General features: G+C 45.1%; 105 protein-coding genes, 1 other RNA gene and 1 pseudogene (2 of these 107 running past the window's edge). 80 read left to right on the forward strand and 27 right to left on the reverse strand.

Features of this window, described 5'->3' with window-relative positions; genetic code table 11:
* From tgt to FIV04_RS02830, 6 genes are all read left to right on the forward strand, one after another.
* Nucleotides 1-574, forward strand: the 3' portion of a protein-coding gene (gene tgt, locus FIV04_RS02805) for a tRNA guanosine(34) transglycosylase Tgt (RefSeq protein ID WP_032551290.1). Its footprint begins 563 nt before the window's first position; only the last 574 of its 1,137 coding nucleotides appear in the window; the start codon falls outside the window, past its left edge; it ends in the stop codon at nucleotides 572-574.
* Nucleotides 575-682: 108 nt separating this feature from the next.
* On the forward strand, nucleotides 683-1,012 hold the full coding sequence (gene yajC / locus FIV04_RS02810; RefSeq protein WP_032551291.1) for a preprotein translocase subunit YajC: 330 nt from the start codon (nucleotides 683-685) through the stop codon (nucleotides 1,010-1,012).
* 20 nt (nucleotides 1,013-1,032) lie between these two features.
* Nucleotides 1,033-2,889, forward strand: coding sequence for a protein translocase subunit SecD (gene secD, locus FIV04_RS02815; RefSeq protein ID WP_152468201.1), 1,857 nt, complete (start codon nucleotides 1,033-1,035; stop codon nucleotides 2,887-2,889).
* Nucleotides 2,890-2,903: 14 nt separating this feature from the next.
* Nucleotides 2,904-3,851: a protein translocase subunit SecF gene (gene secF, locus FIV04_RS02820; protein WP_032551294.1), complete on the forward strand. Its 948-nt coding sequence runs from the start codon at nucleotides 2,904-2,906 to the stop codon at nucleotides 3,849-3,851.
* 96 nt (nucleotides 3,852-3,947) lie between these two features.
* A complete protein-coding gene (locus tag FIV04_RS02825; protein ID WP_152468202.1) occupies nucleotides 3,948-4,832 on the forward strand; it encodes a LysR family transcriptional regulator in 885 nt (294 codons plus the stop codon).
* Between the two features lie 116 nt (nucleotides 4,833-4,948).
* Nucleotides 4,949-5,476 carry a hypothetical protein gene (locus FIV04_RS02830; RefSeq protein WP_152468203.1) on the forward strand — a complete coding sequence of 176 codons (528 nt, stop codon included), beginning with the start codon at nucleotides 4,949-4,951 and terminating at the stop codon, nucleotides 5,474-5,476.
* Nucleotides 5,477-5,624: 148 nt separating this feature from the next.
* On the opposite strand, the gene suhB is transcribed toward FIV04_RS02830, so the two are convergent.
* Nucleotides 5,625-6,428 carry an inositol-1-monophosphatase gene (gene suhB / locus FIV04_RS02835; protein WP_032551298.1) on the reverse strand — a complete coding sequence of 268 codons (804 nt, stop codon included), beginning with the start codon at nucleotides 6,426-6,428 and terminating at the stop codon, nucleotides 5,625-5,627.
* 181 nt (nucleotides 6,429-6,609) lie between these two features.
* On the opposite strand from suhB, the gene trmJ reads away from it, so the two are divergent.
* The 34 genes from trmJ to ureG all read left to right on the forward strand — a co-directional run bounded on the left by trmJ (nucleotide 6,610) and on the right by ureG (nucleotide 38,986).
* Nucleotides 6,610-7,338, forward strand: coding sequence for a tRNA (cytosine(32)/uridine(32)-2'-O)-methyltransferase TrmJ (gene trmJ, locus FIV04_RS02840; RefSeq protein WP_032551299.1), 729 nt, complete (start codon nucleotides 6,610-6,612; stop codon nucleotides 7,336-7,338).
* A gap of 117 nt (nucleotides 7,339-7,455) precedes the next feature.
* Nucleotides 7,456-7,977, forward strand: a complete 522-nt coding sequence (gene iscR / locus FIV04_RS02845) for a Fe-S cluster assembly transcriptional regulator IscR (RefSeq protein ID WP_084181864.1) — start codon at nucleotides 7,456-7,458, stop codon at nucleotides 7,975-7,977.
* 27 nt (nucleotides 7,978-8,004) lie between these two features.
* Nucleotides 8,005-9,219, forward strand: coding sequence for an IscS subfamily cysteine desulfurase (locus FIV04_RS02850; protein WP_032551302.1), 1,215 nt, complete (start codon nucleotides 8,005-8,007; stop codon nucleotides 9,217-9,219).
* 33 nt (nucleotides 9,220-9,252) lie between these two features.
* Nucleotides 9,253-9,630, forward strand: coding sequence for a Fe-S cluster assembly scaffold IscU (gene iscU / locus FIV04_RS02855; protein ID WP_004740340.1), 378 nt, complete (start codon nucleotides 9,253-9,255; stop codon nucleotides 9,628-9,630).
* A gap of 98 nt (nucleotides 9,631-9,728) precedes the next feature.
* On the forward strand, nucleotides 9,729-10,052 hold the full coding sequence (gene iscA / locus FIV04_RS02860) for an iron-sulfur cluster assembly protein IscA (RefSeq protein WP_032551305.1): 324 nt from the start codon (nucleotides 9,729-9,731) through the stop codon (nucleotides 10,050-10,052).
* Between the two features lie 96 nt (nucleotides 10,053-10,148).
* On the forward strand, nucleotides 10,149-10,664 hold the full coding sequence (hscB, locus tag FIV04_RS02865; protein ID WP_032551306.1) for a co-chaperone HscB: 516 nt from the start codon (nucleotides 10,149-10,151) through the stop codon (nucleotides 10,662-10,664).
* A gap of 22 nt (nucleotides 10,665-10,686) precedes the next feature.
* Nucleotides 10,687-12,537 (forward strand): Fe-S protein assembly chaperone HscA, encoded by a 1,851-nt coding sequence (hscA, locus tag FIV04_RS02870; RefSeq protein ID WP_152468204.1) that lies wholly within the window; start codon nucleotides 10,687-10,689, stop codon nucleotides 12,535-12,537.
* 20 nt (nucleotides 12,538-12,557) lie between these two features.
* Nucleotides 12,558-12,896, forward strand: coding sequence for an ISC system 2Fe-2S type ferredoxin (gene fdx, locus FIV04_RS02875; protein WP_032551309.1), 339 nt, complete (start codon nucleotides 12,558-12,560; stop codon nucleotides 12,894-12,896).
* A gap of 94 nt (nucleotides 12,897-12,990) precedes the next feature.
* Nucleotides 12,991-13,191 (forward strand): Fe-S cluster assembly protein IscX, encoded by a 201-nt coding sequence (iscX, locus tag FIV04_RS02880; protein WP_032551310.1) that lies wholly within the window; start codon nucleotides 12,991-12,993, stop codon nucleotides 13,189-13,191.
* Between the two features lie 206 nt (nucleotides 13,192-13,397).
* On the forward strand, nucleotides 13,398-14,693 hold the full coding sequence (gene pepB / locus FIV04_RS02885) for an aminopeptidase PepB (protein WP_152468205.1): 1,296 nt from the start codon (nucleotides 13,398-13,400) through the stop codon (nucleotides 14,691-14,693).
* A 104-nt stretch (nucleotides 14,694-14,797) separates the two neighbouring features.
* The gene (gene ndk, locus FIV04_RS02890) at nucleotides 14,798-15,232 is read left to right on the forward strand and encodes a nucleoside-diphosphate kinase (protein WP_152468206.1); all 435 of its coding nucleotides are present in this window, start codon (nucleotides 14,798-14,800) and stop codon (nucleotides 15,230-15,232) included.
* Nucleotides 15,233-15,684: 452 nt separating this feature from the next.
* Nucleotides 15,685-16,803: a bifunctional tRNA (adenosine(37)-C2)-methyltransferase TrmG/ribosomal RNA large subunit methyltransferase RlmN gene (locus tag FIV04_RS02895; RefSeq protein WP_032551314.1), complete on the forward strand. Its 1,119-nt coding sequence runs from the start codon at nucleotides 15,685-15,687 to the stop codon at nucleotides 16,801-16,803.
* Between the two features lie 443 nt (nucleotides 16,804-17,246).
* Nucleotides 17,247-18,191: a cytoskeleton protein RodZ gene (gene rodZ / locus FIV04_RS02900; RefSeq protein WP_152468207.1), complete on the forward strand. Its 945-nt coding sequence runs from the start codon at nucleotides 17,247-17,249 to the stop codon at nucleotides 18,189-18,191.
* Nucleotides 18,192-18,198: 7 nt separating this feature from the next.
* Nucleotides 18,199-19,320, forward strand: coding sequence for a flavodoxin-dependent (E)-4-hydroxy-3-methylbut-2-enyl-diphosphate synthase (gene ispG / locus FIV04_RS02905; protein WP_032551317.1), 1,122 nt, complete (start codon nucleotides 18,199-18,201; stop codon nucleotides 19,318-19,320).
* Nucleotides 19,321-19,381: 61 nt separating this feature from the next.
* A complete protein-coding gene (gene hisS / locus FIV04_RS02910) occupies nucleotides 19,382-20,650 on the forward strand; it encodes a histidine--tRNA ligase (protein WP_032551461.1) in 1,269 nt (422 codons plus the stop codon).
* A gap of 86 nt (nucleotides 20,651-20,736) precedes the next feature.
* Nucleotides 20,737-21,351 (forward strand): YfgM family protein, encoded by a 615-nt coding sequence (locus tag FIV04_RS02915; protein ID WP_032551318.1) that lies wholly within the window; start codon nucleotides 20,737-20,739, stop codon nucleotides 21,349-21,351.
* 10 nt (nucleotides 21,352-21,361) lie between these two features.
* On the forward strand, nucleotides 21,362-22,522 hold the full coding sequence (gene bamB, locus FIV04_RS02920; protein WP_150871109.1) for an outer membrane protein assembly factor BamB: 1,161 nt from the start codon (nucleotides 21,362-21,364) through the stop codon (nucleotides 22,520-22,522).
* 159 nt (nucleotides 22,523-22,681) lie between these two features.
* Entirely contained in the window at nucleotides 22,682-24,163 is a 1,482-nt protein-coding gene (der, locus tag FIV04_RS02925; protein ID WP_032551321.1) for a ribosome biogenesis GTPase Der, read from the forward strand.
* 73 nt (nucleotides 24,164-24,236) lie between these two features.
* Nucleotides 24,237-25,124, forward strand: a complete 888-nt coding sequence (locus tag FIV04_RS02930) for an alanyl-tRNA editing protein (protein ID WP_152468208.1) — start codon at nucleotides 24,237-24,239, stop codon at nucleotides 25,122-25,124.
* A 287-nt stretch (nucleotides 25,125-25,411) separates the two neighbouring features.
* The gene (locus tag FIV04_RS02935; RefSeq protein WP_152468209.1) at nucleotides 25,412-26,410 is read left to right on the forward strand and encodes a sensor domain-containing diguanylate cyclase; all 999 of its coding nucleotides are present in this window, start codon (nucleotides 25,412-25,414) and stop codon (nucleotides 26,408-26,410) included.
* Between the two features lie 39 nt (nucleotides 26,411-26,449).
* Nucleotides 26,450-26,677 (forward strand): zinc ribbon domain-containing protein, encoded by a 228-nt coding sequence (locus FIV04_RS02940; protein WP_152468210.1) that lies wholly within the window; start codon nucleotides 26,450-26,452, stop codon nucleotides 26,675-26,677.
* 315 nt (nucleotides 26,678-26,992) lie between these two features.
* Nucleotides 26,993-28,279, forward strand: a complete 1,287-nt coding sequence (gene urtA / locus FIV04_RS02945; RefSeq protein ID WP_150895763.1) for an urea ABC transporter substrate-binding protein — start codon at nucleotides 26,993-26,995, stop codon at nucleotides 28,277-28,279.
* 177 nt (nucleotides 28,280-28,456) lie between these two features.
* A complete protein-coding gene (urtB, locus tag FIV04_RS02950) occupies nucleotides 28,457-30,085 on the forward strand; it encodes an urea ABC transporter permease subunit UrtB (protein WP_152468211.1) in 1,629 nt (542 codons plus the stop codon).
* Between the two features lie 10 nt (nucleotides 30,086-30,095).
* Nucleotides 30,096-31,319 carry an urea ABC transporter permease subunit UrtC gene (urtC, locus tag FIV04_RS02955; protein ID WP_152468212.1) on the forward strand — a complete coding sequence of 408 codons (1,224 nt, stop codon included), beginning with the start codon at nucleotides 30,096-30,098 and terminating at the stop codon, nucleotides 31,317-31,319.
* Nucleotides 31,316-32,158 (forward strand): urea ABC transporter ATP-binding protein UrtD, encoded by an 843-nt coding sequence (gene urtD / locus FIV04_RS02960; protein WP_032551327.1) that lies wholly within the window; start codon nucleotides 31,316-31,318, stop codon nucleotides 32,156-32,158. Before urtC ends, urtD begins: the two co-directional genes overlap by 4 nt.
* A 1-nt stretch (nucleotide 32,159) precedes the next feature.
* On the forward strand, nucleotides 32,160-32,855 hold the full coding sequence (gene urtE / locus FIV04_RS02965; protein ID WP_150871123.1) for an urea ABC transporter ATP-binding subunit UrtE: 696 nt from the start codon (nucleotides 32,160-32,162) through the stop codon (nucleotides 32,853-32,855).
* The gene (locus FIV04_RS02970; protein ID WP_150895761.1) at nucleotides 32,852-33,781 is read left to right on the forward strand and encodes an urease accessory protein UreD; all 930 of its coding nucleotides are present in this window, start codon (nucleotides 32,852-32,854) and stop codon (nucleotides 33,779-33,781) included. Before urtE ends, FIV04_RS02970 begins: the two co-directional genes overlap by 4 nt.
* Before the next feature lie 129 nt (nucleotides 33,782-33,910).
* A complete protein-coding gene (ureA, locus tag FIV04_RS02975) occupies nucleotides 33,911-34,213 on the forward strand; it encodes an urease subunit gamma (protein ID WP_032551330.1) in 303 nt (100 codons plus the stop codon).
* A gap of 10 nt (nucleotides 34,214-34,223) precedes the next feature.
* The gene (locus FIV04_RS02980) at nucleotides 34,224-34,559 is read left to right on the forward strand and encodes an urease subunit beta (protein WP_152468213.1); all 336 of its coding nucleotides are present in this window, start codon (nucleotides 34,224-34,226) and stop codon (nucleotides 34,557-34,559) included.
* Between the two features lie 59 nt (nucleotides 34,560-34,618).
* Complete coding sequence (ureC, locus tag FIV04_RS02985; protein WP_152468214.1) at nucleotides 34,619-36,322, forward strand: urease subunit alpha; 1,704 nt, start codon at nucleotides 34,619-34,621, stop codon at nucleotides 36,320-36,322.
* A gap of 175 nt (nucleotides 36,323-36,497) precedes the next feature.
* The gene (gene ureE, locus FIV04_RS02990; protein ID WP_152468215.1) at nucleotides 36,498-36,950 is read left to right on the forward strand and encodes an urease accessory protein UreE; all 453 of its coding nucleotides are present in this window, start codon (nucleotides 36,498-36,500) and stop codon (nucleotides 36,948-36,950) included.
* A gap of 72 nt (nucleotides 36,951-37,022) precedes the next feature.
* Nucleotides 37,023-37,607, forward strand: a complete 585-nt coding sequence (locus FIV04_RS02995; protein WP_152468216.1) for a HupE/UreJ family protein — start codon at nucleotides 37,023-37,025, stop codon at nucleotides 37,605-37,607.
* A 21-nt stretch (nucleotides 37,608-37,628) separates the two neighbouring features.
* A complete protein-coding gene (locus FIV04_RS03000; protein WP_152468217.1) occupies nucleotides 37,629-38,309 on the forward strand; it encodes an urease accessory protein UreF in 681 nt (226 codons plus the stop codon).
* Nucleotides 38,310-38,347: 38 nt separating this feature from the next.
* Nucleotides 38,348-38,986 (forward strand): urease accessory protein UreG, encoded by a 639-nt coding sequence (gene ureG, locus FIV04_RS03005; protein WP_152468218.1) that lies wholly within the window; start codon nucleotides 38,348-38,350, stop codon nucleotides 38,984-38,986.
* Between the two features lie 86 nt (nucleotides 38,987-39,072).
* Here the strand turns inward: ureG and xseA are convergent, their stop codons facing one another.
* On the reverse strand, nucleotides 39,073-40,413 hold the full coding sequence (gene xseA / locus FIV04_RS03010) for an exodeoxyribonuclease VII large subunit (RefSeq protein ID WP_152468219.1): 1,341 nt from the start codon (nucleotides 40,411-40,413) through the stop codon (nucleotides 39,073-39,075).
* Between the two features lie 238 nt (nucleotides 40,414-40,651).
* On the opposite strand from xseA, the gene guaB reads away from it, so the two are divergent.
* The 4 genes from guaB to FIV04_RS03030 all read left to right on the forward strand — a co-directional run bounded on the left by guaB (nucleotide 40,652) and on the right by FIV04_RS03030 (nucleotide 47,232).
* Nucleotides 40,652-42,115: an IMP dehydrogenase gene (gene guaB, locus FIV04_RS03015; RefSeq protein ID WP_150871141.1), complete on the forward strand. Its 1,464-nt coding sequence runs from the start codon at nucleotides 40,652-40,654 to the stop codon at nucleotides 42,113-42,115.
* A 199-nt stretch (nucleotides 42,116-42,314) separates the two neighbouring features.
* Nucleotides 42,315-43,868: a glutamine-hydrolyzing GMP synthase gene (gene guaA, locus FIV04_RS03020; protein WP_032551338.1), complete on the forward strand. Its 1,554-nt coding sequence runs from the start codon at nucleotides 42,315-42,317 to the stop codon at nucleotides 43,866-43,868.
* A 236-nt stretch (nucleotides 43,869-44,104) separates the two neighbouring features.
* On the forward strand, nucleotides 44,105-45,844 hold the full coding sequence (locus FIV04_RS03025) for a chitinase (RefSeq protein ID WP_152468220.1): 1,740 nt from the start codon (nucleotides 44,105-44,107) through the stop codon (nucleotides 45,842-45,844).
* 794 nt (nucleotides 45,845-46,638) lie between these two features.
* Nucleotides 46,639-47,232 carry a GPR1/FUN34/YaaH family transporter gene (locus FIV04_RS03030; protein WP_152468221.1) on the forward strand — a complete coding sequence of 198 codons (594 nt, stop codon included), beginning with the start codon at nucleotides 46,639-46,641 and terminating at the stop codon, nucleotides 47,230-47,232.
* Nucleotides 47,233-47,354: 122 nt separating this feature from the next.
* On the opposite strand, the gene FIV04_RS03035 is transcribed toward FIV04_RS03030, so the two are convergent.
* Complete coding sequence (locus FIV04_RS03035; RefSeq protein WP_150871148.1) at nucleotides 47,355-48,902, reverse strand: sodium:alanine symporter family protein; 1,548 nt, start codon at nucleotides 48,900-48,902, stop codon at nucleotides 47,355-47,357.
* A gap of 513 nt (nucleotides 48,903-49,415) precedes the next feature.
* Between FIV04_RS03035 and mtlA the strand changes: the two are divergent.
* Together mtlA and FIV04_RS03045 are read left to right on the forward strand one after the other, a co-directional pair.
* Nucleotides 49,416-50,426 (forward strand): annotated as a pseudogene (mtlA, locus tag FIV04_RS03040) (mannitol-specific PTS transporter subunit IIC); the annotation flags it as partial.
* A 142-nt stretch (nucleotides 50,427-50,568) separates the two neighbouring features.
* On the forward strand, nucleotides 50,569-51,156 hold the full coding sequence (locus tag FIV04_RS03045; protein WP_253895368.1) for an MltR family transcriptional regulator: 588 nt from the start codon (nucleotides 50,569-50,571) through the stop codon (nucleotides 51,154-51,156).
* A gap of 182 nt (nucleotides 51,157-51,338) precedes the next feature.
* On the opposite strand, the gene FIV04_RS03050 is transcribed toward FIV04_RS03045, so the two are convergent.
* The 4 genes from FIV04_RS03050 to FIV04_RS03065 form a co-directional block, all read right to left on the reverse strand.
* On the reverse strand, nucleotides 51,339-52,688 hold the full coding sequence (locus tag FIV04_RS03050) for an MBL fold metallo-hydrolase RNA specificity domain-containing protein (protein WP_152468223.1): 1,350 nt from the start codon (nucleotides 52,686-52,688) through the stop codon (nucleotides 51,339-51,341).
* A gap of 141 nt (nucleotides 52,689-52,829) precedes the next feature.
* Nucleotides 52,830-53,597 (reverse strand): 1-acylglycerol-3-phosphate O-acyltransferase, encoded by a 768-nt coding sequence (locus tag FIV04_RS03055; protein WP_152468224.1) that lies wholly within the window; start codon nucleotides 53,595-53,597, stop codon nucleotides 52,830-52,832.
* Between the two features lie 166 nt (nucleotides 53,598-53,763).
* On the reverse strand, nucleotides 53,764-54,741 hold the full coding sequence (locus FIV04_RS03060) for a hypothetical protein (RefSeq protein ID WP_152468225.1): 978 nt from the start codon (nucleotides 54,739-54,741) through the stop codon (nucleotides 53,764-53,766).
* Nucleotides 54,742-54,778: 37 nt separating this feature from the next.
* A complete protein-coding gene (locus FIV04_RS03065; protein WP_152468226.1) occupies nucleotides 54,779-55,636 on the reverse strand; it encodes a YafY family protein in 858 nt (285 codons plus the stop codon).
* A 315-nt stretch (nucleotides 55,637-55,951) separates the two neighbouring features.
* On the opposite strand from FIV04_RS03065, the gene dptF reads away from it, so the two are divergent.
* From dptF to FIV04_RS03105, 8 genes are read left to right on the forward strand one after another with little or no spacing between them, the layout of a single operon-like run.
* Entirely contained in the window at nucleotides 55,952-57,547 is a 1,596-nt protein-coding gene (dptF, locus tag FIV04_RS03070; protein WP_152468227.1) for a DNA phosphorothioation-dependent restriction protein DptF, read from the forward strand.
* A gap of 1 nt (nucleotide 57,548) precedes the next feature.
* Nucleotides 57,549-58,889 (forward strand): DNA phosphorothioation-dependent restriction protein DptG, encoded by a 1,341-nt coding sequence (dptG, locus tag FIV04_RS03075; RefSeq protein ID WP_152468228.1) that lies wholly within the window; start codon nucleotides 57,549-57,551, stop codon nucleotides 58,887-58,889.
* The gene (gene dptH / locus FIV04_RS03080; RefSeq protein ID WP_152468229.1) at nucleotides 58,870-63,960 is read left to right on the forward strand and encodes a DNA phosphorothioation-dependent restriction protein DptH; all 5,091 of its coding nucleotides are present in this window, start codon (nucleotides 58,870-58,872) and stop codon (nucleotides 63,958-63,960) included. Before dptG ends, dptH begins: the two co-directional genes overlap by 20 nt.
* On the forward strand, nucleotides 63,953-64,297 hold the full coding sequence (locus FIV04_RS03085) for a hypothetical protein (RefSeq protein WP_152468230.1): 345 nt from the start codon (nucleotides 63,953-63,955) through the stop codon (nucleotides 64,295-64,297). The genes dptH and FIV04_RS03085 overlap by 8 nt, the downstream gene beginning before the upstream one ends.
* Before the next feature lie 58 nt (nucleotides 64,298-64,355).
* Nucleotides 64,356-66,452 (forward strand): DEAD/DEAH box helicase family protein, encoded by a 2,097-nt coding sequence (locus FIV04_RS03090; RefSeq protein ID WP_152468231.1) that lies wholly within the window; start codon nucleotides 64,356-64,358, stop codon nucleotides 66,450-66,452.
* Nucleotides 66,449-66,676, forward strand: coding sequence for a hypothetical protein (locus FIV04_RS03095; RefSeq protein WP_152468232.1), 228 nt, complete (start codon nucleotides 66,449-66,451; stop codon nucleotides 66,674-66,676). Before FIV04_RS03090 ends, FIV04_RS03095 begins: the two co-directional genes overlap by 4 nt.
* Nucleotides 66,657-68,678: an AAA family ATPase gene (locus FIV04_RS03100; protein WP_152468233.1), complete on the forward strand. Its 2,022-nt coding sequence runs from the start codon at nucleotides 66,657-66,659 to the stop codon at nucleotides 68,676-68,678. The genes FIV04_RS03095 and FIV04_RS03100 overlap by 20 nt, the downstream gene beginning before the upstream one ends.
* On the forward strand, nucleotides 68,678-69,133 hold the full coding sequence (locus FIV04_RS03105; RefSeq protein WP_152468234.1) for a hypothetical protein: 456 nt from the start codon (nucleotides 68,678-68,680) through the stop codon (nucleotides 69,131-69,133). The genes FIV04_RS03100 and FIV04_RS03105 overlap by 1 nt, the downstream gene beginning before the upstream one ends.
* 146 nt (nucleotides 69,134-69,279) lie before the next feature.
* Here FIV04_RS03105 and dndE read toward each other — a convergent pair whose 3' ends face one another.
* The 6 genes from dndE to FIV04_RS03135 all read right to left on the reverse strand — a co-directional run bounded on the left by dndE (nucleotide 69,280) and on the right by FIV04_RS03135 (nucleotide 77,134).
* Nucleotides 69,280-69,627 carry a DNA sulfur modification protein DndE gene (gene dndE, locus FIV04_RS03110; protein ID WP_152468235.1) on the reverse strand — a complete coding sequence of 116 codons (348 nt, stop codon included), beginning with the start codon at nucleotides 69,625-69,627 and terminating at the stop codon, nucleotides 69,280-69,282.
* Nucleotides 69,627-71,636, reverse strand: coding sequence for a DNA sulfur modification protein DndD (dndD, locus tag FIV04_RS03115; RefSeq protein WP_152468236.1), 2,010 nt, complete (start codon nucleotides 71,634-71,636; stop codon nucleotides 69,627-69,629). The genes dndE and dndD overlap by 1 nt, the downstream gene beginning before the upstream one ends.
* 8 nt (nucleotides 71,637-71,644) lie before the next feature.
* Entirely contained in the window at nucleotides 71,645-73,279 is a 1,635-nt protein-coding gene (gene dndC, locus FIV04_RS03120) for a DNA phosphorothioation system sulfurtransferase DndC (protein ID WP_152468237.1), read from the reverse strand.
* Nucleotides 73,276-74,355, reverse strand: a complete 1,080-nt coding sequence (gene dndB, locus FIV04_RS03125; protein WP_152468238.1) for a DNA sulfur modification protein DndB — start codon at nucleotides 74,353-74,355, stop codon at nucleotides 73,276-73,278. The genes dndC and dndB overlap by 4 nt, the downstream gene beginning before the upstream one ends.
* Before the next feature lie 205 nt (nucleotides 74,356-74,560).
* Nucleotides 74,561-76,579, reverse strand: coding sequence for a DNA phosphorothioation-associated putative methyltransferase (locus tag FIV04_RS03130; RefSeq protein WP_152468239.1), 2,019 nt, complete (start codon nucleotides 76,577-76,579; stop codon nucleotides 74,561-74,563).
* 27 nt (nucleotides 76,580-76,606) lie between these two features.
* Entirely contained in the window at nucleotides 76,607-77,134 is a 528-nt protein-coding gene (locus FIV04_RS03135) for a hypothetical protein (RefSeq protein ID WP_152468240.1), read from the reverse strand.
* Between the two features lie 188 nt (nucleotides 77,135-77,322).
* On the opposite strand from FIV04_RS03135, the gene FIV04_RS03140 reads away from it, so the two are divergent.
* The 8 genes from FIV04_RS03140 to FIV04_RS03175 all read left to right on the forward strand — a co-directional run bounded on the left by FIV04_RS03140 (nucleotide 77,323) and on the right by FIV04_RS03175 (nucleotide 83,499).
* Nucleotides 77,323-78,123 (forward strand): YeeE/YedE thiosulfate transporter family protein, encoded by an 801-nt coding sequence (locus tag FIV04_RS03140; protein WP_172974219.1) that lies wholly within the window; start codon nucleotides 77,323-77,325, stop codon nucleotides 78,121-78,123.
* A 76-nt stretch (nucleotides 78,124-78,199) separates the two neighbouring features.
* Nucleotides 78,200-78,910 carry a DUF429 domain-containing protein gene (locus tag FIV04_RS03145; RefSeq protein ID WP_152468242.1) on the forward strand — a complete coding sequence of 237 codons (711 nt, stop codon included), beginning with the start codon at nucleotides 78,200-78,202 and terminating at the stop codon, nucleotides 78,908-78,910.
* A 113-nt stretch (nucleotides 78,911-79,023) separates the two neighbouring features.
* Nucleotides 79,024-79,992, forward strand: a complete 969-nt coding sequence (gene cysK / locus FIV04_RS03150) for a cysteine synthase A (protein ID WP_152468243.1) — start codon at nucleotides 79,024-79,026, stop codon at nucleotides 79,990-79,992.
* A complete protein-coding gene (locus FIV04_RS03155; protein WP_152468244.1) occupies nucleotides 79,973-80,167 on the forward strand; it encodes a hypothetical protein in 195 nt (64 codons plus the stop codon). The genes cysK and FIV04_RS03155 overlap by 20 nt, the downstream gene beginning before the upstream one ends.
* A gap of 76 nt (nucleotides 80,168-80,243) precedes the next feature.
* The gene (tpx, locus tag FIV04_RS03160) at nucleotides 80,244-80,744 is read left to right on the forward strand and encodes a thiol peroxidase (protein ID WP_152468245.1); all 501 of its coding nucleotides are present in this window, start codon (nucleotides 80,244-80,246) and stop codon (nucleotides 80,742-80,744) included.
* A 1-nt stretch (nucleotide 80,745) separates the two neighbouring features.
* On the forward strand, nucleotides 80,746-81,360 hold the full coding sequence (locus FIV04_RS03165; RefSeq protein ID WP_152468246.1) for a peroxiredoxin: 615 nt from the start codon (nucleotides 80,746-80,748) through the stop codon (nucleotides 81,358-81,360).
* A gap of 262 nt (nucleotides 81,361-81,622) precedes the next feature.
* A complete protein-coding gene (locus FIV04_RS03170) occupies nucleotides 81,623-82,312 on the forward strand; it encodes a response regulator transcription factor (RefSeq protein ID WP_150871179.1) in 690 nt (229 codons plus the stop codon).
* Nucleotides 82,309-83,499 (forward strand): sensor histidine kinase KdpD, encoded by a 1,191-nt coding sequence (locus FIV04_RS03175; RefSeq protein WP_152468247.1) that lies wholly within the window; start codon nucleotides 82,309-82,311, stop codon nucleotides 83,497-83,499. Before FIV04_RS03170 ends, FIV04_RS03175 begins: the two co-directional genes overlap by 4 nt.
* Nucleotides 83,500-83,595: 96 nt before the next feature.
* On the opposite strand, the gene FIV04_RS03180 is transcribed toward FIV04_RS03175, so the two are convergent.
* The 5 genes from FIV04_RS03180 to FIV04_RS03200 all read right to left on the reverse strand — a co-directional run bounded on the left by FIV04_RS03180 (nucleotide 83,596) and on the right by FIV04_RS03200 (nucleotide 87,860).
* Nucleotides 83,596-84,060, reverse strand: coding sequence for a copper chaperone PCu(A)C (locus FIV04_RS03180; RefSeq protein ID WP_152468248.1), 465 nt, complete (start codon nucleotides 84,058-84,060; stop codon nucleotides 83,596-83,598).
* Between the two features lie 28 nt (nucleotides 84,061-84,088).
* On the reverse strand, nucleotides 84,089-85,264 hold the full coding sequence (locus FIV04_RS03185) for a hypothetical protein (protein WP_253895370.1): 1,176 nt from the start codon (nucleotides 85,262-85,264) through the stop codon (nucleotides 84,089-84,091).
* Nucleotides 85,261-86,424 carry a methanobactin export MATE transporter MbnM gene (locus FIV04_RS03190; RefSeq protein ID WP_152468249.1) on the reverse strand — a complete coding sequence of 388 codons (1,164 nt, stop codon included), beginning with the start codon at nucleotides 86,422-86,424 and terminating at the stop codon, nucleotides 85,261-85,263. Before FIV04_RS03190 ends, FIV04_RS03185 begins: the two co-directional genes overlap by 4 nt.
* Nucleotides 86,425-86,429: 5 nt before the next feature.
* Nucleotides 86,430-87,317, reverse strand: a complete 888-nt coding sequence (locus FIV04_RS03195) for an MbnP family copper-binding protein (RefSeq protein WP_152468250.1) — start codon at nucleotides 87,315-87,317, stop codon at nucleotides 86,430-86,432.
* Nucleotides 87,318-87,446: 129 nt separating this feature from the next.
* A complete protein-coding gene (locus tag FIV04_RS03200) occupies nucleotides 87,447-87,860 on the reverse strand; it encodes a hypothetical protein (RefSeq protein ID WP_152468251.1) in 414 nt (137 codons plus the stop codon).
* 415 nt (nucleotides 87,861-88,275) lie between these two features.
* Between FIV04_RS03200 and FIV04_RS03205 the strand changes: the two genes are divergently transcribed.
* On the forward strand, nucleotides 88,276-90,159 hold the full coding sequence (locus tag FIV04_RS03205; RefSeq protein WP_152468252.1) for a RimK/LysX family protein: 1,884 nt from the start codon (nucleotides 88,276-88,278) through the stop codon (nucleotides 90,157-90,159).
* A gap of 64 nt (nucleotides 90,160-90,223) precedes the next feature.
* Here the strand turns inward: FIV04_RS03205 and ssrA are convergent.
* Together ssrA and smpB are read right to left on the reverse strand one after the other, a co-directional pair.
* Nucleotides 90,224-90,590, reverse strand: a transfer-messenger RNA (tmRNA) gene (ssrA, locus tag FIV04_RS03210).
* A gap of 67 nt (nucleotides 90,591-90,657) precedes the next feature.
* Entirely contained in the window at nucleotides 90,658-91,143 is a 486-nt protein-coding gene (smpB, locus tag FIV04_RS03215) for an SsrA-binding protein SmpB (RefSeq protein ID WP_032551363.1), read from the reverse strand.
* Between the two features lie 118 nt (nucleotides 91,144-91,261).
* Between smpB and FIV04_RS03220 the strand changes: the two genes are divergently transcribed.
* Both FIV04_RS03220 and FIV04_RS03225 read left to right on the forward strand, forming a co-directional pair.
* On the forward strand, nucleotides 91,262-91,690 hold the full coding sequence (locus FIV04_RS03220; protein ID WP_032551364.1) for an SRPBCC family protein: 429 nt from the start codon (nucleotides 91,262-91,264) through the stop codon (nucleotides 91,688-91,690).
* A 2-nt stretch (nucleotides 91,691-91,692) separates the two neighbouring features.
* A complete protein-coding gene (locus FIV04_RS03225; protein WP_032551365.1) occupies nucleotides 91,693-92,001 on the forward strand; it encodes an RnfH family protein in 309 nt (102 codons plus the stop codon).
* Nucleotides 92,002-92,073: 72 nt separating this feature from the next.
* Here FIV04_RS03225 and bamE read toward each other — a convergent pair whose 3' ends face one another.
* The gene (gene bamE / locus FIV04_RS03230) at nucleotides 92,074-92,433 is read right to left on the reverse strand and encodes an outer membrane protein assembly factor BamE (RefSeq protein WP_032551366.1); all 360 of its coding nucleotides are present in this window, start codon (nucleotides 92,431-92,433) and stop codon (nucleotides 92,074-92,076) included.
* A 167-nt stretch (nucleotides 92,434-92,600) separates the two neighbouring features.
* Nucleotides 92,601-94,265 (reverse strand): DNA repair protein RecN, encoded by a 1,665-nt coding sequence (gene recN, locus FIV04_RS03235; RefSeq protein WP_032551368.1) that lies wholly within the window; start codon nucleotides 94,263-94,265, stop codon nucleotides 92,601-92,603.
* Nucleotides 94,266-94,876: 611 nt separating this feature from the next.
* On the opposite strand from recN, the gene FIV04_RS03240 reads away from it, so the two are divergent.
* A complete protein-coding gene (locus FIV04_RS03240) occupies nucleotides 94,877-95,161 on the forward strand; it encodes a GIY-YIG nuclease family protein (RefSeq protein WP_152468253.1) in 285 nt (94 codons plus the stop codon).
* A gap of 443 nt (nucleotides 95,162-95,604) precedes the next feature.
* Here the strand turns inward: FIV04_RS03240 and nadK are convergent, their stop codons facing one another.
* Nucleotides 95,605-96,489: an NAD(+) kinase gene (gene nadK / locus FIV04_RS03245; RefSeq protein ID WP_032551369.1), complete on the reverse strand. Its 885-nt coding sequence runs from the start codon at nucleotides 96,487-96,489 to the stop codon at nucleotides 95,605-95,607.
* A 143-nt stretch (nucleotides 96,490-96,632) separates the two neighbouring features.
* Between nadK and grpE the strand changes: the two genes are divergently transcribed.
* From grpE to dnaJ, 5 genes are all read left to right on the forward strand, one after another.
* Nucleotides 96,633-97,214 (forward strand): nucleotide exchange factor GrpE, encoded by a 582-nt coding sequence (grpE, locus tag FIV04_RS03250; RefSeq protein ID WP_032551370.1) that lies wholly within the window; start codon nucleotides 96,633-96,635, stop codon nucleotides 97,212-97,214.
* Nucleotides 97,215-97,537: 323 nt separating this feature from the next.
* Entirely contained in the window at nucleotides 97,538-98,812 is a 1,275-nt protein-coding gene (locus tag FIV04_RS03255; protein ID WP_032551372.1) for a dicarboxylate/amino acid:cation symporter, read from the forward strand.
* A 265-nt stretch (nucleotides 98,813-99,077) separates the two neighbouring features.
* On the forward strand, nucleotides 99,078-100,115 hold the full coding sequence (locus FIV04_RS03260) for a polysaccharide lyase family 7 protein (protein ID WP_152468254.1): 1,038 nt from the start codon (nucleotides 99,078-99,080) through the stop codon (nucleotides 100,113-100,115).
* A 350-nt stretch (nucleotides 100,116-100,465) separates the two neighbouring features.
* Nucleotides 100,466-102,379 (forward strand): molecular chaperone DnaK, encoded by a 1,914-nt coding sequence (gene dnaK, locus FIV04_RS03265; protein ID WP_150871198.1) that lies wholly within the window; start codon nucleotides 100,466-100,468, stop codon nucleotides 102,377-102,379.
* A gap of 300 nt (nucleotides 102,380-102,679) precedes the next feature.
* The gene (gene dnaJ / locus FIV04_RS03270) at nucleotides 102,680-103,825 is read left to right on the forward strand and encodes a molecular chaperone DnaJ (RefSeq protein ID WP_152468255.1); all 1,146 of its coding nucleotides are present in this window, start codon (nucleotides 102,680-102,682) and stop codon (nucleotides 103,823-103,825) included.
* Nucleotides 103,826-103,952: 127 nt separating this feature from the next.
* Here dnaJ and FIV04_RS03275 read toward each other — a convergent pair whose 3' ends face one another.
* Complete coding sequence (locus tag FIV04_RS03275) at nucleotides 103,953-104,390, reverse strand: type IV pilin protein (RefSeq protein ID WP_152469519.1); 438 nt, start codon at nucleotides 104,388-104,390, stop codon at nucleotides 103,953-103,955.
* Between the two features lie 102 nt (nucleotides 104,391-104,492).
* Between FIV04_RS03275 and FIV04_RS03280 the strand changes: the two genes are divergently transcribed.
* From FIV04_RS03280 to tadA, 7 genes are all read left to right on the forward strand, one after another.
* The gene (locus FIV04_RS03280; protein WP_152468256.1) at nucleotides 104,493-105,041 is read left to right on the forward strand and encodes a GspH/FimT family pseudopilin; all 549 of its coding nucleotides are present in this window, start codon (nucleotides 104,493-104,495) and stop codon (nucleotides 105,039-105,041) included.
* Nucleotides 105,025-105,660: a PilW family protein gene (locus tag FIV04_RS03285; protein WP_253895371.1), complete on the forward strand. Its 636-nt coding sequence runs from the start codon at nucleotides 105,025-105,027 to the stop codon at nucleotides 105,658-105,660. The genes FIV04_RS03280 and FIV04_RS03285 overlap by 17 nt, the downstream gene beginning before the upstream one ends.
* Nucleotides 105,657-107,003 (forward strand): hypothetical protein, encoded by a 1,347-nt coding sequence (locus tag FIV04_RS03290; protein WP_152468257.1) that lies wholly within the window; start codon nucleotides 105,657-105,659, stop codon nucleotides 107,001-107,003. Before FIV04_RS03285 ends, FIV04_RS03290 begins: the two co-directional genes overlap by 4 nt.
* Complete coding sequence (locus FIV04_RS03295; protein WP_152468258.1) at nucleotides 106,993-107,442, forward strand: prepilin-type N-terminal cleavage/methylation domain-containing protein; 450 nt, start codon at nucleotides 106,993-106,995, stop codon at nucleotides 107,440-107,442. Before FIV04_RS03290 ends, FIV04_RS03295 begins: the two co-directional genes overlap by 11 nt.
* 297 nt (nucleotides 107,443-107,739) lie before the next feature.
* Nucleotides 107,740-109,302, forward strand: a complete 1,563-nt coding sequence (locus FIV04_RS03300) for an AbgT family transporter (RefSeq protein WP_150871211.1) — start codon at nucleotides 107,740-107,742, stop codon at nucleotides 109,300-109,302.
* Between the two features lie 186 nt (nucleotides 109,303-109,488).
* A complete protein-coding gene (locus FIV04_RS03305; RefSeq protein WP_152468259.1) occupies nucleotides 109,489-110,769 on the forward strand; it encodes a hemolysin family protein in 1,281 nt (426 codons plus the stop codon).
* Nucleotides 110,770-110,804: 35 nt separating this feature from the next.
* The gene (gene tadA / locus FIV04_RS03310; RefSeq protein WP_050487422.1) at nucleotides 110,805-111,377 is read left to right on the forward strand and encodes a tRNA adenosine(34) deaminase TadA; all 573 of its coding nucleotides are present in this window, start codon (nucleotides 110,805-110,807) and stop codon (nucleotides 111,375-111,377) included.
* Between the two features lie 136 nt (nucleotides 111,378-111,513).
* On the opposite strand, the gene FIV04_RS27310 is transcribed toward tadA, so the two are convergent.
* Nucleotides 111,514-111,639 (reverse strand): hypothetical protein, encoded by a 126-nt coding sequence (locus tag FIV04_RS27310; protein ID WP_261903694.1) that lies wholly within the window; start codon nucleotides 111,637-111,639, stop codon nucleotides 111,514-111,516.
* 346 nt (nucleotides 111,640-111,985) lie between these two features.
* Nucleotides 111,986-112,408, reverse strand: coding sequence for an organic hydroperoxide resistance protein (locus FIV04_RS03315; protein ID WP_032551389.1), 423 nt, complete (start codon nucleotides 112,406-112,408; stop codon nucleotides 111,986-111,988).
* A 138-nt stretch (nucleotides 112,409-112,546) separates the two neighbouring features.
* Here FIV04_RS03315 and FIV04_RS03320 point away from each other — a divergent pair, with 138 nt between their 5' ends.
* A complete protein-coding gene (locus FIV04_RS03320) occupies nucleotides 112,547-112,978 on the forward strand; it encodes a MarR family winged helix-turn-helix transcriptional regulator (RefSeq protein ID WP_152469521.1) in 432 nt (143 codons plus the stop codon).
* 70 nt (nucleotides 112,979-113,048) lie between these two features.
* Here the strand turns inward: FIV04_RS03320 and mltF are convergent, their stop codons facing one another.
* Entirely contained in the window at nucleotides 113,049-114,647 is a 1,599-nt protein-coding gene (mltF, locus tag FIV04_RS03325) for a membrane-bound lytic murein transglycosylase MltF (protein ID WP_152468260.1), read from the reverse strand.
* A gap of 308 nt (nucleotides 114,648-114,955) precedes the next feature.
* Here mltF and purL point away from each other — a divergent pair, with 308 nt between their 5' ends.
* Nucleotides 114,956-115,343, forward strand: partial view of a phosphoribosylformylglycinamidine synthase gene (gene purL / locus FIV04_RS03330; RefSeq protein ID WP_152468261.1) — the 5' end (the start) only. 3,524 nt of this gene lie beyond the right edge of the window; 388 of the gene's 3,912 nt are visible here — the first part of the coding sequence; it begins with the start codon at nucleotides 114,956-114,958; its stop codon lies beyond the right edge, outside the window.

Consider the following 115,343-nt stretch of genomic DNA (forward strand, 5'->3'; position numbering starts at 1 on the left):
TCAAGGTGGTGTGTACGAAGACCTACGTGATGTCTCTGTTAAAGGCCTAACCGAAATTGGCTTTGACGGTTACGCGGTTGGTGGTCTAGCAGTAGGCGAACCAAAAGAAGACATGCACCGCATTCTTGAGCACACATGTCCTCAACTGCCTGAAGATAAGCCTCGCTACCTAATGGGCGTAGGTAAACCTGAAGACCTAGTTGAAGGTGTTCGTCGCGGTATCGACATGTTTGACTGTGTAATGCCAACGCGAAATGCACGTAACGGCCACCTATTTGTGACTGAAGGTGTGATCAAGATCCGTAATGCGAAGCATAAAACGGATACAACGCCACTAGATTCAGAGTGTGACTGTTACACTTGTAAGAACTACAGCAAGTCTTACCTACATCATCTAGACCGTTGTAACGAAATCCTAGGTGCGCGTCTGAACACGATTCACAACCTGCGCTTCTACCAACGTGTTATGTCTGATATCCGTAAAGCGATTGATGAAGACCGTTTTGAAGAGTTTGTGGAAGAGTTCTACGCAAGAATGGGACGTGAAGTTCCACCACTGGGTAAAGAATCTTAGTATTTCTTTTGCGAGCCCCGTCTCTATTCATAGGGATGGGGCTTGAAAATAAAGGGATGCAACCCAATAAGACAAACAATTACGAAAATATAAATAGAGGATGTTTTAATGTTTATTTCTCAAGCACATGCAGCAGCAGAAGGTGCACCAGCTGGCGGCGGTTTTGAAATGCTAATCATGCTAGGTATGTTCGCGGTGATCTTCTACTTCATGATCTACCGTCCACAAGCTAAGCGTGTTAAAGAGCACAAAAACCTAATGGCTTCTATGGGTAAAGGCGACGAAGTTCTAACAAGCGGTGGTCTAATCGGTAAGATTACTAAGATCGCTGAAGACAACGACTACGTTGCAATCGAACTAAACCCAAACAACGAAGTAGTGATCAAGAAAGACTTCGTTACAGCAGTGCTACCAAAAGGTACTCTGAAATCTCTATAAACAGCTAGAGGATCCTCGCTGTGCTAAACCGTTATCCGTTATGGAAGTACCTGATGGTGATGTTTACCATTGCTATCGCTGCGTTGTACGCACTTCCAAATCTATACGGTGAAGATCCGGCAGTTCAAGTTACAGGGGCGCGTGGCGCCTCTGTAGATATGTCTACGCTGGATACTGTCACCAAAGCTCTTGAAGCCGAGAGCCTTCCTACTAAATCCGTTGCTCTAGAAAACGGTTCTATTCTTGTACGCTTTAACGATACCGATACTCAAATCAGTGCGCGTGATGTGATCACTGAAGCTTTGAATGAAGATGTTATCGTTGCCTTAAACTTAGCGGCTTCAACTCCAGACTGGCTTGAATCAATTGGTGCGGCACCAATGAAGCTTGGCCTTGATCTACGTGGTGGTGTTCACTTCTTGATGGAAGTGGATATGGACGCTGCAATGGAAAAGCTGGTGGGCCAACAAGAAGAAGCTTTCCGTAGCGAACTTCGTGAAGAGAAAATCCGTTACCGTGCAATCCGTCCATCTGGCAAAGATGCGGTTGAAGTATTGCTACGTAACGAGGAGCAACTTGCAGCTGCGAAAACGTTGCTAGAGTCTCTGCACCCAGATATGACTTTCGTTGATTCTGAGTCGAATGGTCGTTTCTCTCTGATTGCTAACTTTACCGAAACGCGTCTTCAAGAGATCCGTAACTACGCTGTAGAGCAGAACATCACCATCCTTCGTAACCGTGTTAACGAATTGGGTGTTGCTGAGCCGCTAGTTCAACGTCAAGGCGCAAGCCGTATCGTAGTTGAGCTACCAGGTGTTCAAGACACAGCTCGTGCAAAAGAGATTCTTGGCGCGACTGCAACGCTTGAATTCCGTGAAGTTGATAGCTCTGCGGATCTGGCTGCAGCAGCGGCAGGTCGTGCACCAGCAGGTAGCGAAATCAAGCAAGACCGTGATGGTCGCCCTGTTGTTCTTAAGAAGCGCGTTATCCTAGGCGGTTCGAGCATTACAGACGCAAGCTCAAGTGTTGATGAATATGGTCGTCCTCAAGTTAACATCTCGCTAGACAGCGAAGGTGGTAGCAAGATGTCTGCGTTCTCTCGTCAAAATATCGGTAAGCTAATGGCAACCGTATTTGCAGAGTACAAAGACAGCGGTCGTAAGACGCCTGAAGGCAAAGTGATTCTGACTAAGCATGAAGAAGTGATTAACCAAGCAACGATTCAATCTGCGCTAGGCCGTAACTTCCGTATTACGGGTATCGACTCTGCTGCTGAAGCACACAACCTTGCACTTCTTCTACGTGCCGGTGCTCTGATTGCACCTATCTCGATTGTTGAAGAACGTACCATTGGTCCATCTATGGGTCAGCAGAACATTGACATGGGTATCATGGCGATGATCTGGGGTATGGTTGCAGTAATGCTATTTACGCTTATTTACTACCGTCGCTTCGGCTTGATTGCTAACGTAGCGCTAATGGCGAACTTGGTGTTAATTATCGGTGTGATGTCGATGATCCCTGGTGCGACGATGACGCTACCGGGTATCGCCGGTATCGTACTGACGGTTGGTATGGCGGTCGATGCGAACGTACTTATTTTCGAACGTATTCGAGAAGAGCTACGTGAAGGTCGTAGCCCACAACAAGCGATTCACCAAGGTTATGCGAACGCATTCAGCACCATTGCCGATGCCAACATCACTACGCTTCTAACAGCAATTATTCTGTTTGCTGTTGGTACGGGTGCGATTAAAGGCTTCGCGGTAACGTTGTCTATCGGTATTCTGACCTCTATGTTTACAGCTATCGTAGGTACACGTTGTATCGTGAACCTGATGTATGGCGGTAAGCGTGTAAACAAACTGTCGATCTAAGGCTAGGAATTAATATGTTTCAGATTCTAAAAGCAGACAAATTGATCGACTTTATGCGTTGGTCAAAGGTAGCTTTTGTTCTTTCTATCTTAATGATTGGTACAGCAATCTTTACTCTATCAACCAAGTCGTTGAACTGGGGTCTAGACTTTACTGGCGGTACCCTGATTGAAGTCGGTTTTGAGCAACCAGCGAACCTTGAAAACATCCGTTCGGCACTAGAGGCAAAAGGCTTTGGTGATGCGACCGTTCAGAACTTCGGTTCTGCTCGTGATGTTATGGTTCGTCTACGTCCACGTGAAGGTGTGGCGGGCGAAACGCTAGGCAATCAGATCCTATCAGCTATCGAACAAGGTACAGGTGAGCAAGTTGAAATGCGCCGTATCGAGTTCGTTGGTCCAAACGTAGGTGATGAGCTAACAGAAGCGGGTGGCCTAGCTATCCTTGTTTCTCTTATCTGTATCTTGATCTATGTATCGGTACGATTTGAGTGGCGCCTGGCTGCAGGTGCGGTACTCGCATTGGCGCACGACGTTATCATCACGCTGGGTGTTTTCTCTTTGATGCAAATCGAAGTGGACTTAACTATCGTAGCGGCCTTGCTAACGGTTGTCGGTTACTCACTCAACGATACCATTGTTGTATTCGACCGTATCCGTGAAAACTTCCGTAAGATGCGTAAAGGCGAAGCGCCTGAAGTCTTGAACAGCTCAATCACTCAAACACTGAGCCGTACATTGATCACTTCTGGTACAACCTTGTTCGTAGTTATCGCTCTATTTGTACAGGGCGGCGCGATGATTCACGGTTTCGCTACAGCACTTCTACTGGGTATAACAGTAGGTACTTACTCTTCTATCTATGTTGCTTCGGCACTAGCAATGAAGTTGGGTATCACTCGTGAACACCTAATGCCACCTCAAGTGGAAAAAGAAGGCGAAGAGTTTGACGAAATGCCATAGGCGCTATGCTGAATGACATTTACAAACCCAAAAAAACCGCTAGGCAACTAGCGGTTTTTTTATATACAGTGGAAGAGAAGATACGGGAGGCGGTTTATGGATCTGAATTCATTGAAGTATTTTATTGCAGTTTATGAAGAGCGAGGCGTCTCCAATGCGGCTAAGCAGCTTGGAATTACGCCATCAGCGGTGAGCCAAAATATCTCTAAACTGAATGAGTTCTATAATGAGGTTCTATTCGTTCGTTCTGGCAATACCCTTGTTCCGACCAGTAAAGGTGAGAGCCTCTATCAAGCGGTGAAACCTCATGTCGATGCGATAGCTGCTGAGTCAACAGCGCTGCGCAACCCAAGAAAATCTAAGCGAGTGATTACCTACTTTGGCCACAAAGATGGCGATATTCTCTTTTACCCTCAGTTATTAAACGCGATATCTCATTCTAACTTTGATCTCTCATTGACCAACCGTGCCAACTTTGTCGCTCAAGATGAGTGGTTAGATGAACTGCGCCTACGCAAAGCCGATTTCATGATATCCACCCAACCTGTTGAGCTCAGTGGATTCGAAAATACCTTATTGTTTGAAGATGAACTCGTCGCCGTGTGTTCTGAAAATCATCCGAAAAGAGACGCAATGCTCGATGAGTCCCGTTTTCTGGAATTGGATTTTATTGCTTGGAACACTCAAAGAGAGCAGCCTTTCATTTTAGATTCGTTATATTCCGGCAATGTAGAGAACCGTAATATCGTCTATACCTCGGACTCATTGCTCACTTCGCTATATATGGTTTCTAAGAGTGAATTGGTGTGCGTCGTAACTAAGCGCCATGCAGAGATGTTGCGAAATGAGCTGAATCTCTCTATTCATTCACTACCATTTACTGAGCAACTCTCAATTCCTGTTTATCTCAGTTATCGAAAAGTGCCTAAATCCGATGTCGTTCTTCACTGGGTCTTGAATCAAATCAAAGCCATCATATAACAACTATTTACGCTTTAACTTCAGCTAAACTGCGTTTTTAGCAGGGGTAAACAGAGACGCTTTAACATTCAGGTTAATCATTAATCGATTTCAAATGAATGTTTAAGGTGATAAAGATGAGCTTTCGAGCGACGGCGATAGGTGTACTAGCAACAATGTTGTTAGTGGGTTGTGACGGTGAATCAACCAGTGAATATGGTTACCAACCTAAAGGTGATGAACAACATATTACGTATGCTCTGTCTTATTATGATGCAATAGACTCTAATTGTTCTAACAGTTGCGGTGTTGTGGCTGGATACGGCAGTGGAAGTGGACACATGTATAACCTGTCTGTAGCCGATACCGCTGCTAGAGGGGGGAATAACTACGCTTACCTAGAGCGCAAATATCATGATATCGAACTGGTACCTTATCTTGGATCGAGTTCGAACAGAGACTACGCCAACTACGTACGCCTCGATAGCGAGCAATTGAGTTACATATACCCAAGTCTTAATCAGAGCAAACCTGTGTTGTGTATCAGCTTTACAACTCGAGATGGTTTTATTCGAATAACAGGTCTGTACCCGGGTTCGTTTGAAATGAGCCATTGCAAATGGCAATTAGATGCTCCAAACCTGCTGAGCAGAGTGAGCTATTAGCTGAATCCAGATAAGGAGATCTGGGAGTATTTGAACGAATACTTTATTATTTTGGATAGAATCTACAAAAAAGCCTCGCATTAGCGAGGCTTTAAAATTCTGTCTCTTAACTGTCGTTATCGAAGTTAGAGCTTATCAAAGGTCTGAATTACTTCAGCATACCTTCGTTTGCGTTCTCACGAACGTGCTTAAGAATTGCTTTAACACCGCGTGCGCTTGAAGCAACAACGTTACCAGACTTCATGTAGTCAGTACCGCCAGCGAAATCAGTCAGGATTGCGCCTGCTTCACGTGCGATTAGATCACCTGCAGCCATATCCCATGGTTTTAGGTCTAGCTCTAGGTAGCCGTCAACACGGCCAGCTGCTAGGTAACATAGGTCTAGTGCTGGAGAACCAGTACGACGGAAGTCAGAACAATCAACGAATAGACCAGAGATGATCTTCATGAAAGATTCAGAGTGTTGCTTAGCTTTGAATGGGAAGCCTGCAGCTAGGATAGAACCTTGTAGGTCTTTCAGCTGAGTTACACGCATACGAGCGTTATTTAGCTGAGCACCAGCACCACGTTGAGCTGTGAATAGCTCGTTTAGCATTGGGTCGTAAACACACGCAACTTCAGTACGGCCGTTCATGCGAACAGCGATAGATACTGCGAAGTGTGGGAAGCCTTTAACGAAGTTGTTCGTGCCATCTAGTGGGTCAACGATCCATTGAACATCAGAGTCTTTACCTTCAGTAAGACCGTTCTCTTCAGAAACAATGCTGTGCTCTGGGTAAGAAGCTTTGATTGTTTCAATAATCATGTATTCAGCTTCTTTAGCAATATTTACAACGTAGTCGTTGTTGCCTTTCAAAGATGTTTCGATCTTATCAGTTGTTTCTAGAGATTTAGCAATGTGATTGCCTGCTTTACGCGCAGCGCGAATAGCAATGTTTAGCATTGGATGCATATGGAAATTCCCACAAGATGTTAAAGAACGATTTAAAGCGGCGGCGAGTATACCAAAGTTTTTGCAAAAGGGAAGTGGTTATTTTTTGAACTCTTGAAATCACATTCCTGTTAGGGTCTGACCATTTTACTTTGTGATGTGTTAATATCTCGCGATTATTTTTAAAGTGGTGTCATATAGCATGTTAGACAATGTAAAAGTCGTTCTCGTTGGTACTTCTCACTCGGGTAATATCGGCTCTGCCGCTCGTGCGATGAAAGTTATGGGTTTAAGCCAATTAGTATTGGTGGATCCTCAGTGTGAAGTAGATGAGCAAACAATGGCTTTGGCAGCAGGTGCTGGTGACATCGCAGAGAACGCGGTCATCGTATCGACGTTAGAAGAAGCAGTAAAAGATTGTGGCCTAGTTGTAGGTTCAAGTGCTCGTTCTCGCACGCTAGAGTGGCCGATGCTAGAACCACGTGAGTGTGGTGAGAAGTTCGCTATCGAAGGACAAAAACACCCAGTAGCGCTGATCTTTGGCCGTGAACGTACCGGTTTAACAAATGAAGAGCTACAAAAGTGTCACTACCACGTTTGTATTCCAGCGAACCCAGAGTACAGCTCATTAAACCTAGCGATGGCGGTACAGACATTGAGCTATGAAGTTCGTGTTGCGCACCTAAATCAAGAGGCGAGCCAGTACCCTCCACAAGCTGAAGATGAGTACCCACGTCACGAAGAGCTCGAAATGTTCTACGAGCACCTTGAAAAAGTGATAACTGATACCCAATTCATCTCTAAGGACAAACCAGGTCAGGTGATGAATAAACTTCGTCGTCTGTTTAGCCGTGCACGCCCTGAAATCCAAGAAATTAATACCCTTCGTGGTATTTTGACCTCGGTTGAGAAGTCTCAAAAGGGCGAATAAGTACCCACAAATTCCGTAAGGGTGAATACCCGACTAAAATAGTCAACTAAATACTTGACCAATTTAGTCGGGTATGGGAAGATTCCAACCACATAAACAATGTGGATACGGTGTGATATGAAACTTACATCTAAAGGAAGATATGCGGTCACAGCTATGCTAGATGTAGCACTGCATTCGCAAAAAAGCCCTGTACCTTTGGCTGACATCTCTGAACGTCAAGGTATTTCGTTATCTTACTTAGAACAACTTTTTTCTAAGTTGCGCAAAGCTGGCCTAGTGGCAAGTGTGCGCGGTCCTGGTGGTGGTTACCGCTTGGGCGCAGAAGCCGGTGACATTGCTGTCGGAACAGTGATTGCCGCCGTTGATGAATCGGTTGACGCTACTAAGTGTCATGGTCGTGGTGATTGCCAAGGTGGCACACGTTGCCTTACGCACACATTGTGGCGTGATCTAAGCTCCCGCATCAGCAGCTTCTTAAACGACATTACGCTCGGTGAGCTAATGAAAGACAACGAAGTTTTAGAAATTTCTGATCGTCAAGACATCGATCTTGCGGTTAATAATGGTTTTGCACATAAAAATACGAGCACTACAACGATTAGTGCAGCACCTCACGGTGTTAATGCCCGCTCTTAGCGGTCAGTTTTTACATTGGAGTAGAAAATGAAACTGCCTATTTACTTTGACTATTCAGCTACTTGCCCAGTTGATTCTCGTGTTGCTGAAAAAATGGTTCAGTGTATGACGATGGACGGTAACTTCGGTAACCCAGCATCTCGTTCACACCGTTACGGCTGGCAAGCAGAAGAGTCAGTAGATAATGCTCGTGAGCAAATTGCCGATCTCCTGAATGCAGATCCACGTGAAATCGTATTCACGTCTGGTGCAACAGAATCTGACAACCTTGCTATTAAAGGTGCTGCGCACTTTTACGAGAAGAAAGGTAAGCACGTAATCACGTGCAAAACAGAACACAAAGCGGTTCTTGATCCATGTCGCCAACTTGAGCGTGAAGGCTACGAGGTAACTTACCTAGAGCCAGAATCAAACGGCATCATCGATCTAGACAAGCTACAAGCTGCAATGCGTGAAGATACAGTGCTTGTTTCTATCATGCACGTAAACAACGAAATCGGCGTTATCCAAGATATCAATGCAATCGGCGAACTATGTCGTTCACGCAAGATCATCTTCCACGTTGATGCGGCTCAGTCTGCGGGTAAAATTCCACTAGACGTACAAGAGACTAAAGTTGACCTAATCTCACTTTCAGCTCACAAAATGTACGGCCCTAAAGGTATCGGTGCACTTTACGTTCGTCGTAAGCCTCGTATTCGTCTTGAAGCTCAAATGCACGGTGGTGGTCACGAGCGTGGTTTCCGCTCTGGTACACTAGCGACACACCAAATCGTTGGTATGGGTGAAGCGTGTGCTATCGCTAAACAAGATATGCAGAAAGATTACGACCACGCACTAGCGTTACGTGAGCGTCTACTGAAAGGTGTTCAAGACCTTGAAGCAGTAACGGTAAACGGTGACCTAGACCAGCGTGTTCCGCACAACCTAAACGTGAGCTTTGCTTTCGTTGAAGGTGAGTCTCTGCTTATGTCTCTAAAAGACCTAGCTGTATCATCTGGTTCTGCATGTACATCTGCAAGCCTAGAGCCATCTTACGTTCTACGTGCTCTTGGTCTGAACGATGAACTGGCACACAGCTCAGTACGTTTCTCATTCGGCCGTTTCACAACGGAAGAAGAAGTTGACTACGCAATCGCACAGATTCGTGTAGCAGTAAACAAATTACGCGACATGTCTCCTCTATGGGATATGTATAAAGAAGGGATTGATTTGGACACTGTTGAGTGGGCACATCACTAATCTCACGGATATAGAGGATACGAGGTAACTATCATGGCATATAGCGAAAAAGTAATTGATCACTACGAAAACCCACGTAACGTAGGTTCGTTTGATAAAGAAGATCCAAGTGTAGGTAGCGGCATGGTTGGCGCACCAGCATGTGGTGATGTAATGAAACTGCAAATCAAGGTAACACCAGAAGGTATTATCGAAGATGCAAAATTCAAGACATACGGTTGCGGTAGTGCAATCGCATCTAGCTCACTAGTTACTGAGTGGGTTAAAGGCAAGAGCATCGATGAAGCAGCAGCAATCAAAAACTCTGAAATTGCAGAAGAGCTAGAGCTTCCACCAGTGAAAGTTCACTGTTCGATTCTTGCTGAAGATGCAATTAAAGCAGCCGTTGCGGATTACAAAAAGAAACGTTAATCGTACCCCGTAGCGAATCGTTGCAAAAAAATAGTAATATTAGGGAGTGCGTTTTGCACTCCCACTGAGTTCTCAAATTATTAAAACAAGGTTGTAGTATGGCCATCACCATGACAGAGACGGCGGCAAGCCGAGTTCAAGCATTCCTAGATAACCGAGGTAAAGGTATCGGGTTACGTTTGGGCGTAAAAACCACTGGCTGTTCAGGTATGGCATATGTACTTGAGTTCGTTGACGAACTTAATGAAGAAGATCAAGTATTTGAGCACTCAGGTGTTAAGGTCATCATTGATCCTAAGAGCTTGGTTTACCTAGATGGCACTGAGCTTGATTATGTAAAAGAAGGCCTAAACGAAGGTTTTGAATTCAACAACCCAAATGCGAAAGGCGAGTGTGGTTGTGGTGAGAGCTTTAATGTATAAGTGCTTCAATGGCTAAGCATCTATTGTAAGCGCATCGATTGTAAGCAACGTACAATTAGGCTCTGCATCAGGGCCTAAAATTAGGACCACCTTTACATGAATCATTTCGAATTATTTGGGCTACCACTTCAGTTTCAACTGGATGGTAGCCTTCTTGCTTCTCAGTTTAGAGATCTGCAGCGTCAATTTCACCCAGACAACTTTGCTACTGCCTCCGAGCGTGATCGCTTGCTAGCGGTGCAAAAAGCTTCTCAAATCAATGACGCTTATCAGGTACTTAAGAACCCAATTAGTCGCGCAGAGCACCTATTAGTGCAGAATGGCGTTGATATTCGTGGTGAACAGCAAACCATGCAAGATCCCATGTTCCTTATGGAGCAGATGGAACTGCGTGAAGAATTAGAGCATATCGCAGCAAGCCCAGATGGTGCTGACGAGTTGTTCGACTTCGATACTAAAGTCGGCAAAATGTACAAACAACACCTTGCGCAGATCGAGCAACAGCTGGATCAAGCCGCATGGGAAGAAGCCGCCGACAGTGTTCGTAAACTGAAATTCATCGCAAAACTCAAGAAAGAAATAGAACAAGTCGAAGATCACCTGCTCGACTAGCGACTAGATAAAAGGAATCCTCATGGCATTACTTCAAATTGCAGAACCAGGACAAAGCTCAGCACCGCATGAGCATAAGCTGGCTGTGGGTATCGACCTAGGTACCACCAACTCTCTTGTTGCCTCGGTTCGCAGTGGTGAAGCGACGACTTTAGCGGATGCTCAAGGCCGCTCAATTTTGCCTTCTGTGGTTCACTATCAAGCTGATTCTCACACTACTGGCCAAGAGGCTCGTGATTGTGCACAGACTGATCCACAGAACACCATCATTTCAGTGAAACGTCTTATTGGTCGTTCATTGGCTGATATTCAGCAGCGTTACCCATCACTGCCTTATCAATTTGAAGAGAGCGATAATGGCTTACCAGTTATTCGTACTGAACAAGGCACTAAGAACCCAATTCAAGTATCGGCTGATATCTTGCGTACTTTGGGTCAACGTGCCGAGTCTACGCTAGGCGGTGAACTTGCAGGTGCGGTAATTACTGTTCCAGCATACTTCGATGATGCGCAGCGTGCTGGTACAAAAGATGCGGCGCAACTGGCAGGTCTTCATGTTCTTCGCCTTTTGAATGAGCCGACGGCTGCTGCGATTGCTTATGGCCTAGATTCAGGTCAAGAAGGCGTGATTGCGGTATACGATTTAGGTGGTGGTACGTTTGATATCTCTATCCTGCGTCTATCAAAAGGCGTATTTGAAGTATTAGCAACAGGTGGTGACTCTGCGCTGGGTGGCGACGATTTTGACCATTTAGTCGCTGAGCACTTCCAACAGCAAGCCGGTTTGATTGAGCTGACTGCTGAACAAAGTCGTGTTCTGCTAGATGCTGCGACGGATGCAAAAATCCGCCTTTCTGTAGAAGAGCAAGTTGACGTCGAAGTTCTTGGCTGGAATGGAACCCTGACTCGTGATGAGTTTAACGACATTATCAAGCCACTGGTTAAGAAAACTCTGATGTCTTGTCGTCGTGCATTGAAAGATGCTGATGTAGACGCGGATGAAGTGCTTGAAGTTGTTATGGTAGGTGGTTCAACTCGTACTTTGTTTGTTCGTGAAATGGTCGGTGACTTCTTTGGTCGCACACCGCTGACGAGCATTAACCCTGATGAAGTGGTTGCGATTGGTGCTTCAATTCAAGCGGATATCCTAGCGGGCAACAAGCCAGATGCTGAAATGCTGCTATTGGACGTAATCCCGCTTTCACTGGGCATCGAAACCATGGGTGGTCTAGTAGAAAAGATCATCCCTCGTAACACCACTATTCCTGTTGCTCGTGCGCAAGAGTTTACGACCTTTAAAGATGGTCAAACGGCAATGACGGTTCATACTGTTCAAGGTGAACGTGAGATGGTTGATGACTGTCGTTCATTAGCTCGTTTTGCTCTTAAAGGTATTCCGCCTATGGCTGCGGGTGCAGCGCATATTCGCGTAACTTACCAAGTGGATGCAGACGGTCTTTTGTCTGTGACAGCAATGGAAAAGAGCACGGGCGTTCAAGCGGAAATCCAAGTTAAGCCATCATACGGTCTAAGCGATGATGAAGTGGCTAACATGCTCAAAGACTCAATGACATACGCAAAAGAAGACATGCAAGCTCGTGCACTAGCTGAGCAGCGTGTAGAAGCGGATCGTGTGATTGAAGGTCTAATTGCAGCAATGCAGGCTGATGGCGACGACCTGCTTAACGAACAAGAGAAACAACAGCTACTACAAGCGATTGAGTCTTTGATCGAAAAGCGTAACGGTGATGACGTTGATGCCATTGAGCTAGAGATTAAGAATACAGACAAAGCGAGCCAAGACTTTGCTTCTCGTCGTATGGATAAATCAATTCGTGCTGCACTGTCAGGTCAGTCAGTCGATAATATTTAATAGTTAGAGAATAGATAAACATGCCAAAGATTATTGTTTTACCTCACGAAGATCTATGTCCAGAAGGCGCAGTGCTAGAAGCAGAAACTGGCGAGACGGTACTTGATGTTGCACTAAAGGCAGGCATTGGTATTGAGCATGCATGTGAAAAGTCGTGTGCATGTACAACGTGTCACGTTGTGATTCGTGAAGGTTTCGATTCACTAGAAGAGAGTGACGATCTTGAAGATGACATGCTAGATAAAGCATGGGGTCTAGAGATGGAATCTCGTCTAGGTTGTCAGGCAAAAGTTGCGGACGAAGATCTCGTTGTTGAGATTCCAAAATACACGCTAAACCTAGCTTCTGAAGATCACTAAAACTCAAGCCAAATGGCGAAGTTTTTAGTAAAACTGGCTTAGAATAATAGTGTATTAGAGGTGCATGAGTGCCTTTAACTAATAAGGAAATGATATGAGCTTAAAGTGGATTGATTCGCGAGATATCGCGATTGAACTATGCGACTTATACCCTGATACGGATCCAAAAACGGTACGTTTTACCGATCTGCACCAATGGATATTAGATCTTGAAGATTTCGATGATGAACCAAATCACTCGAATGAGAAGATCCTTGAGGCCATCATTCTATGCTGGATGGATGAGATGGACTAACGTCCCACGCTCATTTTTAACTTGGTGATAGAGATAAGCTCTCTGAAAACACAGCCAAGTTAACAATTCTTACTAAAAAAAGCGGACCTTATGGTCCGTTTTTTTATCAAAATGACATTTTACTCCTACATAATGCTAACATCAGTTCGCTAATAAAAAATAATCTGAATCACTAAGGTAACGTGGTTCAAAGACAAGGAGAAATCATGTCTACACAGATGTCAGTATTTTTAAGTCAAGAGCCTGCCCAGCCTCAGTGGGGAGACAAGGCTATCCTTTCGTTTTCAGAAGCAGGTGCGACAGTTCACCTAGCAGGAGGCCACGATCTAGGCGCAGTTCAACGTGCTGGTCGTAAACTTGACGGACAAGGTATTTCGTTCATTTCACTGCAAGGCGAAGGTTGGGATCTGGAGAGCGTTTGGGCTTTCCACCAAGGTTATCGCGGTCCTAAAAAGCAAACCACGCTAGAGTGGGGCGAGCTACCAGAAGCGGACCAAGCTGAGCTAGAAGCTCGTATTCGCGCGACAGACTGGACTCGTGACATCATCAACAAAACGGCAGAAGAAGTTGCACCGCGTCAGCTGGCAACGATGGCTGCTGAATACATCAAATCTATTGCGCCAGAAGGCACTGTAAAAGCGAAGATCGTTAAAGACAAAGACTTACTTACTGACGGTTGGGAAGGCATCTACGCTGTCGGTCGCGGTTCTGAGCGCACGTCAGCAATGCTACAACTAGACTTCAACCCAACGGGTGATGAAAACGCGCCAGTATTTGCGTGTCTAGTTGGTAAGGGTATTACTTTCGATTCGGGCGGTTACAGCATCAAACCAGGCCAATTCATGACGGCAATGAAAGCAGACATGGGTGGTGCAGCTACAATTACCGGTGGCCTAGGTCTAGCAATCGAGCGTGGCTTGAATAAGCGTATCAAGCTTATCCTATGTTGTGCAGAGAACATGATCTCGGGTCGTGCTCTTAAGCTTGGCGATATCATTACCTACAAAAATGGCACCACTGTAGAGATCATGAATACTGACGCGGAAGGTCGTTTGGTACTCGCTGATGGTCTGATGTACGCAAGTGAGCAAAATCCAGAGCTTATCATCGACTGTGCAACGCTGACTGGTGCGGCGAAGAATGCTCTAGGCAACGATTACCACGCTTTAATGAGCTTTGATGATGAGCTTGCTCACCAAGCGCTAACTGCAGCAAATCAAGAGAAAGAAGGTCTATGGCCACTTCCATTGGCTGACTTCCACCGCGGCATGCTGCCATCAAACTTTGCTGATCTATCTAACATCAGCACTGGTGATTACACTCCGGGTGCAAGTACTGCAGCGGCATTCTTGTCTTACTTTGTTGATGACTACAAGAAAGGCTGGCTACACATGGACTGCGCGGGTACATACCGTAAATCACCAAGTGATAAGTGGGCAGCAGGCGCGACAGGCATGGGTGTTCGCACTCTGGCTCGTCTACTTATCGAGCAAGCAAAATAATTATAAAATCAGGCAGCTATCGGCTGCCTGATTGTTACCTAAACTCAATCAATGAGGGCAGGTGTCGTTTTAAATAACAACAAAAATGAAGTGAAGGAACCCCTATGGCTCTAGAAAGAACGTTCTCAATTGTTAAGCCAGATGCTGTTAAACGTAACTTGATCGGCGAAATCTACCACCGCATTGAAAAAGCGGGCCTACAAATCATTGCAGCTAAAATGGTGCATTTAACAGAAGAGCAAGCGAGCGGTTTTTACGCGGAACACGAAGGCAAAGAATTCTTCCCAGCTCTTAAAGAGTTTATGACGTCTGGTCCTATCATGGTTCAGGTACTAGAAGGCGAAGATGCAATTTGTCGTTACCGCGAACTAATGGGTAAAACAAACCCAGAAGAAGCGGCGTGCGGTACTATCCGTGCAGACTACGCAATCAGCATGCGTTACAACTCAGTACACGGCAGCGACAGCCCAGAGTCGGCAGCGCGCGAGATTGAGTTCTTCTTCCCTGAATCTGAAATTTGCCCACGTCCTGCTGAATAAGCAATGGGTTAACGATTCTCAAGGCTTCACTACGGTGAGGCCTTTTTTGTAAGTGGGTTTTACGTAGTTGGAGATTCCAGATATCTCGTTCCTCGATTCTGGAATGACGAGAAGAGAATGGGTTAGTTGCAGCGTCATTCCCGATAGCGACGAAGGAGTGTAGTCGGGAATCTCTATTTGCTGCTGGAGATTCCAGATATCTCGTCCCTCGATTCTCGAATGACGAGAAAGGAATGGGTTAGTTGCCCGTCATTCCTGATAGCGACGAAGGAGCGTGGTCGGGAATCTCGCTCTTATTTCAAGAATTGCAAGTAATGAAAGGTGGCTGTGTAAATTTTAATCACTTAACTTTGAATGTCTTAGTAAACACAGGGTTTTACAACCCTTGTTGAAGATGCGTAAAGGCTGTACAATTCGCGCCCTTAATTATTGTTCCGTCATTGAGAGGCACCATGACCACAGCTAAAGTCAATCTACTCGATTTTGATCGTAAAGGTCTTCGTAAATTTTTCACAGAAGAATTGAATGAGAAAGCTTTTCGAGCAGATCAAGTAATGAAGTGGATGTACCACTTCGGTGTCGATGACTTCGAAAACATGAACAACATCAACAAAAAGCTGCGTGAGAAACTTCAACGTCGCTGTGAGATTGTTGCACCTGTTGTTTCTGAAGCTCAACACTCTTCTGACGGTACAATCAAATGGGCAATGCGTGTTGGCGATCAAGACGTTGAAACGGTATACATCCCGGATGGTGACCGTGCGACGCTGTGTGTATCATCACAAGTGGGTTGTGCCCTTGAATGTAAGTTCTGCTCTACTGCACAACAAGGCTTCAACCGTAACCTAAAAGTATCTGAGATTGTTGGCCAAATCTGGCGTGCATCTCGTGAGATCGGTCTTGAGAAAGAGACAGGTCGCCGCCCAATTACGAACGTAGTAATGATGGGCATGGGTGAACCTCTACTTAACATGAAGAACCTAATGCCATCATTAGAAATCATGTTAGATGATCTTGGTTTTGCTCTGTCTAAGCGCCGTGTAACGGTATCGACTTCTGGTGTTGTATCTGGCCTTGACCAAATGACGGGTAACATTGATGTTGCACTAGCAATCTCACTACATGCGCCAAATGACAAGCTACGTAGCGAAATCATGCCAATCAATGACCGTTGGGATATCGAGGACTTCCTAGCATCGGTTCGTCGTTACATTGCATCTTCAAACGCAAACCGCGGTAAAGTTACTGTTGAGTACGTGCTGCTTGATCATGTGAATGACGATATGGACCACGCTCGTGAACTTGCTGAGCTAATGAAAGATACGCCATGTAAGATCAATCTGATTCCATTCAACCCATACCCAGGTTCACCTTACAAGAAACCAAGCAACTCTCGTATTGACCGTTTCCAGAAAACACTGATGGAATACGACTACACAGTGACAGTACGTAAGACCCGTGGTGACGATATCGATGCTGCATGTGGTCAGTTGGTAGGTGATGTTATCGACCGTACCAAACGAACTAAGCAAAAAGCCGCTGCGGAAACTATTCCAGTAAAAGCGCTTTAATCCGCTCTTCGTATTAATAACAAGCCAGAAGTTTACTTCTGGCTTGTTTGTTTTTGACCGTTTATCACCGTTTTCCTGTTCATTACGCCACGCTTTTTTACATTTTTCGTTAAATTTTGTACAAAACCATGAGCTAACGGTAAATTTTGTCGAAAGTGTTTTTGCCTTGTCATGGCATTAGCTTATGATTAAATCAGCTTAAACTCAGTTTAAGTGCTTACTTGCTACTCGAACCATCAATATGTCTATTTATTAGGTTGGCATTGAACAGATAGCTGCCTGAGAAAACCCTTTTGCATAGCAGTGCGTGGTTTTCGATTTCAAAAGGTTTTTGGTGCGAGTTGCAGGACAAATTCCACAAAGAGTGGGTTGTAAGATTGAGCGTAAACGACAATAAAAAATGGCTCTCGACAACCGACGATAATATTTAGAAGTTCAACTTTATGAACACAGAACAAGATACACAAACTTCAGAAGCGGCAGCTCCTGTATTGGAAGCTGGTACGATCCTTAAAAATCGACGTGAGTCGTTAGGTTTAACCCAACAGCAAGTCTCTTCTCGCTTAAAGCTGCGCGTTAGCTTGATTCAGCAGATTGAAGACAACCAATTTGATTCAGACCAAGTCGCCACCTTTATGCGTGGTTACGTGCGTTCGTATGCCAAATACGTCAATTTAGATGAGAAAGTGGTTCTAGAAGCTTTAGATCACGCTGGTGATGTTCAGCATCAAGAACAAGAGATGATGAGCTTCTCGCGCAAAACCAAAACGGAGAAGCACAACAGTCGTATTATGCTGCTAACTTGGAGCATCTTCGCGGTTATTGCTGGTATCTCTTCACTTTGGTGGTGGCAAAACCAGCAACAAGACACGCTTTCTCAATCATTTGTAGCTGAAGAAACTGCAGAAGAAGTCGTAGTCGATGATCTCAGTGACGACCAACTCACTACCTCTCTAGATCTGATTGAAGCTGAAACACCAGTAGTTGAAGCGCCTCAAGTAGTGGACAGCGAAGTAATGGCAGAAGCCAGTGTTGCAACAGAAACGATTGCAGCTGACGTTGCTCCCGAGGTGGAAGTACCTGCGGAACCTGTAGTGGCTACTGTAGAGACAGAAGTTGCTGAACCAGAAGTCGTAATACCAGAGCCTGTATCTAATGAGTTGGTAATGCAATTTAGCTCTGATTGCTGGATTCAAGTGAAAGACGCGACTGGCAGAACGCTGTCGACGGGCATTAAAAAAGCAGGTCAATCACTCAATTTATCAGGTGAAACTCCGTATAAAGTGGTTATTGGCGCTCCAGAAGCCGTCTCAATGACATTTGCGAGTGAACCTGTCGACCTTTCTGGGTATACTTCAGGCAAAGTAGCTAGAATAACCTTACCTTAGAGTTAATATGCAACACGAATCTCCTATTATTCGTCGCAAGTCGACCCGTATTTATGTGGGCGACGTGCCGATCGGTGATGGTGCACCAATTGCTGTGCAATCCATGACTAATACTCGAACAACAGACGTTGCGGCGACTGTTGCTCAAATTAAATCGCTAGAAAATGTTGGCGCTGACATTGTACGTGTCTCTGTTCCAACGATGGATGCAGCAGAAGCGTTCAAGCAGATCAAACAGCAAGTATCTGTACCTTTGGTCGCAGACATTCACTTCGACTACCGTATCGCTCTCAAAGTAGCAGAGTACGGCGTTGACTGTTTACGTATCAACCCAGGTAATATCGGTAATGAGAGCCGTATTCGCTCTGTGGTTGACTGTGCTCGCGATAAAAATATCCCGATTCGTATTGGTGTTAACGGTGGTTCTCTAGAAAAAGACATTCAAGAGAAGTACACAGAGCCAACAGCAGAAGCGCTCGTTGAATCTGCAATGCGCCATGTGGACATTCTTGATCGTCTTAACTTTGATCAGTTTAAGGTCAGTGTTAAAGCATCAGACGTATTTCTAGCGGTAGGTTCATACCGTTTATTAGCACAGAAGATCGATCAACCTCTACACTTAGGTATCACTGAAGCTGGTGGTGCTCGTGCGGGTGCGGTGAAGTCATCTGTTGGCTTAGGTATGCTTCTATCAGAAGGTATCGGTGATACGCTGCGTATCTCTCTAGCTGCAGATCCTGTTGAAGAGATCAAAGTTGGCTTTGATATTCTTAAGTCTTTGCGTATTCGCTCGCGCGGTATCAACTTTATCGCTTGTCCAAGCTGCTCTCGCCAAGAATTTGATGTTATTAATACGGTTAATGCATTAGAAGAGCGCTTAGAAGACGTGATTACACCAATGGATGTATCGATCATCGGTTGTGTGGTGAACGGCCCTGGTGAAGCAGAAGTATCGCATTTAGGCCTTGCGGGTAGTGCTCGTAAGAGTGCGTTCTACGAAGACGGTAAGCGTCAAAAAGAGCGTTTCGACAACAATGACCTTGTCGATCAGCTAGAAGCAAAGATCAGAGCAAAAGCGTCTGTGATGGATAAATCCAATCGCATTGACCTAAAGAACCTAGAAGATTAATACAACACGATGAGGTGAAGCGTTTAGGCACACCTTGTCGTGAAGAATGACGGAAAAAATTGTGGCTAAAAATATCCAAGCAATCCGAGGCATGAACGACTGCCTTCCAACTCAATCACCACTTTGGCAGAAAGTAGAAAACGCAGTAAAAAGCGTAGTAAGCGCATACGGCTACAACGAAGTACGCATGCCGATCGTTGAAGAGACGAACCTATTTAGCCGTGCTGTTGGTGAAGAGACTGACGTAGTTTCAAAAGAGATGTACACCTTTGAAGATCGCAACGGTGACAGCCTAACTCTACGTCCTGAAGGCACAGCGGGTTGTGTTCGTTCATGTATCCAAAACAGCCTTATCAACCGTGATGAACAGCGTCTGTGGTACATGGGCCCAATGTTCCGTCACGAGCGTCCTCAAAAAGGCCGTTACCGTCAGTTCCACCAATGTGGTGTGGAAGTGTTTGGTCTAGATGGTCCAGACGTTGACGCAGAACTTATCATGATGACCGCACGTCTATGGCGTGAGCTAGGCATCGACAAGCACGTACGTTTAGAACTGAACTCAATCGGTTCTACTGAAGACCGTGCAAACTACCGTACAGCGCTTGTTGCTTTCTTAGAGCAACACATCGACGTTCTGGATGAAGATTGTAAGCGTCGCATGCACACAAACCCACTGCGTGTTCTAGATACTAAGAACCCAGACGTACAAGCGATTCTTGGTGATGCACCTCGCCTTTCTGAATATTTAGGTGAAGAGTCACAGCAACATTTTGCAGGTTTGTGTGAACTTCTTGATGCTGTGGGTATCGAATACCAAGTTAACGAGCGTCTAGTACGTGGTCTTGACTACTACAACCGCACAGTATTTGAGTGGATCACTGACAGCCTAGGTGCACAAGGCACTGTATGTGGCGGTGGTCGTTACGACGGTCTAGTTGAGCAACTAGGCGGTAAAGCAACTAATGCCGTTGGTTTTGCAATGGGTCTAGAGCGTCTTGTTCTAATGATGGAGACTCTAGAGCTAACAGAAGTACGTCGCAGCGTTGACGTATACATGGTTGCAGCAGGTGAAGGCACCATGATTGCGGGCATGCAACTGGCGAACGAACTGCGCGACAACATTGAAGGCGTTCGTGTAATGAACCACTTCGGTGGTGGTAGCTTCAAGAAACAATTTAAGCGCGCTGATAAAGTGGGTGCTGTAGTTGCACTGGTACTGGGTGAAAACGAAGTAGCAGACAACACAGTGGTATTGAAAGATCTGGTTGGTGGTGAACAAGAAGTTGTTGCCCAAGCAGACGTTGCTGCAAAAGTAGCAGCACTAATCTAAGTCGCCCGCTGAGCAACCAAACGCTCAATATGAATATTCAACGCCAGCTGTTTGCTGGCGTTTAAAAGAATCAAAGAGGACAGGAAGTGGAACTTTACGATAGCGAAGAGCAACAAGTTGAAGCCATTAAAGACTGGTGGAAAGAGAACGGCAAGGCTGTAATCTTTGGTGCTGTGATTGGTTTAGGTGGTCTATTTGGCTGGCGCTATTACCAAGACTCGGTTACCCAGGCACGTGAAGCAGCTTCTGAAAGCTACACCACAGCTATTTCTGCACTGGATGCAAAAGGCCTAGATGCACAAGCGGATATCCAAGCGTTCATCGATAGCAACAAAGACGCGGAGTACTCTGTACTTGCGGCGATGCAATTGGCAAAAGTACAAGTAGAAGCGGGTGATCTAGCAGCAGCGCTTGAGCAGCTTGAGTGGGCACAATCAGCGACAAAAGACGCGGCATTAGCTCCTCTGTTAGGCTACCGTGTAGCGCGTGTAAAAGCTGAGCAAGGTGAGTTTGACGCAGCTCTTAGCGAACTAGCGGCGATCACTGATGAATCTTGGAAGGGTCGTGTTGCTGAACTGCGTGGTGATATCTCACTGCGTAAAGGCGACAGCGATGCTGCATATGCGGCTTATACTGAAGCACAACAAGCTGTTGATGCTAGCCAAACGCTTCAAATCAAACTTGACGACTTAGCTAAATAAGGCGCTTTGAATGAAGAAGATGTTTCCCAAAGCGACACTGTGTGCGATAGCTCTAGGGCTACTTGCTGGCTGTGCGGGTGAAGAAGACACCGTTATCATGGCACCAGTGCCAACTGTAACGAGTGAATTTACGCCTTCTCAAGAGTGGTCTAACTCAGTGGGTGATGGCGTTGGTCATTACTTCTCAAAGCTCACGCCTGAATACGCATACGACAAAGTGTTTGTTGCTAGCCGCGATGGCATGATCAAAGCGCTTGACCCAGAAACGGGTAAAGAGATCTGGAGAAACGATCTAGAGAAAGACGTGATTGCACGTATCTCTGGTGGTTTGACAGCGGGCTACGGCAAGGTTTTCCTAGGCTCTGAAAATGGCGAGATGATCGCTGTTGATGAAGAGACCGGTGAAGAGCTATGGCGTGTTTCTGTTAATGGTGAAGTATTAGCGGCACCTGCAACAGAAAACAACATGGTTTTGGTTCACACCAGCCGTGGCATGATGGTGGCGCTTGACCAAGCTACAGGTGAGGAAAAGTGGACCATCAGTACTGAGGTTCCTAGCTTAACCCTGCGTGGTGACAGTGCACCTGTGACAGTATCTGGCGGTGTGTTCTGGGGAACGGCAAATGGTCGATTGGCTGCTGCTATCGTTGACCGTGGTCAGCTTATTTGGCAACAACCAGTAGGCACACCAAAAGGCGCGACTGAAATCGACCGTCTTGTTGATGTTGACTCTTCTCCAGTTGTCCTGGGTGGCACGCTTTATACTGTCGGTATTAATGGCCAACTGATTGCGATTGATCTACGTTCAGGCAAACCAGTGTGGAAACGCAACTACTCTTCTGCTATTGATTTGGCAAGTGATGGCAGCCGTCTGTTTGTTGTTACAGATAACGATCACTTAGCTGCGGTTGATGCGCGCAGTGGTACAGAGATCTGGAGTACATCTCTGCTTGAAAATCGCTTACTGACAGCACCTGCTATCATTAACGGATACGTCGTGGTAGGTGATACAGAAGGTTACCTACACTGGCTAGACCGCGCAACAGGCGACTTTGTTGCCCAGCAGCTGGTGGATGACAGTGGCTTTGCTGTAGCACCAATTGAGCTAGCTGGCGGTTACCTTGTCGTTACTCGCAACGGCGATGTAAAGAAACTGACGATTAGCCAATAAAAGCGTGATATAATTCACAGTCGGCTCCTGGTTGGTAACAGCCAGGGGCCGTTTTGTTGTTGTAAAATTAATAAAGCGTGTGGTTATAGGTAAGAGTTTAAACTTGCGAACAAGTGTTTACCTATAACTACATTAAGAAAAGAAATTGTAGAGGTTGTTATGGTACCTGTTGTTGCTCTAGTAGGGCGTCCGAACGTAGGTAAGTCTACGTTGTTTAACCGATTGACTCGAACTCGCGATGCATTGGTTGCGGATTTTCCTGGCTTAACGCGTGACCGTAAATATGGCCAAGCTCAGCTTGGTGAACACGAATTTATTGTTATCGACACCGGCGGTATCGACGGTACTGAAGAAGGTGTTGAAACAAAAATGGCAGAACAGTCATTAGCGGCGATCGATGAAGCTGATGTTGTACTGTTCATGGTAGACGGCCGTGCTGGTCTAACACCATCTGATATTGCTATCGCGAAGCACCTTCGTCAGCTAGAAAAGCCTTCAATGCTAGTAGTAAACAAGGTTGATGGTATCGACCCTGATGCAGCAAGTGCGGACTTCTGGCAACTGGGTGTTGAAGACATGTATCAAATTGCTGCGGCTCATGGTCGTGGTGTAACAGCGCTTATCGATCTAGCACTAAACCCATTCGCAGAAGCGCTAAAAGCGGAAGCGGGTGAAGTGAGCGATCTGACTGAATTTGAAGATGAAGAAGCTGAGCAAGTTGATTTCACTGAAGAAGAAGCGGAAGCAGAATTCCAGCGCCTTCAAGATCAACCAATTAAGCTTGCGATCATTGGTCGTCCAAACGTAGGTAAATCAACGCTAACTAACCGTATCCTAGGTGAAGAGCGTGTGGTTGTTTACGATATGCCGGGCACGACGCGTGACTCTATCTACATCCCTATGAGCCGTGATGAGCGTGAATATGTTCTGATCGATACTGCGGGTGTACGTCGTCGTAAGAACATCAACGAAACGGTTGAGAAGTTCTCGGTTGTTAAAACGCTGAAGGCAGTTGAAGACGCTAACGTTGTTCTACTTGTAATTGATGCTCGTGAAAACATCTCTGACCAAGACTTGAGCCTACTAGGTTTCGCTTTGAATGCAGGTCGTTCAATTGTGATCGCAGTAAACAAGTGGGATGGTCTAGACAACGACGTGAAAGAGCGCGTTAAGAAAGAGCTAGACCGTCGTCTTGGTTTCGTTGACTTTGCACGTATCCACTTCATCTCTGCACTACACGGTACAGGTGTTGGTCACTTGTTTGAGTCTGTTCAAGAAGCTTACAAGTCAGCGACGACACGTGTAGGTACATCGGTACTAACACGTATCATGAAAATGGCAACTGATGATCACCAACCGCCAATGGTTCGTGGCCGTCGTGTGAAGCTTAAGTACGCGCACGCGGGTGGTTACAACCCACCGATCGTGGTTATCCACGGTAACCAAGTTCGTGAACTACCAGATTCGTACAAGCGTTACTTGATGAACTACTACCGTCGTTCTCTAGAGATCATGGGTACACCGATTCGTATTCAGTTCCAGAACAGTGAGAACCCGTTTGAAGGTAAGACTAACAAGCTAACTGTTTCTCAAGAGCGTAAACGTAAGCGCATGATGAGCATGATGAAAGGCCGTAAGTAACCTTTATAACTGATTTGATACCCGAGCCGAGCTCGGGTATTTTTTTAAGCAAAATTCATTAGAACTAAAAAACATGACCACATCGATTCAAATTAATCCAACCATCACTCAGTTTTGTCACCAAACTTGGAGCCTAACCGCCACCACGCAATACTTAGAGCAGCAAGCAGAGAAAACGTACCTTGTTGTTGATAAAACCCCATTTCACCCAGTCAGCCATATTTGGCCTGATCATCCTGCAGACCGTGGCTACATTGTTATTAATAAACAGCAGATAGAGGTAGAAGACTGTCTGGTTGGAGCGATAGAACAATCGACTGGAAAACTCTTCGTTGCAGAAGATATTCCTGTTAAGCGAGATACAGAGGGGTGGGCGTTTGTTGTGGTGCATCAACTACCGGCTTCTTCAGAAGCGATTGAAGTTGGTGAGCCTGTTGAACTTCACGTCGATCAAGACTATCAAGACAGCCTTAGCCGTGGACACAGTGCAGGACACGTCGCATACCTTGCTTTAAATCAGGTACTTGCTGAGCAATACTGGCGTAAAGATGCAGACAGAAAAGACCCATTAGGTCACTACGATTTCAACAGCTATGCCCAAGTTACCAGCTTTGTAACTCCTGATTTATGTACCGACAAATACCGCTTAGGCAAAACTCTCAAAAAACGCGGTCTCAATGTTGCGAATATGCTCGAAAATCTTTCTGAAATTGAAATCGCAGTCAATCAAACGATCGCTGATTGGTTAGAGCAAAAAAGTCCAGTTGCAATGAAACTGGATGGTGAGTGTTTGACAGATTCTCGTTACTGGCAATGGCAGAAAAATGAAAGTACTTTAATTTCAATCCCTTGTGGTGGTGCTCATATCAATAGTACAGCTGAGCTTGGCAACTTGGCCGTGAAATTAACTAAGCTTGATGACCAACACATTGAAATGCAGACGCATGTAAATCGAGGATAATTAGTCACAGATCGAATCTGGATATTCTGCAAAGGTGACGTATTTAAGTATATATTGGTTTTATGTGCTGTTTAAAATCCAAATGCAGCACATGTAACTTATGCTTTCGGTATGTGGTGATATAAATATTCTTTTTGGGGTAGATCGCTGATCAAAATAGATAAAGCGAAAGATCAACCTATGATCTTCAGTTGTGTGTCGTGGTTACTTAGTGTGTTATTATTGAGTAAAAAGTAAACTTGCATAAGAACGGGTTGCTATCAATACACTTAATAAAGCTTTTGTGAATGGAAAAAGATTTTTTATTGGAAGCACATCGCTCCGTAAACAGCCTGTTGCGCAGACTCGCACTGGGGTTGGATCGCAAAGAGTTGAATGAGAAGATCATTCAGCTCACCGAACATCTTTTCGGCGAGCGTATGGCTTCGATTTTAATGCTCAATCCCGACACACAGACCTTGCATCTTGAACATGCCCCAAACTTGCCTCAATTTTATAATGAGAAAATTGAGGGTGTTTCAATTGGCGAAGGTATCGGTTCGTGTGGGGAAGCGGCGGCGCGTAAGAAAGCTGTTATCGTTTCGGATATTAACCAACACCCCAATTGGGCTGCTTTCTTACCTTTGACTCAGCAAGCGAATCTACATGCTTGTTGGTCGGTTCCTATCCTCTCATCCAATGACCATGTCCTTGGCACTTTCGCTATCTACAGCCAATGTCCTTCTGAGCCCCATGAGTTCGAAGTTGAAATACTAGAGCTACTAGCATCACTCTACTCTGTTGCACTAGAGAAATATGAACTTGAGGATCAACTGCAATATTATGCGACTCGTGATTCGTTAACTCGATGCCTTAATCGTCGAGCATTACTTTTTGAAGCTCAGAAAGTTCTGGAAAAGCGCTGCTTTGGTGAAAAGATCATGGGGTGTATGTTTGTGGATGTTGATAAGTTCAAGTCGATCAACGATACCTATGGGCACCGTTTCGGTGATGAAATTCTAGAGAGAGTGGCTAAGGTTCTGGACGACGCGACGACAGCGTGCGCCAAAGTAGGGCGTTATGGTGGAGATGAGTTTGTAGTGTTCTCTTGTTTTAATTCGGAAGAGAGTTTCTCCCAAACTTATCGAGTGCTCAACAGTACGCTGCAAGAGGCGTTGTACATCGATGGTACTCAATTTTCGGTTAGTGTTGGAATGGCGTTTGAGAAAAATCCCAATGGTTTGAGTGGTTTGATCGCGCAAGCAGACAAGAACATGTATCAAATCAAGCAATCGAAAGTGCACTAAGCGTAGAGTTAGCCATAGTTGATGATTTAGGAATGCGATATGAGCGAAAATATCTGCCCTCAGTGTCAGTCTGAATTAGGTTGGGACGGGCAATACCACTGCGAAAACTGTTCAATGCACTTCACTAAGATTGGTTACTGTCCAGATTGTCAGAGCCAACTTGAGAAGCTTCAGGCCTGCGGTGCGGCTAGTTACTTCTGTAACGATAAGTGTAATGAGCTTAAGTCTAAGTCGAGAGTGACATTTGAGTTTAAGCCGACGGCTTAACCCAGATACAACCTGTCTACTCTATTTATCTCGCCCTAAAATACTGTCTCGTCCTAAAATATGTTTCAATTTTTAAGCCCAGCTCTTAACGAGCTGGGCTTTTTTATTGCGGTCATGTTTCATATTGGTTCATTTCTCAGACAACTGCACCACCATGAATCAGTACACATAGTGCAATTTGCACCATAGTTGCTCTTAATAATTTTAAGTTGTTAAAAATCAATTGTTTATTTTATTTTTAGCTTTATAGATAGCTTGGCACCCTTCTTGTAGCTCTGTAATTGGATAATAAAAAACAATTATGGAGTAACAACTATGAACAAGGTGTTCAAATTATCGTTAGCTGCACTATGTACTTCACTCTCTTTCTCTTCAGCAAGCGTTCTTGCTGCGGAAGATACGATCAAGGTAGGGGTTCTACACTCCTTGTCGGGCACTATGGCGATCAGTGAAACCACACTAAAAGATACGGTTCTGATGCTAATAGATGAACAGAATAAGAAAGGTGGTCTATTGGGTAAAAAGCTTGAACCTGTTGTCGTTGACCCTGCGTCAAACTGGCCATTGTTTGCTGAAAAAGCCCGTGAGTTGATTGAAAAAGAGCAAGTCGATGTGGTGTTCGGTGGTTGGACATCGGTTTCTCGTAAATCCATGTTGCCAGTGTTTGAAGAGCTCAACAGTATTCTCTTCTATCCAGTTCAATATGAAGGTGAAGAGTCTTCGAAAAACGTTTTCTATACGGGTGCTGCGCCAAACCAACAGGCAATTCCAGCTGTGGATTACTTGATGGAAGAACTCGAAGTTGAGCGTTGGGTACTTGCGGGTACCGATTATGTTTATCCGCGCACAACCAACAAGATCCTTGAAGCCTACCTGAAAGAGAAAGGTGTCGCACAAGAAGACATTATGATCAACTACACGCCATTTGGTCACTCTGATTGGCAGTCTATTGTCTCTGACATCAAGAAATTTGGCGATGCAGGCAAAAAGACAGCTGTAGTTTCAACGGTTAATGGCGATGCGAACGTTCCATTCTATAAAGAGTTGGGCGCACAAGGCATCTCATCTGAAGACATTCCTGTGATTGCCTTCTCGGTGGGCGAAGAAGAGCTATCGGGCATGGATACTGAACCATTGGTTGGTCACCTTGCAGCTTGGAACTACTTTATGAGTGTGGACACTGAAGCCAACGAAGAGTTTGTTGAGACGTGGCAAGCCTTTATCAAGAACGAAAAACGCGTGACTAACGATCCAATGGAAGCACATTACGTCGGCTTCAACATGTGGGCTCAAGCTGTGACAAACGCGGGCACCACGGATGCAGAAGCGGTACAAGATGCATTGATTGGTGTTTCAGTTCCTAACCTTTCAGGTGGCTACTCAACCATGCTACCTAACCACCACATCACTAAACCAGTACTGATCGGTGAGATCCAAGATGACGGTCAATTTGAAGTTGTTTGGGAAACCACAGGCCTTGTGGCGGGTGACGCATGGTCAAGTTACTTACCGGAATCAGCCAAGCTGTACTCTAGCTGGTCTAAGCCGTTCTCGTGTGGTGCTTTCAACGTAGAAACGAAGAAGTGTTCAGGTAGCAACTAAGCAAACCTGGATACGTGCGCCCTTGGCATTTCAGTCAACTTCGCCGAGGGCGCCTTCGTTAGTGCGCCCAAATCAGGATGAGTATCCAAGCAGCAATCAGTTTCCAAGGAACTATAACAATAGGCTGCGTAAACGTGGCTTGAATAAAAACGTGCTTGGTGGGTTAAGGAACAATAAATGAAAAACGTATTAAACGTGTTTAAGGCACTGCTGCTTCTGGTCGTCAGTGCACAGTTTGCGTGGGCCGATGTGTCCGACAACGCAAGCTTTACCAAGGCGCTAGTTGGTAAAAAAACGTCAGAGAAAGAGTCAGCCATTGAATGGCTCATTGCTTCGCAACCGGAAGGCGTTGCAAAACCACTCTTGACCAGTTGGCTTAATGGCACGCTCTACTATGTGAGTGACAGAAAGAGCGACTACTACAAACAGCTGTATTTGATTGAAGGGATCAAAACAGCCACTCAGGCGCAATCTGCATGGAGTAATGAGACTCTGGCGGTTGAGTCGACTAAGCAATTTAAAAAGGTTCGCGTAAACAACAAACTGCGTGGAATCTTACGTATTGAAATCGCCTCAATGGGGCTTAATAGCAAAGATTCAGACATCCGCTATCAATCGGTCAACAACCTGCTTGGTACCAAAGATCGCGCCATCATAGAGCGTATTGAGCTAATGCAGCCTAGCGAAGAGAATGATCGTGTCGCTGATTTAATGGCATTGCTATTGGCGGTACATACTTCTCAAGACAACCAAGCTAATGCAGCGTCGCGTATCGAAGCTATCGAAACACTCGGTGACTTCAAGCAATCCGTGGTGCTTAAAACGCTTAATTCACTGCTTAGTAAAGAGAGTGAACCCGCGATCATTGATGCGGCTGAGCGCGCGCTCGATCAATATCAGCAGAGCCAAGCTTTCTACTCAGGCGTTGAAACTGTCTTCTTCGGTTTGAGCCTAGGCTCTGTATTGGTCTTAGCAGGCATTGGCTTGGCGATTACGTTTGGTGTCATGGGCGTGATTAATATGGCTCACGGCGAGCTGATCATGATAGGCGCTTACACAACCTATGTTCTGCAACTGTTGATGCCAAACCATATTGGTACTGCGCTGCTATTGTCGATTCCTGTTGCTTTCATCGTTTCTGGGTTAGTTGGCATTCTTATCGAACGTTCTGTTATTCGTCATCTTTACGGTCGCCCACTCGAAACGCTACTTGCGACATTTGGTATCAGCTTGATCCTACAACAAGCGGTTCGCAGTATCTTCTCGCCGCTTAACCGCTCTGTGAGTACACCAGAGTGGATGGCAGGTGCGCTTGAGCTAAATCCGATGTTGTCACTGACCTATAACCGACTCTATATCATTTTGTTCTGTGCATTGGTGTTTATGGGACTGCTTATGGTTCTGAAAAAAACGCCACTTGGCTTGCAGGTACGTGCCGTATCTCAAAACCGTGCAATGGCTCGTGCTATGGGTATTCGCTCTGAGCGTGTAGATGCAATGACCTTCGGCTTAGGCTCTGGTGTCGCAGGCGTTGCGGGTGTGGCTCTCTCTCAATTGACCAATGTTGGCCCGAACATGGGACAGGCCTACATCATCGACTCATTCATGGTAGTGGTGTTTGGCGGTGTCGGTAACCTATGGGGCACCTTAGTGGCAGGTTTAAGTTTAGGCCTGTTTAACAAGATTTTAGAGCCTTGGGCAGGCGCGGTTCTCGCTAAGATCTTAGTACTGGTTTTCATCATTCTATTTATTCAAAAGCGACCACGCGGGCTATTCCCACAGCGTGGGCGCGCGGCTGAAGGTTAAGGAGAACATTATGCAGTCGAAATCTTTTGTTCTCTCAGCCTTGAGAGGTGATAAGGGCGGTCAGTTGACCATACTCGTGCTTCTTGCTGCGGTGATATTGGTGCCTATGGCCAATACGCTACTGCCAAGCGGGCACCCACTTCATGTTGAGACCTTTACCGTCTCTTTGATGGGTAAGTATTTGAGCTATGCGATGTTGGCGTTGGCGCTTGATCTGGTGTGGGGTTACCTAGGCATTCTCAGCCTTGGACACGGGGCATTCTTTGCTCTTGGTGGTTATGCGATGGGCATGTATCTGATGCGTCAGGTTGGCGATCGTGGGGTGTATGGTGACCCTATCTTACCTGACTTTATGGTGTTCCTTGATTGGTCGGCGTTACCTTGGTTCTGGAACGGTTTTGATCAGTTCTGGTTTGCCTGCTTGATGGTGTTGTTAGTGCCGGGCGCGTTGGCTTACCTGTTCGGCTACTTAGCATTTCGCTCACGAGTGTCGGGCGTGTATCTCTCGATTATGACGCAGGCGCTGACATATGCGTTGATGCTGGCGTTCTTCCGCAATGAGATGGGCTTTGGTGGTAACAATGGCCTGACTGACTTTAAAGATATTGTCGGTTTTAGCCTGCAGAGCGACGCGACCAAAATTGGTCTATTCGTATGCACGGGCTTAGCGTTGATTGTTAGCTACATCGTTTGTCGTATGGTGGTAACAAGCCGTTTAGGTCGTGTTGCGCTGGCTATTCGCGATACTGAGTCTCGTACTCGTTTCATGGGCTATGACGTTGATGGCATCAAGTTGTGGGTATTTGTGCTATCGGCGGTGATTGCAGGCATTGCAGGTGCTCTGTATGTGCCTCAAGTTGGCATCATCAACCCAGGTGAATTTGCTCCACTTAACTCCATCGAAGTCGTGGTTTGGGTTGCCTTGGGCGGTCGTGCCACTCTGTTTGGTGCGATTGTTGGTGCGCTTATTATCAATTATGCCAAGAGCTGGTTTACGGTCGAATTCCCAGAGGTGTGGCTATTCGCTCTGGGCGGTCTGTTTGTCCTATCGACCATGTACCTACCACAAGGTGTGATTGGCTTTATCAGCGATAAGTGGCAGCAACTGCGCAAGAAAACCCGTGCGTCAAAACCTGACTCTTCTAATAATGATTCATCGAATAACACGCCTTCCAACCCTAGTTCAGACAATACGGGTGGCTCATCAATCAAACCACAGGAGGTGACAGCATGAGTACATTGAACTCTCTGAAAGATTCGGTGAGCGCACTGACACGTCGCGATCAAGTCTTCGATTATCTCAAGCCAGATGTGCACCCTGCGATTGATACTCGCCATAACATTTTGCTGTATGTGGAGGGGGTGAATAAAAGCTTCGACGGCTTCAAGGCGATCAATGATCTGAATCTGTATATCAAGGAAGGGGAACTGCGCTGCATCATAGGTCCGAATGGAGCGGGTAAAACCACCATGATGGATATCATCACCGGTAAAACCAAACCCGATACAGGAGAGGTATGGCTCGGCTCTAACATCAATCTTTTGAAGATGAATGAAGCTGAAATTGCCAACGCGGGCATTGGGCGCAAGTTTCAAAAGCCAACTGTGATTGAGTGCCTTACTGTGTGGCAAAACTTAGAGCTAGCAATGTCTGGCGTGCGCTCAGTGTGGGGAACTTTCACTGCGGTGATGAACGGTGAGCAGAAAGATAAGCTGCTCTCTGTACTTGAATTGATTCACTTGCACGAAGAAGCGACCAACCTTGCGGGCAACTTGTCTCATGGTCAGAAGCAGTGGTTGGAAATCGGCATGCTGCTAATGCAAAACCCTAAGTTGTTGCTGGTGGATGAGCCTGTGGCGGGCATGACTCACCAAGAGATGGATCGTACCTCTGAACTGCTCAACTCACTGGCAGGCAAGCACTCGGTGGTGGTGGTTGAGCACGACATGGATTTTGTGCGCTCGATTGCCAGCCACGTGACGGTACTTCACCAAGGTCATGTATTGGCGGAAGGCACCATGGATCAAGTGCAAGCGCATCCACAAGTGAAACAGGTTTATCTGGGAGAATAAGATGTTACAAGTGAAATCCGTTAACCAGTATTACGGTGAAAGCCATACCTTGTGGGATCTAGATATGCATATTCCAGAAGGCAAGTGCACCGTACTTATGGGTCGTAATGGCGTCGGTAAAACCACCTTGTTGCAGTGCATTATGGGGTTGGTCAAAGTTGAAAGTGGTGACATCTCGCTTTCTGGACAATCTCTGTTGAAAACCGATGCAGAAGAGCGTCCAAGACAGGGAATTGGTTATGTGCCGCAGGGGCGTCAAATCTTCCCTATGCTCACGGTTCAAGAGAACCTAGAGGTTGGACTGCCTATCCGTGACAAAGGCGATCGCAAGATCCCGGAGTTTATCTTCGATCTGTTTCCGGTATTGAAAGAGATGCTACATCGTCGCGGAGGCGATCTGTCTGGCGGTCAACAGCAGCAACTTGCGATCGGTAGAGCTTTGGTAGTCAATCCGAAGCTGCTGATTCTGGATGAGCCGACCGAGGGCATTCAGCCGAATATTGTTCAGGAGATTGGCGACATTATCCGGATGCTCAACGAAAAGATGGGACTGACGGTACTGCTCGTTGAGCAGAAGCTGCCGTTCGCTCGCAAGGTTGGCGATCGTTTTTGCATTCTTGACCGAGGCCGACAAGTAGCAGAAGGCGAAATGGAAGGCCTCGATGAAAAATTGATAAAGGAGTATCTCACGGTATGAGCGATGTACTTAACGCGATCTTGGAAGACGCGCAGCCACTTGGGATGGCAATTGAAGAAGATGTGAGAGACGGCTGGCAAGCCAATTTGAATCTTACCTTTGCAGACCGTGGTGACAAAACCGTACTCAAGCACCGCTATCAGTTGGGGCCTCTTGCTGTGCAGAGACCTCTGTATCCCGATGGCAAAACCTGTCACAGCTACCTGCTGCATCCACCGGGTGGTGTTGTGGGAGGGGATACCTTAAATATTGATATCTCAGTAGAAAGTGGAGCGCACACTCTGATCACAACACCGGGTGCTACCAAGTTCTATCGTTCTAACGCTAAGTACGCAAAGCAGAAACAGATGCTGCACGTCGCTAAAGATGCGCGCCTTGAGTGGATGCCACAAGAGAACATCTTTTTCCCCGATGCGCATGTTCGCTTAGACACTGAAATCTATCTTGAAAAAGGTGCACAGTTTTGGGGTTGGGAGATGCACTGTTTTGGTCGGCCTGCACAAAATGAGGGATTTGAGCAAGGACATCTGGTTGGGAAAACCGAAATCTATTTAGATAACAAGAAATTGCTTACCGAAGGTTTTAACTTTCATGGTGGTGATAAGTTAATGATAAATATGGGGTTATTAAACTATCCGATGATGGGGACTTTCTATATTACCGCGGATGAGCCACAAGATTTAGAGTTGGTACAGAGCTTGCTCTTATCTATTACACAGCAAGCTTCACTGCAACCTGTTCATTTTGGTTCATCGAGTAAGTCCTCATTAATTATGGGCGCGACACAAATTGAAGGGTTGATTGTGATCCGGGCTTTAGGTCATTGGAGTGAAGACATACTCCAAGCCTTTGGACAGATATGGCAAGCAACGCGCTCACACCTTTGTGGCTCCACCCCTGATTTACCAAGGATTTGGGCGACTTAGCGACCTGCCCATTTTTGTACCGAGGGTAGACTTCCAGCCCTCGGTACTTTTTTTCGCTTGCTGTGTGAAAAATTAACTTAGTTCAGAAGGAAAATGAGCTAAGTATCTAGACGAACAGTGGGCAAGTAAATGGAATTAACACCAAGAGAAAAAGACAAACTCCTCATTTTCTGCGCAGGTATGCTCGCGCAGCAGAGAAAAGACAAAGGCTTAAAACTTAACTATCCAGAGTCCATCGCACTGATCAGCAGTGCCATTCTCGAAGGTGCGAGAGAAGGAAAAACCGTCTCCGAGTTAATGGATTTTGGGCGTACTCTTCTCACCGTCGATGATGTGATGGAGGGCATTCCCTCTATGATCCCCGATGTGCAAGTCGAGGCCACCTTTCCTGATGGCACCAAGTTGGTGACTGTTCACGAACCGATTGTGTAAGGAGAGCTCAATGGCCAGTTCCAATTCAAACTACAGCGGGTTTGTACCCGGAAAGATAGAGACCGCACCCGGCACCATCATCTTGAATGAAGGGCGAGATACTGTCTCAGTTAAGGTCAACAACATTGGTGACCGTCCGGTTCAAATAGGCTCTCACTATCACTTCTATGAAGCGAACCCTTCGCTGATTTTCGAACGAGAATTAACTAAGGGCTATCGCCTGAACATCCCTGCTGGCACTGCAACCCGTTTTGAGCCAGGCCAGTCGCGAACTGTGGAGCTGGTGAGCTATGCAGGTGCAAGGGAAGTGTACGGCTTCCAAGGAAAAGTGATGGGTAAGCTTTAACGGTCAACACTACCCAAAGCATATAACCGTCAAAGAGACAAAATAACAAAGGATTGATAATGGCGACGATATCCCGACAGGCATATGCCGAGATGTTTGGGCCAACAATCGGCGACCGCGTGCGTCTTGCAGATACCGATTTATGGCTAGAAGTAGAAAAGGATTACACCGTTTACGGTGACGAAGTGAAGTTTGGTGGCGGTAAAGTGATTCGTGATGGCATGGGACAGAGCCAGCGCGTGAGTGCAGAAACGCCAGATCTTGTAATCACCAATGCCGTTGTACTTGATTATTGGGGCATCGTAAAAGCCGATGTTGCGATTAAAGATGGCCGCATTCAGGCGCTCGGTAAAGCCGGTAACCCAGATGTACAGCCGGGTGTTGATATTGTGATTGGCCCGGGCACTGAAATCTTAGCCGGTGAGGGAGCAATCCTGACGGCTGGTGGTATTGACTCACACATTCATTTTATCTGCCCGCAGCAGATTGAAGAGGCGTTGGCGTCTGGTGTTACTACTATGATTGGTGGAGGTACTGGGCCAAATACCGGTACCAATGCCACGACCTGTACGCCGGGTCCGTGGAACATGCACCGTATGTTGGAAGCCTTAGACGAATATCCAATGAACTTTGGCTTACTCGGCAAGGGTAACGCTAGCCAACCAGAAGCACTACGAGAGCAAGTGGCTGCGGGTGCGGTGGGCTTGAAGCTGCATGAAGACTGGGGGACAACACCCGCCTCGATCGATACGTGCCTAAGTGTCGCCGATGAGATGGATGTACAAGTGGCGATTCATACCGACACCTTGAATGAATCAGGCTTTGTGGAATCGACACTCGGTGCAATTGGTGAGCGCGTGATTCATACCTATCATACGGAAGGAGCCGGTGGCGGTCATGCGCCCGATATCATTCGCGCTGCAGGTGAACCGAATGTATTGCCGTCATCAACCAACCCAACAAGGCCTTATACGGTTAATACGGTTGATGAGCATTTAGATATGCTGATGGTGTGTCACCACCTTTCTCCGTCGATTGCTGAAGATGTCGCATTTGCTGAGTCTCGTATTCGTCGTGAGACCATCGCTGCCGAAGACATTCTTCATGATCTTGGCGCTTTCTCGATGATCGCATCGGATTCGCAAGCAATGGGACGCGTGGGCGAGGTGGTCACTCGTACTTGGCAAACCGCGCACAAGATGAAAGTGCAGCGTGGCAGCCTAGAGGAGGATTCAGACTACAGCGATAACTTCCGTCTGCGTCGCTATATTGCAAAGTACACCATTAACCCTGCCATTACTCACGGCATGGCGCATGAAATTGGCTCAATTGAACAAGGTAAGTTGGCCGACCTTGTGTTGTGGAAACCAGCCTTTTTTGGCGTGAAGCCAAGTGTGATTCTGAAAGGCGGCATGATCGCGATGGCACCGATGGGCGATCCTAATGCCTCCATCCCAACGCCACAGCCTGTGCATTACCGCTCTATGTTTGGTAGCTCGGGCAAGGCAAGTCAAAACACCTCAATGCTGTTTGTGTCTCAAGAAGCCAAGGCGCAAAACATTGATAAGCAGCTTGGGCTGAAGAGCCTAATTGGAGTAGTCAGCAACTGTCGCAACATCAGCAAAGCAGATATGAAGCTCAATGACTGGATGCCGAAGATCGAAGTCGATTCACAAACCTATCAAGTTCGAGCCGATGGCCAGCTGCTTGAGTGTGAGCCGGCTGAAGAGCTGCCGATGGCACAGCGTTACTTTTTGTTTTAACGAAAAGTTGTTTTAAAGAAAAGTTGTTTTGAGAGCAGCTGTTTCAGAAAAGAACGGTTTTACGAAAAATTATTTTAGAGAGCTCCTGATTTGAACACTCTTGTTTTAAGAGCTCGGATATTAATTCTATGCCTTGTACAAGGCTATGAATCTCATATGGAGGTTGAGTAATAACATGATTGAACTAACTCAAATTCAAGCAGAGCAGAGCACGGCTCCCGATGGCTTTTTGAGCCTACCGATCGATAGTCGTATTAAGAGTCGTCTTAAAGTGACGCTCGATGATGGCCGTGATGCTGGTTTGTTTCTTCCTCGCGGACACATCCTACGTGGAGGCGAACAGCTCACCAGTGAGTGTGGCTTAACGGTCGAAGTGAAAGCGGCACCGGAAACCGTCTCTACGGTGTATTGCGATGATGCGCATCTACTGACGCGCGTGGCGTATCACCTAGGTAACCGACATGTTCCCCTACAAGTAGAGGCAGGCTGGGTTCGCTACCAGCACGACCATGTACTGGATGAAATGGTCGAGGGTTTAGGTGCAATAGTAACAACCGAAAAACAACCTTTTGAACCAGAAGGTGGGGCTTATGGTGGGCGCTCTGGCGGTCATCACCACCATCACTAATCGAGTCATTTGAAACTCATCTTTTGATAGATACAACAAAGATATTAATAACAATAAAGCAAGGATTACGCGATGAACTTTAAACACGCTGCAAGCTTAACGACACTAACAATCGCTTCGCTAACAACACCAACTTTGGCTTTGGCTCACCCTGGACATGATCACGGCTCTCACTCATTTTTCTCAGGTCTAACGCACCCTGTTACCGGCGTCGACCATCTCATTATGCTGGTGGCATTTGGCATGTTGATTGGTGCGCTCTCTTATTCCAACAAGGTTAAATCCGCTCTAGTCGGTGGCGGTCTTGTCTCTCTTATGGCGGGTCTATTGGTCGGTCAAGCAATGGGCTTCTCTGTCGTGGTTGAGCCTGCGATTATCGCTTCTCTATTTGTCGTAAGCCTATGTCTATGGCATGTCTTTTCACCTTCAACGACCAAGGTTAACAGCGTACTGGCGGTTTCAATCGGTTTCCTGTTCTTCCATGGTTACGCCCACGGCGTTGAAGCTGCGTCTGGCCTTACACAATTCGCGGCAGGCATGGGCGTAAGTGCTTTGGGGTTGATGGGCGTTGGCTATGTTGCCGGCAAGGCGCTGTATTCAAAATGGGCATCACTGGGTGTGGCTTCGCTAAGCGCGCTATTTTTAATGGCCGCCTAAATTGCCCCTAGGGAGATAAGCATGCAAGCAACAGCGAATCTCGCGAGCTATCGCCTATTTCAATTAATTAGCCCTTCATTACCAATCGGTGGCTTCACCTACTCTCAAGGGCTGGAATATGCCGTGGAAGCAGGGTGGGTGACCAATCGCGATACGATGGAGCAGTGGCTGAATTACATGGCGAACTCAAGCGTCGCCACCCTAGAGCTGCCAATTATCGATCGACTCTATCTGGCACTAGAACAAGGCGAGCTCGATCAGGTTGAGTACTGGTGTGATTTTTTGTACGCAAGCCGGGAAACCAGCGAACTGCGCGCGGAGGAGAAACAGCGTGGTTTGGCTCTGTTTACGCTGCTTAAGCGGTTGGAAATTGATGTCTCTGTCATGGATTCAATTCAATCGCACCCTAATCAACTGTTGGGATTCTGCATAGCGGCAAGGCATTGGAAAATCAGCTTAGAGGACTTAAAGCAAGGCTACCTGTGGAGTTGGTTAGAGAACTTGGTCACTGCAGGCGTGAAGCTAGTACCACTTGGTCAAACCGATGGTCAGCTAGCACTACTGAATGTCACACAGCGATTTCCTGCAGTGCTCAATCAGGCGCAAAAAATTGAAGATTGGATGATTGGTAGTTTCACGCCGTCGCTCTCGATTGCCAGCTCACTGCATGAAACACAATACACAAGACTATTTCGTTCATAGCGCAACGATGTAGTGGAAAGAATATAAGGAATAAGACTATGGAAAGTTATAAGCAACCGCTTCGAATTGGTATCGGTGGCCCAGTTGGGTCTGGTAAAACCGCACTGCTTGAGGTGTTGTGTAAAGCAATTCGCGACAAGCTGAATATCGCGGTCGTAACCAACGATATCTATACCCAGGAAGATGCAAAGATCCTAACTCGAGCCGAAGCTTTAGAACCTGATCGTATCATCGGTGTTGAAACAGGCGGCTGCCCACACACTGCGATTCGTGAAGATGCGTCAATGAACCTCGCAGCCGTTGAGGAGCTAGCTAAACTGCACAAAAATCTTGATGTGGTGTTTGTTGAGAGTGGTGGTGATAACCTGAGTGCGACGTTCAGCCCAGAGCTGGCCGACCTGACCATCTATGTAATTGACGTTGCAGAAGGGGAGAAGATCCCACGTAAAGGTGGCCCGGGTATTACTCGCTCGGATCTGCTGGTGATTAACAAGATTGATTTGGCACCTTATGTTGGCGCGTCGCTAGAAGTGATGGAGCAAGACACACAACGTATGCGTCCAACTAAGCCGTTTGTGTTTACCAACCTTAAAGAGAGTAAAGGCCTAGACACCATCATCAACTTTATCGTGACTGAAGGCATGCTCACTCTTAAAGAGCCAGAGAAGACAAGCTAGTTATTCGCAGCTTCTGATAATTTCCCCCATAAGCAAAAGCCCTATCAAATCTGATAGGGCTTTCTAGTTTAGTGCTGCTTAGTTACTTATGCTTTTACAATCTTTTGGGTGACTTGCGATTCAATCACACCATCTTCAACTTGCGTTTTTATTACTTCGCCAACATTCACATCTTCAATTGAAGAGACCGTCTGTTTAGAGGCTGAATGAGTTATGCTGTAGCCACGCTTAAGTGTCGCGAGTGGGCTTACTGTTTCTAACTTCTCTGCGGCCATGGCGAGCTGGTGGCGAGTGGTTAGCAGTGTCTTATCCATCGCATCCAATAGCTTTTGCTCAGAGCGTTGCAGGTGCAGTTTTTGTTCGCCCAAGCGCTTAACTGGTGAGTTCAACTGAAGCTGATGTTGCTTACGCTCGACACGCTGTTGATGCTGCTTAAGGTATTGAGTCATCCCGCGGCGCAGACGCATGTCTAGGTCATCAAGCTGCTGGCTTTGTTTTTGCAGCTGGTAGCTTGGATGCTGTTTCTCTAAGCGGAACTTAAGCGCATGTGTTGATTGTGCTTGCTTCATCAATAGGTGACGAATCGCGCTGACTAAGCGTGCACGCTTGGCCGCAAAGGCCTGTTCTTTATGGCTGTTATCACGGCTCACTAACTCAGCCGCCGCCGATGGCGTTGGTGCACGCATATCTGCAACAAAGTCAGCAATTGTGACATCCACCTCGTGGCCGACGGCACTGATGATTGGAATCTGGCTTGCGGCAATGGTGCGTGCAACAATCTCGTTGTTGAAGCACCAAAGGTCTTCCAGTGAACCACCGCCACGGCCCACAATCAACACATCACATTCATTACGCTCATTGGCGCGTCCAATCGCTTGGGCGATCTGAATCGAAGCTTCTTCGCCTTGAACCATGGTTGGATAAACCACGACAGGTAAGGATGGATCACGACGCTTAAGTACGTCCAAGATATCGTAGAGAGCGGCGCCCGTTTTCGAAGTGATGACACCAACACGCTTAGGGTGTTCTGGCAGAGGTTGCTTACTTGATTGAGCAAACAGACCTTCCGCAGCAAGGTTCATCTTGAGTTTTTCAAACTCTTGCTGAAGTCGACCATCGCCCTCAGGCTGCATGCTTTCAATGATCAGCTGATAGTCACCACGCGGCTCATAAAGAGACAGGCGGGCTTTAACTAATACTTGATTACCGTTCTGAGGCTTAAATGTCACTCGGCGGTTGTTACCGCGGAACATGGCACATTTCACCTGAGCACGAGAGTCTTTAAGGGTGAGGTACCAGTGACCAGAGACAGGCGCTGAGAAATTGGAGATCTCTCCGACGAGCCAGACAATACCCATTTCATTTTCAAGAAGAAGTCGAACCTCTGCATTGAGGCGAGAAACAGTAAAGATGTTTGGATTGGTCATAGAGGCGCTATCTTTGTAGGACGGTCTTATGTCGTATCTCACAGGGCGTGAGTATGGAAGATAGCGGCAATATAATACATATCAAGGGGGTAAATGCAAATAAAAAATACAAAAATGTGTAGCCAAGCGATTTCCCCGTGCGTATAATCCCTCCGCAATATCTAATCCTAAGAGCTTCATTATGCGAAACGATGAAGCGGGATTTTTCTTTCTACCCCTCAATTGTGAGATATTGCAAATGCTAAGAATTGCCAAAGAAGCGCTGACATTCGATGACGTACTACTTGTGCCAGCACACTCCACTGTTCTCCCAAACACAGCTGATCTTCGCACTCAGTTGACTAAAAACATTTCACTGAACATCCCTATGATTTCTGCGTCGATGGATACCGTGACGGAAGCTCGTCTGGCTATCGCACTCGCGCAAGAAGGTGGCATTGGCTTTATCCACAAGAACATGTCTATCGAGCAACAAGCTGAGATGGTTCGTCAGGTTAAAATCTACGAAGCAGGTGTGGTTTCTCACCCTGTAACAGTAAGCCCTGATGCAACAATCGCTGACGTTGTCGCTCTAACTGAGAAGCACGGCTTTGCTGGTTTCCCAGTTGTTACTGAAACAAACGAACTGGTTGGTATCATTACTGGTCGTGACGTTCGCTTCGTAACAGACTTGTCTAAGAAAGTAGACGTAGTGATGACGCCTAAGTCGCGTCTAGCTTCAGTTAAAGAAGGTGCAACACGTGAAGAAGTGCAAGAGAAAATGCACGAAGCACGCGTTGAGAAAGTACTGGTAGTAAACGATGAGTTCCAACTAACCGGTATGATCACAGCAAAAGATTTCCATAAAGCAGAACGTAAGCCAAACGCATGTAAAGATGAGCGCGGCAGTCTACGTGTTGGTGCCGCTGTTGGCGCTGGCGCTGGTAACGAAGAGCGCGTTGCTGCTCTTGTTGAAGCTGGTGTAGATGTTCTACTTATCGACTCTTCTCACGGTCACTCTGAAGGTGTCCTAAACCGTATCCGCGAAACTCGCGCAGCTTACCCAGATCTAGAGATCATTGGTGGTAACGTTGCAACGGGTGCAGGTGCTCGTGCACTTATCGAGGCTGGCGTAAGCGCAGTGAAAGTAGGTATCGGCCCTGGTTCTATCTGTACAACTCGTATCGTTACTGGTGTTGGTGTTCCTCAAGTAACAGCAATCGCAGACGCAGCAGAAGTAGCTAACGAATACGGCATCCCAGTTATCGCTGATGGCGGTATCCGTTTCTCTGGTGACATCTGTAAAGCAATCGTAGCTGGCGCATCTTGTGTGATGGTTGGTTCTATGTTCGCTGGTACTGAAGAAGCACCGGGCGAGGTTATCCTTTACAACGGTCGTTCTTACAAGTCTTACCGTGGTATGGGTTCTCTTGGCGCAATGTCTCAAGGTTCTTCTGACCGTTACTTCCAGTCTGACAACGCAGCAGACAAACTGGTACCAGAAGGTATCGAAGGTCGTATTGCATACAAAGGTCGCCTAAAAGAGATCGTTCACCAACAAATGGGTGGTCTTCGCTCAAGCATGGGCCTAACTGGTTCAGCAACAGTAGAAGATATGCGTACTAAAGCAGAGTTTGTTCGTATCTCTGGTGCAGGCATGAAAGAGTCTCACGTACACGACGTTCAAATTACTAAAGAAGCGCCTAACTACCGTCTAGGTTAATCGCCTCCTTTAAACGTTTTATAGTGTGCCCATTAGAGGCACACTGTTTTATCTAGCTCTGTTTTTTCTCTATCTATATAGTGATTAAACATTGAGTAAGAGAAAATTGACGAAAACGTTTGCTTTATTTCTTGAAGAGTTAATGAGAGGTGAGTAAACTCGCCTCCGTTTCATCACATAGCCAATAAGACTGCTTACAATGACTAAAAATATTCATGACCAACGTATTCTAATTCTAGATTTCGGCTCTCAATACACGCAGCTAGTTGCTCGTCGTATTCGTGAAATCGGTGTTTACTGTGAACTTTGGAGCTGGGACGTAGAAGAAGCGGATATTCGTGAATTCAACCCAGACGGCATCATCCTTTCTGGTGGCCCTGAAAGTGTAACGGAAGAGAATTCTCCACGTGCACCTCAGTACGTATTTGATTCAGGTGTTCCTGTATTCGGTATTTGCTACGGCATGCAAACTATGGCTGAGCAACTTGGCGGTAAAGTAGCAACGTCTACTGAGCGTGAGTTCGGCTACGCAGCAGTACAAGTAACAGGTGAATCTGCACTGTTTGCTGATCTAGAAGCATCTCAAGATGTTTGGATGAGCCACGGTGACAAAGTAGTAGAAATCCCAGCTGACTTCGTTAAAACAGGTGAAACAGACACTTGTCCTTACGCAGCAATGGCGAACGAAGAGAAGAAATACTACGGCGTTCAATTCCACCCAGAAGTAACGCACACTAAGAACGGCATGAAAATGCTAGAAAACTTCGTTCTTAATGTATGTGGTTGTGAAGGCCTTTGGACTTCTGCTTCAATCATTGAAGATGCAGTTGCACGTATTAAAGAACAAGTAGGTGACGACGAAGTTATCCTTGGTCTATCTGGTGGTGTTGATTCATCAGTAGTTGCGATGCTTGCTCACCGTGCAATCGGCGACAAACTAACGTGTGTATTCGTCGATAACGGCCTACTTCGTCTGAACGAAGCTGAGCAAGTTATGGATATGTTTGGCAACAAGTTTGGTCTAAACATCATCCACGTTAACGCTGAAGACCGTTTCCTAGAAGCGCTTAAAGGCGAGAACGATCCTGAAGCGAAGCGTAAGATCATCGGTCACGTATTCGTAGACATCTTCGACGAAGAGTCTAAGAAACTGAAGAATGCTAAGTGGCTAGCTCAGGGTACTATCTACCCAGACGTAATCGAGTCTGCAGCATCTAAGACTGGTAAAGCGCACGTAATCAAGTCTCACCACAACGTTGGTGGCCTTCCGGACGATATGGAAATGGGCCTTGTTGAGCCTCTACGTGAGCTGTTTAAAGATGAAGTACGTAAGATCGGTCTAGAGCTTGGTCTTCCATACAACATGCTTTACCGCCACCCATTCCCAGGTCCAGGTCTAGGTGTTCGTGTTCTTGGTGAAATCAAGAAAGAGTACTGTGATCTACTACGTCGCGCAGACGCTATCTTCATTGAAGAGCTTCACGCTGCTGACCTTTACCACAAAGTATCTCAAGCGTTCACGGTATTCCTACCAGTTCGCTCTGTTGGTGTAATGGGCGATGGCCGTAAGTACGATTGGGTTGTGTCTCTACGTGCTGTAGAAACAATCGACTTCATGACTGCTCACTGGGCACACCTACCATACGACTTCCTAGGTAAGGTTTCTAACCGTATTATCAACGAAGTTGACGGCATTTCACGTGTTGTTTACGACATCTCTGGTAAGCCACCAGCAACAATCGAGTGGGAATAATCTCTCTCTATTGATGTAATCGAGACAAATTTGTCTTAGATTCTAGAAGCCTCGAACTCAGTTCGGGGCTTTTTGTTTTTTTGGAGCCACTCCCCATAACGATTGAGACAAAATGAAGTGATTTATAAATTGTTAGTAAGCGACTCGCACTTCTTTTCGATTTAACCGTTCGGCACTAGAGCCTTTTCATCGTGCCACATACTCTCTTATCGACGTTACTTATAAGAGAACAAACTATGTTAAAGGTGAAACCGATAGCGCTCGTCTTGAGTGCCCTTTTCGTTGGCGGTAGCATTTTCGCTGGTGGAAGCCATGCGGCGACCAATAGCCAACCAACCATGAATATCCAACCCGATCCACAAAACCCTACTGGCTATCTTGTGTCGAGAGCCGACCTTGCAGCTGTAGAGCAATCCAAGGCTTCTGACCCTATGTATGCGATTTGGTCTCAAGCACTGCAAACTCGCTCCAATACGATTGTTGAAGCGATTGAGCCCAGTTCACCTTCCAACCCTGACAACGTAAAACGCGTTGAGCGTGTGTTCCCGCAAAGCGAGTGGCATTTCCTAACGCAAATGGCGGCACCAGAATACACCTATACCCGTTTCCTGCGCGCGATTGGTAAGTTCCCTGCGTTCTGTGGTGAATACACAGATGGCCGCGATTCAGATGCCATCTGTAAGAAATCCATCATCACGGCTTTTGCTCATTTCTCTCAAGAGACAGGCGGTCACATCGCAATAGACAACACCTCTGATAATCCATTAGCGCTAGAAGAGTGGCAGCAAGCCTTAGTGCACGTGCGCGAAATGGGTTGGTCTGAAGGGCAAGAGGGTTACACCACAGGCTGTGGTCAGAATGATTGGCAGAATGCGCGTTGGCCGTGCGCTGCGGGGCAGGGCTACTTCGGGCGAGGCGCGAAACAGCTTTCTTACCATTTTAACTATGGTGCCTTCTCTGAGGTAATGTTCGATGGCGATGCAACAGTGCTTTTGAATAACCCCGGTTTAGTTGCAGACTCATGGTTGAACCTAGCTTCAGCGATTTGGTTCTTCCTAACGCCTCAAGCGCCTAAGCCCGCGATGCTGCATGTTATCGACCGCACCTGGACACCTTCTCAGCGTGAGCTCGATGCGGGAATTGGTTATGGCTTCGGAACTACCATCAACGTAATCAACGGTGGTATTGAGTGTGGTGAGCAGAACAAGAATAAAGGCCAGCCAGTGAATCGTATCCGTTACTGGGAAGGCCTAGCTGAACACTATCAAATCCCAATTGAAGCAGACGAGAAGAATACTTGCTGGCAACAGACGCCTTACGGCAGCTTAAACCTGAATGGTGCGACAGATGTGCTTTATACCAACTGGGATGGTAACTGGAAATACTACGCCGATCGCCCAGAAGGCTTTTCATTTGAGTGTGAGTTAGTTGGCTTCCAAACCGCTTACTCTGCATTAGTACCGGGTGATTACGAGAAGTGTGTGACCAACTTTTATGGCTCTCATGCGAGCTGGCCAGAAGTTCGTGTAGTCGAGAAGTTAGACCCGGTAGATCCTGGAACCAACCCGGGTGGTAATGATTGGGATGCCAATAAGGTGTACAACACAGGCGATCAGGTGATCTTTAATGGCGCAACCTATGAAGCGAAGTGGTGGACACAAGGCGATGAGCCTTCCGCTGGCGGACCTTGGAAGTTGATCTCTGGCGAACCAACGCCACCAGTAGATCCAGATCCAACACCCGTAGACCCGCCAGTGACTGAGCCTCCGGTAACGAACCCTCCAGTCGAGCCACCTGTCACTGAACCACCAGTCGTTCCAAGTGAATTTACTGCTTGGGAGCCGGGTGTTACTCAGGTAAGTGACGGTGAGAAGGTGACATACCAAGGAAAGTGCTTTATTGCGAAAAACGGCCCCGGTATTTGGGAGAGCCCAGTCCAATCAAACTGGTTCTGGGATGAGATTAGTTGTCAGTAAATTCAGTACTTGCTGAGCTAATTACGTTTAAACAAGCCGGGCATACGCTCGGTTTTTTGGGGTGAGGGGCAGATTCGGGATGCGAATAAACGAGTAGCGAAGAGCGCATTCTTTAATGCTCTTAGTACCCCTCATCTCGTATCTAGTTCACTGGTACCTCAAACTCTCACCGTCATTCCCTAGAGCGAGGTACGAGCGTAGTAGGGAATCTCTTTCCTTTGGATATACCGACTGCCTTGAATAGATTCCAGACATCTCGTCCCTCGATTCTGGAATGACGATTAATCGGATAGATGCGGTATACGAGTGGCGAAAAACGCGCTCTCTATTGCTCTTCGTATCTCTCATCTCACTTACTAGCATCTACAACACCCTCCGCCATTCCCTATAGCGAGGTACGAGTGCAGTAGGGAATCTCTTTCCTTTGGGTATACCGACTGCCTTTAATAGATTCCAGACATCTCGTCCCTCGACTCTGGAATGACGATTAATCGGATAGATGCGAATAAGCGAGTGGCGAAAAGCTCGCTCTCTATTGCTCTTCGCATCTCGAATCCCGTTTACTCGAATCTAAACACGCTTTTCGCATCCCGAATCTCGTTCACTCGCATCTAAAAAACACATACAAAACATGAATACTAAGCCCTGAATATGAAACTAATATTCCATAGGATCATTTACTCAACCTTAGTTTTCGATAACTGGATTACCTCAAATACGGTTTATGGATTAAAATTTTCTTACAATTTTTATTGGTTTTGTTTAACCCCCTATTTGATAAAGGTAAATTCGCAATGTCGACCAAACTAGCTAACCCAGCGCCACTTGGCTTAATGGGTTTCGGTATGACCACTATTCTTCTTAATATTCACAACGCTGGCTTCTTCCCGATCGATTCGATGATCCTAGCTATGGGTATTTTCTACGGTGGTTTGAGCCAAGTGATTGTCGGCACAATGTGCTTTAAGCGTGGTGACACGTTCGGTACGACAGCGTTTACTTCTTACGGTCTATTTTGGCTGACACTGGTTGGTCTGATCGTAATGCCTTACATGGGTCTACCAGCAAGCCCAGCAAGCTTCATGGGTTGGTACCTACTAATGTGGGGCGTATTCACAGGCTTCATGTTCATCGGCTCTCTATGCTACCCAGTAGCGAAGCAAGTGGTATTCGGTTCTCTAACGATTCTATTCTTCCTGCTAGCAGCTCGTGATTTCACTGGTAGTGAACTAATCGGTACTATCGCTGGTTTTGAAGGTATCTTCTGTGGCGCTTCTGCTATCTACTTTGCAATGGCTCAAGTGATCAACAACGAATACGGTCGCACAGTACTGCCAATCGGTGAGAAGAAAGCACCGCAAGTTGCAACGCAAGAGATCGCAGCTTAAGACCGTTGTTTGGGAACAGTTCTTAAGAGACAGGAAAACAAAACGGGTTAGCCGAAATGGCTAACCCGTTTTTTTCTTATCTCTGAATAGGCCTTCAGTATCTATTCAGCCCAGGAGTTTACTTACGCAGATGGCTGCTCAACTGGCTTGCTGTCAGTTGTTTCAGCTTCAGGCGATTTGCCTGTCTTACGCTTGTATTTACCTTCCCAGTAATCCGCACCTTTAATGCCAAGCTTAACTGGGTTGAATGTGTACTCAGTTACGCCTTTCTTCTGTTGCTCTTCGTAGTCTTTCAGCGCTTTCAGAGCTGGTTTAGACATGAAGAAGATAATCAGAATACCGACGATGTTTAGCCAAGCCATCAGACCTACGCCCACATCACCCATTGCCCATGCAAGGTTGGCGGTTTTCACTGTACCGTAGAATACTGCAGTGATAAGAACCGCTTTCAGAGCAAACATCATACCTGGAATCTTAATAGTACGACGTAGGTACGCGATGTTCGTTTCTGCAATGTAGTAGTAAGCAAGAATAGTTGTGAACGCGAAGAAGAACAGAGCGAACGCAATGAATGGCTTACCAACACCTGGTAGAGCACTTTCGATTGCAAGCTGTGTAAATACAGGGCCGTTCGCACCGATATCTGCAGCTAGGTTCTGTACTAGGAATGCGCCTTCAGCACCACCGTGTACGTTGTATGCACCAGTGATAAGAATCATGAACGCTGTTGCTGAACATACTAGTAGCGTATCGATGTAGATAGAGAAAGATTGAACCAGACCTTGCTGTGCTGGGTGGTCAACACTTGCAGCCGCTGCAGCGTGAGGACCAGTACCTTGACCTGCTTCGTTAGAGTAAACACCACGTTTTACACCCCAACCGATAGCAGCACCAACACCAGCCATAGGCGTAAATGCGTCACCAACAATCATACCGAAGATGCGTGGCACCTCACCGATGTTTAGAAGGATGATAACGAAAGCAATCACGATGTAAGCTAGCGCCATGAAAGGAACCACGATTTGCGTGAAGTTCGCAATACGCTTAACACCACCGAAGATGATGAACGCTAGGATGATCGCAATAACAGTACCAGTGAAAACTTTAGCAAAACTGAACGTACCGATAGCTGTTTCGATCATGTCGCCTGTGCCAAACGCAGCTTCTACCGCATTACCAATGCTGTTTGACTGAACGCCTGGTAGTAGAACACCACAAGCAAAGATTGTCGCGATAGCGAAGATCCACGCGTACCATTTCTGGCCCATCGCTTTTTCGATGTAGTAAGCTGGACCACCACGGAACTCGCCTTCATCTTCTTCTTTATAGATTTGAGCCAGTGTCGATTCTGCAAACGCAGTTGCCGCGCCAAAGAAGGCAACAACCCACATCCAGAATACAGCACCAGGACCACCGAAACCGATTGCGGCAGCAACACCAGCAATATTACCTGTACCTACGCGCCCAGAAAGCGAAACGGCAAGTGCTTGAAAAGATGAGATACCTTTACTTGAGCTTTTGCCAGATAACAACAAACGCCACATTTCAAAGAAGTGACGAACTTGAACAAATCGGGTCATTATGGAGTAGAACAAACCTGCGCCTAGACACAAGTAAATCAGTACCGGACTCCAGATTATTCCATTCAAAAAATCAACGAATGACTGCATGAGTATTTTTCCCTGTTAGTTGTACTTATGATTGTTTTTCGTACAACACAATACTTCACATGTAATGCTCTTGTTAAATTATTTATCTATCTAAGCTTAATAGTGTGATATATCGCATGTTCTTGAGGGCTTTTGTTAACGATAAGTTCTATTTTTCCGTTTGCCATTCGACATAGAAATGCAATTTAATGCATCTTTTTAGTTAGATCTCTCTCGGAAAAATAGAATTTCATGATGTGATTGGGTTTGGAATTAAATTTCAACTTTCTGACAAGTTGCTGATAGATACATCAGGTTGGCGTTGTATTGTGGTTTTAATACGCAAACTTATCGGTGGTCATTCCATTAATGTGATCTATAAATCACATTTAGATTGCCGAGTTTGAGTTTTTGTGTGATCAAAATCACAATGTGTGGGTGTGGTATGAATCTCAGATAATTGCAGGATATTTTGCCTAAGTTTGCAGATTTTACCAGAGTCATTGATTGTTACAGATGTGTTTCAGGTTCTATATGTTCTCCCCAAGTTCAAAAATCAAAGTTCAGAGTTTCGGTCGTGTTCTTGCGAACATGGTTATGCCTAGTATTGGTGCCTTTATTGCTTGGGGACTGATCTCCGCACTTTTCATACCAACGGGCTGGTGGCCGAATGAAGCTCTGGCTTCGATGGTTAGCCCAATGATCACCTTCTTGATTCCACTGTTGATTGGCTACACCGGCGGTAAAATGACTGGGGGAGAGCGGGGCGCAATTGTCGGTTCTATAGCAACAATGGGCCTGATTGTTGGCACTGATGTTCCGATGCTAATGGGAGCGATGATCATTGGACCATTAGGTGGAGCTGTGATTGCACGCTTTGACCGAGCCATCGAAGGCAAGGTTCGCAGTGGCTTTGAGATGCTGGTGAACAACTTCTCTGCGGGCATCGTAGGAATGATGTGTGCCATCGTCGCCTTTTTGATTGTTGGACCTGCTGTAAAAGTGGTTTCGACTATGTTGGCCGCAGGTGTCCAGGCCATGGTCGACACTGGCTCACTGGCTTTGGTTTCTATTTTAGTGGAACCGGCGAAAATTCTTTTCCTCAACAATGCGATTAACCATGGCGTTTTCTCACCAATCGGAATCCAGCAGGTTGAACAATATGGTCAGTCGTTAGTATTCCTTATTGAGTCTAATCCAGGCCCAGGTCTTGGGGTGTTATTGGCTTATATGGCGTTTGGCAAAGGCAGCACTAAACAAACAGCTGGTGGTGCATCCATCATCCATTTCTTCGGCGGCATTCAAGAAATCTATTTTCCTTACGTGCTAATGAAGCCTCGCCTGATTTTCGCTTTGATTGCTGGTGGTATGGCGGGCGTGACAACACTGGTCCTGTTTGATGCGGGTTTGGTGTCGGCAGCCTCTCCGGGTTCTATCTTCGCTATTTTGGTGATGGCGCCTAAATCATCAATGTTGGGTGTCGCACTTTCTATCGCTATCTCAACCTTAGTGTCGTTCTTATGTTCATCACTGATTCTAAAAACAGAGCAAAGTACGGAAGCTGAGCAGGAAGAAGGCTACTTAACAGGTCGACCACGCTTTTCAAATCGAACGTCAGACTAATCACTTTAAAATGACGACGTTCTCACAGCGATAGACCAACGTCACCTTAGGCTTAGAGGTAAATATGAGAAACACGCGAGCAGAAAGTGCCATGCTTTCAAAGACCATAGAGCCCATCGACTTGCCTAATGAAGCAGAACTGCTGGAAGTGATCTCGACTGCTGAGGACGCCAGTGCGGTGTTCTTAGCGGCCTATCATGCCTTGGACGATACTATTGGCGTGTTAATGCAAACTATCTTCTATAAAGACGATTACGCCGTGAAGTTTGTGGTTGATCCTCTGCTTAAGAATCAAGGTCCTTTAGGGGATGTGATGGTTCGCAGCAAGCTGCTGTATGGACTTGGTATGATTAACCGTGAAATCTATGAAGATGTAGAGCGTTTTGTGACCCTGAAAGAGTGGGCAGACACGCCACAAAGCAGCATCTACTTTACCGACCCAGATGTGATTGAAGAGCTGCAGAAAGTCCACGTGGTACAAAGCGTGATGCCTATCGATTACGATCAGCAAGCAGCCAACAGCCTACCGGAAGAGATGCTGACCATGTTCATTGACCGTCACAACCAAAAGGTGCAGTCGAGCATAGTATTGGCCATCGCAGAACTGGTGAGACAAATCTGCCATTGTGACACCTCGTTTCTTCCCTCTTGAACTAGGGCGTGTTGACCTTTCGAGCTGATTTTTGCAGCGAGTTGCTGGGTATTTCTACAAGGCAGAGGTTTTGATGTGTAGCTAGCCTACATGAAAAGCCGATAACGCAGTAGAAATGACCAGCAAACGCTGCCCGAAGGGTTCGGCTAAAAGCGTTTTACTCTTTGTTGAGGGGGACTTGCTTAGAATGATGACACTCTATACCCACGCCCTTTAAGTAGTTTGGCAAAGGCAGTCTGAGCTTTTGGCTCACCATGAATCAAATGGATAGAATTTGGTGAGGGAGTGATACCCTCGATAAAGCGCATAAGATCGTTTTGACCCGCGTGAGCGGAATAACCAGACATCGTATGAATGTGTGCATTCACTGAGATATGAGCTTGGTCGATCTCTACAGACATTTCCCCTTGCTGCAAAGCACGACCTAATGTTCCATGGGCTTGGTAACCCGCAAGAATCACATCAGTTCTCTGGTCGGGTAGTAAAGCCGATAGGTAATTCATAATTCGTCCACCCTGACACATCCCCGATGCAGCAATGACTATTGCAGGCTCTGCAGTCGATTTGAGTCTGTTGACCAGTTTCTTGTGGGCTCGGTGATCATCAATCGTAATGCACTGCTCGAACGCCAATGGATTGCGGTGTGCTGCTAATCTCTGTTTCGCTTCCTCTCCCCATAGTTCTTTGAATTGACGATAGGAGCGGGTGATCTTGTGTGCCATTGGCGAGTCAAGAATGATGGGCAGTTGGCGACTCAGAGAGCGCTGCTCGATCATCTGTTCAATATCAAACAGTAGCTCTTGAGTTCTTCCAACGCTAAAGGCGGGAATAAGGATTGCGCCACCATCTTCCAATGAGTGGTCAATAATGCGGTTTAGAGTTTCTGCACGCTCAGAGATATTGGAATGATTGCTCGCACCATAGGTCGATTCAATAAATAGATAGTCTGCTCGTTCAGGTGACACTGGATCGGGCAGTAGAGGAGTGTTGCTTGGGCCAAGGTCCCCAGAAAACACCACGACCTCTTCACTGGGCAATTTAACCTCAATATAAGCCGAACCAAGTATGTGCCCCGCGGGTTGAAAACGAGCATAAAGAGTATTTGGCCTACCATGATCCTTTTGCTTGTGGAGGTGAGGTGCTCGCGGAATTGGAAACCACTGATGGTAGGCTTGAGGCTGTATTAGTGAGTGAATTCTTTTGAGGATTTGCTTTCGCTGACGGTGGCTAAAGCCTTGCAGTTTCAGACCATCTTCAATCATCAGTGGGGCAATGGCGGCCGTCGCTTTGGTACATATGATTGGTTGATTAAAGCCAGTCGCCAGCAGCCATGGAATGCGACCGATATGATCAATATGGCTATGGGTCAGCAGCAAAGCGTTTAGATGCTGAGTCTCAAACTCAACTTCTAATGGGCGAGTATCTGCGCCTTGAAACAGACCACAATCAATCAGTATTGCTTGGTCTTCCACTCTAAGCTCATGGCAAGAGCCCGTAACTGTATGTTTACCACCGTGATGAATAACCTGCATTCGTTGCTCCTATTAAAGCCAACCTCAATTGTGTTAATCGGGACGGGCAAAGAAAATAGCAGCGACGAGAGTTGCGAGGCCGCGAGCGATAAAATGTAATTGAGCCTTCACTCAGCCCAATTGTCGCGAGATATGACTCTACTATTGGGTAGAACTTTTACGTGTATCGAGCTTTGGACTGGCTTCAGCCTCTAAGCGCGCGACTTCTGCATCAAGCTGAGCGATTTTTTCCGCCATTAAAGTGTGGCAGTGATCAGCAAGGGCTCTGGCATCACCCAGTTCGTAATCCGACACATCGATAGGTTCGAGCATTTCAGTGATCACAATGCCGTTGTTGGCGCGATTCAAATCAATCTTGTTGTGAGTGGTACTGGTACACATTGGGGTAATAGGCACACCTGCCTCAATCGCCATGCGGAACGCGCCCGTTTTAAAAGGCAAGAGTCCACGGCCTTTGCTACGAGTACCTTCTGGGTAAACCCATACCGATAGGTCTCTTTGGTGAATAGCCTCAGCTACTTGCTTAATCGTATCTCTGGCTTTGGATTTGTCTTCACGGTTGATCAAGATGTTACCCGTGATCCAATACAAAACGCCAAAGAATGGGATCCACAATAGATCGCGTTTACCCAGTGATACGGTGCGCGGTCTTAGCATTCCCGGATCGGTAACGAAATCAAACACACTCTGGTGATTCGAGATGTACACGCTGTTTTTCGGCGTTGGCGCGTTCTCTAGCCCGCGCTGAATAATTGTAAGGCCAAGAATCTTTTGTAGTTGATTGAACCAGCGACAGAAGAAATACACATGCTTAGGGTTTTTAGGGCTAAACAGACAGAAAACAAGCGCACTCAGTGTTGTGGTAACCACAAACACCGTAGCCAAAATAAGACGAAGAACAGTAAGCACAGCCGACTCCTTTCCACTGCACATTGGCAGTATTCAAACCGTTGAAGAAGATTAGAGCTTCAGTTCTATTTAACCAAGTTGCAACATTTTGAGAGCGGCAGACATCAAGAGTGAGAGATGTATATAAAACCGCAGCCAAGAATCTAGGGTATCAGCACACACGTGTTCACTGGCTATGTGCTTGAACCCATAGGTCTTTGTTTGGATCTTGGTTTTCTACCCAGACAGGATCTTCACGAGATTCTAGATACAACTGAAGTCCGTTATAAGACATAAAAGCGGCTGGGCCACCAAGGTGTTCAAAGTAATCGAAGTAGTCATCTTCGAGTGAACACAGATGATCTAAGTCTTTCACTTTATGTGCTAAAGCCCATTGGATGGCAAATTTAGGTGCGATGGTGCCAGAGATGTTGACCTCTTCAGCGTCCTCATCAAAAGTTAGCTCGGAGTGTTGTCTTTCAAGCTCAATTTCTTCTTGTTCTGATTCTTGCTGTAGCACTTCATCTACGATATCTAAACGGGCTGCTTTAGAAGCATTTTTATTAAGTTTAGCGATTCGTAATGCATAGCCAAATCGAGCTGGTGTAACGATATCAACCAACTGGGTGAGCAACTCTTTGTTTACCCCGACGGCTTTAACGAAGTAATCGATACATGAATACACGTTGGCGTAGCGGGTGCCATCAAACTCAAAACCAGCAGATTCGTCATAAACATTGAGAGGGATAGTATCAATAGCTAAAGGCCAACCTTGGTAATCGATCCTTTGTTTCGCGATCTGATACATTTTCCAGGCACTTTTGCCAAAGCCACCCAAGATTGCTCCAGAGAACTCACAGTCTAGTAACTCTTGTTCTGTCCAGTTCTCACCTATCCCGAGATGTTTAGCATACTTGTTGATTAACGCCTGTTTAATTTTATCTCTCAGTACCCAAATGGAAGTTACGTTTTTGGAGTAGCTAATACTTTGGCATTCACCACAAGCAGGAATTGCTAATGGCGGGTGTTCGAGTTTGGCGATAGACTCGGCAGCTTTAGGGAACTCTAAGCAATCACTTGACGGCTCCCCACAGAACCAGCAGGTGTGGCGTGAGTTGAAGGGTACATCGATTTTAGAGTAAGTATCTACAGTCAGTTTAGTCATCGTCTATAGGTCGCAATGGGCTTCTAGATATAGGAAATCAAATTAGCCAACGTTTAATGGTTGATGGATTTGCAACGGTTAATTGGTATTTTTTCGGTGATGTCGCGAGCTTTCTTTTGTCGACACAAACATCTAAACGTTTGATTAGATATTTAATCAGAGCTCGACGGCATGAGATAATTAACGGCTTTTTATCCATGTTGTAATCTGCGCGCACCACTTCCTGTTGAGCGACAGATAGATTTGGATTAGCGATAACCTCTACCTGTTCATGAGTATCCCAATCGAGGTCTGCCTCTAGATTTATATCAGCTTCATCAAGTAGCTCGGGTACGCCTCTGAAACGGCTTAACACAAAATCTAAGTAGGCACTTCTCTCCTCGCAATACGCTCTTACGTGCCATCTAAATCCATCAAAGACAATTGTGTGAGGGATGATGTTTCTACCTCGACCTTCAGGGTTATCCATCGACACATATTCGATATCAACACGGCGTTTTTCACGTGCGGCTTGCAGTAATTTTTGTACGATAACAGGGGCTACATGCCTATCTGGTACGGAAAGCACAATAGAATCGGCATACCCCAAGTCTTTTAGGTCAAAGCCATCAACATGTTCATCGTTATATTTGTGCAATAACGATAAGTACTCGTTGGGTGTGCCTTTGGTGAACTTTGGAATAAAGCTATCTATTGGTCGGTAACCTTTGAGGCTGCGATCATGGATTAAAGGTGGCATCTCAAACTGGTCTTGGTAAGCCTTAATATCTCGCGAAGCTTGTTGGCGCTTAATATTAAAAGAGTTACATAAATGATTGGTCGTAACTCTACCTTCCCATAGTGCCACTACCTCAATCAGTTTGAAGCGTATTAGCTGATCCCACTTAACTGCCATACCGGTACCTAATGCCTGAAAATGATACATGTTGATGCGTACAGAATATACGTACATTTTTAACGTGGCTATAGTACATACTCGTCCGTTAAAGTTGAGTCGCGATAAGTAAAACAATGTAAGTTAAATCATACTTTTCTAATACTAATCGCAATATTACTTACAAAGCGTGTTATATAAACATGTTGCATACCGAGGTGCTAAATCATCCATATTTTCCATTTTTTATGGTTGTAAGTACCGTTACTTTGCAGTGTTTGATACTATTTATTTCCACAAAATAAGTCCGTTTAATCAAATTTTGAAGAGATTCCTTTGAACTTAGAAAAAGCCCTCAGCATACTTTCTAAATCATCGCCCTACGCGGTAAGTACAGAAAGAGAGCAAAATCAAGATCTTCTGGCTGACTATAAGAGCCATGTGTACATCACTACAGACATCGAAGTCGACTTTAAAAAGTCGCTATTGTCCTCAAAGAAAAATGACATCATCTTCTTGTGTGGTAGTAGTGGTGACGGTAAGTCTGAGATCCTGACTCAATACAGCCAGAAGCACAAAGCGACACATGAGTTTCATCTTGATGCGACACACAGCTTCAATCCAAATCAAACCGCAATTAATGCGTTAGATGAGCGATTCTCACAGTTCAAAGGAAATGAAAAGCCACTTGTTGTTGGCATTAATATCGGAATGTTAGGCAACTATGCTGAGGAAGGTGCTGAGCAACATGACGATATTAAAGCTTCGATAAAAGCGTTCTTGGAAAACAAAACGGACGATATTCCAACGAACCACATTTTCTTAGATTTCGAACAATACCCGAAATTCACACTGGGGCATGAAGTTAGCACTTCTGACTTTGCAGCCAAGTTTCTTGCTCGTTTAACTGAGCCAACGTTAGATAACCCGTTTTACGCACTTTATGACAGTGAAGTTCAAAAGCTAGGTCACAGCAAGCTCACAGCGAACTATGCGTTGCTGGGGCTAGAATCTGTGCAGAAGAATATTATTTCTTTGCTACTGAAAGCTCGCTTAATCAAAGATCAGTTCCTAACGGCGCGAGCGTTGCTGGACTTTGTGTACCAGATCTTAGCGGGCGATGACTACCTGTTTGACAATCTATTCTCTGGCTCAGATAACGAGCTTTTAGAGCATATTCAAAGCTTTGACCCAAGCAATATTCACACTCGTAAAATCGACGAATTCGTCCTTCAGTTTGGTTTGGGAATTGAAGATGAAGGCTTTACACAACTTAAAGATCAGGTGAAAGCACAAGGTGTATTTGATGTGCTCACTGCTGCTTCATACTTACGCATGGTTTACCTGTTGAAAGACGAAGCGCAATTTGCGAATGATTACATTAATGAGCTGAAAGCAGACTTTGATAACTCTTTGGTCGATCAATACGCAAACATCTGGCTGCTTCACCGTGAGTTTGATGGTTCAGGAAAGCAGAAGAAAGAGCTGAATAAGTTCTATAAAGACACTCTCATTTCAGCTGTGCATCGCTACTGTAACCGCAATTCGCCATCACTTGATAAAGACCAGTTTTTTATCTCTGAATACAACGGCTTTAAAACAGCGGCTGAACTTGAAGTAAAACCTGATTTTTCATCGATTAAAACACAAGCGGTGAGCAAGATAGGCTCATTTAACGCTCATATTCGAGTCGACGATCATTCACTTTTGCCAATGCCGATAAGTATTAACTTGTTGGAGTTGTTGGAAAAAATCAACCAAGGGTACCGTCCGAATAAGCATGATAAAAATGCGGTGCTTTTGTTGGATGAAGTGATTGAGCAGATCATCACGGTAGCGAACGAAAAGAATACTCTGTTTATTCTGAAAAACGATAAGCGCTATAAGATCGTGAATGAAGATGATGAATATTTCGAAGTGAGTGGTTTATAAAATGACAATGGATAATTACACCCAACCATTTAACCAATCGTTGCCACAAACTGCGGAAGGTGTGCCGAATAAAAACAGCCTAAGCAGTTACTTACCTATTCGAACCAAAGGCAATGATTTTGACTTTGATGCAGTTATAGGTTTGGTTTTGCGTGGGCTTCTACGTAAAAAGGTAGAAGGCTATAGCTACGACGAGTTTGTGGCCGACTGCCAAAGCGCGTTTGAAGAAAAGCTTGGTGAAGAAGAGTTTTGGCAAGTGCTAAAAGAGATGTACTTTGAAAACAAAGACATCTTTACTGTGAGCCCTGAACTCCTTCTGTTCCGTGCACAAAAAGGTGAATTTGCAGCGGGTGATTCACGTGTTGCTTCTATGTACACCAATTTACTTCAGAACATGCGTGTAGAAGAGTTTGATGCCAAATTAAACTTTATTGAACGTGAAATGCTTTCTACGCTTCGTGGAAAAATGAAGTCTGACTCGTCATTGCAAGCGAGCGAAAAGCCATATCTACCTTATCTTTCGAAAGCATTCCGTGACGACCTGAAATTCTTGGCAAGTCGCCCTAAGTATCTGCTTAGTGAAATAGAGTCGTTCCTGTCTTTTTATGGTTTCGCATACACAGCGCAGCTGAGTTTAGCGCTAACAGATTGGCGCAGTGGTCAAGAGCCAGTAGCGAAGCCTCTCTATTTCATTATGGATCATGAGCGTGCCAGTAATGAGCGTACTCATATTAAGAATCATGGCTATAAGCTGTTTAATGAGTCAGCCACTCGACTATTTCCTATGCTGACGATGCTTGAGCTACTTCAGCCGGGTGTTGGAGATAAGAAGGCGATAAAAGTACCCCTGTGGGAGATATCGAAGGGTATCCAAGAGTCGAAATCGACGCACCTAAAAGAACAACTAGAAAACTTTGCCAGAGCGTTTAAATCACAGCGTAATCTAGACACGACTCTAGATGAATCTGAACTGGCGCTCGACTGGCTCGGTAACATAATGAAACTAGCATCCGCACAGTTTAGCTTTGGTGAGCGTTTCAATATCAACAAGAAGTATGTGTCAGAAGTAGAAAAGTACTTAGCGTCTCACTTTATTCAAAGCCGAGGTCGCAGTGGTCGAGTATTAGTACTTAACCAAGACTACATCATCTTATTGACCAACCTAGTTGTTGGAGAAAAGGACAAACTCCGTTTCCACGAACTGATCACAGCCTTTGAGCAACGTGGCATTTTCGTTGATAAACAAACAGAACAAGAACTAATTAAATTCTATGAGCGCATTGGTAACGTAGAGCGCATGAGTGATAGTGGAGACGCAGTTTATGTCCGTAAAACAATTTGAGACCTTTCTAGTAGAGCAGTTTTTAGCGGATGCTGAAACACACATCAAGGCAGGTTTCCGTTATCAGTTTAAGTCGCCAGATAATGAAAATAGCATGCGCTTGTATAAGGCGATGACGGCTCATTCTGAAAACAGCATTGATGCGACTAACGATATCAAGTTGCGATTCATTGAACTGTCAGGTTGCAAAATCGTACCTGTGATTCATAGCGAAAACCCAGCAGAGTTCGAAGGCTTCACTGAAAACTACATCTCTCATCTACGCGACGAAGTGGCGAGCCAATCTGGCTACTTAAAAGGTTGCGCGCTAGTTGTGATCCACAACAGCTTGCTTGATACCTTGATAAATTCTGCCGAAGACTTGGCTCAAGTGGGACAAGTTTGGAGCGCATCAAAGATCAAAGCGGCAATGAAAGGGTTAATCGATCAGCAAGACAAAGGGCGCGATGTGTCTAACTGTCTGCTTGATGATCAATTCGATGCCATTTTAGAAGATGGCGCAACCATGTTTGGTTTTGAGTCTCTATACAAAGCCGTTGAAGACGGTGACTTGCGCTTCAATGAGTTGGGCATGTTTGAAGATCCGCTCGTAGCTGAAATGAGCGGCAATCCTAAGCAAATCAAAAAACGCCTAGAAGATAACCGTGCACTATACGAAGAGCTCTCTTTTGAAGTTGAACACTTTGGTGGTCAGCTTCAAGACCGCTTGAAATCATTCGGCGAGAAATTTATTAAAGAGAACTTCTCAGAAACGGATGCATGGAAAGACGTTGAGTTCGAAGCATTCCTACAAGAGAAAAAGCGCAATGCTCAGCAGCAGCTTGTTCTTGAAGAGGAGCAGGCTAGCGACGGTATGACCATCACAGCTCGTAATCGTGCAGAGACCAAAGCAGGCATGCGTGATCGCCACTTAATCATCGAGTTAGATGAAGGTGTTAATGAGTTTGAACTGAAGCTGATCTTCCAAGGTGCGAGTAATCTCGATAAAAGCCAGTTCAAAATTCAGCCAGCAAAAGCGCTGAATAATGAAGAAGTGATTACCACATTGAATGGTCTGAAAACAACACGAGCTAGTTTGAAAGGTACGTACAAGCATGAACCGCTGTTCTTTAACTTGGCTCTAAAGCGCGAGAATAAATCTGAGGTTTATAACTTCCGTTGTTTAGTGGTTCGTAAAGGCGAGTTCTATATTGAGCCATTCAAAAACATCTTCTTGGTAGAGCCTGCACCAGCGAAGCAGCGTTTAACCTTGAATATGGAAGAGAACAAACTACAAATCAGAGCCAACGAAGGCAGCGCATATTCACTGCTTGATGCCAAGCAGGTTGTCGATGCTGCAGACTACGCCTTCGTGGATTTTGAAGCATTAGCTAATGAAGCTGATGAAATAGATTTTGCCGTTAAATCAGGTGATAACCAGCTCAAATTTAATGTTGAAGGTGCAGTAGCGACTGATTCATTGAGTTTACCCTTACTGCTTAATAGAGGTCGTTACCACAAGCTTTTCAAAGATGAATACAACGGTGAGTTTTATTCTCAAAAAGGCAAAGTCGGCATTGATAACAGTGAGTTTGTTGTTCCAGGTGTCCGTTTAAAACTGTTGCGTTGGGAAGAAGAGTTCATCAACAACAAAGTCGTGTCTATTGCGGATTCTGGGGCAATTAAGCTCGATGACCTGCAAGCGATTGATGATGCTATTCACTCCTCTTACGTTGAGCTTTTTGATTACCTAGAACAACGCCGTAGCACACCATCACTGGCATCTTGGGGCGATGAGTTTACAACACTCGTCCAACATACAGTTGATGCTTGCTTAGCGTATTTTGAAGCAATCCCAACGGGTAGCATGCTGACAAAAGAACAGAAATCAGCGTTGAAAATCGGTTTGGTGCAATCTGAAGACGAAGAATACTACTCGCCTTTCCATCCGCTGATTTTGGCTTATTACCTCAATCTAAGAGGTGCGATTCGTGATGATAAGAGCTTTGCTCAGCTTCCTGATGTCACCTTTGAACGCTTGTCGCCAAAAGGTTTGCTGCCATATGTTTACCATCCTAAACATGAGTTTTCCTACAACCAGCAGGTGAAAGAGAACGCGTTTTGGATCAAGAGCGTCCCTCAAGAGAAAAGTTCTCTTACATTCGTCCGTAAGCTGGTAAAAGAGAAAATCGATGAGTTCCAAACTGCATTCAGCCAACTGTTCACAGGCTCTGAGAAGAGCATTATCGTTAATGCGGTGAACCAAGACAGTGCTGAAGAGCTGTTTATGGGGCTGGTGGATTACATCCGTAGCAATCAAGAGCAGTCTGCATCGATTCACATTAACCTGTATGACGATAAGCTAGCGTTCAATGCGTTTGACCGATTCGCAGAAACAGCCAATTACGATGAACTAAAAGAGTGGTTAGAGCTCAACAAAGGTAAAGTGCGTGAGGTTGCCGATACTATTATCGACATCCTTCGTACTCGTCTAACGTACAGTAAGTTCACGAATGCTCAGGCAGAGAAAGATGGCCAGTCATACGCACACCTTTCTTTCTTCCGTAATAACGACAAAGTTGATTGTTCAGATATTGCGATAGAAGACATGGCATCAGGTATTGCTTGTGATGGCCTACTAACAGGTGATGCTTCTGAAAGTAAATCAGGTTCGTACTTTACGGGCTTTGGATTGAAAGGTACGGACTACCAAGACCACCCACACTTGATGATGGCGAAGTATGTTGGTGCTCTATTAAAGCCTGCACTCAAACCGAATACTCAATATCACGGTGCAAATGCAGTTGCCTTAGCAGTCAGTGAGGACTTTAAAGGCTTACTGGAACGTTCATACGATAGCTCTATCTGGACGACCATTATTGATCCGAAAGTGACATTAGACTTCTTCCACAGTAATGAAGATGTAGTATTGATTCACTATTCAGATCAGTACACCAGTTCTTCTAGCTACGATGCAATCACCGTTACTGCACAGCGCGGTTTGTTTGAGAAAGTCATCAAGCAAGGAGATGGCGGCCAAATCAATGAGTTCAACGCGTTCAACGGTGATTGGCTGTTGAAAATGATGACCTGTGCGCCAACCATCAATAAAGAGCGCAAAGGCGTGATTGGTGCCTACAAGTTTGTGACCAGCCTAGTGCATGATTCAGACATTACATGGGTTCCGCTGTCCGTTGCCGAGATGATTCGCGTATCGGGTAATATTGGTCTGAAGATGTCTGACAGCGAATTCTCCCGTAACGTTCAAGGTTACAAGAAAGGCGAAATTTCTGACGATGTATTGCTGGTTGGTTTCAAAGACCAAGACATGTACCTGCTACCTGTCGAAGTGAAAACGGGTTCGGTGCCAAATTACAATAAAGCCGTTAAACAATCGAAAGAGCTATTGCGTTACTTAAGCCAAGACTTACTAGGTAACAAAGACTTAGCGAGCAAGTTATACCGTGGTTTGTTTATGCGCCAAGTGTTGATGCAAGTTGATAAGTATCGCCTATACAAGGTGTTCGCTGATGATTACTTCGACACTTTGCTGGCTAACAAAGAAGAGTGGCTAAGAGGCGACTACTCACTTGGCCAAATCGCAGATTACCCAGAAGGCTTTGTGGTCAGCCACCTTGAAGGGGCTGGCTGTTTACAACCTGACTACCAAATGATGGAAGGGGTGTTAAAAGTCGACCTACCTATGGGGCTACTTCCTGGTCTGGTGGAAACTCCGCTGCAAGAAGTGTTGAACGAATTAGATGTGGTGAAACTTTGCCACGTGCCAAGTGAGTATGTGCTGAATGGTGAAACTCGATTAGAAAAACTCGCTGAAGCTGAATCACAGCCTGTAGTGGTGGAGTCTGATGAGGTTGAAACTACAGAATCAGTGCAGCCTGAGCAGCCGGTTGTTGAAGAGCAAGTATCGCCAGTAGTTGAGCCTATGAAGGTTGAGTCTAACAGCAACTTAAACGTGTTGTTTGGTCATAATGCGCTAACACAAGCACCACTGAACTGGGAGCCAACCAATACTGCCAAATTCATGAATACCAATACCGGTATTATCGGCACCATGGGTACGGGTAAAACTCAGTTTACCAAGTCGGTGATCACCCAGCTTTACCGCAACCAAGCAGATAACGTAAATGGTGCACCTATTGGTATGCTTATTTTCGACTACAAATCCGATTATGTAGACGATAAGTTCCAACAGGCGACAGCGGGTAAGAAGTTTAACCTTCACAAACTGCCGTACAACCCACTGAGCTTGTTTGGTGATACGCCAATGTTGCCAGTGCATACCGCGCGTGGTTTCTCGGAAACCATGGGTAAAGCGTTTGGCTTAGGTCAAAAGCAACAACTGCGCTTGCGTAAGCTGGTGGGGGAAGCGTATGAGTTAACGGGTATTCGCAAAGCGGATCCAAGCACTTGGTCAAAACCAGCTCCAACAATCTCACAAGTATGGGACTTGTTTATTGAAACAGACCCAGATGAAGATTCATTATACGCGGCACTTGAGAGCTTATACGAGCTAGAGATCTTTGAAGACGACAATACCAAGTGTATGAGCCTTTATGACTTGGTTGATGGCATCACAGTAGTTGAACTTGCGGGTTACCCAGCAGAGATCCAAAACCTTGTCGTTGCACTTACGCTAGACCTTTTCTACTCACAGATGCAGAAGAAGGGTAAGCCAGAAGTGCAGGGCGACTTCCGTCAAATCACTAAGATGATTTTGGTGGATGAAGCTGACAACTTCATGTCTCAGAACTTCCCAAGCTTACGTAAGATCTTGAAGGAAGGCCGTGAATACGGTGTTGGTGTGATTCTTTCTACACAAGATATTACTCACTTCCAAACTGGTGAAAATGACTACTCAAGTTATGTGCTTACTTGGGTAATTCACCGTGTAGCGAAGATTCGCCCTCAAGAGCTAAAAGCAATGTTTGGTGTAAACGAGAAAGCCGAGCAAGAGAAGCTGATGGAAACCATCAATAAGCTAGAGAAACACTACAGTTTATACATTGATGGAGCTAAGAAGATAATTAAGATGCGCGATAGGGCGTTTTGGGAGTTGCCAGTTTATGAATAGCAAAAAAGTTAGCATTCGTAAAACACCTGAGGTGTTAGCGAGAATTGAGGAAGTAGAAATAGCAAAGCGAAATGCAGAAGTAGTTACCTTAAGAGAATGGTATGACTCAAAATTAAATCACTCACCAGAAATAATTGCTTACATGACGGAGTTTAAGCAATTAGGTCGTCTCGGAAAGGAAATACATATTCGCAATGCTACTCGTGTCACAGAGAGGTATGGTGATGAAATAGGGACGTTAGTTGAAGCTACATACCAGCGAGGATACCTAGATATAATTGCCCCTTTATGTGCTTTAGCATGTTTGGCTAAGAAAAAAGGTTTAATTATTAGGTAGATATATATTTTAGTTAAATTCAAAGGCCACGTGTGTAAAAAATATTTGGGGCGAGTATATGCTAATTAGAGCAGGGTTAAAGGTCAGTTATTCTTCTGAGAATAGCTCAATTGTAAAAGACTTCTATATTCCAGCATTGAGAGATGCTCAATGCTATTACCGTGCGGTTGGCTTTTTTTCTTCAGCATCTTTGAGTATAGCTGCACGAGGTCTTGCCCCTTTGTTGCGCTCTGGCGGAGATATGCGTTTAATCATTGGGTACCCTGTTAGTGTTGAGGATTTTGAAGCAATTAAAAGAGGTGTAGGTCTTAATAGCCAGCATTCGGAAATACAAAGACAAATTTCGGAATTCTTCCTAAACCTAGAAGATGACCTTGAATGTAGGCGTTTGGATGCTTTGTCTTTTCTGGTATCCAGTGGACGTTTACAAATTCGCTTTGCTCTAAGACCTAGAGGTATGTACCACGAAAAAATAGGTATAATCGCTGATTCCGATGGAGAAAAAGTTGCATTTATCGGTTCAGCAAATGAAACCGAGAATGCATTATCTGACGATCTGAATTCAGAATCAATCAATGCATATTTTAGCTGGTATGAAGAAATATATAATCTCTATGGAATAGATATTGAAGAACGCTTTGAAAAATTATGGAACGATAACCAGCCTGTAACCAAAATAATACCAGCGAGTAAGGAGTTTATAGAACGACTAGCAGAATTTCATTCTGGGAAATGTGCTTCTCAAATAATTAAAGCTCTTGAAGGAATAGAAACGAAGATATTAGAAGATTCTCAAGAAGAAATCGGAGAACTACCGAAGTTGCCGGAATATATAGGGCGACATAAATATCAGTTAAGAACACATCAAGAGATAGCATTAAAAGCGTGGGCGGAAAACCATTATCATGGAATTATGAAATTAGCTACAGGAACGGGAAAAACAGTCACTGCTTTGCATGCAAGTACGGTATTAAGTAATCACCAAGCCTTTAATCGAGGGTTTTGTTTAATTGTATCGGTTCCTTATCAAGGTTTAGCTGAGCAATGGTATGAGGAGATGAAAGCATTCAATATTCATGCATTGTTATGTTACAAATCTCAGAGCCTGTGGTTACAGGAGCTTAAGAATAGAATATCAGAGTTTAATTTGTCTCTTGAACCTGCTTTCCTAGCATTAGTCGTTGTAAATGATACTTTGAGAGACAACCCTTCATTTCTAGCAGAAGTAAATAAAATCAACTCAGACCGAATCATGTTTGTTGGTGACGAATGCCATAACCATGCAAATCTGAAGCTATTAAATAAGTTTCCTAGTGCTAGGCTGAGACTAGGTTTATCAGCGACTCCTTGGAGCGAAAGAGAAGTAGATAAGCAGGAGTTGTTAGAAAGTTATTATGGTGAAATAGTAACAGAATACGGCATAAAAGAAGCCATAGAAGATGGTGTATTATGCCCATACGACTATCATCCAGTTATCTGCAAAATGAATGATGAAGAAGCTGATCAATATGAACATCTAACGTCAAGTATAGCCAAACTAGAAGCTACTAAAGAATCCGGTAAACCGATAAATGAGGATGCGTTGATGTATCTATATTTAAATCGGACACGTTTACTAGGAAACTTAACATCAAAGCTACAAGCCCTTGAAAGCTTAGTGTCTAGGCAGGAGATCATATCACATACGCTATTTTACTGCGGTGAAGGTGGTTATGAAAATGATGTTGGCGATGATGAGTATGCTATTGATGAAGTAACTCAAATATTACACCGAAGAGGCTGGAGAACTTCTAAGTTTACTAGTCAACAGTCTTTGTCATTGAGAAAAAAAATCATGAATAGTTTTAAAAACACAGAGATAGATGCTTTAGTATCGAAACGTGTTCTAGACGAAGGCATCGATGTTCCAGCTTGTACCCAAGCCTTTATTATGGCTAGCACGCGCAATGAACGTCAGTATATACAACGGCGCGGAAGAGTGCTTCGAAAGTCTTTAGGCAAAGATAAGGCTGTAATATATGACTTTGTCGCATTTCCACCTGAAAATAGGAATCATATAAACTGCTTCACATCTATGATGCAACAAGAAAAACAGCGAGTAGATGATTTTTCTTTATTAAGTATAAACAAAGCAAATCTGGATCATTTATTATGAATTTTGAAGAAGTAAAAGGTTTTTTGAATCAGGTAAAGGAATCTCCTGAACTATTAGATATCGACCTGAGTGTACATAAAAAAACGATCAATGAAGTCATTCGAGCAGAAAAAAAGTATTTATTTGGTATAGAACATACTACCAAATCTGCACGTTTAGAAGAGATTGAGAAAATTTTGCTAAAGGCCATCGAGAGCTTAAATAATGAAGATAAAAAGAATTAAATTAGCTAACTTTCGCCAGTTTTATGGCAATGACAATAAAATTGAGTTTTCAACGGACAGAGAAAAAAACGTCACTCTAATCCATGCCGAGAATGGTGTCGGTAAAACCACTATACTTAACAGTATCTTATGGTGTTTTTACGATAAGTTTACTGCTGATTTTGAAAAACAAGAAGAGCTTGTAAATTTAGATGCTACGAAAGAAGGAATTACTACATGTGATGTTGAGGTAGAGTTTTTTCATGAGGGTAATACCTACAGTGCAAGTAGAACATTTGATAGCACCATAGGCACATCCAAATTAAGTCTATTCGCTGTAAGTGCGGGTAGTTATGAACCGATTAGAAGTGATAAACGGTTTCTAAATAGCGTAATTCCTGAAGATATGGCAGAGTATTTTCTATTTCACGGAGAAGGAATTTCACAACTACAGTCCAACAAGGGGAATTTTAGAAAAGCTATTAGGGATATTCTAGGCTTTACACTAGCTGAACAAGCTATTGAAGATTTTGGTCAAATTAAAGAAAAATGGAACTCAAAATTAACGAAGGTAAATAATGCCAATGCTAAATTTGTAAAGATTCAAGATAAATTAAAAGAAAACACTAGTACGCTTACAACTAAGAAGTCACAACAGAAAGATATATTGGATAGACTAAGTGAACTTGAACTTGAAAGACAGAGAATTGATGATGAGATAATAAGTTGCAAAGTTGCAGATGCCACGGAACTTAAAAATCGAATAAAATCAGCAGAAAATTCTTTATATAGCCATAAAGAAAATCTAAAGCGTGAGCAGGTAAGAAGACAAAAACTAATTAGTGAGTATGGATGGCGCGTCTTCGGGTTAGATATTAGTGAAAAAAGTTTAAATTTCATTGATACTACAACACTTACAGGAAAGGTACCAGCACCCTATGATGAAACTTTGGTAAAAGATATAGTTTCATCTGCTAGGTGTATTTGTGGTCGAGATGTATGCCCGGATTCGCCAGAGCATAATGCGATATTATCTTTATTAGATCACGCAAATACTGCAGAGATAAAACAAAATATAATGAAGGCTCGTTCTTTTGCTGAAACTATTGGGAATAAGTCAAGAGACTTTATTGACAACTTTTTAGAAGTAGGACGTTCAGTTAAGTCATTTAACAATCTAATCGCATCTTCTAAAGAAGGTATAACTCAATTAAATATAGAATTAGATGAAATCGATGATAGCAAGTTAAAGGTTCTTCGTTCTCAAGAAAGGAATGTAAAAGATGAAATAACACGTTTTTCTGCATCTCAGAGATTAATAAACAAAGAAATTGCCGAGTTACAAAGCTCTATTGCATCCCTCAAAAAAGAAGTTGAGAAACAACTACCTAATGGTGCAGAGAGTTACAGCTTGCATAAGTGCATTAAATTTGTAGAACAACTTACAGATCTCAGCGAGAGAAATTTAAGAGAAACAGAAAAGGATTCAAAATCTCTTATTGCAAAAGACGTAAATGAAATTCTTAGTACTTTTAGCCGAAAAGACTATTCTGTTAGGGTTTCTGATACATTTAACTTTGAACTTGTAAGAGAAGACGGAAATATAGTTGCTAAAAGTAAAGGTGAGAAACTATTGCTAAATTTAGCTTTTGTATCAGCCTTGATAAATATGGCTGAGCAGAGAAGTAAAGCTGATGGTAAATTCTTGCAACCAGGTACAGTTGCTCCTTTTATCATTGACGCTCCATTTGGCGAACTCGATGAAACCTATCGAGAAGCAACAGCAAAATTTTTACCTGAAAACTCAGAACAACTTGTTCTACTGCTATCTTCATCTCATTGGCGTGGGACTGTCGGTAAAACAATCGAAGACAAGGTTGGAAGTGAGTATATTCTGGTTTCTCATAAAAAATCTCATAGAAATGATAAACCATTAGATGAAATACATATTAATAATAATGTATACAATCAATCCGAATATAATTCTACTTTCAACGGGTCAACTATAGTAAAGGTTAAATAATGGCTACAATTTACATTGACAAAAAATATACTGATTTATGTAGGCAGTTTTGTGATGATAGGGATGCTAAGACACAGAAGAAAACTTTTCGCACATATATGGATTTAGCTGTTTTTGCAGCCTTGGTTGGTTTCCAAAGAGAGCGTATTAAAGTGGAAAATAATGGGCCGGAAATTCCCGATTCAGTTTTTTTTAATAATAGGCAGGAAGGTCTAGTCTATTTATTTGCATTAATAGAAACTGAAGACCCCTATATACTAAAAGAAGACAGGCAGTGTTGGAAAATATTTGAAGACTATGTGAACGCTGGAATGTATGAGATTTCAGGGTGGTTAGCAGATAATCCTACAGATGCTTTTGGCACGGACACTTTGCTTAATGCGATAGCGGAAAAAGCTACTTATTTAATTAACCAAGAGTCGGAAAGTATTGAAATTCCTGCGAATGTATTTTAAAAATAATTGGCTTTAGAAATAAAAATATTTCTTTTCAGCCTAATATACAGTCAATGAATTACAGATAAAAACTAAAGTGATCCTACATCATCTTACAGACGAGAAGTCAGGTGTAAATTTACACCTGACTTAAGTTAGCCAAAGACTTAAATTTTTATTGAAAAATCTAGCGTATTTTTATGATTTCGTATTGAAGCGATACCATCCTCCACATGTGCGGCCCAAGCTTGTTGATGCCCTTTAGTATCAAGCTCTGGGTAGTACATCTTCAACATGAGTTCAGTCACTTCACCCGTTTCACCAAGCCATGTGTACTTATCTAACACCAGTGAGCCATCTAATTTAGCTTCTTGTCCTTGGTATCGAAAGTCACTTTCGATGGAGCGGAAGAAAGCGATACGTGCTGAAACGTTTGGAGTGATACCAGTATAGCCTTTCAACTTTTTAAGCTGCTCTTCGGTAGAGCGGGTTAAGTTCATACGGTTCGGTAGCATTACACGGCCTCCTTAATCGATTCTTTCCAGAAGTAACCTTCTTTCAACGTTGAAGCCTTAGTTGTACCGTCGAAACAGATCTCGTAAGTACGAGCAATATCGTCTTGGATAAGGCTTGTGTAGTTTCTATCGATCTCTGTATCGGTAGATAAAATTACAACTTGGTGGCTTGCCGTTGGGAAATAGTTCTCGACCAGTTTGTCACGGTGATGTGAATCCAATCGACCTAGTGGTGTGTCAATGATGATTGGAAGTTTACGGCCAGATGTACGGCCAAGAGCCTCTAGAATTGAGATCGCGTAGATCTGCTTCTCACCGGCGGACATCGCCTTACGGTTGATCTTAATACCGTGCTCATCAACCAATTCAACATCGAATGTTGCTGGGTTGATTGAAGCTGTGAGCTGTAAATCTTCCTTACGAGCAAGCTTTTTGTATGACTGAACGAACTCATTTTCTAACTGGTTCACACGCGCTTTAGTTAGCTGTTCACCAAACTTATCGAGTAATAAGATTGAGTTTTGCGCATTACTAATACTTTGATCTTTGTTCGATTGGTCTTTGTGCTTATCGTGCAGCTTTTGAATTTGACGTGCTGTTTCTAAAGCTAGTCTAAGTTCTCGCTTAGCCTTTTCCAGCAAATCATGATATTCGATAATCAGTTTTTCTTTTTTCTTATCTAATGCGCGGACATCTGCAAACAACTCTTGTACTTGCTCCTGTTCAGGTGCTCGTGCGATATTATTTGAAGCATTGTCGATCTCTTCTTCGACTTTTTGAAGGCGTACTCGTGCCTTATTAAAACGAGAGAAAGAATCTTGCGATAGGCTGGATAACTGGTAGTCGATGGTGTTCGCTTGGCGATCGGAGATATCCAAAAGAAGCTCAGTTGAATCGAATTCACCAATATGTGCTTTAAAGCTGTCTGCGATTGCATTTTGCGCCATCTCGGTATCAAAGCTTGGATATTTTGAGCATAGAGTCTCTAGGAAGGAATCTAGCTCATTACCAAAGTTCTGCTTCTTCTTAACTTGTTGCTCTTGTTTGATCTGAGTTTGAAGCCTTTGCATTGCTTTCGGAGCAAGTGAGAATGGAAGGTTGGTTTCCATTTCCATACGAATCTGTTTCTCAAGCTCTACTTTCTCTTTAAGCAAGCTTTCAACTTTATGTTGTTCATCTTCTCTGGTTTTTGCCCAAGCACCACCATTCTGGGAAAGCTTGTTTTCCAAGTTAAGAATATCGCGTGATACTAGCTCAATTTGAGCATCAACAATATCAGCCTCACCACGAAGCTTTTCAGCTTTACGTTCGTGATCAATTCTTCGCTCATCTAATGCATTCATCTCTTCTTTAAGAGATTGACTTAAAGCTCCGGAACCTTGCTTTTTCAAGAAGATATTTAGGTCGCTTTTGAGTTTCGCGATTACATCTAAACCTAGTAGTCGACGTACAGCTGTTTTCAGAACTGTTCCAGATTCGTCTTCAGCCAGTTCTGCAATTTTTTCTCCATCAAAGAAGAATAAGTCAGCGATACCAGTTGGAATAAGTTCATTAAGAAAGCCTTGGCACTGCTCGTAGTTCAACTCAGGAATTTGAATACCATCTTTCTCAAGGCACAGGTTATCTTTTTTACCGCGCTTCCAAACGCGAATCACTTTATAAGTGTTCTCTTCACCGTTTTGGCTGTATTTAAACTCAAGCTCAATAGATGCGTTATCTTGAACGCCACCATGGCCGACACCTTTATGAATAAGCTCGGATAGGGCATCAACATACTCACCATTTGACAGAACTTGGCTAAATGATTGACGGCCAAAAAGAGCGAGTCGTACTGCTGTCAGAATCGATGTTTTGCCAGCACCGTTAAGACCACCAAACAGAATGATTGGTCGTTCGGTTCCTTCAATAGGGCCACTTTTACTTAGACGAGCAGGAGCAGGGCGCAGGTCGATTTCATGCACACCGCGAAACACGCGAAAGTTGTTTAAAGTTAGTTTTGTAATCAACATTTCAGTATTTAAAACTCTTTTTGAAGCTGCTTATCTAGGTCAGCAAGCTGTTCGTTATAACGCTCAATTTCTTTTTGGTGAATATCAAACTCAGCCTTGCTCTGCAGAGAAGCATGCTTTTGTTTAATCTCTTCCAAGCTTCCCCAGTCTCGCTTCAATAGCGATGCGATTTTGTTTGAAATACCGCTACGGCGACTTAAACCTTCCATAGAAACTTCTAACTCTATCAGTTTCATGATCATCTCGGGTTCAACATCGAAGTTGTTGCATAGCTCATGAATTAGCTGTGCGTCATCTTTACCAAAACTCGCGTTATCGTCGTATACCCAATCTAGGTCATAACCATAAACGTCTTTGAAAAGTGTCGGTAGAGAGTCATCCCAGTCTGGCTCATTTGGATCATGAATCCATTCTTGGCGAATAGCATGCAGTTCTGGAACTGTGATTAACTCAATCTCTCGCCCTTCAGCTTTAAACTTCTTATCTAGTTCTAGAAGTTCACGAAGCCATTGGCGACGGTATTTAAGCCAGTAAGGGCCCGGTACGTGCTTTCGCTCGCTCGCTATATCTTCACCTTCTTTAGCGTATTGGTAGCTCACTTTGCCGGTTCTGCGTTTGTGGTTTCGGTATTCTTCTTTGTTTGCTGGATCCGTTGTCATTGCTAACTTATTTCGGAACACCAGAAGAGGAGCCATCCACTCTTCACCGTTTTGGATAAGGCTTTCCATCGCACGGTCTTTCGTTACAACCGTACATGTCCAGCAGCCAAAACGAGAGTTACCACAAGAGGGTGTTGTTTCGTCAATTACCATTGGGCACTCACCTTGACCTGAAGAATCTTTATAAAGATTCCAAAGCACTAGGTTTTTGCCACCCCAAGGGTTTTCCCATTCTAGGTCGTAGTCATCTTTCCAGATGTTTCGAGTGCCTAATGGAGTTTCTTTTGTTTCTAAACGACATAAACGTAAGATCTTCCAAACATCATCGACGGCCCATGTATCAATTGGCGTGTAAATGAATGCGTTGGCTAATGTTGTATGGCGAGCTAAACGAGAACCATCAATTTTGTGTTTAGCGATAACTTGAGCACGTGAAGCACTTTCTTGGCTACGAGAGCCCAATACAACGATTACCTCATCAAACTGAGATACTTTGCTTTTGATGAAGTCACTAACCGGATCGATCTTCATTCGCTCTGTACACCAGCGGAAAGAGCGAGTTGGTGCTGGGTAACCTTTACCAAGAAGGCTAGACCAAAACGTCTGGTCTGATTCTGGTACCACTTTGTGACAGCTTATTGGCAGGTCGTCGCGTTTAGCGCCTTTTTGTATCGCTGCTAAAGAGTCTTTTATATGGTTTACAACGACAGGAGTCTCAACCAAGGTGTCCGATGAAACGACAAATACTGGTTTATGACGTTGCTCTTTCTCTAAGCCAAGGAGTGCCATATAAACCAGTGACATAACTGCTGATGAGTCTTTACCACCACTGTAACCAATTACCCAAGGGCGATTGTCGGCGCAGTAAACACGCTGCACGTCAGCGATATAATGGCTGAGTTTGTTATTTGCGAACTCTTCAGCGTTGATGAATTCTTGATATTCTTCGGCGAGATCTTCTGCCAGTTTTAGCTCGTGTATCATGATAACTGCTTCTCTAGAGCTTTTTCTTCTGGGGTTAGTGGTAACCCAAGTTCAATTTTTAGTGCATTGGCAGTAAGCTGAATATTCATATTGGATTTACTCAGTTTGCCATGGTTCATGCTGCGCTTAATCCATTCAGGGTTGGTTTTTAACCAGTTCACCTTCGCCAGCTGTTGAAGCTTTTCTTTCCATTGCTTTGGTTCTTGGCAAAGCAGGTGTTTACCTAAAACACCGATTGCATGCAGCCCAACGCCGTGTGCGTGAATGTATTCTTGGCGCAGCTGTGCTGGTGATACTTGTTTGTCTATCACCATTTGCCAATCTTTAATATGACACGTGACTTCTTCCCAAAATTCACGTGCTAATTGTTTTTCTTCTTCACTGAAGCCATCCTTCGGGCCTTTACTTAAAAGCGCTCGAGTAGATTGTTTTATGCTGCTTAAAGTGAATAGTTTGTTCGACTTAGGACTAATATTGGATTTCTCCATTTCAGTCATTCCGATGAAGGGTTTTACTTTGGTTGCTAATTCACGCGCAAGCTCTGAACTTTCATCTCTATGGTCATACAGAGTGCCAAGAGATGGACTCGGTTTGACGGCGTATTTGTTTAAATCTGCAAACATTTGTTGGCTTCTACCCAAGCCTTCATCGATAAAGAACAAGACCGGGATATTGTCTTGGCCTAGATCTGGGTTTTCTTTCAGTGCTTCTTCAATTGCTTTACGACGGTGTTGCCCATCATTAATTAGGATCTGCGCATCCATTGGGATTTGAAGTGTCCCTAAGTTAGGTGCTCCTTCGTGATCATGGAATGAGATATCAACACCCACAGAAGCCGTTAGTGCGGAGAAAACATATTCTTTAGGATTATCGAGCAGATACTTCACCATTTCAGGTATACGAGTTTTGTTCAAAGTTCTTTGAGCTCTTAGCTCTGGCGGAACATCATCTTCGTTGTAACTGAAAATTTTTGGAATAATTCGAAGAGGACACGTCGCAATATAAAATGGACGTCCAGCTTGAATTCCTCTAACAGCGGGAAAGGAGTAGCAGTAGCCTGAATCTTGATTTTGCATAGTTAGCTCTAAGTTATGTTATTTGTCTATGACATAAACCATAGTTGGTATGTCATATTTTGACAAACTAAGCTTTGAGTTTGTTATGTCTTAGTCTTTTCTATGAGAATTATTACATAGGTATGCCAAAATAGGCTGGGTATTTTACAGGTATGTAGTTCATAATTCTATGGCAGGCGCGGCTTTTTCTAGCACTAGAAAAGGACTATTTTGAATTTAAAGTAAACCCTTTGATTTCTTTGTTGTGTTTACCTAAAAGCACTTCAAATTCTGCTCTCATCATTTGCGTTTCTTCATTTGATTCGAACTCTATGAGCTTCGCTAATCGTTTATCGAAGCTCTGTTGGTTCTTGTAGTTCTCGTGTTCGGTTGGCATGTAAAGGTGCTTATTCAGCAGTGGCGGCCTGCGTTCTTCATTGACGTAATCGAAGAAGTCGATGTCTTGCTCGGCCATCTTGATTTTTATGCGCTCGACTAAGAAAGGAACCGATTTTTCAAAGTCGTCATAAGCGGTTAGGGTGAGCTTACCGGATGTGATATGAATTTTGATAAGGTCTATCTCTTCATCCAGCTCACCATACATTTGTAGCCCTGCGCCTACGTAGACTCGCAGCAGTAAAGGTAAGTCATCAATAAAGTCTCGGTGCAGAATCAATGAGTGCCCGTCGTTCAGAAGGCTGGCTGGTAACTGGTTATGTGCTTTCTCGCATTGCTGTTGGATTAAGTCGGTATCGGCAATCGCAAACAGTAACTCGGCAGCCAGGTTAATGGCAGTTTTATAATCATCAAATAGCGCTTTGATATCGCGCTTTAGTGGCTCTGGCTGCTGGGTGTAAGGCTTTCTTTTCTCAAACAGTCCCATCGCAAAGTACAGCAACAAGTCTTCTTTTCTACTCTTTTCTGCTTGCTCAAACTCTTGGGTATCGAACATTTCTTGCAGTAAGTTGAACACTTTTTTGTGTGAGCCGATTAGCTCTCGGATTTTGTCGGAGTGTTCAAATTCGTCGTTGGCAGGAATACGACCTAGTTCTAAGCTGGTATTCCAAAAACTGTTGAACAAATCTTGATGCTGAGTGATAAGCAGCTTGGCTTTATCTTTTGCCTCGATAGGTTCTGGCGAAGTCAGTTGCTGCCACTTGTGGTGTCGTTTGTACTTACTCTGTAGGTATTGCTGTTCTTCAAGTTTGTCTTTGAATATATAGAAAATACCGGGTGCGACGGTAATGGCGTCCTCTTGAAGGTTTCTCTCTATGTATGCTTTTATTTCAGATTGCGCATAGTACTTTTGAAATGTATTACGAGAGGTGATCACCCCATCTTTATAGGGTTTGAACTGCGCAATGTAGTTCTCGTTCGCCAGCATCACAGACACCACCAAGAATTTATCGGCTAACTCCCAAGCTCCTAATAAAGCCTCTAATCGTTCATCTTGATCTTCAATAACGTTAAGTACAAAGCCTAAGTTAACGATGCTGGAATTAACCTTGTCATTATCCGGTTGAAAGTTAGGGTCCCAACCAAGTACATCTAAACCGTGCGCTTCAAGTTCTCGTAAGTCATCACCTCGGCCGCAACCGTAGTCGAAAATAGAATAAGAGCCTTCCAAGTAACCATGCTTTACCAAGGTTTTCATCGGTGCAGATAACTCATGTCGCACTAGTGCTGTTCTGTGTCTGTCTATGCCTGCGTCTTCTACTTGCGAGATTGCTGAGCTACGAAACAGGCGGCCATCGACAAGTTCGTAGCCATGGCGTGCAATCAAGTTATCCCAAGAGCGCTTAAATCCGATCAAGCGACTGTTCTCGTACAGCCCCGCATTTTCACCTTCTTGTGTTAGAGAGGTGAAGTGCTCGAAGTATTCGCTGTCGGGCAGAATCATGGTCTCTTTACGGTGCAAAATCGGAGGGTTATCAGAGCCTTCGTAGCTCATAATTTTATGGCTGAGTTTAGAGAGGTCGACGTTTAAGCTCTGTTTTAAAGCCGGGTAAGAATCGGTGTAAAAGTCAGGGTAGTGAAGCAGGGATAATCGGAACTCTTTCTTGAATAGCTTAACTAGGTTCCAGTTGTCGTCTTCTAAGCTAACGGCTTTTGCCACGGCAGGAATGAATTGAGTGAGAACGTTCGGAAGGGCATTAAAGGCGTCTCTGTGAAGGTAAACGGCATCCGGCAATTGTTTCCCCACTTTGATTTTTGCCACCAACTCAGCAAACAGTTCTTCGTTCATTCCTTGTCCTCCTAGGTGTTTCTTCGATTATAAGTCATCGAATAAGTTCTGTGTGGCGCTGCCTTTTGCACTTTTCGTATTTACGCGAAGCCCATCACTTCGTGCTTGTCTAATCAGTGCATATCGGCTGTTTTCAGGGCCAATGCTGATGTGAATCGGTTTGTTCTTTCCATAAAAGTAGAGCCGGTCGAACGCTAGGTAAGTGCAAATGTATTTCGCGACTTCATCCATCCGGTTTTCATAGCCTTCAATATAGAAATCGCAGGCCGCGCCATCGCGTTTACAAATACGCTTGCCTTTGCCGTTGAGTTCCATGGAAGCATGTTGGTCAATGTCTGGAGCCATGTCACCTGGGCTGTTCTTCAATATCCAACGAAGCAAAGAGTGGCTGGTGTAGCCGTAGGTAATATCTACCGCGCCGAACTGGGTTTGAAGTGGGTGAATTATCTCATTTTGCAGATGCTGTAGTTGATCCTCAGATTTCGGGCTTAATGGGTTCTCGCCCAGGTAATCGACATGTTTGGTTTGGTACCAATTGATGAGTTCATACGACATAACATGCCTTTATATGCTGTTTAATCACCTATATTTAACGAACTGGTGTCGTAAAAGCAACCATAAGAGGGAAGCCGGTAATGCTGTTTTTCTTATCTTTAGTAAGCATCTTTTTGCTTGGTTATCTCGCTCAGAGTACTGGGCTGTGCATGGTGAGAGGAGTAAAAAAAGCGCAAAAAGGATCGCCAATGTTTTTAGTGGCCATCTTGATGAGTGGCACACTCGCTTGGGTATCCATGTCTGTGGGTTTAACTTCTGAAACTCAAAGTTCGACTATTGGATTCTGGCCGAGTTTTTTCTCGTTGGGCGGTGGTGTGTTATTTGGTATTGGTGCAGCAGCGAACAGCGGGTGCGGTGTTTCTACTGTGAGCCGATTGGCGCGGGGAGAAACAGTCATGTTGGTGACCATTATGGGCTGGTTTATTGCTTGGCTTCTGTTCGTCCCTATTTTGCCTCTGGAGCTAAAGGGAGAGGTTTTTGTTATAGGCGAGCAGACTCGTTATTTCATATTAGGTGGTGCATCGCTAGCCATTGCCGTGGCGTGTTTTTTTATGGGGGCTAAGAATCGTAAGCTATGGTTGTCGATGTTAGGTGTTGGTTTGATGGCAGGCTTAGTATTTATCTATGAGCCGCACTGGACTCCAAGCGGTTTACTTAAATCGGTGAGCGGTGCTTTATGGTCAGGTGATTCCAATCTTTGGCCTGAACAAGAGCGATTCATTTTAATCTTATGTTTACTGGTTGGTATGGTTACAGCGGCAGTATGGACACGTTCATTTGAATTTCGATTGCTCTCTTTTCGCCAAGCCGTAAGACACTTATTGGCTGGTGTATTGATGGGGTTAGGGGCAGTTATGGCTGGTGGCGGTAATGATACTCAGCTGTTGGTGGCGATGCCTATTTTCTCTCCTGCTGGTTTTACCACTGTCGCGTGTATCGTTTTGGGCATTTACTTTGGAATCCGTTGGATACCCACTCATCATCGTTGAATACTTCACTACTTTAAGACTAATAAACGTGCTTCAATGGAGCCTACAAAAGTAAGCGTTTGGAAAGATTAAGTTAATGAAACACATCGGCATTGATGCCTGCAAAGCGGGGTGGGTGGTTTGGAGTTGTCAGCACGATGAGGTGCAGCTTGAAGTGGTCGCTGAGCTCTCTGATATAACAGAACAGTTGCGTGATGCTCACACTCTGATTGATATTCCAATTGGCTTTAGTGATTCCGAAACGCCAGATAGGTTGTGTGACAAAGCAGCCCGAAAATACTTAACGAGAACTCGCGGAGCTTCGGTGTTCCCTGTGCCTTGTCGTGAAGCGGCTTATGCTGAAAGCTACCCTCAGGCTTGTGAGGTGAACTTCGAATTGTGTGGGCGTAAGCTCTCTAAACAGGCTTGGTACATCCTGCCAAAAGTGCGCGAGGTGGATGCGTTACTCAATCTTCACTCTGAACTCTATCTGAGAGAATCCCACCCAGAGGTAGTGTTTGCCACTCTAAATGGTGCGCCGTTAGAGCACTCGAAAAAGAGCGTCGAAGGCCAGCAGCAAAGACTCGACTTGTTGGCGCGATATCTACCTCAACATATCGATAAGCTCAAGCACCAAGTAGCAACCACCAAGAAATCGAAAGTGGCGCCTGATGATCTCATTGACGCGTTCGCTTTAATGCTGTGCGCTTTGCATTCTGAGATACTGAGTTCCTTTCCTGAGAGGGAAGACAAAGATCTGCAAGGTCGAACCCGCGAAATTGTCTATTGGCAGCCGCTATCTGATTAACTCTTTTCATTTTTTAAAAAAGGCCACTTACAGTGCCTTAACAGCCATTAGTTATCTTCACCACCCGCGAGACGTATTTTCTGTTGCTCTAATTATCAATAAGAGCAGTCGTTATGAGAAACAACATCGCAGAAGATAACTCCTACACCATTGGTGGTACTCCGTTGGTGCGCTTGAATCGCGTTAGCAACGGACGTGTGCTGGCCAAGGTGGAATCACGCAATCCAAGTTTTAGTGTTAAGTGCCGTATTGGCGCCAACATGATCTGGCAGGCGGAGAAGCTAGGCAAGCTAGTACCGGGGATTGAGTTGGTTGAGCCGACCAGCGGTAACACGGGTATTGCACTGGCTTACGTTGCTGCAGCGCGTGGTTATAAGCTGACTCTGACTATGCCGGAATCGATGAGCTTAGAACGCCGCAAGTTGTTGAAAGCCTTGGGCGCAAACTTGGTTTTGACCGAGGCAGCGAAAGGCATGAAAGGCGCGATAGAGAAAGCGCAGCAGATCGTCGATGCCAATCCAAACAAATACTTACTCCTTCAGCAGTTTGATAACCCTGCCAACCCAGAGATTCATGTAAAGACCACGGGGCCAGAGATCTGGGATGCCACTCAAGGCCAAATTGATGTGTTTGTCGCGGGCGTAGGTACCGGTGGCACCATCACAGGCGTGAGTCGTTACCTTAAGAACTATCAGAAAAAGCCGGTGTTTTCGGTGGCGGTTGAGCCTGCTGAATCTCCTGTTATCTCTCAATCACTAGCAGGGGAAGAGATTCAACCTGCGCCTCATAAAATCCAAGGTATTGGCGCTGGGTTCATTCCCGGTAATTTGGACCTCACCCTTATCGACCACGTAGAGCGTGTCACTTCTCAAGAAGCGATCGATATGGCAAATCGTCTCATGAAAGAAGAGGGCATTCTTGCGGGGATCTCTTCTGGCGCAGCAGTTGTCGCGGCGAATCGCATTGCCGATATGCACGAATACCGCGGCAAAAACATTGTTACGGTGCTTCCAAGTTCGGGTGAGCGTTACCTAAGCTCAGCGTTGTTCGCAGGTATGTTCGATGAAAAAAGCAGTAATTAGCGCGTTCACCTCAATTTTTGGGGGATTGGTGAACGCCTTGCTTCCACAAGCGGGTGTCAAAGCCATAAAAGAGCGCATAGCCGATGAAGATGGAACTCTAATCTTTTTTTATGTCGCTCCTGCGTATATCGCGACTTACCTAGGCTTAGTCGCCCTTACTTTTTATAGCCAATAAGCACCATAGAATAGAAGTGGATAAGTCGCTCAATCTTATCTATCTAACTTAATAATAAATATTTCGAAGGTAAATCATGTCAATTACTTTTCAAGGCGAAGCGGTATCTGTTTCTGGTTCATTCCCACAGGCAGGCCAAGCAGCACCAAACTTCACACTATGCTCAGCAGAGCTTGCAGACATTACTCTTGAGTCGATGAAAGGCCAGAAGTTGGTACTGAATATCTTCCCAAGCATCGATACGCCAGTATGTGCGGCAAGCGTGCGTGAGTTCCACCAAAAGCTAGCAAGTGTTGAAGGTGTAGCTGTATTGAACATCTCGGCAGATCTGCCATTCGCAACGGGCCGTTTCTGCGCATCTGAGTCTATCGATTCAGTGCAAAATCTCTCTTTCTTCCGCTCTCCAACATTCACTGAAGACTACGGTGTGAACCTGAATGAAGGCGCACTAAAAGGCCTAGCAACTCGCGCAGTGGTTGTAGTTGATGAAGAAGGTAAAGTGATGCACAGCGAATTAGTTTCTGAAATCACAGAAGAGCCTAACTACCAAGCGGTTCTTGAAGTAGTGGGTGCTTAACATGAAAAAGTCACTGTTAGTTATGGCACTTTCTGCTCTGTTTTCGAGTGCTGCTTCAGCGCAGTTTCAAGTGACAGAGCAGCACGCTAACCTAGGTTCAGGCGAGATCGTGACGCTAGAGAAAACCAACAAGTTTCATCTTGCTGGTGAAGGTATAAAAGTCGGCGACTACATGCCTTCTGTTCAGCTAATGACATCAAACCTTAAGCCGTTCGATACCAGCGCAACCAACGGCAAAGTGAAGATCTATAGCTTACTGACGTCAGTTGATACTCCTGTATGTGTTCAGCAAGCGGCAGAGCTTTCTCAGTTTGTGAATGAGAATAAAGCGTCACTGAAAGATATCGAGTTTTACGCGATCAGTGCAGATACGCCATTCGCGCAGCAGCGTTTTATTTCTGAGCATGAGCTAACGGGTGTTGAGTACCTGTCGGATTCGGTAGAGCATGCATTTGGTGAGAAGACTGGCGCGCTGATTAAAGAGCTTGGCCTACTGACGCGCAGCATCGTGGTAACGGATCAAAACAATAAGATCATTCTTGTACAACGTGTACCAGAACTGACGACATTGCCAAACCTTGCAGCCGCTGTTGAGCTAGCGAAAAAACAAGGTTAATCAATCTCGGTGTTAGAACGCCGACTTTGACGACAAGAGTTCTCTTGTAAATCAATTATTAAGCCCTTCTTTTATAGAGGGGCTTACATTATCTTAAAGAGTAATTCACCTCTTGGCCTTAAACTGCCCCCATTAGAGCAACGCAAACGTTGCCGTGACGAAAAACGTTTATAATGTAAGAGAGTTAAAGCTTTGCTTTTGTGAGATTTTAGCTTTACTGGCTAGGTTGGTTATTAATACTAATTTAAGTAGAGAATATTCAATGTCTGACGTTTTAATAGTGGAAGATGATCTGCAGCTTAGGGAGATGCTGTGTTACTTTTTGAAAAATGTAGAGGGATATTCGGTTGACTGTTTAAGCAGTGGTGAAGGTGCCGCTGAGATAATTATGGATCAAGCGCCTAAGTTGGTATTGCTTGATATCCAACTCCCACACACTTCCGGGTTAAGTGTTCTCGAGAGCCTGCGCCAACAAGGCTCGACCATTCCAGTGATCATCATGACCGCCAATGACAATGAGATCACAGAAACCAATGCGCTCACAATTGGGGCTAATGATTACATCACCAAGCCAGTTCGCACCAATGCACTTCGCGAGCGTATCCGAAAGATCCTAGAGCAGAAACCAAGTATTCACTCTCGGGTTGAAGAAGAGTTGATATTTAGGCTGTGCCCTAGAAACTCAACATTGCAGTTTAAGCACATTACGGTTCCTTTGATTCCCTCCGAATTTGAGCTCCTTGAGTTGTTGGCGAAAGCCGATGAACCTATGCCAGTACATGAGCTTTTCCAGCATATTCACGGCTTCCCTTATCACATTGAAGACCGCTCTATTTACATGCGAGTGTCGACCCTGCGTAAAAAGCTCAGCGCCTACCTGCCAGATATGGAGCTGATCAAAAACAAACGCAGCCGCGGTTTCTACCTTAACTATCAGGTTGTGGTTCGATGAAAACCTTTATCGGTCAGATCATCAGTTCACTGATCTTGGGCTATTTGATCAGCACCATGCTGTCGTTGGTGTTACTGGCTCCGTACAAAGAACAGTTGCAACAAGATCTGAACTTTCGTCGCTTAGAGATGGTGTTGAACGGTTTTCTTGAGCCGCTCGTTCCCAGCAAACCTGAAGAAGAGACTCCAGTTTGGTTATTCCAATGCGATGTCTCGACGGGGGAGATGCAAAGGGTCGATGAGGGTGAGTACACACTGGCGAAGAAACGCGGCGATAAAGAGATTTTAGGAACGTTTAACAGCGAAGCTTACAATAACGATCCTGCGATTCGTCATATCAAGCTGGTAGAGATTTTGGAAGATGTCCTGCAGCTTGTGTGTACGCTGATCATCTTAATCTTGTCGCTGCGCACTTGGACCAATGGCTTTAAATCGCTTCATCATTTATCTGCACACTATGCGCGCGGCGACTTTAAGGCTCATGTCGATGAAACGGGTCCTGAAGCCGTGAAAACACTGATTGCCAATCAACATCAAATGGCGGAAGCGATAGAGAGTTTGATGGTGCGTCAAAAGATGATCTTTGCGGCACTGCCTCATGATATTCGAACCCCACTCTCATCGATCCAGCTAACCAGTGACATGTTGGTCGAGAGCCACAACAGCGATGCATTTTTGCTAACCAAGCTCGATGAGCAGGTGAGAAGCCTGAACATGTTGTGTGAAAACAGCCTCCACTTGCTGAAGATCTTAAATAAGCAGGTGCCACTAGCTAGAGAAGAGGCGAACTTTGAAGCCATAGTACATAAGACTTTCTCCGCACTGAGCAACAAAAAAGGGTTGGAGCTGGTTAACTGCGATCAAACGATCACCACAGATCGCAAAGTACTCAAGATATTGTTATTCAACATTCTCAGTAATGCATGCCGTTACACGCGTGAGAACATCAAGATTGTTTACGCTAACTACCCATATTTCGATGTTGTGAAGATCAGCGACGACGGGCGTGGCTTTCCACAACCGATCATTCAAGCATTTAATAATGGCGACATTGATAGCATCAAACCGCAAGATGGTTTTGGCATCGGGATGCTGCTGATCTACGAACTTACCGCGCATTTGAATGGCAAAACCCTGTTGTCGAATACTGATCACGGCGGACAAGTGACTCTCATCATGCAGCGCTGATTCCTTTAGCCTATTGAAATACAACAAGCCCCCTTACTGTAAGAAACACAAGGGGGCTTGTTTTTTAGCTCGTCGCTAGTGGTTAGTGACTAGTCATTAGTGGTGACGGTGCACGTGCGCGTTTTCCTCAACCGCGAGTTCGACTTCTACTTTGCCAGCGTTCTTAAATTGTAGGGTCATCGGGAAACGTTCGCCTTTTTTGTAAGACTTGTTTGGGTTGAAGATCATTAAGTGATAGCCGCCCGGCTTGAACATTACCGTCTTCATGCTGCCAATGCGCACGTTGTCGATTTTCATCATCTTCATCATGCCGTCCGACATCTCATGAGTGTGAATCTCTACGCGACTTGCGATAGGGGTCGATGCGCTGATCAAAAAGTCATCCTTTGTCGCTAGGTTCTTGAGCTGGAAAAAGCCTGCAATCACAGTGGCATTAGGCGGAGCTTCACGGCTCCAAGGGTGATCAATTTGAATGCTATCAGCGGTGTATTCATGGGCTGTGGCATTGATACTAAAAAGCGTCGCGATAAATAGAATCAAAGTGTTGAGCTGTTTTTTCATAATAGTCTCTCTTGTTTTTAATAATCGGTTACCAAGTCAGGTTGCCCTGATACACCAGCCAAAAGGCCAGTTGGTTTTGTTGAGTAATGGATTCATAGTTGGTTTGAAATCGCACTAGCTGGAATGGTGCAATTTGCCAGTTAGCAATAGCACTGATGCGTTGCGGGTTGTGACTATTGGCATCGAGTGCTTGTTCGAATTCGCTGCTGGTTTGGGTGACGTCATTATCGGTGGTTAGCCAGTCATAACGAGCGGCTACTTCAATGTCTTCAAACTGCCAGCTGAGTTGGGTAGTTATGCCGTGTTGAAAGGCATCGAGTTCTGAGCGAATCTGCTGTGAATCGGTGAGGGTCGATTCAAGGCGCTGCCCCATCCACTCAAGTTGCCAGTTCAATGCGCCCCACTGAAGGTTGCCGCCGAAAGATGCCAGCGTCGTGTCACCATCAAACATAATATTGATGTCGGTTGGATGAGCATGACCGTGATTATCAGAAGCGTCCGCCTGTCGCTGGTAGGCTTTGAAGTAGGCAAGGCTTGCGATTAGGTTGAGCTGATAGTCACTGCGCAAGTGATGCCACTGTGTATGCAATCCGAACGCAGCGGGTGATGCGGAATCTGTATCGTATTGCGCAGGGAAAGCATCGCCACGCCCGACCCACAGAGTAACGTCATACTGGTTTTGTGCGTAGGTCGCTTGAACCGCATCATCGGAGTATTGAGTCCCCAGAAAAGCCTGCTGAGTTAACGACGCATCTAAGAAGCGCCAGTCATGTTCATGAGTGCTGTTGTACAAGCCAATCTCGCTCAGCTGACGGCCAAGGCGCAGGGTCCAATCCTGATGTAGATAGGGTTGGAGCCACAACTCTTCCAACTCAACGGCTTCACCGTGATGGCTGCCGATGACTAGTTTGGTCGCGAGCACGTCATCGAGGCTCGCCAGAAACCCCAGTTCACCATGCATGAACTGCAAGCCTTCTTCGTAGTGGAAGGCATTGGTGTCGGTTAGTACCCCCGGAATGATGTAAGCCGAATCTCGGTCAGTTTGGTAGTAGCCGAATTGGGCAAACACATTGGTTTGTACATTTACCTCACTTAGGTTCATGTTATCTACAGTGTCAGTTTCAGCATCAACGGAAGCGGTGAGCATCAGCACTCCTAGCGATGCGGTGATTGCTCTATTAAGAGTGGTTTTCGAAACGATCATTGCGCAGCTCCTTGTACAAATGGGTTGGAATAACGCGGGTTAGAGATAAACACCTCGTCACTCAACGCATTGAGGAAGGCCAGCATGTCCTGCTTCTCTTGTTGGCTTAGCGAAAAGCCTTTGACGAACTCACTCTTGTTCGGGTTGTTTCTACCATCGCCCTGATGCTCTCCCGAAGTGATATTGCGGCCACCGTTGGCATAGAAATCTAGAACTTCCGCTAGGGTCGCGATGCTGCCATCGTGCATGTAAGGGGCGGTAAACTCGACGTTTCTGAGTGTTGGCGGGCGGAACTTTCCTTTGTCTTGTGGGTTTTGAGTCACGGTAAATAGGCCGTTGTCTTCAATGGGGTAGCTACCCTCATCATCTAGGTTGTACAACCCAGTATTGAAGAAAGGGCGCGACACGAATACCGAGTCACTGTGCAGAGTTGAGTCGCTAAAGTTAAAGCCATTGTGACAATGGAAACATTCCATCTTTTCACTGTTAAACAGATCTTGTCCGCGCAGGGCTGAGCTACTCATGGTGCCCTTATCAAAGTCTGAGTCTTTGGAGATCAGAGCTCGGTTAAACACTGCCAACGCCTTGATGATATTTGGAAACGTCACCGCGTCTTGGTCATCAGGAAAGGCGGCATTAAAGCGGTTGAGATAATCCACATCAGTACGAAAACGCTCTAAGATCGCCTCTCGATTCGAATCGTTGATGCCCATCTCAACGGGGAACTCACCAAACAGCGGGATCACCAACTGTTGCTCAATCTCTTTCAAGATAGGGTTTGCCCACGTGTAAGAGGCGTTGTAGCCAATGTTGGTCAAGGTTTGAGAGTTGCGGTGCAACACCTCTCCCGTTGAACCTGTGGGTACGGTTAATCCGTCAGAAAACGCCAATGCCTGCTGGTGGCAAGACTCACATGACATGGTCTGATTGCCAGACAGTTTGGTGTCATAAAATAGGTGTCGACCTAGCTGAAACTTATCTTCAGTTGCAGGGTTATCTGCAGGCTCTTTCGGTTGAGGGAGAGAGCCTGTTTGGAAGTCAAAACCAAATGGATTGGTGGTGTTTTCTGGGGTAACGGTATAGCTTGATTCGCTGCCACAGCCTACGAACATGACGATCGCAAGCGATGCCAGCAAACCTCGCTTCAGGTTTGCTGACATAGCGATTACTCCACCGACACCCAAGATTGCGAGGTGCTGCAGTTACCTGCGCTACACTCCCCAGTAGTCAGGTCTAATCCAAGCTTATCGAAAATACCTTGGCAGTCGGCATCAGCACTTGAAGACATACAGCCCGGAGGCGTCCCCGGAGTGTTGAAGGTAATGTCGTTACTCGCGACTAAACTTTGGTAATCAAACACAATCACACTGGACTCATGATTGAAGTTGTCGAGTTGGTAAGTGGGTCTGTTTGGTCGAGAGTCGGCACAATCAACAATCTCAGAACCAGCATCCACCACTTCACAACCTGTGGTCCCCAAATGAATGTTCCAACCATCTACATCCATACGCAGGTGTTTGTGGCCGTTTTGCCAGCTCCAGTTCATGCCCATCACATCCAGTGGTGATACCGCGTCGTCACCATCAATACCGTAGTGGTTGAGCTCGGTAGGAACGCCGAGTGTAAAACGTACCCCTGTGTAATCACCTTCGGGAACTTGACCTGTGATTTGGTGGTTGAGTGCTTCATTGCCATTGGCACAGCTATCCGCACCCGTCTCAAAATCCAGTAGGGCAACGTTCTGGTATTGCCATTTCCCATCCTGCTTGAGGCTGACTGGCGTTGCTTCGCCCTTGTCATCAATCAGCTCGAGGTTAGAGATGTACATGCGTACGTCTTTAAACTCTGGATTGGTGTTATCGATACCCACTGTAGTGGTATCCATCAGCTTACATTCGATGTCTTGTGTACCGACTTTTGCGGCAAATTGGATAGTGACATCTTGCTGGGTTACCGATGTTGATGGGCTAGAGCTTGAACCACCACAAGCAGACAGAGTAGTGCAGACAAAAGCGGTAACGAGCGCTTTCGTCGCTGGGATTTGGTTGAACATAGACTTTCCTTTCTTATTATTTTCTTTTGCACGACAGATTGAATGCGTGCAAATACGTCCCGCCAGTTGAATCAAAGGCGGTGATCAGTGCTTTGTTAGAAAAAATAGGCGTATGGCGAGATCGCCGAATTACGCGACGAAAGTCGAGGGTGGGGATTGCTTAGGCGCTAACGCGAGGTAAATCTTACGGTAGCTTTGAACATGGTGATATGGAGTGAATGAAGTCGCGATTCTGCATAACCAAACCGCCAACGCCGCTAGCACCATTGCGATCATGGTAATAGAGAATTGACACATCTCTAGCAGAGGACATTGAAACTTGAGCGGATCATGGATTTCACCGATAGGCAGTGGCGACATCGCGTTATCTTCGATGAGTTCATTAATATCGACCCATTTAAAGCCTTCAGCGGTACACAGCAAGATCTTCTCTCCCTGCGCTTCTGACAGCCAGTTCTTGTTATTAACTTGTGATGGGTTGAGCGCCATCGTGGCTAATAAATATATCTGAAACAGCAAAGCAGCAATGACGTAAATCGCCATTACCTTTTGTTTTATTTGCGTATTTCTTGATATATGCATCACAACATTCAGTTAACTAAATTCGGCGCGGATACTACCAAAGAAATTAAGGGATTGTAATGCTAAGTTTATAAAACGGTGATATAAATACTTAAAAGGAATAATGATTTAGCTTCTATACTTTTAGTTGATTCGTTTAAAGAGGCTGACTTGTCTTCAGTGGATTTCATTAGGTATCAACCTGCATTGTTAGTTGAATGCTTCATGAAAATGGTCTGTTCTAAAGTCAATAATTGATGAGGTTAACCCCGGTTAAGTCATCGATTTGTCATTGAAAAAGTCACCACGTAAACGTTATGTGAGAACCACTGCTGACGCGGGAACTCTGAGCTAAAACGTCAGTATTATTAGTGAACTGATGACAACGGAACAACTAATGAAAAAGATACCTTTGGCTTTAACTCTATTAAGTACACTCGTTTTTTCACACTATTCCATGGCAACAACTGACACTTCACCTACCACGCAAAATCCAACCTACGAGCTTGATGGCAAGTCGGTGCTTGGTCGTACCGAGAATGTTTACCTGTCTAAAGTGGAAGGGCTTAGTGATATTCCCTTTATCGGCAAAATCGACACAGGCGCGGAAACCACTTCGATGCATGCGGAAGAGATTCAAGTAACCAGTACCCACCCAGATTACAAAAACCTAAAAGACCAAGAGCTGATGCTAGCGCTGACAGAAGAGGTGCTGAACAATGGCGACGTGGCCTATAGTGATTGGGATGCCAGTACCTTCGAATCTTTTGAGACACAGGTATCGTTTAAGATTCAAAACCCTCGAACAGGGGAGTTGGAGCTGATTGAGGCACCGTTAGAGCGTGTAAGCATGATCCGCAGTCGAACAAGCAGTACACCAATACTGCGCCCAACCATCAAAATGTCGCTCAGAATCGCAGACCAAGAGCTTAAGACAGACGTTAACCTCACCGATAGAAGCCACTTTTCTGCGCCCATTTTGATCGGTAAAACCTTCTTGGCCGAAAATGCATTGGTGTTTGCGGGTTACGATTATCTACAGGAGCAAGAAAAGGCGACCGTTGTAGGCAGAAAGGAAGTGGTATCCATTAATGGCTTATCAGTGAATGCAAGCTTCTCTTTTTCGAACCGCTACAGCAATCTACATGCTGAAGAGATTGATGTTGATAAGAAAAGCAATCTAGTGACCTTTGATATGGTCAGTAACGATGGCCGGAAACAAGAGATGAGCCTACCACTGGTGCGTATGCTCAATGTAGGCGGTAAACAAAGGTCTTTGGTGTATGTTCCTGTTGAGTTGGGTAAAGACACCACGCGAGATATTTTGGTGTATCTGCGCGATCGTTCAGGTAGTGATTCTCAGCTAAGAATTGGCACCATGACCGCCAGCGAGCACTTCATGATCAACAGTAACGCCGAAAACTTACTATCGAGTGGTGCCGAGAGCTTCCAAGATGCGACTAAGTCGGACGAGCCTTTGATTATCTCGCCTGAAGAGGACATCACGCTGGATAGTTTCCCACTCAAAGCCGTTGCTTCATTCACTGTGAGCACACCACTCTTGAAAGTGGAAAGCTTTGAAGTATCGGGGGCGGGTGATGAAGCTAAGGTCGAGTTCTTCCTGACAGATGCCAATGGCGAGCAACAGAAAGTGTCTAAGAAGGTGATCAAGCAATTGAGAGTCGGCGATGATGTTCGTCCAGTCGTCAGCGCTGAGTTTGTGGTATCTGGCGAGGCCCGTGAGCGAGAGTTTGCACTGGATGTGCTCGACATGAGTGAAAAGGTACCTTACTTCATCCTTGGCAAAAAAATGGCGAAAGAGGGGGTGTATATTAACACCCGCGCCGATTACCTTTTGAACGCGGAACCTCTGTTTAAAGTTGGACATGTTGAGCTTGTTGAAGTCAACGGCATGACATTCCCCGCTAAGCTAGATACTGGTGCAGACGTGAGTTCGATGAACGCGATAAACATAAAACGGTTCAAGAAAGACGGACAAGATATGGTGAGCTTCACGTATCAAAACAAGCAGGGTGACAAACAAGATTTTGTTAAGCCAGTGATTGATGTGATGCGCATTAAGGCCAAGAAGGGGGAGAAGGTAAACATTCGCCCTGTGGTGGAGATGGACGTCAAACTCGGTGACTTAGAGAAGAAGGTGAAAGTAAACCTACAAGACCGCTCTCGCTTCGAGTACAGCATGATTCTAGGCAAGAACTTCCTGAAATACGGTGCGCTTGTGAGTAGTGATGAAGACTATGTGTTGGGTAAGAAGAAGTAACCGGTACTAGATTCCAGACAAACAAAAAGGGCCAACTCTTGCGAGTTGGCCCTTTCCAAACGTTTGGTGGAGCTGGCGGGAGTTGAACCCGCGTCCAGAAACCATTCATCCTTGGCACTACATGCTTAGTCGATCTTTAAATTCACCAGTAACCTGCGAACCGACACGCTAGTTAAAGGCTAACCTGAATTATAATTCGCCGTTCATCTCTCAGGTGGGAAAATCCGGGCTAGCGCGTTTGGGTTTGATCTCTCGTTATTCCCCGTCTTACGTGCGGAAGCTAGGGCGAGAGAGCTCTGAGCAGGTTATTAAGCTGCTAGTGCGTAGTTTTCGTCGTTTGCGACTATTTTTTTGCGGCTTTTTACGTGGCCAACCGCCCCACGGCATGCACCTCAGACTGCAAAATTCCTGTCGAATCCTAAATCAGCCCCAAAGTGTTCTTGCATAGTACCAGAAAAGCTATGCCTGTCTAGCACTGTGCAGTTCAAGTGCTCAAGATTAACGCAAATTACTCTTCATAATTCGTGCTTTATCGCGAGCCCAATCTTTTTCTTTCATATCAGTACGTTTGTCGTGCAGCTTCTTACCTTTTGCTACGCCAATTTTGATTTTCGCCCAAGAGCGAGACCAATATAGCGACGTTGCAACTAGCGTCATGCCTTCACGGTTAATACGACCGAATAGGTTGTCGAGCTCTTTTCTCGACATTAGGAGTTTACGGACACGTGTTGGGTTCGCGACAATGTGCGTACTTGCTTGTGTTAGTGGAGTGATAGTCATGCCACTGATGAATGCTTCACCGTCTCGGATGTAGACGTAGCTTTCTGCGATGTTCGTTTTGCCTTCACGTAGGGATTTTACTTCCCAGCCTTGTAGCTCAAGCCCCGCTTCAATCTCATCGTCGATGAAATATTCGTGGCGAGCTTTCTTATTTAGCGCAATGGTATTACTACCCGCTTTTGATTTTGATTTTTTCTTTGCCATAATGGCCTCATTATACGGATTGCGCGAAAGATGGGGAATCCTTTTTATTTGCGCTCTGGCTCAATACCATTAAAATTGTGGTTTGTTTAATGTAACGCTGTCTTTAACAGGAGTCTATATGCCAAAGGTTACTCGTTCAGCATTAGTATCATTTAGTGCTGACCAGATGTTTGACTTGGTCAATGATGTTGCTCGTTATCCTGAGTTTTTGCCGGGTTGTTCTGGTTCTCGTGTGATCGAATCTTCAGATTCAGCAATGGTGGCTTCGGTTGATGTATCGAAAGCTGGTATTAGCAAAACATTTACAACATCGAATCGCCTCGCGGAAGGTGCAGAGATTTTAATGGAGCTGGTGGACGGCCCATTTAAGAAGCTGCAGGGCGGTTGGTACTTTACTCCTTTGGATGATCAAGCGTGCAAAGTGGAACTTAAGCTTGAGTTTGAATTCTCAAGCCGCATGATTGAAATGGCTTTCGGCAAGATCTTCAATGAGCTCACCAGCAATATGGTGAACGCCTTTACTCAGCGTGCGAAGCAGGTGTACTAAGCATGAGCATTGAATCAGACATGATCCACGTTGAAGTGGTTTACGCTCTGCCACATGAGCAGCGTGTATTTACACTGGTGGTGAACAAGAACGCGACGGTAGAAGAGATCATCGGCCAGTCTGGCGTACTTGAGCTTTACCCTGAGATAGACCTATCTAAGAATAAGGTTGGTGTGTACAGCCGTAATGTGAAACTGGATGCTACGGTTCGTGATAAAGACCGCATTGAGATTTACCGCGCACTGCTGGCTGATCCAAAAGAGATTCGTCGTAAGCGTGCTGAACAAGCAAAAGCGGCCGCAACCAAGTAGTTCGTTATACATTCAAATAGCAAAAAGCCTGCAGTGTTGCAGGCTTTTTAGTATCTGGGGCATTTAGCGGTTTTATCGAAGGCTCTCGAAAAACTCATCACTCGCTTCAAAGTCACCGTTGATGGTTACCAGTGTTCCCGTTGCATCAAAGTTAACAATCAGGTTCTTCTGGATCGGAGCTTCGTGGCCTTTTTGGTGATGGTAAATGTAGTACCAAGTGTCTGGGTAACCGTTTTCAATCAGCATTGGTGAGCCCATAACGTAACGAACTTGTGTCTTAGTCATACCAAATTTCAGTTGGTCGACAGCTTCTTGTTCAACGTAGTTACCCTGGTTGATGTCAATTCGATAAACCAACTTTTCTAATAGAGAACAACCGGTCAACATTGTTAGTGCAAGTGGAACTGCAACTAACCACTTCTTAATTCGCATAGTCTGAGATCTTTCTTCGCTAAAATACTGCCTGATAATAAACAAGCTCCAGCAAGAAGTAAAAAGCTCCTTGCGCTTTGAACTTAATATGACTGGCAATTTTGAAATAAGTTGCAAAATTGCCAATCTTTTTCAGAAAACTATCAGGTATTTGGCGAAAGTTTAATCTAAGCGGCGATTAACAGCTCTTTTGCGTTAGCGAGCGTTGAATCGGTGATCTGGCTGCCACCAAGCAATCTTGCAAGCTCAGAAATACGTTGTTGCTCATCAAGCGTGTGCATTTGTGTCTCTGTTTTTCCTGCTTTAGTGCTCTTAGCAACGAACAGTTGTTGGTGACCACAACCTGCAACTTGAGGTAAGTGAGTCACACACATAACTTGTGTCGATTCACCCAAAGTACGCAGCATTTTTCCAACGACCGCAGCCGTTGGGCCACTGATACCAACATCGACTTCATCGAAGATCAGGCTAGGGGTATCGACTTTCTGAGCGGTGATTACCTGAATCGCTAATGAGATACGCGATAGCTCACCACCAGAGGCCACTTTAGCAATTGGCTGCATTGGTTGCCCCGGGTTGGTAGAAACAATAAAGGTCACGTTGTCCATACCCAATGGCGATGGGTGAGTATTAGTGTTGTTTACCTCAATCGCGAACTGCGCTTTCTCCATGCTCAATTCGTGCATGCTTTGTGTGATCAGTTTGTTGAGCTCTTTGGCGTAGCGCACGCGAGACTTATGTAGCTTCTCCGCTTTAGCAACAAAACCTTGGTAGTGCTGTTCAACTTCATTAGCCAGCTCATCCAGTTTTTCATCAGAGCAGTCTAAGTCTTCAATTTGCTGAAGTAGATCTTGGTGATGCTTATAAAGCTCTTCCGGCAATACGTGATGTTTGCGTGACATCGACATGACTTTTGAGAAGCGCTCTTCTACAAATGCCATACGACCTGGGTCGACATCGATGCTATCAAGGTAAGTTCTTAGCTCGCTGTTGGTCTCTTCAATTTGGATGATGGCTTCAGAGAGCATGTTTGGCAGCTCAGCCAGCCTTTCATCCAGTTCAGCCAGCTGAATTAGGGAGTGATTGGCCGATTGCAGAATACCAAGCGCATTAACTTCTTCACCTTCGTAAATAAGCTCGATAGCTTGCTGACAGGTTGATGCAAGCTCACCACTGTTGGATAGGCGTTTGTGCTCTTGTTCAAGCTCTTCATATTCTTCCTCCCCAAGTGAGAGCTCGTTCAGCTCTTTGATTTGGTACTCAAGCAGTTGTTTCTGTGCTTGATTCTGTTGGCTGTTGTCGCGCAGCTCTTTTAGGTGGTTATCCGCATGACGCCAAGTTTGGTACGCGTTGCGAGTCGACTTCAGCAGGTTAAGGTGGCCTGCATATTGGTCAAGCATCGCCATCTGGTAGTCGCTTTTCATCAACTGATGGTGTGCGTGCTGACCGTGGATATTAATAAGCAGCTGTCCTAATGATTTTAGTTGTGAGAGCGGAACAGGGCTGCCATTAATGAAGGCACGTGAACGGCCTTCTTTCGAGATGGTACGGCGAAGGATACATTCGCTGCCATCCAGTAGCTCGTTATCTTCTAGCCAACGAGTCGCATGTAAGTTGTTATCCAGTAAAAATGCGGCGCTAACTTCGGTTTTTTCTTCACCTTGTCGCACCATGCCTGCGTCAGCTCTACCACCAAGGCATAAGCCCAACGCATCGATAGCAATAGATTTACCCGCACCCGTTTCACCGGTGATGGTTGTCATGCCTTTAGAAAGTTCTAGCTGTAAAGACTTAACAATAGCGAAATTATTAACACTTAGATGAGCCAGCATTTTTATTTACCTGTATAACTGAATAATACTGTATATAAGCTCAGTATATACTGTTTCTTTATACAGTAAAGTGAACAGGTGAATATTTTTTGTGAGTTCGATCAAATCAAACTTCGTTTGTAGGTGCCTGATATTGATGTCTATTTGCGAAAAGAGATTCCAGATAACTCGCTCCTCGTTTCTGGAATGACGTTGGTTTTAGCTGCCTGCGAACGATTCACGTCATTCCCTAAAGCGACGGAGGAGCGTAGTAGGGAATCTTTTTTTGTTTGAAGTTGACGCGTAGTGAGATTCCAGACACCTCGTGCCTCGGTTCTGGAATGACGTTGGTTTTAGTTGCTTGCGAATGATTCACGTCATTCCCTAAAGCGACGAAGGAGCGTAGTAGGGAATCTTCTCTCGTGTGAGGTTAATACGTATTGAGATTCCAGACACTTCGTTCCCCAGCTCCGGAATGACGTTGGTTTTAGTTGTCTGCGAGTGACTCATGTCATTCCCTAAAGTGACGAAGGAGCGTAGTAGGGAATCTTTTTGGGTTTTAGTTAGTACTTATCTAGCACTTTTGATTTGAAAGTTTCTGATAGCTTGAAAAAAAACACATGGAAGTGCTTATGAAGCAGCCTGCTATTTACATAACGACTAATCGTACTCATTCCGTTCTTTATATTGGTATTACTGGAAACCTCAAGCGAAGGGTTTGGCTACATAAGACAGGAGAGGTGGAGGGTTTCACTAAGAAGTACAACGTCCACAAGTTAGTTTATTTCGAGGTTTTTGACGAGTTTAGAGATGCTATAGAGCGCGAAAAACAATTGAAGAAGTGGAATCGTCAATGGAAAGAGAACTTAATTAGTAGCTTAAATCCTGATTGGTTAGAGCTATATGAAAAGATTTAATTGCTCCGGATGAATGGATTCCAGACAACTCGTTCCTCGTTTCTGGAATGACGGTGGCTTTGGTGCTTTGCGAACGACTTATGTCATTCCCTATATCGACGGAGGAGCGCAGTAGGGAATCTTTTTTGTTTGAAGTTGATGCGTAGTGAGATCCCAGACAACTCGTTCCTCGTTTCTGGAATGATGGTGGCTTTGGTGCTTTACGAACGACTTACGTCATTCCCTATAGCGACGGAGGAGCGCAGTAGGGAATCTTTTTTGTTTGAAGTTGATGCGTAGTGAGATTCCAGACATCTCGTTCCTCGGTTCTGGAATGACATTGGTTTTAGTTGCTTGCGAATGATTCACGTCATTCCCTAAAGCGACGAAGGAGCGTAGTAGGGAATCTCTGTGTAATAAAAAAGGCTGGCATCTCGCTAACCTTTCATTTTTTCGGTGTGTGCTTAGAACAACTTACTCGACCAACCGAGTTTGTTTCGTAGAACGTGGTAGTAGCTGTAATCCTTAGGGTGGATCAGCTTAAGGACGTTCGGGCTTTGGTAGATATGGATCTCGTCGCCCGGCGAAACTGGTAGAGAAATTTGGCCGTCACAGCTTACTTCTTGAGTGCCGCGATTGTCTGGGGAGACGATCAGTTTTATGTGGCGCTTGCCATCAACGACTAAAGGTCGGCTCGATAGGGTGTGCGGGAACATCGGCACCAAAGAAATAGCATTCAAACTTGAAGACAGGATCGGGCCACCACCAGACAGTGAGTAGGCAGTAGATCCAGTGGGTGTTGATACGATCAAGCCATCTGAGCGTTGTGAGAAGGCGAAGCTATCATCAATGTAGACTTCAAACTCGATCATGTGAGCCACTTGACCTGGGTGGAGTACTGCTTCGTTAAGGGCTGCATTGTGGCTTTTTATTTGACCATGACGATGGATCTCGGTTTCAAGTAGGAATCGTTCTTCCTCCATGAACTCACCATTAAGCACATCAGTTAACGCTGATTGGAAATTCTCTGGGTTAAGATCGGTCAAGAAGCCGAGGTTGCCACGGTTTACACCAATCACTGAGATATCGAATCGAGACAAGATTCGCGCAGCGCCGAGCATGTTGCCATCACCGCCTACAACCACCGCCAAATCTGCTCGCTTTCCGAGTTCGACTAAGCTAGAGAATCGTTCTTTAGGGATATCGTCTAAGATACTGGCTAATCTGTCGTCAACAAACACTTGATAGCCTTCAGCACTTAACCACTGATACAGCTCTCTATGAGTCTGAATTGCTTGTTGATCTCGAGGTTTACCAATGATGGCGATGACTTCAAATGGCTTTTTCATAAGGTTTCCAAACGAATTAGGCTTGAATCAAAATTCTTCATCCCCATAATAAAGGCAAGTTGAATGACTATGCGAGTGTTTTATATCAAATCGGGCGCTAATACGCCGCTCACTGGCATAGAAAACTGAATTCTGGAGATATCATGAGCAACGAAGAAAACAAAGTAACGGAAGAAGAGCTAGATCAGATCATTGCTGAGGCAGAGAAAGTTGAAGCAGAAGCGCAAACTGAAGAAGCTGCTGACGAGCAAGAAGCAAAGATCGCTCAACTAGAAGCAGCTTTGTTGTCGAGCGAAGCGAAAGTAAAAGAGCAGCAAGATTCTGTTCTACGTGCGAAAGCTGAAGTTGAAAACATGCGCCGCCGTACTGAGCAAGAGATCGATAAAGCGCGTAAATTTGCTCTAAACAAGTTTGCTGAAGAGCTGCTACCAGTTATCGATAACCTAGAGCGTGCAATGCAAGCTGCAGACGCTGACAACGAAGTGGTTAAGCCACTGTTTGAAGGTGTTGAGCTTACGCACAAAACGTTTGTAGACGTAGTGGCTAAGTTTGGTCTTAAAGAGATCAACCCTGAAGGCGAAGCATTCAACCCTGAGCTTCACCAAGCAATGTCGATTCAAGAGAGCCCAGATCACGAGCCAAATACAGTAATGTTCGTAATGCAGAAAGGCTACGAGCTAAACGGTCGTGTGATTCGTCCAGCAATGGTTATGGTTTCAAAATAAATCACTGAACCATGTGAAAAACAGAGAGAGGCTTCGGCCTCTCTTTTTTTGTGTTTAAAACAGCGACAGGCCAATAAATAGGCAAAAAAATCGTTTTGAGTATGTCGTTCTTTTTATTTTAGCGATTTCAGGTGGTTAGTGTAATATTTTATGAAACTAGTTGTTTTTAAATAATTGCTCTGATGTCACATTTGTAATTAATATGTGAAATAATACTTTCAATTGTTATCTTGATATGTAAAATCTCCGGCCATATCGAGATATCACTCGTATATATAACTATAAAAGTACATTTTTCAAACATAACAGACTGGAGATAAACGATGGATAAATCGCTCTCAAGTAAAATATTTGTAGGTTTGTTTGCCGGCCTACTTATCGGTACTGCAATTCAGTACCTATTCAGCGGTATTGCGATCTTTGACACTTACCTACTTGGTGCTGCGGAAGGCGCTGGTGGTATGTTCGTTTCACTAATTAAACTTCTTGTTGTTCCACTTGTTTACGTATCTATCGTTTGCGGTATCGTTGAACTGAAAGATATCCGTTCATTTGGTCGTCTTGGTGGTAAAACCTTTGCTCTTTACATTATCAACACCATCATCGCGATTTCTGCTGCACTAACTATCGGTTTGATCTTCCAACCGGGTGCGGGTGCTAGCCTAGCGGGTACGGTTTCTGAGACGATTGCTCTAACAACAACTGAAACTCCAGACATCTTCTCTCTGGTTGTGAACATTGTTCCTAGCAACCCAGTACAAGCGTTCGCAAGCGGCGACATGCTTCAAATCATCTTCATGGCGATTCTAACTGGTCTTGCTATCCAAGCTCTTGATTCTCGTGGTGGCCCAGCTATCAAGACGTTCAAGATGGCTAACGAAATCATGATGAAGCTTATCGGCCTTGTAATGAGCCTAGCGCCATACGGTGTATTCGCTCTTATGATTCAACTAGGCGCAACGCTTGACGCAAACACGCTAATGTCGGTAGCAGGTTACGTAGCACTTGTTGTTGCAATGCTAGTGTTCTGGATTTTCTTCTTCTACCCAGCAATGGTTGGTGCGTTCACAGGCATTTCTCCAAAACAGTTCCTACGTGCAACTCGTGAGCAAATTCTTTTCTCACTATCTACTGCAAGCTCGAACGCGACAATCCCTGTAACAATGCGTACTCTTACTGAGAAGCTGAATGTTTCTAAATCTGTAGCGGGCTTCGGTGTACCACTAGGTGCAACAATGAACATGTCTGGTGTATCTATCTACATCGCACTAGCAACTATGTTCGTAGCTAACGCATTTGGTCAGCCAATCAACACTGCAGACATCTTTACTCTTGGTCTAACTATCCTGCTACTGTCTATCGGTGCTGGTGGTGTTCCAGGTGGCGGTGTAGTAATGGTAGGTGTTCTATTGCACCAACTAGGTCTACCACCAGAAGGTCTAGCAATCGTTGCAGCTGTTGACCGTATTTGTGACATGTTCTGTACTTCTTCTAACGTAGTTGGTGACACAGCAGTAAACACAATTGTTGCTAAGTCTGAAGACGAAATCGGTGTAGAAGCAGACAAAGAAGTTGAGCTGAACAAAGCAGAAGCTTAATCAGAAAACTCTGAACTGAATCCTAAAAGCGAGGCCTAGTGCCTCGCTTTTTTTCGTCTGCAGTTTGCCGATAGAAGCGGTGCGATAGCGAGCTGAAAATCTGAATAGAGATTAAGGTAAGGAAAGACCATTCGTCAGTTTTGTGAATGACAACATCAAAATGATTCACGGCTCTGTAAATATCTAATATTGATCACATATAATAATACAATAGTATTTTATATTCTCTGGCAACCTACATTCAGACGACATTAAGGAAAATAAAATGAAGTTGTCCTACCTTAGCTTAATTACTGCTGCTGTTTTGGCGACACCTGCTCTTGCCGCTGATACTGATATGGCGAGCCAATTCAATCTTGATCCTGCAAAAGCGCCAGCGCAAAACTTTGACCTTTCTAAATGGAAAATTAATCTGCCAGAGCTGACTACCGAAGGCCCTCGCAAAGGCAAAACCTTAGAGATCGCCAAGAGTGAGCTTGCTAATGTAGAGACACCTTATGTCCACCCTGAATGGTTCTACACAGATAAAGAGACTGGTGCGATGGTGTTTGTTGCACCAAATACAGCACCAACTACACCAAATAGTAAGAACACCCGAAGCGAATTGCGTGCAATGTTAGGTGATGACTACGCTGCGCCAGACAACAACTTCGTGGTGTCGAGCCATAGCAATGCCAAGGATTATGGTTCAATTGGTGGCCAGATGACGGCAACACTGTCGGTTGACCAAGTGAGTACCAGTGGCAACTATAAAAAGACAGGTGCGTTCTCTGTCGTGATTGGTCAGATCCACGGTTCAGACAATGAACCACTGAAGATTGTTTATCGTAAATTGCCAGAACATGAGCATGGTTCATTAACGTGGAACTACGAATTAAACCCACCAAAAGAGCTAAAGAATGCCAAAGATGAAAATGGTAAGAAGCTGCGTAAAGATATTCGCCACGATGTATTTGGTAAATACAACCTGAAGAAGGGCAGTGCAGACCCAGTTGATGGCATTAAGCTGGGGGAACTCTTCTCTTACGATGTCGATATCAAAGATACCATTATGCACCTAACGTTCACTAAGAATCCAAACTCGGACTCACCAGTAGTGAAAACATACGAAGTAGATTTAGCGGCGGGCAAATATCAAGGCCATGATGTTGACTTAGGTTATGGTCAGGACTGGATGTACTTTAAAGCGGGCGCTTATAATCAATGTAATACGAAGAAGTCGAGCTCAGCGTGTGAATGGCGCGGTATGGATGCGGGCGACTACACCAAAGCCAGTTTTTATCAACTGGTCTTAAATCAGTAATCCTCAATAAATATTTATTTTAAAAGGCCTTCTATATGAAGGTCTTTTTTATGGAAAGAGGAATATGGCTGAGGTTTTAATGTGGTGTTAAATGCGAAGCTTTCTCAACTTTAGAGCCTTAACTGGCAAGGGATCGCTCACTTTTTACCTTGATGAAAAAAGATGGAGAAAAAAATAGATTTTTTTTACCTATTCCCTTGAAAACCAGTTTGCCGCCCTTATCTATGGTGCATACGAAAGCAAATTACATTTGCACTTTAATTTTGTGTGTCGGGGTTGAATCCCCGGTAACCACCCCCACATATGTGGGTATAGCAAAAACTAAATAGAATTATTTCGGAGATAGCCTGATGGGTAAAATCATTGGTATTGATTTAGGTACTACTAACTCTTGTGTTGCTGTTCTTGACGGCGACAAACCACGCGTAATCGAGAATGCGGAAGGCGAACGCACAACTGCGTCAGTAATCGCATACACAGAAGGCGAGACGCTAGTTGGTCAACCTGCAAAACGTCAAGCTGTTACTAACCCTCAAAACACACTATTCGCTATCAAGCGTCTAATCGGTCGTCGTTTTGAAGATGAAGAAGTACAACGCGATATCGAAATCATGCCTTTCAACATTGTTAAGGCTGACAACGGTGATGCATGGGTAGAAGCGCAAGGCCAAAAAATGGCTGCTCCTCAAGTATCTGCTGAAGTACTTAAGAAGATGAAGAAAACAGCTGAAGACTTCCTAGGTGAAGAAGTAACTGGCGCTGTTGTAACTGTTCCTGCTTACTTCAACGATGCACAACGTCAAGCAACTAAAGATGCTGGCCGTATTGCTGGTCTAGACGTTAAGCGTATCATCAACGAACCAACTGCTGCTGCTCTAGCTTACGGCCTAGACAAGCAAGGTGGTGACCGCACTATCGCAGTATACGACCTTGGTGGTGGTACTTTCGATATCTCTATCATCGAGATCGACGAAGTTGAAGGCGAGAAGACATTTGAAGTTCTTTCTACTAACGGTGACACTCACCTAGGTGGTGAAGACTTCGATAACCGCATGATCAACTACCTAGTAGACGAGTTCAAGAAAGAGCAAGGCATCGATCTTAAGACTGATCCACTAGCAATGCAGCGTGTTAAAGAAGCAGCAGAAAAAGCGAAAATCGAGCTTTCTTCTACTACTCAAACTGACGTAAACCTACCTTACGTTACTGCTGATGCGACTGGTCCTAAGCACATGAACATCAAAGTGACTCGTGCGAAGCTTGAGTCTCTAGTTGAAGACCTAGTACAACGTTCTCTTGAGCCTCTAAAAGTTGCTCTAGCGGATGCTGACCTATCTGTAGGCGAAATCACTGACGTTATCCTAGTTGGTGGTCAAACTCGTATGCCTATGGTTCAAGCTAAAGTTGCTGAATTCTTCGGTAAAGAAGCTCGTAAAGACGTGAACCCTGACGAAGCAGTAGCAATGGGTGCTGCAGTTCAAGGTGGTGTACTAGCTGGTGACGTTAAAGACGTACTACTTCTAGACGTTACTCCTCTATCTTTCGGTATCGAAACGATGGGTGGCGTAATGACTAAGCTAATCGAGAAAAACACAACTATCCCTACAAAAGCGGATCAAGTGTTCTCTACAGCTGAAGACAACCAAAGCGCGGTAACTATCCACGTACTACAAGGTGAGCGTAAGCAAGCGACTTACAACAAGTCTCTTGGTCAGTTCAACCTAGAAGGTATCCAACCAGCACCACGTGGTATGCCACAAATCGAAGTAACTTTTGACCTAGATGCTGACGGTATCCTAAACGTATCTGCGAAAGATAAAGCGACTGGTAAAGAGCAGAAGATCACTATCCAAGCATCAGGCGGTCTGTCTGAGGAAGAGATCGAAGCAATGGTACAAGAAGCAGAAGCTAACAAAGAAGCGGACAAGAAGTTCGAAGAGCTAGTAACTGCACGTAACCAAGCTGACCAAATGATTCACGGTACTAAGAAGCAAGTAGAAGAAGCTGGTGAAGCTCTACCTGCAGACGAGAAAGAGAAGATCGAAGCAGCTATCGCAGCTCTAGAATCAGTTAAGTCTGGTGACGACAAAGAAGCGATCGATGCTAAAGTTCAAGAACTTATGCAAGCAGCTCAGAAGCTAATGGAAATCGCTCAACAGCAAGCTCAAGCTCAACAAGCTGGTGCTGAAGCAGGTGAGCAACCTAAGCAAGACGACGATGTTGTTGACGCTGAGTTTGAAGAAGTTAAAGACGACAAAAAATAATTTCGTCGCAGAGTAGCCTGATTTCGTTGTCGGAAGTGCTCACCTACTAGCGTAGGCTGCGCGCTTCCTCCTAGAACTCAAGCTATCTGCTTAGAAATTTGTCTCGAAGACTTATTAATACGGGCGTCAGAGGTAACTCTCACGCCCGTAAATTTGTATTTAGGCTGTCAATCTAGATAATGGCTCTCGAATCTCGAATCTCGAATCTCGAATCTCGAATCTCGAACCTTTATCTAGATTGATACACAAGCTACTGAAAGAAGTAATTTGGTAGTGGCAATAAATTTGGTGACTTAGAACATGTCAAAACGTGATTTTTACGAAGTATTAGGCGTTAGCCGTGATGCATCAGAGCGCGATATTAAAAAGGCGTACAAACGCTTAGCAATGAAGTTCCACCCAGACCGTAACCAGGGTGATGAAAGCGCAGCAGAAAAGTTTAAAGAAGTAAAAGTAGCGTACGAGATCCTTACCGATTCTCAAAAGAAAGCCGCTTACGACCAATATGGTCACGCAGCCTTTGAACAAGGCGGTATGGGCGGTGGCGGTGGCTTTGGCGGCGGTCATGGTGATTTCGGTGACATCTTTGGTGATGTGTTTGGCGATATCTTCGGTGGTGGTCGTCGTGGTGGCGGTCAGCAACGTGCACAACGTGGTTCAGACTTACGCTACAACATGGAACTGACTCTAGAAGAAGCAGTTCGTGGTGTATCTAAAGAGATCGAAGTACCAACGCTAGTTGAGTGTGACGTATGTGACGGTAGCGGTGCGAAGAAAGGTTCTTCTGCGCAAACTTGTGGCACGTGTCATGGCCACGGCCAAGTTCAAATGCGTCAAGGCTTCTTTGCGGTTCAACAAACGTGTCCAACGTGTAACGGTAAAGGCAAGATCATTAAAGACCCATGTAACTCTTGTCATGGCCAAGGTCGTAAGCAGAAGACCAAAACACTTAACGTTAAGATTCCAGCTGGCGTGGACACGGGCGACCGTATCCGTCTATCTGGCGAAGGCGAAGCGGGAGAGCAAGGTGCTCCAGCAGGCGACCTGTACGTACAAGTTCATGTAAAAGAGCACAACATCTTTGAACGTGACGGCAATAACCTTTACTGCGAAGTACCAGTAAGCTTCTCTATGGCTGCTCTGGGCGGTGAAGTTGAAGTTCCTACACTGGACGGTCGTGTAAACCTTAAGGTGCCAGAAGAGACACAAACGGGCCGTATGTTCCGTATGCGTGGCAAGGGCGTGAAAGGCGTTCGTGGCGGCGGTGTGGGTGACCTAATCGTTAAGCTAGTGGTTGAGACACCTGTTAAGCTAAGCTCTCGTCAGAAAGAACTTCTACGTGAGTTTGAAGAAACATGTGGCGGCGAAGCGGCAAGTAAGCACAAGCCTAAGTCTGAAGGTTTCTTCAGCGGCGTGAAAAACTTCTTCGATGACCTAACTAAGTAATTTAGGTGATTGAACTCTTAAGTTATTGATATTTTAACTTAATGACGAAAATCGAAAGCCTGCTCATGTAGCAGGCTTTTTTGTACCTCAAATCTAGCTTCTTATCTCTGTTTGCCTAATACCGTCTTCACATCCAACAAGCCTCTGGGTATTCAATATTGGCGTTGTTGAGGGTCAGCACTTTGGGGCTAACTCCATCAAAACAATCATCTTTATCTTGCCCAACATCTGACTGTGGTGTGGCGGTAATCGTATAAGCCGCCGAAGCTGAACTGGCAACACTGAATGAAAAGCGTGAGTTGTCTGTGTCGCAAATTAAGCAATTGCTCCCTGAGATGATACTACTCCAGTCATAACCATTATCGTAACTCGCCTCTAGCTCTAGTTGTATGCGTGCGATGTCGGAGATAGCAGCGGCGCGATGACCGCTTAAAACATGATTGGTATAGCTTGGATAGGCAATAGCACCCAAGATCCCGATGATGGCAACCACAATCAATAACTCGATCAATGTCATTCCTTGTAAACGTATGTTGTTGCTGTTGCATATATTTTTTCGAATCATCACGAGGACTTCCTTTTCACTGGTCAGGCTATTTTTCTTCGGTGATAGCATCGGTGCAAGATTAAATATGCTTACGCAATCTATTACATAAGGATTTGGGAAATGACTCGCGGGTTTACGCTTCTAGAGCTGCTGATCACTGTCGTGGTACTTTCAGTACTGTTGGCTGCGGCTGCCCCGAGTTTTAGCTCTCTGTTGGCGTCTTCCAAACTTCAAAGGCTCGCCCCTGAGGTTCATGGCCTCTTGGTGACTGCGCGCTCGGAAGCGATTGCCCGTAATCAAGAACTGCACCTGCTCTTTTTGGTTTCGGATGCGTTAGGTGCAATTGAGGATTCAGAGGGTGAGTGGGATTTGGTGGTGAGTACTACCGCTTCGTATGTTCCAGATAATGTGGTGATGCATCTTGATGGCTCAGCCTATCGAGATATCAAAGTGTCATTCAGCTTTTTAAATCAGAATTCAATCTCGATTGACGGAGTAAGGGGGCGTTTTATCAACGGCAACGTCACTATGGCTTCGGTGAGTGCACCGTCTGAAGAACTCTCGGTTAAAGCATCAAACACAACAGGGCGCATTCGGGTTTGCAGTAGCGATCCAAACAGCGATGGACGCAATAGTATTGGTCACTATGGTTATGAGATCTGCAATTAAGTCTGCTCAAGGTAGTACCTTGGTTGAGATGATGGTGGCCTCTGCAATCGGTGTGATTGTAATCGGGACGATTGGTAGTGTGTTCATCACTAACCAGCGACTCAGCTCAGAGAAAAGCCTAGAGCTGCTCCTATCACAGAACTTGTTCTCCACGACTCAAATGATGAAAGAAGAGATTTGGCGTGCTGGATATAACGCCGATGCTGGCCAATCGCTAAAGTTGTCTGGGGCATCAAATACAATTTATACCCAGCAAGTCAGTGCCGATGAGGCTTATCTTGGCTTTGTGTATCTGCAAAATAGTGCCTCGTCTGCTTACCGAAACATTGTTTATCAGTTCAAAGACAACAAGCTCAACTACTGCCTAGGGGAATCTACAGATATTTTGGCTATCGATGAAAAGCCATTCAGCAATACAAGCGGAGATGTAACGATGACGTGTCAAAGCTTGTTCTTCGAGCGACAAATTCAGGTAGATGCGTTTTCGGTATCTGTAGAAGATCTATCGAGCAGTCAGGCGAGTTCGCAAAGGGTCGACGTGACGCTTGAGGCGTCGTTAGTGAATGCGGATCAGAGCCAGAAAGTGATGACATCCGTTGTACAAAGGAATTGGCAATGACGAGCAAACAGCAACGAGGAGCGATCACGCTGTTGTTAGTGAGTATTCTGCTAGTTGGTGTGCTGATTGTTTCTCTTGGCAGTTTCAAAACCACTTACTATCAAATCAAGCGCGCGCAAAATGAGGTTCAAGCGCGCAAAGATCACTGGCAAGCGGAGGGGGGATTGGAGTGCACGTTTAGTTATCTACGCGAAACGGGTAAACAAGTCTCAGATATCGTTGGGCCATCGTCTCAACCTTCGGAGTTTATCGATTGGTGTAGTCCCTACGATCAGCAACCAAAGATCACTACGCGTAATGGCACGGTAAGTGGTAGTCATGTTGTCGAAGCGGCTCTTGATCGTTATCGAGTCACTAAAACTTTGCGGGATAGCTCTTTACTCGGAGCTGGGGCGATTCAATCCACGGGTCCTATCGAGGTGATTGGTACTCTAACCCTCCAACCAACAGCCAAAGAGACGCCAATCAATGGCAATGAGCATGAGTGCATCAGCATCGCTTTTGGCGACCTTTTTACCTATCAATATGACTCGACCCATGGTGACTCAGGGCAGGTATTAGGCTTAGAAGTGAAAGATCCAAGTGTTGATGGCCCATTCTCTGGCTTTGACGGTGTTTGTCACCCCGACTACAAAACTGAAATAGCCAAAGGCGCGACAGGCACAACCTATTCGATCTACGCACCTGATTACTATCAAAAAAACAATCCAGCGCCGTTCAAGAAAGACTTCAATCCAGACCCGACTCTTGACCCATTCTACTCGTTCTTTGGCATACCAAAAACAGAGCAGAACATTCTCGAACTCTCGCAAGATTCGGACAAGTTTAGGCAAATTCAACTGCTCAACCCAACCGACTGTGGCAGTGAAATCATGAATCATTTCACTGCCGGGCAAACAAAGGGGCTTTGGATTGAGGGCAACTGTCATATCAACGCCTCAGTAGCAGCCAATCTTAATAATGCTCAACTACTGGTGATTCACGACGGCGCTTTTGCGTTGAATGGTGCGATGACATATAACGGCGTGATTTATCACCTTGTCGATTACGCCGATAGCACAACCAAATCTCGTATTGATGACTTTTGGGAGTCGATAACCACCTCTTCGACACCCAGTGCGTTTACACCGTTTGTTAAACCACTGAATGATCCCACGGTGGAGAAAAAAACAGTAGGGATCCAATTTGCCTCAGGGCTACCCGCTGGTGGACTTATCTTTGACGTAAAGGGCGGGGTATCGACTATCGTGGGGGATATGGATCTCTATTATCGCTCAAGTGCGAACCCAACCGATCCACCGTCAATCTATCAATGGAAAAAGGGCTCTTGGAATGACTTCTAACCAAAGCGGTTTTAGCTTACTTGAAGTGCTTATCTCTTTTCTGTTGGTGGGCGTGGCGGCGTTAGGTATGGTCAAGTTACAGACCTATACTGAGCAGAAAGCGGACTATGCGATCCAGAGTGTGGAAGCACTGCATTTTGCTGAAAGGCAATTGGAGTATTACCGTACACGGGCGAACAATGTTAGTGAGGCAGTGGGGTTGATTCGTTTCTCGGAACTTCATCAGTCAAATCACTGTCTCAACACCGATAGTGCTAATCCGTTATCTGGTTTATCAGGCTCTGAATACTCACTCAGTTGTTCTGTTGAAAATGCCGATGGTGCTTTGTCGAGTGCTCTGCGCAACATTACTATCACCGTTGCATGGCAAGATCGAATGAGTCAGACGCAACGTATAACGCTCAAAACTATGCTCTCTAAATACAGTGAATTTGACTGATTCACTACGCAAACGTTTAACCGAACTCCTTTCCCTATCGCCTCAATATTGATAATTTTCACTCCTCGGACATTGTTTACGTGCTAGTTAAAAAACTGTATATGGAATGGTGTTTTTTGTGTTTTTATCTTGTTGCTGCTATATGGTATTTTTGCAAAATATATCTCCATTTATGGAATTTTAGGTGGAATCTTGTGCTTTTTTGGGGTGGTTTTAATAGAATATGTGCTGTACCAATAGGCCCTGGTCAACAACTATATTAGGCCTAAATAAAACAACATCACATATGGAGTTACCATGAGTAACCAAGCAGTAAATAAAGCACCTGCTCCTGAAAAAATCAGTGGTATGGATCGCTTTCTAAACTTCATTGAACGCGCCGGTAACAAGATCCCAGATCCTGCGATCCTGTTCTTCTGGGCACTAGTTATCGTATGGGTATCATCTGCTCTTTTGTCGAATGTTTCATTCGATCTAATTAACCCTCGTACGGGTGATGCTCTAGAAGTCAACAACCTACTTACTGGTGAGGCTCTAGCGAGTTTCCTAGCAAACATGGTAACGACATTCACAGGCTTTGCACCGCTAGGTATCGTACTGGTAGCTATGCTAGGTGTTGGTGTTGCTGACTCTTCAGGCTTCATTACTACGGGCCTAAAGAAGATGCTGAACTTCACGCCAGCTAAACTTCTAACACCAATGCTAATCCTAGTTGCTATCGTTTCTCACACAGCAGCTGACGCAGGTTACGTACTGGTTATCCCACTAGGTGGTATCATTTTCCACGCAGCGGGTCGTCACCCTCTTGCGGGTATTGCGGCAGCGTTTGCTGGTGTATCGGGTGGTTTCTCTGCAAACTTCATCCCTTCTGGTATCGACCCACTACTAGCTGGCTTCACTCAAACTGCGGCAAACGTTCTTGACCCAGACTACGTGATCAACCCACTAGCGAACATCTTCTTTACTGGTCTATCTTCAATCATCATTGTTGGTATCGGTTGGTACGTAACTGAGAAGATCATTGAACCTCGTCTTGCGAACACGCCAGTTGATGAAGATGCTGAAGAAGCACCGGATCTAGGTACCTTCACTGCGATTGAATCTAAAGCATTCAAATACGCGGGTTGGGCAATGGTTGCTGGTATCGCACTATTGGTTGCGGCTCTTATCCCAGAAAACTCTGCACTTCGTTCTCCTGAAGGTGAGCTGACGGCGTTCTCTGCACCAGTAATGAAGTCAATCGTTCCATTGATCTTCATCCTGTTCATCATCCCAGGTATCGTTTACGGCCGCGTTGCGGGTACGTTTAAGAACAGCAATGATGTTATCAAAGCGATGTCTGACACGATGGCAACGATGGGCGCATACATTGTAATGTCGTTCTTCTGTGCACAGTTCCTATCTGCATTTGGTCAATCAAACATCGGTACAATGCTAGCGCTTTACGGTGCTGAAGGCCTGAAAGCGATGGACCTACCGGGTGAAGCGACAGTTGTTGGTATGATCCTTCTAACTGCAGCCGTTAACCTTCTAGTTGGTTCTGCATCAGCTAAATGGGCTCTGATTGGTCCAATCCTAGTTCCAATGCTAATGGCGGTTGGTATCTCTCCAGAGCTATCTCAAGCGGCTTACCGTGTGGGCGATTCAGTATCTAACATCATCTCTCCACTAATGGTGTTCTTCCCACTGGTTGTTGTTTACTGTCAACGCTACGTTAAGTCGACAGGTATCGGTACATTGGCTTCTCTAATGATGCCGTTCTCTATCGCAATGCTGATCGGTTGGTCAATCTTCCTACTAGGTTACTGGGCACTAGGTATCCCACTGGGTATTCAAGCACCATACACTTACACAATGTAAGATTGAACTAAGCGATATTAAGCTTTATTGATTCCTAAGCCCGCACCGAAAAGTGTGGGCTTTTTTCGCTCTATTTTTCAATCTTTTTATATCCAAAACTTTTTGTATCAAAAAGCAAGGTACTCAGCTTATACTCCAGATCACGGCTATTTGGTGGCCGGTACAAATTAGGAAATCCCATTCATCATGAAAATTCTGCTTCTGGTAGGGTTAATTGTTTTAAATGGTCTGTTTGCCATGTCAGAGATTGCATTGGTAGCAGCAAAAAATAGTCGCTTAAAGCGTTTAGCTGAAAAGCATCGTTCTGCACAGGTCGCTCTAGACCTAAAAGAAAACCCAACGCGGTTCCTTTCTACAATCCAAATTGGTATCACGGTTATTGGCTTGCTTAGCGGTATTGTCGGTGAAGCCACACTATCAGCCCCACTTGCTGTGCAATTAGAGTTGTGGGGACTGGACGCAAGTCAGGCAAACATACTCTCGACTGCGGTTGTGGTTGTTGGTATCACTTACTTTGCGATTGTCATTGGCGAACTCGTACCCAAGCGTTTTGCGCAGTCACAAGCGGAAACCATCGCGGTATTGATTGCTCTGCCAATTCATTGGCTCTCTAAGCTCACCACGCCATTTGTGTTCGCTCTGTCTACCTCAACAGAGGGGATATTGAAGCTTATGGGACGCAATGGTAGCGAAGATAGCGTCACTGAGGATGATATCTATGCTTTGGTTAAAGAGGGCTCAGATACGGGCGTCATAGAGCGTGGCGAGCAAGAGATGATCCGAAATATCCTGCAGTTAGATGATCGACTGGTGAGCTCATTGATGACACCTCGTCGCGACGTCGACTTTCTTGATATCGAACAGCCAATTGAGGTGCTGCTGAAAAAGATCAAAAGCTCTAAACACAGTGTGTTCCCTGTGTGCCAAGAAGGCATGAGTAAGGTGCTAGGCACAGTGTCAGCAAAGGCGTTATTGAACAACAGTCATCAATTGAGTCTGCAGGTAATTATGGGGTTATCCAAACCGCCTGTTTATCTTCCTGAGTCGATGAAAGGCTTACGTTTGTTGAGCTACTTCAAAGAGTCAGGTACGCAGATGGCGTTTATCGTCGATGAGTATGGTGATGTTCAAGGCTTGGTTACCCATTACGATGTGCTTGAAGCGATTGCGGGTGAATTGTCTAGTAATCCGAATGACCTTTGGACGGAGCAAACAGAGCAGGGCATGCTGGTGGATGGTCTGATTCCGATCAGCGAGCTTAAGAATCGGTTAGACCTTTCTGAACTAGAAGGTGAGGAAGAGGGCTTTCAAACACTCAACGGCATGATCACTTGGCTCATGGGCCGCTTACCAGACGTCGGTGAAATGGTGCAGTGCCAACAATGGTCATTTGAAATTGTCGCCGTAGAGAACAACCGAATCACGAAGGTTAAGGCCTTACCGTTAGAGCAAGAAGTAGCCGAATAGTACATTTCCATTTTCGATGATGTTCAAATAAAGGTATGCTCAGCGCATGCCTTTTTTGTTTTTGGGAGTTTCTTTTGTCTGACCATCAATTTACATCGCAAGATGAAGCCTTTATGCGCCGCGCTATGGAGTTAGCACATCAAGCTGAGCTCGAAGGTGAAGTGCCTGTTGGGGCAGTATTGGTAAAAGATGGTGAAATTATCTCAGAAGGGTGGAACCGTTCGATTGGTAGCCATGATGCGACCGCGCATGCTGAGATTGAAACCCTGCGTAAGGCGGGTCAAACATTAGAGAACTACCGTCTTCTCGATACCACGCTCTATGTAACATTAGAGCCATGCCCTATGTGTGCAGGCGCTCTTCTTCATAGCCGAGTGAAGCGTATTGTCTTTGGAGCACCAGACTTGAAAGCAGGGGCTGCTGGTACAGTATTGAATCTGTTCGATAGCCAAGCGTCTTACCATTATGCAGACGTAGAACACGGCTTGTTGGAAGAGGAGTGTCGATCTCAACTACAGGCGTTTTTCAAAAGGCGTCGTAAAGAGATTAAAGAGAAAAAGCAGCAACAGAAGTTAGCGCAAGCAAAAGACGCTCAAGAAGGGAGCTAGTTTAACGGCGCGTTACTTTTAGGTAGATATAATCAGCGGCTTTCGATTCTAGCAAACATCCAATACTGTTCGAATTGAGGTGTCAGAGTGACATTTCGAGATTGAATTAGATGCTTGCTGATGATGTTTTTTCAGTTTAAAGCATCTGTACGAAAGCTCGGTTTCGCCAGATGATCTTCTTCTTGTTGTTGGCTAGCATGCGCTTACGGCGGTTAGCCACTACGGTTTTATAAAGGCGTTTAGAGCGTAACTTACGTTTCATCTTTTTTAACGGCCTCCCACTATCAATATCAGCTGTGTTTAGCAGCCAGAGTTAAGATTAAATATACCCAATACAAGCTCTTTGAGTATGTTAGTTTGCAGCGCCACTTCAACGGCACCCACCTTATAGGTCAGTTCTGTTGCAAATTAATGACAACACGCCCTAGTTATTCTTCATATGTATGGCAATCAAAGAGGCTTTTCAAGTAGCAAAATCGGGTTGAGTGATTGTGATAGCAGACTGAATTGAGAGAGTGGTTAGCTTTTCGCCAAGTGAGATAATAGGCATTCCCTTCATAAACAAAAACACCGGCCAATTAGCCGGTGTTTTTTAGTTAGGAGAGAGTTTAGATTGCTTCGCCGTTTACAGTCACTGCAACATCGATGTTGCCACGGACTGCGTTTGAGTATGGGCAAACCTGATGAGCGACTCGAGTCAACTCAAGAGCTTGTTCTTGTGGGAGGTCTAGCTCGACTGCAAGGCTTACGGTAAGCGCAAATCCACCTGCCTGATTTGGACCGATACCAACTTCTGCAGTCACTGGTGCTTTGGTTAGAGTAACTTTCGCTTCACGAGCAACGTGCAGGATAGCGTTTGAGAAACAAGCTGAATAACCTGCAGCAAATAGCTGTTCCGGGTTAGTAGCTAGCCCAGTGCCTCCCATCTCTTTTGGGTAAGCCAGTTCTAGCTCTAGTAAACCATCGTCAGTTTTCACTTGTCCATTACGGCCAGCAAGAGCGGTTGCTTGAGTTGTGTAGAGTGTTGTCATATCGATTCTCTTTTTATTTTAAGTTGCGCACAATTTAATTTCTTGCAATTTTATATCGAAATAAACCGTGAATGCAACTATATTGTGCGCAATTTATTTTTAGTGTTCGCGCCAATCAAACCAGAAGTAGAGAACGATATGAGTAATGATGATCAGTTATTGTTGGATAATCAGGTGTGCTTTCCTCTGTATAGTGCAGCGAATGCTATGGTTCGAGCATATCGCCCGTTATTGGATGCGTTGGATTTAACCTACCCTCAATATTTGGTGATGATGGTGCTTTGGGAGCAAGATGGTGCCAGTGTGAAAGACATTGGCTCACGACTGCATTTAGACTCGGGTACTTTGACGCCACTTTTGAAAAGGCTAGAAGGCAAAGGGTTTGTTGAGCGAAGCCGTTGTGAGCACGATGAGCGTGTGCGAGTGCTCAAATTGACAGAGAGTGGAGCAGAGCTAAAAACTCAGGCGAGATCTGTTCCTGATGCGATGAAGTGCAAGTTGACCTTGGAGCTGGATGAATTGTTGGCTTTGAAGACTTTGTGCGAAAAGGTATTAGAGAAGCTCGGTTAGTATTATCTTCAAGACAAACAGCAAAAAGCCACACCTATGTGTGGCTTTTTCATTGATGGTGAACTGCGTTCTATTCTTCGCTCGGTACTGTGTCGCTCGCTTCGGCTGCGGAGACCGCACCACTGATGGTTGAGTCTGCTCCTGAAATCGCAAGCGGCGGAATCACGATAAGGTCTTCCATACTTGCTTCACGCTCCTCTTCGGTACGTTTATTTACGTGGCCGATGATACTTTGGTAATAACGACGAATGTTCTCTACATAGTTCTTGGCTTCGTCACCACGAGCATAACCGTAGCGGGTTTGGCTGTAGTACTTCTTCTGTCTTAGTAGAGGCAGTCTGTCTTTTACGTCACTCCAAGAGTCCGGATCGCCACCTTGTGCTTTAGTGAGTCGACGCGCATCCATCATATGCCCATAGCCAACATTATAGGAAGCAAGAGCAAACCAGATCTTCTCATGCTGCTTGATGGAGTCAGGGATTCGGTTAACGATACGACGCAGATATTCCACACCACCTTGAACCGACTGTTTTGGGTCCAAACGATTTGTCACACCCACGCTCTTGGCGGTCGGTAGGGTTAACATCATCATGCCTCGCACCCCTGTCGGAGATTTCGCAACAGGATTCCAGTGAGACTCTTGATAAGCCAATGCGGCAATCAAGCGCCAGTCAAACTCTTGCGAGTACTCTTGGAATAGTGGTGACCATTTCGGTAGTTTGCTATCAAGTGCTCGAATGAAGGCGCGAGTGTCTACGTAATCGAAGCTTCCAATGTGACCTATGTATTTCTCTTCTAGAGTTGCGAGTTCACCAGACTGTTTAAGATTACCGAAGAACTCAATCAGCAACGCATACAAGCTTTCATCTTCCGATTTCTTTAAGTACCAAGAGATAGGTTGGTCTTCCGTTAACTCGAACGCAAGTGCCAGGTCAGGGTAGAGGCGTTGTGCCAGTGATAGCTCAATGGAGTCTGCAACGGTAAAGCTCAGCTCACCCTTAGAAACCTGTCTTAATAGATCGTTTATATCTGCATTACCAACCGACTCGTAGATAAAGTCAGGGTTGGATTGTTGAAGTTGGTTTAGAGTTGGTTCGAAGTGAGACTCTTCAATCACAACAAGAGCAGGAGCCAATCTGTCGTTGATGGTTGTTAGCTCACTGTTTTCTTCATTCTGCTCTTGGTTTTGTTGTTCAATGAACTCTGCTTGGCGTTTGTTCTCAAATTCAATCAGCTGTTCTAGGTTACGCGGACGCCATTGACCTTTCTTGTACACGACTTGTTGGCTTACGTAATAGTAAGCTGGTGCAGCACGGTAGCCGCGGGTGTGCTCATTGTTCTGAGTTAGTCCTGTTGCGATAAGGTCGATTTCACCTTTTTGCAAAGCAGGGAATAAGCCAGACAAACGGTATGCTGGTTTCATTTCTAGTTGCACGCCGAGCTGCTCTGCAAACTCTCGAGCCAATTCATAATCCAAACCCGCAGGGCCATCTGGGCCGATATAGTAAGAGAGCTGGTTATTGAGTGTTCCAACTCTTAATACGCCGCGCTCTCGGATCTGCTCCAAGTCGCTTTTCGGTTCCGACTCAATTTGACAACCTGCTAAACCAGTAATGGCGATCGCGATGAGAAGAAGTTTGGATGAAAAAAAGCGCGTAAATGTATGCATCAAAATGAAATCTCAAAAAAGTGACTTCCCTTTATATCAAACCGTTTACTCCCGGCAAAGTGACTTTGGGTAAACGGAAGTAAAAGTGGCTAGAAATGCAGCAAAAGTAACAATTGCCAAGAAACATGAAAAAAATGACGCAAACGGTTGCTTTTTTGGTTACGTCACAAAAATAATTGCTATATAATGCGCCCGCAACAGAGAGGTGGAATCGGCATAGGTTCGAAGAAAAACAGTTAGGTTACTCCTAAAACCCACTGAATTTATTCCAATATCACCTTAATCAATTGCATAAGAGACCTAAGCACATGAGAATTTTTCGTGGCTCCCCAGCTCTATCTGAATTTCGTGTTAACAAGCTTTTAGAGCTTTGTCGTGAACTTGGCCTACCTGTTACAGGCATCTACGCTGAATTTGCGCACTTTGCAGATCTAACTGCCGACCTAAATGATCAAGAAGTTGAGAAACTAGAAAAACTTCTGACTTACGGTCCAACAATTGAAGAGCACGCACCAGAAGGTCTTCTTCTACTAGCAACTCCTCGCCCGGGCACTATTTCGCCTTGGTCTTCAAAATCAACGGATATCGCAAACAACTGTGGTCTAGATAAGATCGCACGTCTTGAGCGCGGTACCGCTTACTACATCGAATCATCGGCAGAGCTTTCTGAGCTTCAACTTGTTGAGCTAAAAGCTA

It is taken from the genome of Vibrio sp. THAF190c (assembly GCF_009363355.1).
GTDB lineage: Bacteria > Pseudomonadota > Gammaproteobacteria > Enterobacterales > Vibrionaceae > Vibrio > Vibrio fortis_A.

Bases quoted from the DNA above. Each gene is read 5' to 3' on its own strand.
- FIV04_RS03300 (WP_150871211.1), top strand. From the start codon at position 107,740: ATGAGTAACCAAGCAGTAAATAAAGCACCTGCTCCTGAAAAAATCAGT.
- hscA (WP_152468204.1), top strand. From the start codon at position 10,687: ATGGCATTACTTCAAATTGCAGAACCAGGACAAAGCTCAGCACCGCAT.
- FIV04_RS03200 (WP_152468251.1), bottom strand. From the start codon at position 87,860: ATGGCGATTTACGTCATTGCTGCTTTGCTGTTTCAGATATATTTATTA.
- FIV04_RS02940 (WP_152468210.1), top strand. From the start codon at position 26,450: ATGAGCGAAAATATCTGCCCTCAGTGTCAGTCTGAATTAGGTTGGGAC.
- ureC (WP_152468214.1), top strand. From the start codon at position 34,619: ATGGCGACGATATCCCGACAGGCATATGCCGAGATGTTTGGGCCAACA.
- FIV04_RS03285 (WP_253895371.1), top strand. From the start codon at position 105,025: ATGAGATCTGCAATTAAGTCTGCTCAAGGTAGTACCTTGGTTGAGATG.
- FIV04_RS03320 (WP_152469521.1), top strand. From the start codon at position 112,547: ATGAGTAATGATGATCAGTTATTGTTGGATAATCAGGTGTGCTTTCCT.
- FIV04_RS02825 (WP_152468202.1), top strand. From the start codon at position 3,948: ATGGATCTGAATTCATTGAAGTATTTTATTGCAGTTTATGAAGAGCGA.
- iscX (WP_032551310.1), top strand. From the start codon at position 12,991: ATGAGCTTAAAGTGGATTGATTCGCGAGATATCGCGATTGAACTATGC.
- ureG (WP_152468218.1), top strand. From the start codon at position 38,348: ATGGAAAGTTATAAGCAACCGCTTCGAATTGGTATCGGTGGCCCAGTT.
- FIV04_RS02850 (WP_032551302.1), top strand. From the start codon at position 8,005: ATGAAACTGCCTATTTACTTTGACTATTCAGCTACTTGCCCAGTTGAT.
- recN (WP_032551368.1), bottom strand. From the start codon at position 94,265: ATGCTGGCTCATCTAAGTGTTAATAATTTCGCTATTGTTAAGTCTTTA.
- FIV04_RS03195 (WP_152468250.1), bottom strand. From the start codon at position 87,317: ATGTTCAACCAAATCCCAGCGACGAAAGCGCTCGTTACCGCTTTTGTC.
- FIV04_RS03155 (WP_152468244.1), top strand. From the start codon at position 79,973: ATGAAAAAAGCAGTAATTAGCGCGTTCACCTCAATTTTTGGGGGATTG.
- FIV04_RS02930 (WP_152468208.1), top strand. From the start codon at position 24,237: ATGACCACATCGATTCAAATTAATCCAACCATCACTCAGTTTTGTCAC.
- pepB (WP_152468205.1), top strand. From the start codon at position 13,398: ATGTCTACACAGATGTCAGTATTTTTAAGTCAAGAGCCTGCCCAGCCT.
- urtD (WP_032551327.1), top strand. From the start codon at position 31,316: ATGAGTACATTGAACTCTCTGAAAGATTCGGTGAGCGCACTGACACGT.
- bamE (WP_032551366.1), bottom strand. From the start codon at position 92,433: ATGCGAATTAAGAAGTGGTTAGTTGCAGTTCCACTTGCACTAACAATG.
- FIV04_RS03205 (WP_152468252.1), top strand. From the start codon at position 88,276: ATGAAAAAGATACCTTTGGCTTTAACTCTATTAAGTACACTCGTTTTT.
- ureA (WP_032551330.1), top strand. From the start codon at position 33,911: ATGGAATTAACACCAAGAGAAAAAGACAAACTCCTCATTTTCTGCGCA.
- FIV04_RS27310 (WP_261903694.1), bottom strand. From the start codon at position 111,639: ATGAAACGTAAGTTACGCTCTAAACGCCTTTATAAAACCGTAGTGGCT.
- dndD (WP_152468236.1), bottom strand. From the start codon at position 71,636: ATGTTGATTACAAAACTAACTTTAAACAACTTTCGCGTGTTTCGCGGT.
- FIV04_RS03260 (WP_152468254.1), top strand. From the start codon at position 99,078: ATGAAGTTGTCCTACCTTAGCTTAATTACTGCTGCTGTTTTGGCGACA.
- trmJ (WP_032551299.1), top strand. From the start codon at position 6,610: ATGTTAGACAATGTAAAAGTCGTTCTCGTTGGTACTTCTCACTCGGGT.
- urtA (WP_150895763.1), top strand. From the start codon at position 26,993: ATGAACAAGGTGTTCAAATTATCGTTAGCTGCACTATGTACTTCACTC.
- FIV04_RS02995 (WP_152468216.1), top strand. From the start codon at position 37,023: ATGAACTTTAAACACGCTGCAAGCTTAACGACACTAACAATCGCTTCG.
- dnaJ (WP_152468255.1), top strand. From the start codon at position 102,680: ATGTCAAAACGTGATTTTTACGAAGTATTAGGCGTTAGCCGTGATGCA.
- ureE (WP_152468215.1), top strand. From the start codon at position 36,498: ATGATTGAACTAACTCAAATTCAAGCAGAGCAGAGCACGGCTCCCGAT.
- FIV04_RS03030 (WP_152468221.1), top strand. From the start codon at position 46,639: ATGTCGACCAAACTAGCTAACCCAGCGCCACTTGGCTTAATGGGTTTC.
- FIV04_RS03225 (WP_032551365.1), top strand. From the start codon at position 91,693: ATGAGCATTGAATCAGACATGATCCACGTTGAAGTGGTTTACGCTCTG.
- dndC (WP_152468237.1), bottom strand. From the start codon at position 73,279: ATGATACACGAGCTAAAACTGGCAGAAGATCTCGCCGAAGAATATCAA.
- FIV04_RS02830 (WP_152468203.1), top strand. From the start codon at position 4,949: ATGAGCTTTCGAGCGACGGCGATAGGTGTACTAGCAACAATGTTGTTA.
- FIV04_RS03180 (WP_152468248.1), bottom strand. From the start codon at position 84,060: ATGAAAAAACAGCTCAACACTTTGATTCTATTTATCGCGACGCTTTTT.
- FIV04_RS03170 (WP_150871179.1), top strand. From the start codon at position 81,623: ATGTCTGACGTTTTAATAGTGGAAGATGATCTGCAGCTTAGGGAGATG.
- FIV04_RS03045 (WP_253895368.1), top strand. From the start codon at position 50,569: ATGAGAAACACGCGAGCAGAAAGTGCCATGCTTTCAAAGACCATAGAG.
- FIV04_RS03100 (WP_152468233.1), top strand. From the start codon at position 66,657: ATGAAGATAAAAAGAATTAAATTAGCTAACTTTCGCCAGTTTTATGGC.
- suhB (WP_032551298.1), bottom strand. From the start codon at position 6,428: ATGCATCCAATGCTAAACATTGCTATTCGCGCTGCGCGTAAAGCAGGC.
- FIV04_RS03255 (WP_032551372.1), top strand. From the start codon at position 97,538: ATGGATAAATCGCTCTCAAGTAAAATATTTGTAGGTTTGTTTGCCGGC.
- FIV04_RS03185 (WP_253895370.1), bottom strand. From the start codon at position 85,264: ATGATCGTTTCGAAAACCACTCTTAATAGAGCAATCACCGCATCGCTA.
- yajC (WP_032551291.1), top strand. From the start codon at position 683: ATGTTTATTTCTCAAGCACATGCAGCAGCAGAAGGTGCACCAGCTGGC.
- FIV04_RS03050 (WP_152468223.1), bottom strand. From the start codon at position 52,688: ATGCAGGTTATTCATCACGGTGGTAAACATACAGTTACGGGCTCTTGC.
- iscA (WP_032551305.1), top strand. From the start codon at position 9,729: ATGGCCATCACCATGACAGAGACGGCGGCAAGCCGAGTTCAAGCATTC.
- FIV04_RS03000 (WP_152468217.1), top strand. From the start codon at position 37,629: ATGCAAGCAACAGCGAATCTCGCGAGCTATCGCCTATTTCAATTAATT.
- FIV04_RS03090 (WP_152468231.1), top strand. From the start codon at position 64,356: ATGCTAATTAGAGCAGGGTTAAAGGTCAGTTATTCTTCTGAGAATAGC.
- ispG (WP_032551317.1), top strand. From the start codon at position 18,199: ATGCAACACGAATCTCCTATTATTCGTCGCAAGTCGACCCGTATTTAT.
- FIV04_RS03145 (WP_152468242.1), top strand. From the start codon at position 78,200: ATGAAACACATCGGCATTGATGCCTGCAAAGCGGGGTGGGTGGTTTGG.
- iscR (WP_084181864.1), top strand. From the start codon at position 7,456: ATGAAACTTACATCTAAAGGAAGATATGCGGTCACAGCTATGCTAGAT.
- FIV04_RS03065 (WP_152468226.1), bottom strand. From the start codon at position 55,636: ATGGCAGTTAAGTGGGATCAGCTAATACGCTTCAAACTGATTGAGGTA.
- FIV04_RS03085 (WP_152468230.1), top strand. From the start codon at position 63,953: ATGAATAGCAAAAAAGTTAGCATTCGTAAAACACCTGAGGTGTTAGCG.
- iscU (WP_004740340.1), top strand. From the start codon at position 9,253: ATGGCATATAGCGAAAAAGTAATTGATCACTACGAAAACCCACGTAAC.
- FIV04_RS02935 (WP_152468209.1), top strand. From the start codon at position 25,412: ATGGAAAAAGATTTTTTATTGGAAGCACATCGCTCCGTAAACAGCCTG.
- urtB (WP_152468211.1), top strand. From the start codon at position 28,457: ATGAAAAACGTATTAAACGTGTTTAAGGCACTGCTGCTTCTGGTCGTC.
- FIV04_RS03165 (WP_152468246.1), top strand. From the start codon at position 80,746: ATGAAAAAGTCACTGTTAGTTATGGCACTTTCTGCTCTGTTTTCGAGT.
- FIV04_RS03175 (WP_152468247.1), top strand. From the start codon at position 82,309: ATGAAAACCTTTATCGGTCAGATCATCAGTTCACTGATCTTGGGCTAT.
- FIV04_RS03060 (WP_152468225.1), bottom strand. From the start codon at position 54,741: ATGACTAAACTGACTGTAGATACTTACTCTAAAATCGATGTACCCTTC.
- nadK (WP_032551369.1), bottom strand. From the start codon at position 96,489: ATGAAAAAGCCATTTGAAGTCATCGCCATCATTGGTAAACCTCGAGAT.
- dndE (WP_152468235.1), bottom strand. From the start codon at position 69,627: ATGCTACCGAACCGTATGAACTTAACCCGCTCTACCGAAGAGCAGCTT.
- FIV04_RS03140 (WP_172974219.1), top strand. From the start codon at position 77,323: ATGTTTTTAGTGGCCATCTTGATGAGTGGCACACTCGCTTGGGTATCC.
- tadA (WP_050487422.1), top strand. From the start codon at position 110,805: ATGCTCAGCGCATGCCTTTTTTGTTTTTGGGAGTTTCTTTTGTCTGAC.
- FIV04_RS03315 (WP_032551389.1), bottom strand. From the start codon at position 112,408: ATGACAACACTCTACACAACTCAAGCAACCGCTCTTGCTGGCCGTAAT.
- xseA (WP_152468219.1), bottom strand. From the start codon at position 40,413: ATGACCAATCCAAACATCTTTACTGTTTCTCGCCTCAATGCAGAGGTT.
- hscB (WP_032551306.1), top strand. From the start codon at position 10,149: ATGAATCATTTCGAATTATTTGGGCTACCACTTCAGTTTCAACTGGAT.
- FIV04_RS03305 (WP_152468259.1), top strand. From the start codon at position 109,489: ATGAAAATTCTGCTTCTGGTAGGGTTAATTGTTTTAAATGGTCTGTTT.
- dptG (WP_152468228.1), top strand. From the start codon at position 57,549: ATGACAATGGATAATTACACCCAACCATTTAACCAATCGTTGCCACAA.
- dndB (WP_152468238.1), bottom strand. From the start codon at position 74,355: ATGCAAAATCAAGATTCAGGCTACTGCTACTCCTTTCCCGCTGTTAGA.
- FIV04_RS03220 (WP_032551364.1), top strand. From the start codon at position 91,262: ATGCCAAAGGTTACTCGTTCAGCATTAGTATCATTTAGTGCTGACCAG.
- bamB (WP_150871109.1), top strand. From the start codon at position 21,362: ATGAAGAAGATGTTTCCCAAAGCGACACTGTGTGCGATAGCTCTAGGG.
- dnaK (WP_150871198.1), top strand. From the start codon at position 100,466: ATGGGTAAAATCATTGGTATTGATTTAGGTACTACTAACTCTTGTGTT.
- guaA (WP_032551338.1), top strand. From the start codon at position 42,315: ATGACTAAAAATATTCATGACCAACGTATTCTAATTCTAGATTTCGGC.
- secF (WP_032551294.1), top strand. From the start codon at position 2,904: ATGTTTCAGATTCTAAAAGCAGACAAATTGATCGACTTTATGCGTTGG.
- FIV04_RS03290 (WP_152468257.1), top strand. From the start codon at position 105,657: ATGACGAGCAAACAGCAACGAGGAGCGATCACGCTGTTGTTAGTGAGT.
- cysK (WP_152468243.1), top strand. From the start codon at position 79,024: ATGAGAAACAACATCGCAGAAGATAACTCCTACACCATTGGTGGTACT.
- der (WP_032551321.1), top strand. From the start codon at position 22,682: ATGGTACCTGTTGTTGCTCTAGTAGGGCGTCCGAACGTAGGTAAGTCT.
- rodZ (WP_152468207.1), top strand. From the start codon at position 17,247: ATGAACACAGAACAAGATACACAAACTTCAGAAGCGGCAGCTCCTGTA.
- FIV04_RS03130 (WP_152468239.1), bottom strand. From the start codon at position 76,579: ATGAACGAAGAACTGTTTGCTGAGTTGGTGGCAAAAATCAAAGTGGGG.
- guaB (WP_150871141.1), top strand. From the start codon at position 40,652: ATGCTAAGAATTGCCAAAGAAGCGCTGACATTCGATGACGTACTACTT.
- tpx (WP_152468245.1), top strand. From the start codon at position 80,244: ATGTCAATTACTTTTCAAGGCGAAGCGGTATCTGTTTCTGGTTCATTC.
- FIV04_RS02970 (WP_150895761.1), top strand. From the start codon at position 32,852: ATGAGCGATGTACTTAACGCGATCTTGGAAGACGCGCAGCCACTTGGG.
- FIV04_RS03105 (WP_152468234.1), top strand. From the start codon at position 68,678: ATGGCTACAATTTACATTGACAAAAAATATACTGATTTATGTAGGCAG.
- FIV04_RS03275 (WP_152469519.1), bottom strand. From the start codon at position 104,390: ATGATTCGAAAAAATATATGCAACAGCAACAACATACGTTTACAAGGA.
- FIV04_RS03095 (WP_152468232.1), top strand. From the start codon at position 66,449: ATGAATTTTGAAGAAGTAAAAGGTTTTTTGAATCAGGTAAAGGAATCT.
- FIV04_RS02895 (WP_032551314.1), top strand. From the start codon at position 15,685: ATGACCACAGCTAAAGTCAATCTACTCGATTTTGATCGTAAAGGTCTT.
- urtE (WP_150871123.1), top strand. From the start codon at position 32,160: ATGTTACAAGTGAAATCCGTTAACCAGTATTACGGTGAAAGCCATACC.
- FIV04_RS03295 (WP_152468258.1), top strand. From the start codon at position 106,993: ATGACTTCTAACCAAAGCGGTTTTAGCTTACTTGAAGTGCTTATCTCT.
- fdx (WP_032551309.1), top strand. From the start codon at position 12,558: ATGCCAAAGATTATTGTTTTACCTCACGAAGATCTATGTCCAGAAGGC.
- FIV04_RS03135 (WP_152468240.1), bottom strand. From the start codon at position 77,134: ATGTCGTATGAACTCATCAATTGGTACCAAACCAAACATGTCGATTAC.
- ndk (WP_152468206.1), top strand. From the start codon at position 14,798: ATGGCTCTAGAAAGAACGTTCTCAATTGTTAAGCCAGATGCTGTTAAA.
- grpE (WP_032551370.1), top strand. From the start codon at position 96,633: ATGAGCAACGAAGAAAACAAAGTAACGGAAGAAGAGCTAGATCAGATC.
- FIV04_RS03035 (WP_150871148.1), bottom strand. From the start codon at position 48,902: ATGCAGTCATTCGTTGATTTTTTGAATGGAATAATCTGGAGTCCGGTA.
- FIV04_RS03190 (WP_152468249.1), bottom strand. From the start codon at position 86,424: ATGTCAGCAAACCTGAAGCGAGGTTTGCTGGCATCGCTTGCGATCGTC.
- mltF (WP_152468260.1), bottom strand. From the start codon at position 114,647: ATGCATACATTTACGCGCTTTTTTTCATCCAAACTTCTTCTCATCGCG.
- FIV04_RS03280 (WP_152468256.1), top strand. From the start codon at position 104,493: ATGACTCGCGGGTTTACGCTTCTAGAGCTGCTGATCACTGTCGTGGTA.
- FIV04_RS03025 (WP_152468220.1), top strand. From the start codon at position 44,105: ATGTTAAAGGTGAAACCGATAGCGCTCGTCTTGAGTGCCCTTTTCGTT.
- urtC (WP_152468212.1), top strand. From the start codon at position 30,096: ATGCAGTCGAAATCTTTTGTTCTCTCAGCCTTGAGAGGTGATAAGGGC.
- dptH (WP_152468229.1), top strand. From the start codon at position 58,870: ATGTCCGTAAAACAATTTGAGACCTTTCTAGTAGAGCAGTTTTTAGCG.
- smpB (WP_032551363.1), bottom strand. From the start codon at position 91,143: ATGGCAAAGAAAAAATCAAAATCAAAAGCGGGTAGTAATACCATTGCG.
- FIV04_RS02980 (WP_152468213.1), top strand. From the start codon at position 34,224: ATGGCCAGTTCCAATTCAAACTACAGCGGGTTTGTACCCGGAAAGATA.
- FIV04_RS03240 (WP_152468253.1), top strand. From the start codon at position 94,877: ATGAAGCAGCCTGCTATTTACATAACGACTAATCGTACTCATTCCGTT.